Source organism: Streptococcus hongkongensis (assembly GCF_053206145.1).
This window is the reverse complement of sequence record NZ_JBRUGD010000002.1, coordinates 115,343-222,506: the sequence shown is the minus strand read 5'-3', so window position 1 is coordinate 222,506 and position 107,164 is coordinate 115,343. Positions and strand designations below refer to the sequence as shown.

The 107,164-nt window shown below is 35.6% G+C and carries 103 protein-coding genes and 8 pseudogenes (1 of these 111 only partly in view); 87 read left to right on the top strand and 24 right to left on the bottom strand.

Annotation, left to right across the window (positions count from 1 at the left end):
• The first annotated feature begins 433 nt into the window (after positions 1-433).
• From ACVRZD_RS02285 to ACVRZD_RS02275, 3 genes are all read left to right on the top strand, one after another.
• Entirely contained in the window at positions 434-2,014 is a 1,581-nt protein-coding gene (locus ACVRZD_RS02285) for an ATP-binding cassette domain-containing protein (protein WP_037625167.1), read from the top strand.
• A gap of 142 nt (positions 2,015-2,156) precedes the next feature.
• Positions 2,157-3,281: a ThiF family adenylyltransferase gene (locus tag ACVRZD_RS02280; RefSeq protein WP_037625164.1), complete on the top strand. Its 1,125-nt coding sequence runs from the start codon at positions 2,157-2,159 to the stop codon at positions 3,279-3,281.
• A complete protein-coding gene (locus ACVRZD_RS02275; RefSeq protein WP_052128114.1) occupies positions 3,274-4,425 on the top strand; it encodes a M16 family metallopeptidase in 1,152 nt (383 codons plus the stop codon). Before ACVRZD_RS02280 ends, ACVRZD_RS02275 begins: the two co-directional genes overlap by 8 nt.
• On the opposite strand, the gene ACVRZD_RS02270 is transcribed toward ACVRZD_RS02275, so the two are convergent.
• Together ACVRZD_RS02270 and ACVRZD_RS02265 are read right to left on the bottom strand one after the other, a co-directional pair.
• A complete protein-coding gene (locus ACVRZD_RS02270) occupies positions 4,409-5,251 on the bottom strand; it encodes a helix-turn-helix domain-containing protein (protein ID WP_447450222.1) in 843 nt (280 codons plus the stop codon). The two genes, ACVRZD_RS02275 and ACVRZD_RS02270, sit on opposite strands and share 17 nt — an antisense overlap.
• Before the next feature lie 115 nt (positions 5,252-5,366).
• Positions 5,367-6,727 (bottom strand): annotated as a pseudogene (locus tag ACVRZD_RS02265) (MFS transporter).
• Positions 6,728-7,046: 319 nt separating this feature from the next.
• Between ACVRZD_RS02265 and ACVRZD_RS02260 the strand changes: the two are divergent.
• The 9 genes and pseudogenes from ACVRZD_RS02260 (at position 7,047) to ACVRZD_RS02220 (ending at position 14,031) form a co-directional block, all read left to right on the top strand.
• Entirely contained in the window at positions 7,047-8,099 is a 1,053-nt protein-coding gene (locus tag ACVRZD_RS02260) for a PhoH family protein (RefSeq protein WP_037625162.1), read from the top strand.
• Positions 8,100-8,160: 61 nt separating this feature from the next.
• Positions 8,161-8,739, top strand: coding sequence for a uracil-DNA glycosylase family protein (locus tag ACVRZD_RS02255; RefSeq protein WP_037625160.1), 579 nt, complete (start codon positions 8,161-8,163; stop codon positions 8,737-8,739).
• Between the two features lie 169 nt (positions 8,740-8,908).
• Entirely contained in the window at positions 8,909-9,406 is a 498-nt protein-coding gene (ybeY, locus tag ACVRZD_RS02250) for an rRNA maturation RNase YbeY (RefSeq protein WP_037625158.1), read from the top strand.
• Positions 9,387-9,794: a diacylglycerol kinase family protein gene (locus ACVRZD_RS02245; protein ID WP_037625156.1), complete on the top strand. Its 408-nt coding sequence runs from the start codon at positions 9,387-9,389 to the stop codon at positions 9,792-9,794. Before ybeY ends, ACVRZD_RS02245 begins: the two co-directional genes overlap by 20 nt.
• A 13-nt stretch (positions 9,795-9,807) precedes the next feature.
• Complete coding sequence (gene era, locus ACVRZD_RS02240) at positions 9,808-10,707, top strand: GTPase Era (RefSeq protein ID WP_037625154.1); 900 nt, start codon at positions 9,808-9,810, stop codon at positions 10,705-10,707.
• Positions 10,708-10,931: 224 nt separating this feature from the next.
• Positions 10,932-11,407 (top strand): annotated as a pseudogene (locus ACVRZD_RS02235) (NUDIX hydrolase).
• 155 nt (positions 11,408-11,562) lie between these two features.
• Complete coding sequence (locus ACVRZD_RS02230) at positions 11,563-11,952, top strand: hypothetical protein (RefSeq protein ID WP_037625152.1); 390 nt, start codon at positions 11,563-11,565, stop codon at positions 11,950-11,952.
• Between the two features lie 52 nt (positions 11,953-12,004).
• On the top strand, positions 12,005-12,796 hold the full coding sequence (locus tag ACVRZD_RS02225; protein ID WP_037625150.1) for a hypothetical protein: 792 nt from the start codon (positions 12,005-12,007) through the stop codon (positions 12,794-12,796).
• Positions 12,797-13,398: 602 nt separating this feature from the next.
• A complete protein-coding gene (locus ACVRZD_RS02220; RefSeq protein WP_037625145.1) occupies positions 13,399-14,031 on the top strand; it encodes an ABC transporter ATP-binding protein in 633 nt (210 codons plus the stop codon).
• A 91-nt stretch (positions 14,032-14,122) separates the two neighbouring features.
• On the opposite strand, the pseudogene ACVRZD_RS02215 reads toward ACVRZD_RS02220, so the two are convergent.
• Positions 14,123-14,559: pseudogene (locus tag ACVRZD_RS02215) on the bottom strand (transposase); the annotation flags it as partial.
• A gap of 77 nt (positions 14,560-14,636) precedes the next feature.
• Here ACVRZD_RS02215 and ACVRZD_RS02210 point away from each other — a divergent pair.
• On the top strand, positions 14,637-14,807 hold the full coding sequence (locus tag ACVRZD_RS02210; protein ID WP_155274934.1) for a bacteriocin: 171 nt from the start codon (positions 14,637-14,639) through the stop codon (positions 14,805-14,807).
• Positions 14,808-14,844: 37 nt separating this feature from the next.
• On the top strand, positions 14,845-15,054 hold the full coding sequence (locus ACVRZD_RS02205; RefSeq protein ID WP_037625144.1) for a hypothetical protein: 210 nt from the start codon (positions 14,845-14,847) through the stop codon (positions 15,052-15,054).
• Between the two features lie 694 nt (positions 15,055-15,748).
• Here the strand turns inward: ACVRZD_RS02205 and ACVRZD_RS02200 are convergent.
• A pseudogene (locus ACVRZD_RS02200) lies at positions 15,749-15,967 on the bottom strand (hypothetical protein); the annotation flags it as partial.
• Between the two features lie 4 nt (positions 15,968-15,971).
• Between ACVRZD_RS02200 and ACVRZD_RS02195 the strand changes: the two are divergent.
• Both ACVRZD_RS02195 and ACVRZD_RS02190 read left to right on the top strand, forming a co-directional pair.
• Positions 15,972-16,288: pseudogene (locus ACVRZD_RS02195) on the top strand (transposase); the annotation flags it as partial.
• A 68-nt stretch (positions 16,289-16,356) separates the two neighbouring features.
• Positions 16,357-17,422: pseudogene (locus ACVRZD_RS02190) on the top strand (IS3 family transposase).
• A 184-nt stretch (positions 17,423-17,606) separates the two neighbouring features.
• On the opposite strand, the gene ACVRZD_RS02185 reads toward ACVRZD_RS02190, so the two are convergent.
• Positions 17,607-17,819, bottom strand: a complete 213-nt coding sequence (locus ACVRZD_RS02185; RefSeq protein ID WP_037625140.1) for a helix-turn-helix domain-containing protein — start codon at positions 17,817-17,819, stop codon at positions 17,607-17,609.
• 159 nt (positions 17,820-17,978) lie between these two features.
• On the opposite strand from ACVRZD_RS02185, the gene mutM reads away from it, so the two are divergent.
• The 9 genes and pseudogenes from mutM to smpB all read left to right on the top strand — a co-directional run bounded on the left by mutM (position 17,979) and on the right by smpB (position 25,615).
• On the top strand, positions 17,979-18,800 hold the full coding sequence (mutM, locus tag ACVRZD_RS02180; protein ID WP_037625139.1) for a DNA-formamidopyrimidine glycosylase: 822 nt from the start codon (positions 17,979-17,981) through the stop codon (positions 18,798-18,800).
• Entirely contained in the window at positions 18,797-19,387 is a 591-nt protein-coding gene (coaE, locus tag ACVRZD_RS02175) for a dephospho-CoA kinase (RefSeq protein ID WP_037625137.1), read from the top strand. Before mutM ends, coaE begins: the two co-directional genes overlap by 4 nt.
• Positions 19,388-19,394: 7 nt before the next feature.
• Positions 19,395-20,054, top strand: coding sequence for a membrane protein YczE (yczE, locus tag ACVRZD_RS02170; protein WP_037625134.1), 660 nt, complete (start codon positions 19,395-19,397; stop codon positions 20,052-20,054).
• Between the two features lie 106 nt (positions 20,055-20,160).
• Complete coding sequence (locus tag ACVRZD_RS02165) at positions 20,161-21,663, top strand: helicase HerA-like domain-containing protein (RefSeq protein WP_447450221.1); 1,503 nt, start codon at positions 20,161-20,163, stop codon at positions 21,661-21,663.
• 215 nt (positions 21,664-21,878) lie between these two features.
• Positions 21,879-22,315 (top strand): annotated as a pseudogene (locus tag ACVRZD_RS02160) (MFS transporter); the annotation flags it as partial.
• A complete protein-coding gene (gene rpmG, locus ACVRZD_RS02155; RefSeq protein ID WP_080730837.1) occupies positions 22,312-22,458 on the top strand; it encodes a 50S ribosomal protein L33 in 147 nt (48 codons plus the stop codon). The pseudogene ACVRZD_RS02160 and the gene rpmG, both read left to right, overlap by 4 nt.
• 45 nt (positions 22,459-22,503) lie before the next feature.
• Entirely contained in the window at positions 22,504-22,740 is a 237-nt protein-coding gene (gene secG, locus ACVRZD_RS02150; RefSeq protein ID WP_003106129.1) for a preprotein translocase subunit SecG, read from the top strand.
• A gap of 83 nt (positions 22,741-22,823) precedes the next feature.
• The gene (gene rnr / locus ACVRZD_RS02145) at positions 22,824-25,148 is read left to right on the top strand and encodes a ribonuclease R (RefSeq protein ID WP_037625132.1); all 2,325 of its coding nucleotides are present in this window, start codon (positions 22,824-22,826) and stop codon (positions 25,146-25,148) included.
• Positions 25,148-25,615, top strand: coding sequence for an SsrA-binding protein SmpB (gene smpB / locus ACVRZD_RS02140; protein WP_037625130.1), 468 nt, complete (start codon positions 25,148-25,150; stop codon positions 25,613-25,615). The genes rnr and smpB overlap by 1 nt, the downstream gene beginning before the upstream one ends.
• Positions 25,616-25,681: 66 nt before the next feature.
• Here the strand turns inward: smpB and ACVRZD_RS02135 are convergent, their stop codons facing one another.
• The gene (locus tag ACVRZD_RS02135) at positions 25,682-26,608 is read right to left on the bottom strand and encodes a glycosyltransferase family 2 protein (protein ID WP_447450220.1); all 927 of its coding nucleotides are present in this window, start codon (positions 26,606-26,608) and stop codon (positions 25,682-25,684) included.
• Between the two features lie 184 nt (positions 26,609-26,792).
• Here ACVRZD_RS02135 and ACVRZD_RS02130 point away from each other — a divergent pair, with 184 nt between their 5' ends.
• The 3 genes from ACVRZD_RS02130 to ACVRZD_RS02120 are packed head-to-tail and all read left to right on the top strand — an operon-like array spanning position 26,793 to position 28,121.
• Entirely contained in the window at positions 26,793-26,954 is a 162-nt protein-coding gene (locus tag ACVRZD_RS02130) for a hypothetical protein (protein ID WP_155274933.1), read from the top strand.
• A 5-nt stretch (positions 26,955-26,959) separates the two neighbouring features.
• Positions 26,960-27,790: a PTS transporter subunit EIIC gene (locus tag ACVRZD_RS02125; RefSeq protein ID WP_052128111.1), complete on the top strand. Its 831-nt coding sequence runs from the start codon at positions 26,960-26,962 to the stop codon at positions 27,788-27,790.
• A complete protein-coding gene (locus tag ACVRZD_RS02120; protein WP_052128110.1) occupies positions 27,747-28,121 on the top strand; it encodes a PTS transporter subunit EIIC in 375 nt (124 codons plus the stop codon). The genes ACVRZD_RS02125 and ACVRZD_RS02120 overlap by 44 nt, the downstream gene beginning before the upstream one ends.
• Positions 28,122-28,163: 42 nt before the next feature.
• Here the strand turns inward: ACVRZD_RS02120 and gloA are convergent, their stop codons facing one another.
• Positions 28,164-28,541, bottom strand: coding sequence for a lactoylglutathione lyase (gloA, locus tag ACVRZD_RS02115; protein WP_037625127.1), 378 nt, complete (start codon positions 28,539-28,541; stop codon positions 28,164-28,166).
• Positions 28,542-28,550: 9 nt separating this feature from the next.
• On the bottom strand, positions 28,551-29,219 hold the full coding sequence (locus tag ACVRZD_RS02110) for an NAD(P)H-dependent oxidoreductase (protein WP_447450219.1): 669 nt from the start codon (positions 29,217-29,219) through the stop codon (positions 28,551-28,553).
• A gap of 537 nt (positions 29,220-29,756) precedes the next feature.
• On the opposite strand from ACVRZD_RS02110, the gene ACVRZD_RS02105 reads away from it, so the two are divergent.
• The 9 genes from ACVRZD_RS02105 to ACVRZD_RS02065 all read left to right on the top strand — a co-directional run bounded on the left by ACVRZD_RS02105 (position 29,757) and on the right by ACVRZD_RS02065 (position 38,273).
• Positions 29,757-31,190 (top strand): 6-phospho-beta-glucosidase, encoded by a 1,434-nt coding sequence (locus tag ACVRZD_RS02105; protein ID WP_037625125.1) that lies wholly within the window; start codon positions 29,757-29,759, stop codon positions 31,188-31,190.
• A gap of 8 nt (positions 31,191-31,198) precedes the next feature.
• Positions 31,199-31,927 carry a sulfite exporter TauE/SafE family protein gene (locus tag ACVRZD_RS02100; RefSeq protein ID WP_037625123.1) on the top strand — a complete coding sequence of 243 codons (729 nt, stop codon included), beginning with the start codon at positions 31,199-31,201 and terminating at the stop codon, positions 31,925-31,927.
• A gap of 135 nt (positions 31,928-32,062) precedes the next feature.
• Entirely contained in the window at positions 32,063-32,383 is a 321-nt protein-coding gene (locus ACVRZD_RS02095) for a hypothetical protein (RefSeq protein WP_037625121.1), read from the top strand.
• Between the two features lie 167 nt (positions 32,384-32,550).
• Complete coding sequence (locus ACVRZD_RS02090) at positions 32,551-32,865, top strand: PTS cellobiose transporter subunit IIB (protein ID WP_037625119.1); 315 nt, start codon at positions 32,551-32,553, stop codon at positions 32,863-32,865.
• A gap of 61 nt (positions 32,866-32,926) precedes the next feature.
• Entirely contained in the window at positions 32,927-34,894 is a 1,968-nt protein-coding gene (locus ACVRZD_RS02085) for a BglG family transcription antiterminator (protein ID WP_037625117.1), read from the top strand.
• 9 nt (positions 34,895-34,903) lie between these two features.
• Positions 34,904-35,218: a PTS cellobiose transporter subunit IIA gene (locus tag ACVRZD_RS02080; protein WP_037625115.1), complete on the top strand. Its 315-nt coding sequence runs from the start codon at positions 34,904-34,906 to the stop codon at positions 35,216-35,218.
• Between the two features lie 21 nt (positions 35,219-35,239).
• Positions 35,240-35,758 (top strand): hypothetical protein, encoded by a 519-nt coding sequence (locus ACVRZD_RS02075; RefSeq protein ID WP_037625114.1) that lies wholly within the window; start codon positions 35,240-35,242, stop codon positions 35,756-35,758.
• Between the two features lie 26 nt (positions 35,759-35,784).
• On the top strand, positions 35,785-37,119 hold the full coding sequence (gene celB, locus ACVRZD_RS02070; RefSeq protein ID WP_037625112.1) for a PTS cellobiose transporter subunit IIC: 1,335 nt from the start codon (positions 35,785-35,787) through the stop codon (positions 37,117-37,119).
• A gap of 65 nt (positions 37,120-37,184) precedes the next feature.
• On the top strand, positions 37,185-38,273 hold the full coding sequence (locus ACVRZD_RS02065) for a DUF871 domain-containing protein (protein WP_037625111.1): 1,089 nt from the start codon (positions 37,185-37,187) through the stop codon (positions 38,271-38,273).
• A gap of 28 nt (positions 38,274-38,301) precedes the next feature.
• Here ACVRZD_RS02065 and ACVRZD_RS02060 read toward each other — a convergent pair whose 3' ends face one another.
• Entirely contained in the window at positions 38,302-39,387 is a 1,086-nt protein-coding gene (locus ACVRZD_RS02060) for a M24 family metallopeptidase (RefSeq protein ID WP_037625183.1), read from the bottom strand.
• 173 nt (positions 39,388-39,560) lie between these two features.
• On the opposite strand from ACVRZD_RS02060, the gene ccpA reads away from it, so the two are divergent.
• The 10 genes from ccpA to ACVRZD_RS02010 all read left to right on the top strand — a co-directional run bounded on the left by ccpA (position 39,561) and on the right by ACVRZD_RS02010 (position 54,688).
• On the top strand, positions 39,561-40,562 hold the full coding sequence (ccpA, locus tag ACVRZD_RS02055) for a catabolite control protein A (RefSeq protein ID WP_037625109.1): 1,002 nt from the start codon (positions 39,561-39,563) through the stop codon (positions 40,560-40,562).
• Between the two features lie 44 nt (positions 40,563-40,606).
• A complete protein-coding gene (locus ACVRZD_RS02050; protein WP_037625107.1) occupies positions 40,607-42,073 on the top strand; it encodes an alpha-amylase in 1,467 nt (488 codons plus the stop codon).
• A 72-nt stretch (positions 42,074-42,145) separates the two neighbouring features.
• Positions 42,146-43,144 (top strand): LTA glycolipid anchor biosynthesis glycosyltransferase, IagA/BgsA family, encoded by a 999-nt coding sequence (locus ACVRZD_RS02045; protein ID WP_447450218.1) that lies wholly within the window; start codon positions 42,146-42,148, stop codon positions 43,142-43,144.
• 1 nt (position 43,145) lies between these two features.
• Positions 43,146-44,477: a glycosyltransferase family 4 protein gene (locus ACVRZD_RS02040; RefSeq protein WP_037625105.1), complete on the top strand. Its 1,332-nt coding sequence runs from the start codon at positions 43,146-43,148 to the stop codon at positions 44,475-44,477.
• A 345-nt stretch (positions 44,478-44,822) separates the two neighbouring features.
• On the top strand, positions 44,823-46,775 hold the full coding sequence (gene thrS, locus ACVRZD_RS02035) for a threonine--tRNA ligase (RefSeq protein ID WP_447450217.1): 1,953 nt from the start codon (positions 44,823-44,825) through the stop codon (positions 46,773-46,775).
• Between the two features lie 865 nt (positions 46,776-47,640).
• Positions 47,641-50,121 (top strand): pneumococcal-type histidine triad protein, encoded by a 2,481-nt coding sequence (locus tag ACVRZD_RS02030; RefSeq protein ID WP_447450216.1) that lies wholly within the window; start codon positions 47,641-47,643, stop codon positions 50,119-50,121.
• A gap of 882 nt (positions 50,122-51,003) precedes the next feature.
• Positions 51,004-51,996: an ABC transporter ATP-binding protein gene (locus ACVRZD_RS02025; RefSeq protein ID WP_037625103.1), complete on the top strand. Its 993-nt coding sequence runs from the start codon at positions 51,004-51,006 to the stop codon at positions 51,994-51,996.
• A complete protein-coding gene (locus ACVRZD_RS02020) occupies positions 51,997-52,815 on the top strand; it encodes an ABC transporter permease (RefSeq protein WP_037625102.1) in 819 nt (272 codons plus the stop codon).
• A 1-nt stretch (position 52,816) separates the two neighbouring features.
• Positions 52,817-53,602 carry an ABC transporter permease gene (locus tag ACVRZD_RS02015; protein WP_037625100.1) on the top strand — a complete coding sequence of 262 codons (786 nt, stop codon included), beginning with the start codon at positions 52,817-52,819 and terminating at the stop codon, positions 53,600-53,602.
• Between the two features lie 153 nt (positions 53,603-53,755).
• Complete coding sequence (locus ACVRZD_RS02010; RefSeq protein ID WP_037625098.1) at positions 53,756-54,688, top strand: metal ABC transporter solute-binding protein, Zn/Mn family; 933 nt, start codon at positions 53,756-53,758, stop codon at positions 54,686-54,688.
• 142 nt (positions 54,689-54,830) lie between these two features.
• On the opposite strand, the gene dhaQ is transcribed toward ACVRZD_RS02010, so the two are convergent.
• Together dhaQ and dhaS are read right to left on the bottom strand one after the other, a co-directional pair.
• The gene (dhaQ, locus tag ACVRZD_RS02005) at positions 54,831-55,820 is read right to left on the bottom strand and encodes a DhaKLM operon coactivator DhaQ (protein ID WP_037625097.1); all 990 of its coding nucleotides are present in this window, start codon (positions 55,818-55,820) and stop codon (positions 54,831-54,833) included.
• Positions 55,821-55,828: 8 nt separating this feature from the next.
• Positions 55,829-56,368, bottom strand: coding sequence for a dihydroxyacetone kinase transcriptional activator DhaS (gene dhaS / locus ACVRZD_RS02000; RefSeq protein ID WP_447450215.1), 540 nt, complete (start codon positions 56,366-56,368; stop codon positions 55,829-55,831).
• A gap of 153 nt (positions 56,369-56,521) precedes the next feature.
• Between dhaS and dhaK the strand changes: the two genes are divergently transcribed.
• The 5 genes from dhaK (at position 56,522) to ACVRZD_RS01975 (ending at position 60,286) form a co-directional block, all read left to right on the top strand.
• Positions 56,522-57,511: a dihydroxyacetone kinase subunit DhaK gene (dhaK, locus tag ACVRZD_RS01995; protein ID WP_037625096.1), complete on the top strand. Its 990-nt coding sequence runs from the start codon at positions 56,522-56,524 to the stop codon at positions 57,509-57,511.
• A gap of 9 nt (positions 57,512-57,520) precedes the next feature.
• Complete coding sequence (gene dhaL, locus ACVRZD_RS01990; protein WP_447450214.1) at positions 57,521-58,096, top strand: dihydroxyacetone kinase subunit DhaL; 576 nt, start codon at positions 57,521-57,523, stop codon at positions 58,094-58,096.
• Positions 58,096-58,470 carry a dihydroxyacetone kinase phosphoryl donor subunit DhaM gene (dhaM, locus tag ACVRZD_RS01985; RefSeq protein ID WP_037625094.1) on the top strand — a complete coding sequence of 125 codons (375 nt, stop codon included), beginning with the start codon at positions 58,096-58,098 and terminating at the stop codon, positions 58,468-58,470. Before dhaL ends, dhaM begins: the two co-directional genes overlap by 1 nt.
• Positions 58,471-58,482: 12 nt before the next feature.
• Positions 58,483-59,193, top strand: coding sequence for an MIP/aquaporin family protein (locus ACVRZD_RS01980; protein ID WP_037625092.1), 711 nt, complete (start codon positions 58,483-58,485; stop codon positions 59,191-59,193).
• A 91-nt stretch (positions 59,194-59,284) separates the two neighbouring features.
• Positions 59,285-60,286, top strand: a complete 1,002-nt coding sequence (locus ACVRZD_RS01975) for a DUF3114 domain-containing protein (RefSeq protein ID WP_037625181.1) — start codon at positions 59,285-59,287, stop codon at positions 60,284-60,286.
• A gap of 22 nt (positions 60,287-60,308) precedes the next feature.
• Here ACVRZD_RS01975 and ACVRZD_RS01970 read toward each other — a convergent pair whose 3' ends face one another.
• From ACVRZD_RS01970 to ACVRZD_RS01955, 4 genes are read right to left on the bottom strand one after another with little or no spacing between them, the layout of a single operon-like run.
• Entirely contained in the window at positions 60,309-60,956 is a 648-nt protein-coding gene (locus tag ACVRZD_RS01970) for an amino acid ABC transporter permease (protein WP_037625090.1), read from the bottom strand.
• Between the two features lie 14 nt (positions 60,957-60,970).
• Positions 60,971-61,672, bottom strand: coding sequence for an amino acid ABC transporter permease (locus ACVRZD_RS01965; RefSeq protein ID WP_447450213.1), 702 nt, complete (start codon positions 61,670-61,672; stop codon positions 60,971-60,973).
• 17 nt (positions 61,673-61,689) lie between these two features.
• Positions 61,690-62,505 carry a transporter substrate-binding domain-containing protein gene (locus ACVRZD_RS01960; RefSeq protein WP_037625088.1) on the bottom strand — a complete coding sequence of 272 codons (816 nt, stop codon included), beginning with the start codon at positions 62,503-62,505 and terminating at the stop codon, positions 61,690-61,692.
• Positions 62,506-62,517: 12 nt separating this feature from the next.
• Positions 62,518-63,297, bottom strand: coding sequence for an amino acid ABC transporter ATP-binding protein (locus ACVRZD_RS01955; protein ID WP_037625086.1), 780 nt, complete (start codon positions 63,295-63,297; stop codon positions 62,518-62,520).
• Positions 63,298-63,542: 245 nt separating this feature from the next.
• Here ACVRZD_RS01955 and vicR point away from each other — a divergent pair, with 245 nt between their 5' ends.
• From vicR to ACVRZD_RS01910, 9 genes are all read left to right on the top strand, one after another.
• The gene (vicR, locus tag ACVRZD_RS01950; RefSeq protein ID WP_037625084.1) at positions 63,543-64,253 is read left to right on the top strand and encodes a cell wall metabolism response regulator VicR; all 711 of its coding nucleotides are present in this window, start codon (positions 63,543-63,545) and stop codon (positions 64,251-64,253) included.
• Entirely contained in the window at positions 64,246-65,607 is a 1,362-nt protein-coding gene (vicK, locus tag ACVRZD_RS01945) for a cell wall metabolism sensor histidine kinase VicK (protein WP_037625083.1), read from the top strand. Before vicR ends, vicK begins: the two co-directional genes overlap by 8 nt.
• Before the next feature lie 4 nt (positions 65,608-65,611).
• Positions 65,612-66,421, top strand: a complete 810-nt coding sequence (gene walJ, locus ACVRZD_RS01940; RefSeq protein WP_037625179.1) for an exodeoxyribonuclease WalJ — start codon at positions 65,612-65,614, stop codon at positions 66,419-66,421.
• A 100-nt stretch (positions 66,422-66,521) separates the two neighbouring features.
• Positions 66,522-67,214, top strand: coding sequence for a ribonuclease III (rnc, locus tag ACVRZD_RS01935; protein ID WP_447450212.1), 693 nt, complete (start codon positions 66,522-66,524; stop codon positions 67,212-67,214).
• Positions 67,215-70,760, top strand: coding sequence for a chromosome segregation protein SMC (gene smc / locus ACVRZD_RS01930; protein ID WP_447450211.1), 3,546 nt, complete (start codon positions 67,215-67,217; stop codon positions 70,758-70,760).
• Positions 70,761-70,780: 20 nt separating this feature from the next.
• Positions 70,781-71,587, top strand: a complete 807-nt coding sequence (locus ACVRZD_RS01925; RefSeq protein WP_037625081.1) for a Cof-type HAD-IIB family hydrolase — start codon at positions 70,781-70,783, stop codon at positions 71,585-71,587.
• Positions 71,580-72,407: a Cof-type HAD-IIB family hydrolase gene (locus ACVRZD_RS01920; RefSeq protein WP_037625079.1), complete on the top strand. Its 828-nt coding sequence runs from the start codon at positions 71,580-71,582 to the stop codon at positions 72,405-72,407. The genes ACVRZD_RS01925 and ACVRZD_RS01920 overlap by 8 nt, the downstream gene beginning before the upstream one ends.
• Positions 72,407-73,987 (top strand): signal recognition particle-docking protein FtsY, encoded by a 1,581-nt coding sequence (gene ftsY, locus ACVRZD_RS01915; RefSeq protein WP_037625077.1) that lies wholly within the window; start codon positions 72,407-72,409, stop codon positions 73,985-73,987. The genes ACVRZD_RS01920 and ftsY overlap by 1 nt, the downstream gene beginning before the upstream one ends.
• A gap of 30 nt (positions 73,988-74,017) precedes the next feature.
• Positions 74,018-74,515, top strand: a complete 498-nt coding sequence (locus tag ACVRZD_RS01910; RefSeq protein WP_037625075.1) for a YkgJ family cysteine cluster protein — start codon at positions 74,018-74,020, stop codon at positions 74,513-74,515.
• Positions 74,516-74,769: 254 nt separating this feature from the next.
• Here the strand turns inward: ACVRZD_RS01910 and ACVRZD_RS01905 are convergent, their stop codons facing one another.
• From ACVRZD_RS01905 to ACVRZD_RS01895, 3 genes are all read right to left on the bottom strand, one after another.
• Positions 74,770-75,585 (bottom strand): TIGR03943 family putative permease subunit, encoded by an 816-nt coding sequence (locus ACVRZD_RS01905; RefSeq protein WP_037625073.1) that lies wholly within the window; start codon positions 75,583-75,585, stop codon positions 74,770-74,772.
• Positions 75,582-76,487, bottom strand: coding sequence for a permease (locus tag ACVRZD_RS01900; protein ID WP_447450210.1), 906 nt, complete (start codon positions 76,485-76,487; stop codon positions 75,582-75,584). Before ACVRZD_RS01900 ends, ACVRZD_RS01905 begins: the two co-directional genes overlap by 4 nt.
• 88 nt (positions 76,488-76,575) lie before the next feature.
• Positions 76,576-76,731, bottom strand: a complete 156-nt coding sequence (locus ACVRZD_RS01895) for an SPJ_0845 family protein (RefSeq protein ID WP_037625069.1) — start codon at positions 76,729-76,731, stop codon at positions 76,576-76,578.
• Positions 76,732-76,942: 211 nt separating this feature from the next.
• Here ACVRZD_RS01895 and ACVRZD_RS01890 point away from each other — a divergent pair, with 211 nt between their 5' ends.
• The 15 genes from ACVRZD_RS01890 to ACVRZD_RS01820 all read left to right on the top strand — a co-directional run bounded on the left by ACVRZD_RS01890 (position 76,943) and on the right by ACVRZD_RS01820 (position 89,411).
• Positions 76,943-77,242 carry a VOC family protein gene (locus ACVRZD_RS01890; protein WP_080730834.1) on the top strand — a complete coding sequence of 100 codons (300 nt, stop codon included), beginning with the start codon at positions 76,943-76,945 and terminating at the stop codon, positions 77,240-77,242.
• 100 nt (positions 77,243-77,342) lie between these two features.
• The gene (locus tag ACVRZD_RS01885; protein WP_037625067.1) at positions 77,343-78,068 is read left to right on the top strand and encodes a response regulator transcription factor; all 726 of its coding nucleotides are present in this window, start codon (positions 77,343-77,345) and stop codon (positions 78,066-78,068) included.
• Complete coding sequence (pnpS, locus tag ACVRZD_RS01880; protein WP_037625065.1) at positions 78,052-79,377, top strand: two-component system histidine kinase PnpS; 1,326 nt, start codon at positions 78,052-78,054, stop codon at positions 79,375-79,377. The genes ACVRZD_RS01885 and pnpS overlap by 17 nt, the downstream gene beginning before the upstream one ends.
• Before the next feature lie 159 nt (positions 79,378-79,536).
• The gene (locus ACVRZD_RS01875; protein ID WP_037625064.1) at positions 79,537-80,412 is read left to right on the top strand and encodes a substrate-binding domain-containing protein; all 876 of its coding nucleotides are present in this window, start codon (positions 79,537-79,539) and stop codon (positions 80,410-80,412) included.
• Between the two features lie 64 nt (positions 80,413-80,476).
• Positions 80,477-81,340, top strand: coding sequence for a phosphate ABC transporter permease subunit PstC (pstC, locus tag ACVRZD_RS01870; protein ID WP_037625062.1), 864 nt, complete (start codon positions 80,477-80,479; stop codon positions 81,338-81,340).
• Entirely contained in the window at positions 81,333-82,151 is an 819-nt protein-coding gene (pstA, locus tag ACVRZD_RS01865) for a phosphate ABC transporter permease PstA (RefSeq protein ID WP_037625060.1), read from the top strand. Before pstC ends, pstA begins: the two co-directional genes overlap by 8 nt.
• On the top strand, positions 82,151-82,903 hold the full coding sequence (gene pstB / locus ACVRZD_RS01860) for a phosphate ABC transporter ATP-binding protein PstB (RefSeq protein WP_447450209.1): 753 nt from the start codon (positions 82,151-82,153) through the stop codon (positions 82,901-82,903). Before pstA ends, pstB begins: the two co-directional genes overlap by 1 nt.
• Positions 82,904-82,917: 14 nt before the next feature.
• Positions 82,918-83,571, top strand: coding sequence for a phosphate signaling complex protein PhoU (gene phoU, locus ACVRZD_RS01855; protein ID WP_037625059.1), 654 nt, complete (start codon positions 82,918-82,920; stop codon positions 83,569-83,571).
• Positions 83,572-83,672: 101 nt separating this feature from the next.
• Positions 83,673-85,805: a Tex family protein gene (locus ACVRZD_RS01850; protein WP_037625058.1), complete on the top strand. Its 2,133-nt coding sequence runs from the start codon at positions 83,673-83,675 to the stop codon at positions 85,803-85,805.
• A 19-nt stretch (positions 85,806-85,824) separates the two neighbouring features.
• Complete coding sequence (locus ACVRZD_RS01845; protein WP_230588931.1) at positions 85,825-86,232, top strand: SprT family protein; 408 nt, start codon at positions 85,825-85,827, stop codon at positions 86,230-86,232.
• Positions 86,233-86,289: 57 nt separating this feature from the next.
• The gene (locus tag ACVRZD_RS01840; RefSeq protein WP_037625053.1) at positions 86,290-86,562 is read left to right on the top strand and encodes a PspC domain-containing protein; all 273 of its coding nucleotides are present in this window, start codon (positions 86,290-86,292) and stop codon (positions 86,560-86,562) included.
• Positions 86,563-86,761: 199 nt separating this feature from the next.
• Entirely contained in the window at positions 86,762-87,694 is a 933-nt protein-coding gene (gene hprK, locus ACVRZD_RS01835) for an HPr(Ser) kinase/phosphatase (RefSeq protein WP_447450208.1), read from the top strand.
• A complete protein-coding gene (gene lgt, locus ACVRZD_RS01830; RefSeq protein WP_037625052.1) occupies positions 87,691-88,470 on the top strand; it encodes a prolipoprotein diacylglyceryl transferase in 780 nt (259 codons plus the stop codon). Before hprK ends, lgt begins: the two co-directional genes overlap by 4 nt.
• A gap of 15 nt (positions 88,471-88,485) precedes the next feature.
• Positions 88,486-88,890, top strand: a complete 405-nt coding sequence (locus ACVRZD_RS01825; RefSeq protein ID WP_037625051.1) for a DUF948 domain-containing protein — start codon at positions 88,486-88,488, stop codon at positions 88,888-88,890.
• Positions 88,887-89,411: a YtxH domain-containing protein gene (locus ACVRZD_RS01820; protein WP_037625049.1), complete on the top strand. Its 525-nt coding sequence runs from the start codon at positions 88,887-88,889 to the stop codon at positions 89,409-89,411. Before ACVRZD_RS01825 ends, ACVRZD_RS01820 begins: the two co-directional genes overlap by 4 nt.
• 27 nt (positions 89,412-89,438) lie before the next feature.
• Here the strand turns inward: ACVRZD_RS01820 and ACVRZD_RS01815 are convergent, their stop codons facing one another.
• Positions 89,439-89,723, bottom strand: a complete 285-nt coding sequence (locus tag ACVRZD_RS01815) for a DUF3270 domain-containing protein (RefSeq protein ID WP_037625047.1) — start codon at positions 89,721-89,723, stop codon at positions 89,439-89,441.
• 155 nt (positions 89,724-89,878) lie between these two features.
• Between ACVRZD_RS01815 and ACVRZD_RS01810 the strand changes: the two genes are divergently transcribed.
• Entirely contained in the window at positions 89,879-90,805 is a 927-nt protein-coding gene (locus tag ACVRZD_RS01810; protein WP_037625045.1) for a peptidase U32 family protein, read from the top strand.
• Between the two features lie 50 nt (positions 90,806-90,855).
• A complete protein-coding gene (locus tag ACVRZD_RS01805) occupies positions 90,856-92,145 on the top strand; it encodes a peptidase U32 family protein (RefSeq protein ID WP_447450207.1) in 1,290 nt (429 codons plus the stop codon).
• A gap of 27 nt (positions 92,146-92,172) precedes the next feature.
• Here ACVRZD_RS01805 and ACVRZD_RS01800 read toward each other — a convergent pair whose 3' ends face one another.
• A complete protein-coding gene (locus tag ACVRZD_RS01800; protein ID WP_037625044.1) occupies positions 92,173-92,484 on the bottom strand; it encodes a hypothetical protein in 312 nt (103 codons plus the stop codon).
• Between the two features lie 120 nt (positions 92,485-92,604).
• On the opposite strand from ACVRZD_RS01800, the gene ACVRZD_RS01795 reads away from it, so the two are divergent.
• Together ACVRZD_RS01795 and ACVRZD_RS01790 are read left to right on the top strand one after the other, a co-directional pair.
• Positions 92,605-92,817 (top strand): YdbC family protein, encoded by a 213-nt coding sequence (locus ACVRZD_RS01795; protein ID WP_037625042.1) that lies wholly within the window; start codon positions 92,605-92,607, stop codon positions 92,815-92,817.
• A gap of 202 nt (positions 92,818-93,019) precedes the next feature.
• Positions 93,020-94,669 (top strand): peptide ABC transporter substrate-binding protein, encoded by a 1,650-nt coding sequence (locus tag ACVRZD_RS01790; RefSeq protein WP_037625040.1) that lies wholly within the window; start codon positions 93,020-93,022, stop codon positions 94,667-94,669.
• A 75-nt stretch (positions 94,670-94,744) separates the two neighbouring features.
• Here the strand turns inward: ACVRZD_RS01790 and ACVRZD_RS01785 are convergent, their stop codons facing one another.
• A complete protein-coding gene (locus tag ACVRZD_RS01785; protein ID WP_037625039.1) occupies positions 94,745-95,872 on the bottom strand; it encodes an NAD(P)/FAD-dependent oxidoreductase in 1,128 nt (375 codons plus the stop codon).
• A 125-nt stretch (positions 95,873-95,997) separates the two neighbouring features.
• Here ACVRZD_RS01785 and ACVRZD_RS01780 point away from each other — a divergent pair.
• A pseudogene (locus ACVRZD_RS01780) lies at positions 95,998-96,992 on the top strand (ammonium transporter).
• Between the two features lie 6 nt (positions 96,993-96,998).
• On the opposite strand, the gene ACVRZD_RS01775 reads toward ACVRZD_RS01780, so the two are convergent.
• The 3 genes from ACVRZD_RS01775 to hutI form a co-directional block, all read right to left on the bottom strand.
• On the bottom strand, positions 96,999-97,139 hold the full coding sequence (locus tag ACVRZD_RS01775) for a hypothetical protein (protein WP_037625037.1): 141 nt from the start codon (positions 97,137-97,139) through the stop codon (positions 96,999-97,001).
• A 34-nt stretch (positions 97,140-97,173) separates the two neighbouring features.
• Positions 97,174-98,208 carry a DNA glycosylase AlkZ-like family protein gene (locus ACVRZD_RS01770; RefSeq protein WP_037625035.1) on the bottom strand — a complete coding sequence of 345 codons (1,035 nt, stop codon included), beginning with the start codon at positions 98,206-98,208 and terminating at the stop codon, positions 97,174-97,176.
• A 114-nt stretch (positions 98,209-98,322) separates the two neighbouring features.
• Positions 98,323-99,591: an imidazolonepropionase gene (gene hutI, locus ACVRZD_RS01765; protein WP_447450206.1), complete on the bottom strand. Its 1,269-nt coding sequence runs from the start codon at positions 99,589-99,591 to the stop codon at positions 98,323-98,325.
• Positions 99,592-99,798: 207 nt separating this feature from the next.
• On the opposite strand from hutI, the gene hutU reads away from it, so the two are divergent.
• The 6 genes from hutU to ACVRZD_RS01735 form a co-directional block, all read left to right on the top strand.
• Positions 99,799-101,829 carry a urocanate hydratase gene (gene hutU / locus ACVRZD_RS01760; protein WP_037625033.1) on the top strand — a complete coding sequence of 677 codons (2,031 nt, stop codon included), beginning with the start codon at positions 99,799-99,801 and terminating at the stop codon, positions 101,827-101,829.
• Between the two features lie 134 nt (positions 101,830-101,963).
• A complete protein-coding gene (ftcD, locus tag ACVRZD_RS01755) occupies positions 101,964-102,863 on the top strand; it encodes a glutamate formimidoyltransferase (RefSeq protein WP_037625031.1) in 900 nt (299 codons plus the stop codon).
• Between the two features lie 13 nt (positions 102,864-102,876).
• A complete protein-coding gene (locus tag ACVRZD_RS01750) occupies positions 102,877-103,503 on the top strand; it encodes a cyclodeaminase/cyclohydrolase family protein (RefSeq protein WP_037625029.1) in 627 nt (208 codons plus the stop codon).
• Between the two features lie 11 nt (positions 103,504-103,514).
• A complete protein-coding gene (locus ACVRZD_RS01745) occupies positions 103,515-105,188 on the top strand; it encodes a formate--tetrahydrofolate ligase (protein ID WP_037625027.1) in 1,674 nt (557 codons plus the stop codon).
• 8 nt (positions 105,189-105,196) lie between these two features.
• Complete coding sequence (locus ACVRZD_RS01740; RefSeq protein ID WP_037625025.1) at positions 105,197-105,811, top strand: HutD family protein; 615 nt, start codon at positions 105,197-105,199, stop codon at positions 105,809-105,811.
• Between the two features lie 25 nt (positions 105,812-105,836).
• Positions 105,837-107,164 carry the 5' portion of an APC family permease gene (locus tag ACVRZD_RS01735; protein WP_037625023.1) on the top strand. It continues 10 nt past the right edge of the window, so only the first 1,328 of its 1,338 coding nucleotides appear in the window; the start codon lies at positions 105,837-105,839; the stop codon falls past the right edge of the window.

The following is a 107,164-nucleotide window of genomic DNA, read 5'->3' as shown; positions in this document are numbered from 1 at the left end:
AGACTATAAAAACCGACTTGATTGCGATTGTAATTAGGATTTTCTTTGTGAAACATAGGGAGCACCTCACAAGTATTCTTATCAATTCTATTATACTCCCAAGAAGAGAAAAACGTTGACTTATTATTACGAATGAGATATTTTTCCCAGTGGCATAAGTGGCTAAGTCCAATTTAGAAAAGCCACGACGGAATTTTTTAGACAGGGGCTAAAAGATTAGTAATGGAATTCCGAAGAATCAAAAGGTCCAGTGGACGTTTTGATCTGCTCTCCTTGAAACCAGAAAGAGAGCATACCAAGTCCGAGCCACTTTAGAAAAATATCAAAAAGTGAAGACATGGACTTTGTCTTCACTCTGGACATCCCAAATTTGGGATGTTTTTTTGTTTGTCAAAAAAATAAGATATGCTTAATTGACATGAAAGGAGATATCATGCAAAAAACATTAAAATTCGTGAACTTAAATTTTATTTTTATTGCAATAGAAAGTCTGATTACAGCAATATTTATGGCACTATTTTCAATTCAGTTGGGTAAAATCATTGATAATATTAGTGACAATAATTTTAACTTATCTAAAGAAACAGTGATTTGTTTTTTATTCTTAAGCATTTGGGGAATCAATCAGCTGTTATTAGATTATTGTACTGAAAAATTTATTCAAAAAAAGATGATTTCTATAAAAAACTTTTTGACTTACCAATTTCTTCAAAAAGAGTTATCGAATAATAATATAAGGGGAGAAAAAAAGTATCTTAATAATGTAACAAAAAATATGGATATATTGTCTGAAAATTACTTCACATCTATTTGTAGTATAGTGAGTCATAGTTTTTCGGTATGCGTGAGTATAGTGGCGATAATATCAATTGAATGGAAGTTAGCCTTTTGCTTTTTCATTATATCTTTAATGACTATAATGATTTGTCAAATGCCAGGCTATTTAGTAGTGAAAAAGACAACTATTTATTCTCAAGCTAACGAGAAGTTTTTAAATTATTCAAAAAATTTTGCCACTGGATTTGAACAAATAAAGCTATTAAATATTGAAAATTTCATCTTAAAAAAAATAAAACAAATAAATAGCGAGTTTGAACAAACAAGATTTTCATATAATTTTTCAAAAGACTTTGTGAGCACTTTTACCATGTATGTCAGTTTTTTTTCTCAACTAATATGTATGGCTGTAGGAGTTTATTTTGTAAAAAACGGCATGTTAACTATTGGATTACTTATTTCATGTATTCAATTGTTAAATGGAATTTTTTCGCCTTTGCAACAAATTATGTATTTTAGAAATCTAATTTCCTCAGTAAAAGATATAAAAAATGAAATTAACTTATCTGATTTAACAATACAAGATGTAATCTCTGAGAAGCAGAAGAAACGTATAAATCAAATATGTTTAGAAAATATTTGTTTGAAAATATATGACAAAGATATATTAAAAAACTTCACTTATTCATTTGAAACAGGAAATTCATATGCTATTATCGGTTCTTCTGGTACTGGAAAATCAAGTTTGGCTAAACTAATCCTAGGTTATTATAATTCTGATGAATACAATGGTGAAATTGTATTTAATACTGAGGATGGGGAACAATTGTCAGCGAAACAAGTTTATCATTCAATTGCTTATATTTGTAGTAATCAATTCTATATTGATGGAAGTATTGAAGAAAACATAATATTAAAAAATATAAATAAGAAAGATAAGTTACAAAATTTGGCAAATGAAATCAAGCTTACTGACAAGTTACTGGCAAAACAAATAAAAGATACAGATAATTCCTTATCACAAGGTGAGAGGCAAAAAGTCGAATTATTAAGATTTTTAATTCATGATTATCCAGTTTATATTTTCGACGAGCCAACGAGTCATCTTGATCCTGAAAATACTAAGTTAGTTATTAACTATATTAATTCAATAAAAGATGCCATTAAAATTGTAATTACTCACGATCAAAGTCAAGAAAATTTGAGTCATTTTGACCATATCATTAGATTTCCATAATTGAAAGGAGGTGAGTCAGATGGAACAGACTATTATTTTAGACATGGAAGAAATCCGTGATGAAAGAGTTGTAAATTGGAACTTCATCTAATTTACTTTATTTGCAAGATACTTTGTATCTTGCTTTTTTATGGAGGTGAAAATGAAAAATGAAATAACATACCCAATTTGGAATAGGGATCGAATATATTATGATTGGGAAGAAGATAATTTAAGAATTGGATCAGATGATGTTGATGTAACTGAAATAAAAGGGAATAGACTTTTTTGGCAAGACCTTATTTCATTATGCGATGGTTCAAGAAATGTAAAACAAATTTTTTCAGAAATCAATTCAAAGCATCATATCTCAAATGAACAATTAGAAAATTTTCTTGTGAAGTTCAATGAAAAAAATTTCATTGAACTTTTATCTAGTCCGAAGCAACACAATGACTTTAATCAATTTTTTGATTCCTCAATGTTATATTATTCAAGTGAAGGATTGGGAGGAAATGATTTATTATCTCAATTACAAAAAATGAAAATTACTATTTTTGGGTGTGGTGGGGGAGGGTCGCATATTGCTTTACAATTAGCAAACTTAGGTGTAGGAAGTATTCATTTGGTGGATTCAGATGTTGTCGAACTAAAAAATATTAATAGACAAACAATGTTTTCTATAAGTGATATTGGTTTAAAAAAGGTTGAAGTAACGAAAAAGAAAATAAATAATAATAACAAATATTGCAACATAACGACAACTTCTAAAATGATGATGACTATCAATGATATCGAAAAACAATTACAGGATGCTGATTGGGTGTTTTGTTGTATGGACTTTCCACCTTATATAGCTCAAAGACTTGTAAATAAAGTCTGTTTTGAAATGGAAGTCCCTAGTATTTATGCTTTCAGTCAACGAAGTGCAGGGAAGGTTTTAATTGTAAACCCCAAAGATAATAACTCAGCTTGCTTAGATTGTTTATTATGTAAACATGATAGCGAGCACTTTCAAATTTTAGTGAATAAATTTTTAACAACTAATCAAGAACTTGGAACAGCCACAGTTCTCTCTAATATTTATTTACTTACTTCTTGGATTGTAAAAAAATGGTTAAATCAATTAATAAAAAGTGACTCATCAAATTTGAATACATTATTTCGATTTGATTTTGACAGTTTTGCTGAAGAGAAATTTGATACTTTTAATAAATCTGAATTGTGTCCGACTTGTCAAAAGAGTTTGAATAAAAGTAAGTTATGGGAGGTATTATCGATTGAATAATCAAAATGTATCATTTATTTCTAAAAGTAATTGTAAATATGCTTATTTTTCGATAATGTTTTACAGTGGTACAATTATTGAACGAAAAAACCAACTTGGAATAACTCATTTATTAGAACATTACCTCTTATCATCAGGAGAAGTAAGTCTAAATTGTATGTTTGAGGAAATTGGATTTTTAGTGACAGGTTCAACTTCCAGAGAATATTTGAATTTTTCAGCTTATTGTTCTAAGGAAGATTTTGTAGATATGTTTTTAAAATTTCAGAATAGAATCTTTTTCCCAAATTGGAATGAAAAGTATTTGATGTTAGAGAAAAAAGTAGTGATGAAGGAGCTAGTAACAAAAAATAATCTTCAAACTAAGATATTTGAAGATTATTTTTGGGGGAGTGATATTATTGGAAAACCTGAAACGATTAACTCAATTACTCTTGATGAATTAATTGAATTTCATAAGGAAGTTATAAAAAATGGATATTTTCATATTAATATTATGGGAGATAGAGAATTAGAAAGAATTTTTAATTCTCAACAGTTTTCAATTTTAGACATAAAAAACAAAAAACAAGTAATTTGTAATAGGCCTGAATTCTCTACAGGTAATAAAATAAAACTAACTAATCTAAATCAATATAATCAAATTATTATTTCTTATGAACTTAGTCATATCGAATATACAGCAGAAAACTTTTTATCTTTAGCTTTTATTACCGCATTACTTACTGGTTTAAAGGATTCGAAGCTGAATAGTGAACTTCGAGAAAAAAATGGAATAGTATATCAGGTAATTTCCTATCCAATTATTTATGAATCTATTTTACTTTATCAAATCAAAAGTACGGTTGAAAGAGAAAATGTCACTTCTTATTTAGATATTGTATTTAACTTACTAAAAACAATTGAATTTTCCGATGATTATTTTAATATTTGTAAACGAAGAATAGGGATAGAGATAGACAGTCAAATTAACAATTTTGGCCTCGAGCTAATAAAGTTACATAATAAAAATTCTCTATTTAATTTTCCAAGTTTAAATGAACTAAAAGAGTGTCTAAATGATTATTCAAACGAAGATTTACATGATTTTATTTCGAAGGATCTGTTTTTAGAAAACAAGAAATCTATTATCTCTGATTCTTAATTTGTTTATATTTTATGTATGTGAAATCATCTAGAGTTTTCATTATATTAAGAGCAGTTTTCATCATAGAATGCCCTTTAGTTTGATCGGATTGAAAAATAAGTTTTCCTTTTAAAAATAATAATAAGGTTTTTCCATGATAATCTTCAACAAATAATATTTTCTTTTCTAACTCATTCATTAATGATTTTGCTAGTATTAATTTATTTAAATCTATAGATTTTAGCACACATTCTACAATCAGTAATATTAATGCTTGTCTATTTTTTTCAATAGGGATGTGTTCATCGAAATGATTTAGTATTTCTTTTAGATAAGTTATGATAATTCCCAAATCTAGGATGTTAAAACAATTATATAGAAGTATAATTTCAAAATAACCAAATCTTTCAACTGAAAATAAATAGTTATTTAGAAATAGAATGTCTTCTTTCTCAATGTTAATACCATTACAAAATTGATTTTCTTGAGCTTTAATCATTATAACATTTAATCTATTGAAAGTTGAGGGAAATTTTTTGTTCCTTTCATCTAGCTTGTTTTTTAAAGATTTTATTTCAAAACAATTTGGTTTCCTTGTATTTGTTTTTATTTCGAAAATTAAATCATCAAAAAACGAGGGAGATTGTTTGTTACAAATAATCAAAAATTCTTCAAAAGATAGTCCAATTGCTTCTAAAAGGTAGAACATCTTTTGAAATGAAATTTCAGATTCACCTAGTTCAAATCTTGAAATTTGTGATTTAGAAATTTCTTCACTCGCAAGTGAGTTTAAAGAAATAGATTTTTGAAGACGGAGTTCTCGAAAAGTTTTACCAAATTTCATTATTCACCTTATTTGTTTTTTTAATACATTATACTATAATAAGCAACAAATTAAAATAATTTTGAAAACACGCCATTAATTTCAAGATTAAATCTAAAAGAAAAAAGTATTATACTTATAGTAACAATAATACTTTTAGTATTTCTTGTTCTTTAACGAGCTCCTCTTCATGTTTTGCAAGTAGGAAGTAGCCTACTGCTGAGAAGGCAGAGAGAGCAACTACGACGACGTATGACCAGAACCAACCTAAAATAGGCATTAACCAGTTTGCTCCCATATTACCAATTAAATATGCTGTTACCCCAACAAAACCAATGACAGTACCAGCAACATTAAGAGGTACAAAGTTAATTGTTAAAATATTGACAATTAATTGAGGTCCATAAATGAGTGAGCCTAAAATTCCGGAGACTACTAATAATAAAATGTAATTAGGTGCGCCACTGACTGTCATAGATTCATAAATGAAACAACACCGGCCATAATAAAGAATCTAATTGTACCAATTTTTGCCATTTTGTTTGGGTATTTAACAGCAAGCCTAACAAAAATCAATGATCCTGGAATGGCTACCCATTCTAAGATAGAGATGGCAAGATGAATTTTTGCTTAAGGTAAATTGGCAACTTCAGTAAGGTAGATTGGCCTCTAATCTTCAATACCAAAACGCACAAAATATAAGGCAACATTGACTACAGCAACCAATAGTAGTGAAGGATTACAAAAAACATATTTCCAAATTAACTGCCAATAAGATAATGAGGATTTTTCTTCCTCGGAGGCAACGTTTGACTCACCAGCCTCACCATACATTGTACGTAGAGAATCTAATCCTTCTGATTCAGAATTAGATTCTCCGAATTTCCAACAGATTGCTGCAAAAAGAAGTATAAAAATTCCTGGAATAAGAAAAGCTAATAGGATATTGCCTGAACTTGGAACAACTAGACCTGTACTTGTAAAAAATGCTATTGTCAATGGGAGTAGAGCAGATCCAGTATTTTGTGGAATATTCTATCCTGCAATTGCCCCACCTCTTGTTTTGTTAGGGAAATAATTAGCTATCATTGCTTGTGGAGCTGGAGCAAGTGCACCTTGAACGGATACCACAAAGAAATAATAAAATGCCTAACGTTATCATAGATGTGTGAAAAAAACCAATTAATATACAAATTAATGCAGCACTTGTAGCTAAACTGGTAGCAAATAGTTTTTCGTAAACTAACACGGTCGCAGAGTGCCCCCATATAGAATTTTGCTAATCCGTATGAGACAGTTAAGCAAGATAATAGTGTAGCAATCTGTGCTTTATCCCAACTATTAGTTACCATAATAGTATTTGACATGAGTTTGAAATTGTTACGTACTAAGTAGGCACAAACATATCCAAAAAATGCAATTAAAGAAGACAACTTTCTGTCGTTTTAAAAAATGAGCAAATTTTTCATTCTGTTCTTGTTCGTAGTTCCTAATCATAAGTGTTCTCCCAAAAAATAATAAAAACGTTTTATTTTTTTTATTTAATTGTCATAACAATTAAAAACTTTAACAAATAATTAAAAAATGTCAACGCGTTCACTGCTTATTTTCATTAGTCTGTATTATTAGTAACTATTTTTACATCATTGATTTCGTAAAATAGCATACGTTAGTTAGGCAATAATCATTTAGAAAGTTCAGAGTGAAAATAAAGAGTTTTCAATTTGATATTATTCAATTGGAATAGCCCTTTTTGCGCCTAAATGCGTTATTTTTGTTATAATAAGACTAACTTATGAAGAAAAGGAAGACCAATTTGCAAGATTATTCTACCGAAATTACTTTAAACCATCCAGATGATTTATTAGCGCTTTTTGGCACGAATGAGCGCCATCTAAAACTAATTGAAAATCATTTAGGGGTGATTCTTCATGCCAGAACTGAACGTGTTCAAATTGTTGGTGATGATCAAGAGAGTATTGAAATTGCTAAACTAACAATTCAAGCCCTTCTTGTCCTTGTTGGTCGTGGTATGATTGTTAATACTTCTGATGCGGTGACAGCTTTATCCATGGCAGAAAATGGGACAATTGATAAGTTTGTTGCACTTTATGAAGAAGAAATTATTAAAGATAGCTATGGCAAGCCTATCCGTGTTAAAACTTTGGGTCAAAAAGTTTATGTTGATAGTGTCAAAAAGCATGATGTTGTTTTTGGAATTGGTCCAGCTGGAACAGGAAAAACCTTCTTGGCAGTAACATTGGCAGTAACAGCACTAAAGCGTGGACAGGTAAAACGAATTATCTTAACAAGGCCTGCAGTTGAAGCAGGTGAAAGTTTGGGCTTTTTACCTGGAGATTTGAAAGAAAAAGTTGATCCTTATCTCAGACCAGTCTATGATGCCCTTTATCAAATTCTGGGTAAAGAACAAACGACACGGTTGATGGAAAGAGAAACGATTGAAATTGCTCCTTTAGCTTATATGCGAGGACGAACGTTAGATGATGCTTTTGTCATTCTAGATGAAGCACAAAATACAACGATTATGCAAATGAAAATGTTCTTAACGCGTCTTGGATTTAACTCTAAAATGATTGTTAATGGCGATATTAGTCAGATTGATTTACCTCGTAATGTCAAATCAGGTTTGATTGATGCTAGTAACAAATTAGGACAGATTAAAGCCATTGATTTTATTCATTTCACAGCTAAAGATGTCGTTCGTCATCCAGTTGTAGCTGACATTATCAAAGCATATGAGACTGATCGCGCCAGCGATTCACCAAAAGAAGAAGATAAAATAGAGAAAAAGTCTGGCCTTACCACTTATGAGGTAATAGGACAAGAAGCCTCGGATAAAGAAGAATAGTAAAGGTCGGCCCAGAAAAACTGCGATGTTTTTAAGCCGATCTTTTTAGATAGGAGTGCAAATGGATAAGATTTTTAATGAAATAATGGCTGATAATCAGAACAAGATCTATACTGACCAAGGCATTAAGCCACTCTATGCAGCACCAGAGACTGCCAAAATTATCATTGTTGGTCAAGCCCCTGGTATCATTGCCCAAGAGACAAAACTATATTGGAATGACCGTAGTGGGATTCGCCTTCGTGAGTGGTTGGACGTTGATAATGACACCTTTTATAACTCTGGCCTCTTTGGAATTATCCCGATGGACTTCTATTACCCCGGAAAAGGCAAGTCGGGTGATCTTCCTCCGCGCAATGGCTTTGCTGATAAGTGGCATGAAAGGATCCTAAAAATGATGCCTCATGTAGAGATGCTTATTTTAGTTGGCCAGTACGCTCAAAAACATTACTTGGGGAAGGATTGCAAGAAAACACTGACAGAAACAGTAAAGTCCTATGAGGAATACCTGCCAACCTATTTTCCACTGGTCCATCCCTCACCTCGTAACCAAATTTGGATGAAGAAGAACCCTTGGTTTCAAGATCAGGTTATTCCGACTTTACAAAAACGAGTGGCTGACATTCTAAAAAAACAGTAACATTAGTCCTTGAAATCGTTTTAATTAGCGGAACTGGTTGAGAAGACACAAAAAACTAGGCTTATATGATATAATAATATAATTAGTAGAATCAAAAGCTATTGAAAGGGTAAGGATTTATCGGCTCCAATGTGCTATTTGGGGATTTGAAATCCTTGATATCAAAGATATGTATATTGAGATGATTGATGAAACTGGCCAAGTTTCTCAAGAGATTATGAAGCAAACAAAAGATTTGCTTGACTTTGCAGCAACTAAAACTGGAAAAGACCAAAAAGAAATGTCCGTTACATTTGTGACAAACCAACGTAGTCATGAATTGAATTTAGAATACCGAAATACGGATCGCCCAACGGATGTCATTTCATTGGAATACAAACCTGAGACACCAATTCTTTTTGATCAAAATGATATGGATGCTGATCCGGAATTAGCTGAAATGATGGCTGAATTTGATGCCTATATAGGCGAGTTGTTTATTTCAATAGATAAAGCGAAAGAACAAGCTGAAGAATATGGACATTCATTTGAAAGAGAAATGGGTTTTTTGGCTGTTCATGGCTTCTTACATATTAATGGGTATGACCACTACACACCTGAAGAAGAAAAAGAAATGTTCACGTTACAGGAAGAGATATTGACTGCTTATGGCCTCACACGACAATAATTCCCAGAGAAAATGGAAAAACAGAACAGTTACCTCCAGTCTGGAATTTGCCTTTACAGGTATATTAACAGCGCTGAGTGAAGAAAGAAATTTGAAGAGTCACCTTGTGTCAGCTTTTTTAGCAATTCTTGCAGGACTCGTATTCAATATTTCAGTAGTGGAGTGGTTATTTTTAATCTTATCTGTTTTTCTCGTTATTGCGTTTGAAATTGTAAACTCAGCAATTGAAAACGTTGTTGACTTGGCAAGTGACTACCACTTTTACATGCTAGCAAAAAAAGCAAAAGACATGGCAGCAGGTGCTGTATTAGTCATATCAATTTATGCTGTTATTACTGGCTTAATTATATTTCTTCCAAAAATCTGGCTTATTATTTTTGGAAATTAGACAAAGGAGAAACATGGCTTTTAAATCAGGCTTTGTGGCGATTTTAGGTCGTCCAAATGTTGGTAAATCAACATTTTTAAATTACGTAATGGGGCAAAAGATTGCCATTATGAGTGATAAAGCTCAAACAACCCGTAACAAGATTATGGGGATTTATACAACAGAAACGGAACAAATCGTCTTTATCGACACCCCGGGTATTCACAAACCTAAGACAGCTTTAGGTGATTTCATGGTTGAATCAGCATACAGTACCCTTCGCGAAGTAGAAACTGTTATTTTCATGGTCCCAGCCGACGAAAAGCGTGGTAAAGGCGATGACATGATTATTGAAAGACTGAAAGCTGCGAAAATTCCAGTCATTTTGGTAATTAATAAGATTGATAAGGTTCATCCTGACCAACTTTTAGAGCAAATTGATGATTTTAGAAATCAGATGGAATTCAAAGAAGTTGTGCCAATCTCAGCTTTACAAGGAAACAATGTCAACCCATTAATGGAAATTCTTAAGGACAATTTGGAAGAAGGCTTCCAATATTTCCCAGAAGATCAAATTACAGACCATCCAGAACGTTTCTTGGTATCAGAGATGATTCGTGAAAAAGTGTTGCACTTAACACAGCAAGAAATTCCTCACTCAGTTGCAGTCGTGATAGAATCAATGAAACGTGATGAGGATACCGACAAAGTTCATATCCGTGCAACAATCATGGTTGAACGTGATAGTCAAAAAGGAATCATCATTGGTAAACAAGGCGCAATGCTGAAAAAAATTGGCAAAATGGCAAGACGTGATATCGAAATCATGCTAGGTGACAAAGTTTACCTAGAAACATGGGTTAAAGTCAAAAAGAATTGGCGTGACAAAAAACTAGACCTAGCCGACTTTGGCTACAACCAGAAAGAGTATTAAAAAGGTCCGGGGGACCTTTTTAACCCGAGCCCGAAAACCATAGAGCGAGGAAAGGTCCGGGGGACCTTTTTAACCCGAGCCTTGAAACCGTAGAGCGAGGAAAGGAGCGGGGGATGTTTTTAACCTGAGCCCAAGCCTGAAATTTCCCCCACCCCAAACCGAAAATTCAAAATAAAATGAAAAACTGAGTAACTACTCGGTTTTTCTGCATTAAGGAGTCAAAAATGTCAAAAGATTACATTTCATATATTCGTTCTAAAGTCGGTCATGATAAGATTATCTTAAATTTTGCCGGTGGTATAATGATGGATAGTAAAGGTCGTGTTCTCTTACAATTACGAGCAGATAAGGAAACATGGGCTATACCGGGGGGAGAGTTTAACTTAGCGAAAGTACATTAGACACTTGTCTTCGTGAGTTTTATGAGGAAACAGGGGTTTAGGTTAAAGTAAAACGCTTCCTCAATCTCTATAGTAACTTTAACGAATCTTATCCAAATGGTGATCAGGTGCAAACCATAGTTGCCATGTATGAAGTTGAAGCAATCAATGACTTTACCATTGAAAACTTTCATAATGAGGAAACTTAGCGTCATCAATTCTTTTCAGAAGAGGAAATTCAAGCCCTTTGGTCACTTTCTAAAAAGCATCGCTTGATGCTAAATGAATTTTTTACTAACAGCTTTGCTATTGGACACTAAAGAAGAACTGGAAACAGTTCTTTTTTTAGTGACATTTGTGACATTCTCAAAATCAAGATAAGATGCTAAAATAAGTGACACGAACTTGAAACTTGCTGCCCCAATTTACGAATAAATAGATAGGGAATAACAAAATATGAGAAATGAGGTTTATCATGAAAAAAAATCATATTAGTCTTTTTGTTTTAATAATTAGTCTATTTACAACATCAGTTAGTGTCTTTGCAGGTGCTCGGCAGATTGGGCAACTATCAAATTTCCGAATTACGCCATCATTTACTGCGACTGGCTATTTGCAAAAAATGAACGATAGTTATTATGTTGTCAATTTGGATGCTAAAAATCCACAAATTAAGGTCAAGCATTATTTAGCAAATTCCAATGGCGCTAGAAGAAGTGATATTGATGTGACATGGACAGGTCAGAGGGGAGTTTATACCAATGATGCCAAACGAAATTATATCTACAATTTAAATCTAGCCAGAGAGAATTTTTGGGATAAAGGATTCTTTATAGATGGTAGTTGGTCACCAGATTCAAAATAAAAATGTTTTGAAATAACTGTTATTTGTTATTCCCGTTGTTAAAGGAGATGGAATGATTTCGATAAAACTTATACCCTACAAGAAATGGTATGTCATAATGACATTGATTTTTCTGATTTTGATTTATAATCAGGCTATTTTACATGTTTTGTTTTTTGATTCTCATGCAAGTGATTTGGATCACTTAAGAGGGGAATTAATCAAATTGAAGTATCTAAAAGGATTACTGTCATTGAACAATAGTATTTTCGAATTTAACTTTTTTCAAGCATTTTTGCTCCCCCTTTTGACTGTGATTTTAGGATATATGTATTATTATCTAAAAAATAGGTATTGTCGTTATTATCTGGGTAGGACAGATGCCTATTTTAAATGTATTAAAATGCTAAAGCTACGACTTACTGTCGTCAATTTAGTTACTTTTTTTACTTTATTGTTAATTATCATTATTACAGCAATTCTAGTAGATAGATTTGATTATAATGGTTTGAAATTCTACTTTAATCAAAATTCAGTTGTTAGCTATTTTTCAAAAAGTGCCTGGCATTATCTGCTTTATTATTTTTTTGTTAAAACTTTTGCTATTTTAACGGAAACAGTTTTGTTTTTTTATCTGATAGATTATTTTAATCAGTTCACAAAGTCAGCTTTAGTTTATATCTTGTATCTTTGGGGTAGTGCGCCAATTCTCTACAGTTTCTTGCCCTTTTATTTAGTGCCTATCTCTCATATTATGATTACTTCGTATGGGGATATTACTTTATGGCAGCTTATTGCGTCCTATTTGCCATGTTTTATTGTTGTTAGTATTTTACAATTGAAAAATAAAAATGAGATTATATAAAATTATTTACTACTCATCTAAGCTAATACTGTCCTGGACAATTTGTTTTCTTTTATTGACGCATTATAATGAAGCTATTACATCGGACCCAAAAGTACTAGTTACAAATCAGTTAATTAATCCCTTTTTTTCCACTACTGGACAACAACTTAGTTTTATGAAACTTATCATGATTCTCGGTTTTTCATTTATGAGCTTTTTAGCAACTTATACAATGATGGCTGAAATGTCTTCTAATATCAAGGTTATGATTAAGAGTCATTGTAAGAACACATTCATTTATCAGGTTTCGATGTATAGATTAATTAATGGTCAGTTTGCTAAAGAATTTTTAGGTCAAGTATTTTTTGTCGTTTGTTTCTTGATTGTCAATTATCGACAGTCAGTTGGAATGATGGACATCTTATTATTTTTACTGGCATGGTTTTTTGTTGATTCAATTTGTTATTTTTTTATCACTTATTATTGTTCTAATAGTGTATTAACAATTATGCTTATCAGCTTTGAAATTATGTTTAGGAATTTTTTCATAAATCATATGATTTATATTTTATTTTGTTGTTGCTTATATCTTTGTTTCATTGGTGATTGGAGGTCAAAACTTGTTAGAAATAAAAAACGGAGTCTTGTCAAAAAGTAAGAGAATACTATTGAGCCAAATTAGTTTAACCTTTTTAAATCATCAGATTTATGGTCTGGTAGGTATTAATGGCTCAGGGAAAACCATGCTATTGTGTACTTTAGCTGGTTTTTGTAGGTTGAGTAAAGGTCAAGTTTTTCAAAATGGAAAAATAATTGGAACAGGTAATGAAACAATTTCAAATGCTGGATTAGTACTTGGAGAACAAGAATTTATTTCTTTTCTAACCTTAGAAGAAAACTTAAAACTGATAAAAAATATCTGTCGTCATAAAAAGAAAATTGATTTAAATTATTGGATTAATTTGTATCAGCTTGCAGAATTTAAAGATACATTGTACAAACATTTATCCTTGGGAACAAAGAAAAAAATGGTATTGATTCAAGCCTTCATGGATTATCCTGACATATTACTCTTAGACGAACCAATGAATGCCTTAGATGAAAAAAGTGTCGATACTACCAAAAAATTGATATTGGAACATAAACAAAAAGGACTCGTGATTATAACATCGCATTATAAAAGTGACATTGAGGATTTATGCGACACTATTTTTCATGTAAAAGAAGGGGAGATAGTATCAGAAAAGTATTGAGTTAATGTAGAAGTTGTAAAAATAAAGGAAGGAAAAATATAAAATGAAAAGGCAACAGTTTTCTGTACAAATTTTATAAAGTGCTTTTTAGTTAGGTAATCAATCGCATTGCCATTGGAGTCTGGTAATTGAGACTGCCAGGGATACGATGATAGTCCACAAATGGACGTAATCTCTTGTTTTGACGCTTAGTTCTTCAAGAGAGTAGAAAACTTCTTGATGACTAAACTCAACCTTGAATGATCGATAGGTGCTCTCTGATACCGCATTATCATAAGGACATCCTACATGACTTAGTGATCGTGTAACGCCAAAAGCATCAAGTAAGTCATCAATCAATGCATTATCGAATTTCTTTCCCCTATCTGAATGGAATGGTTTGAATAGCTTGTTTCACTAAGCTAGCTGTCTTGTACCAACCAATGAGAGTCCGATGATTTCACGGTTATAGAGATCGATGATGAAGCATATATAAGCCCAGCGCTTTCCTACACGAACATCGGTTAAATCTGTCACGAGAGTCTCTAACAGCTGGTGCTCATTAATGTGGTATATTTTTCTTGCATCCGGATGCAAGAAAAATATTTTATAAGGAGGTTTTAATAATGACTAGAATTAAAGAATTTGAAGTTTTAAATGAAAATCATTTGAACACTATTTTTGGTGGAACTGGTGAATTAGAGGCTGTTGGAATCATAACTGGTATTGCTTGGGGGATTTATTCGTTTGGGGAAGCTGCAGGGAAAAGCGTATATTATTTAACACATCCAAAATAATAAAAGATACCTATTTAATAAAATTGAAAGGAAAAGCATGCAAAATATTCAAACTATAAAAAATGGAAAATATCAAGAGATTAATAATCTATATTTAAGTGAAATATCAGGTGGGAACGGACCAACATTAGTAGCAGGTGCATGTTTAATTGGGATGGCTGCTGCTGGTCCCATTGGTTGTGCAGGGACATCACTTTTTGCTTGGGGGTATTATAATGGGTATGAAGGGGCAAAAAGAGGGAAATGATCAAAAGTATGATGCTTTTAGACAATGTATAATAGGAAGTTTCATTATGACATTATTTGGTATTTGCTTAATGATTCTAAATTTTTATATATTTCATAAAGCGATTTGGAATTCAACTACGCATAAATTACTATTAGGTGGATTGTTCCAATTATTTCTATTAAATCTAATAAAGAAAACTGACAGAAATCATTAGTCAAATCTTTTATTGTTATTGATTTCAGTACTAATAGGTTTATTTGTCCTGAAACTATTATGATTATTTTAGTGAAATCGATATGACTAATTTTAAATGATTGTAAATAGCAAAAATCATTGTAAGCTTAGAAAATCATTGAGATAGCTAATTTTAAAGGGAATGGAAAATCCCCATGACTTTTAACCGCAATGAAATAATAAATGAGGCATATAATGTAAACTTAAGTCCCTCAATAAAAAACAAGAGCGGTATATCCTTGTTAATTTTAAAGAAAACTTATCAGAAGGTAAATCTTTATGAAAAATTATTTTAGAACTAGCAGATAAGTTAAGACAATTAGCAATAACAAATTTAACAAGAAGAGAATTTATGAGTGATGATATGAATCAGTTTTACAAAAAACTTGCGGTGATCAAAAAAGTACTTAATTTCGGGAGGCCACTGAAAAAGTAGTTTCTTAAAGACTACTAATTTCAAAATAAAAAGAGGAAAGACTCAAAAATTGAGTTTTTCTTCTTTTCTTATCCTTCTTTTTTTGTTTATTAAAGTGATGATCCGCTTCAGATTGACTACAAATATAGTAGTCGCAGTTTGTAACTCCATATTTAAAAGACCTGATACCCTGGCGACATCGAGACTATGTCTTTGTTTTAATTCCGCATTCTTGGCTTCGATCTTATAACGATGCTTAGCCATCATTTTAAAATATGGAGTCTATGGAACTTATTCTCGTCAGTTTGAAACAAAGTACGGTTTAGTAAACTCGATGATTCCAAGAGATCGAAATGGCGAGTTTTCACTGATTTTATTACCATCTTATGCTAGACGTGATGACCACTAGAAGAGATAATTATCAAATTCTATCAGACTGGCGTAACAACGCGCGAAATCAGCGACATTATTGAACGTATGTACGGACATCATTATAGTCCGACAACTGTTTCAAATATCACTAAAGTAACACAAGAGAATGTCACTGTCTTTCATGAACGGTCACTTCAAACTAACTACTCAGTCTTATATCTAGATGGAACCTTGAATAGGTTACACTAAACTAGACAGTCTTATCAAGTGTTCTAAACTAAAGAAAATAAGAAAACATTATGACTAGCAAAGTATGCCTTCAATTTACAGATGACTTTAAACAACAGATTGTTGATCTTCATAAGGTTGGAAAAAAGCGAAGTGAGATTATTAAAGCATACGATTTAACTCCCTCTACTTTTGATAAATAGGTTAGACAAGCAAAAACAACCGAATCATTTAAAACAATTGATAACTTAACAGATGAGCAACGTGAACTGACTGCACTTCGAAAACGCAATAAAGAGTTGGAAATGCAAGTTGATATCCTAAAGCAAGCGGCAGTGATTATAGCACTAAAAGAGAAAGAATCACTACCAACAAAGATAGATATAGTATTCCGACTACTACATATTCCCCGCTCTAGCTACTATTATATTGCTGTTGAACCTGTCTCTGAGATAGCTACAGCTGAAAAAGTTAAAGCTATTTTCTTTGATAACAAGGCTAGATATGTCGCAAGAAAAATTAAACAAGTTCTTGAGACAGAGGGAGTCAAGGTATCTCGTCGTCGGATTAGACGTATTATGAAAAAACTGAATCTTGTTTCACTATACCAAGAAGCATCATTTAAACCTCATTCAAAAGGAAAGAACGAGGTAGGGGTTCCTAACCATTTAGCGAGACAATTTAATGAGCACCAGCTGTTAGAGACTCTCGTGACAGATTTAACCGATGTTCGTGTAGAAAAGCGCTGGGCTTATATATGCTTCATCATCGATCTCTATAATCGTGAAATCATCGGACTCTCTATTGGTTGGTACAAGACAGCCGACTTAGTGAAACAAGCTATTCAAACCATTCCATTCAGATAGGGGAAAGAAATTCGATAATACGTTGATTGATGACTTACTTGATGCTTTTGGCGTTACACGATCACTAAGTCATGCAGGATGTCCTTATGATAATGCGGTATCAGAGAGCACCTATCGATTATTCAAGATTGAGTTTAGTCATCAAGAAGTTTTCTACTCTCTTGAAGAACTAAGCGTCAAAATAGGAGATTATGTCCATTGGTGGAACTATCATCGCATCCCTGGCAATCTCAATTACCAGACTCCAATGGCGATGCGATTAATTACCTAACTAAAAAGCACTTTATAAAATGTGTACAGAAAACTGTTGCCTTTTCATCCTTTACTAGTGGCTTTTAAGTATTCACCACTAGTATACCGTTTTATCCATTTATTAAGAACAAAATGAGACGAAATATCATACTTTAGACAAATATCAGTAAGGAACCTTTTCTATCTAGATAGTCTAAAACAGCTTATTTCTTAACTTCTTTGGAATATTTCTTCCAAGTTAGACTTTTCTTAAGACCATGCTTACCAGCTTTCTCATATTTTGCTTTCCAAGACTTGATTACCGACTCACTTACACCACACTGCTTACTGAGTTGAGAAATGGACTTCTCGTGGGTGAGCAATAATTGAACCACTTCTAATTTCTCTTCTACTGATTTTGGACTTCTTTTGGACATATGAAAACTCCCCTTATAATTTCTAGTGAATTTTTGTTTTTTTCACTGTCTACTATTAAAGGGAGTATATCCCTTTTGACTGGTTTTTTATTATTCGTCTTCCTATTCTGGTTCATGGTATAATAGACTTAATTTAGAATTCATGCTGAAAGGATTATTATGCCGGAATTACCTGAAGTTGAAACAGTTCGTCGTGGTTTAGAAGAGTTGGTACTTGGGAAGGTGATTGACCAAGTCACCGTTAAAGTACCTAATATGGTCAAATATGACTGTCAGGAATTTTGCCTTGCCTTGAAAGGACAAATCATTCAAGCAGTTGCACGCCGTGGGAAATATTTATTATTTGATTTAGGTCAGCTAGTTATGATTTCTCATCTTCGGATGGAAGGTAAATATTTACTGTTTAACGATACTATCCCTGAAAATAAACATTTCCACGTCTTTTTTAATTTTACTGAAGGGTCTACCTTAGTCTATCAAGATGTGCGGAAGTTTGGTACTTTTAATTTAGTAGAGAAGAGTCAATTGGATCGATTCTTCTTAGAGAAAAAGGTTGGCCCAGAACCAACTAAAGCTGATTTTAAGCTTAAGCCTTTTGAAAGAGCTCTGCTATCCTCCCAAAAAATCATTAAACCATGGCTTTTGGATCAAAGTTTGGTTGCAGGTCTTGGAAATATTTATGTGGATGAGGTCTTGTGGGCTGCTAAAGTGCATCCAATGAGGACTAGTGATTGTCTTAAAAAAGCTGAAATAAAAAGAATTCATGATCAAACAATAGCTGTTTTAGCTTTAGGAATTGAAAAGGGTGGCTCGACTGTTCGAACGTATCAGAATACTTTAGGGATGAACGGGTCCATGCAGGATTATCTGATGGTTTATGGACAAAAGGATAAACCGTGTCCAAGATGTGGAACGGCTATTCGGAAAATAAAAGTTGCAGGAAGAGGGACGCATTTTTGTCCAAGGTGTCAAAAATTATGACTAAGATTATTGGTTTAACGGGAGGGATTGCCTCAGGCAAGTCCACTGTTGTCAAGGAAATTAGACAAGCTGGCTATGAGGTTATTGATGCTGATCTGGTAGTTCATGAGTTACAAGGAAAAGGTGGTCGTCTTTATCAAGCCTTGCTAGACTTTTTTGGTCCATCTATTTTGCAAGAAGATGGTGAAATCGACCGGCCCAAATTGTCAAAAATGATTTTTTCTAGCCAGGAAAATAGGGACCATTCGTCTAGGTTGCAGAATCAAATCATTCAAGAGGAATTGCAATTTCGAAAAGAGGAACTTGAAGCCAAGGGGAAGCCCTTTTTTATGGACATTCCTTTACTTATTGAATTGGATATGAGACACTGGTTTAGTGAAATCTGGTTAGTTTATGTTGATTTGGAAACACAAAAACAAAGACTAATGGATCGCAATCACTATAGTGAGCAAGAAGCGCGTGATCGTATTGACTCACAAATGCCTTTGAAAGATAAGTTAAAATATGCTGATCTAGTGATTGATAATAATGGAAACTTGCAAGAACTGACTGATAAGGTTAAGAAATTGGTTAGCAAGTTAGGTTAGGAGAGTCATGTCAAAATCAATTATACCGAGAACGCCTTGGATGGGAAAAAGTTACTGGAGCTTAGAGCCGGTTTCAGTTTCTGTGCTGATTTTAGGTTTGGTCTTATATGGTGTTGGTGAATCTTGTTTAGTCTTAGCTAATCTAGGCTCAGCACCTTGGACAGTCTTGTCACAAGGGGTAAGTCATCTTTCTGGTATCAATATTGGTTGGGTAACTTTCTTAATAAGTTTAACTGTTCTAATTCTTTGGTTCCCACTAAAAATTAAACCAGGTTTTGGAACACTTCTTAATGTTATCATCATTGCGTTTGTCATTGGTCTAATTGTTTCAAATGTGACGCCTCCGACAAGCATGATTATGAGAATCTTTTTAACTATTTTTGGGGTTATTTTGGTGGGAATTGCTTCAGCAATTTATCTGACAAGTCATAAAGGAGCTGGTCCACGTGATGGCTTGCTTGTTGGACTCTGTTTCTTAACAGGCTGGCGAGTGGGATTGGTTCGGACCCTATTAGAAGGTACGGTCTGCTTATTAGGTTGGTTATTTGGTGGGAGTTTAGGCCTCGGAACCTTGCTTTTTGCTTTTGGAGTTGGTTGGGTGATGCAATTTTGCTTGGCATTTTTAGAAAAGCGTTTTGGTCCATTAGAAGATCATAAAAAATGGTAGAATCAAAGGGAGTTGATTATCAAATCAGGTCTCTTTTGTGTTATAATTGGGATAATGAGAGATATTTATATAGCAGTGAAATCAATAGATGGAGAAAGAGGTTCATATGGCCACAGTTACAATTGCTAAAGGGGAGAACCCAGTTGAATTACAACTAAACATGCTCAATAGACATGGACTGATTGCAGGAGCAACTGGTACAGGGAAAACAGTGACCTTAAAAGTGCTAGCAGAACAATTAAGTTTATCAGGTATTCCTGTATTTTTAGCAGATATCAAAGGCGATCTTGTCAACTTGGCTAAACCTGGCCAGGTGACTGAAAAATTGTCAGACCGATTAGACAAATTAAGTATCACAGACTATAGCCCTCAATCATTTCCTGTGCGTCTTTGGGATGTATTTGCTGAGAGTGGGCAAGCTGTTAGGACAACCATTTCTGAAATGGGGCCCTTGATGCTAGCTCGTCTCCTTGATTTAAACGATACTCAGACTGGTGTTTTGAATATTGTTTTTAAAATAGCAGATGAAAATGGCTGGTTGTTAATCGATCTTAAAGACTTACAAGCTGTCTTAAAAGAGGTTGCTGACCATGCAGCTGATTATTCAGGCCAATATGGCAACATTGCTAAACAGTCTATTGGGGCTATTCAAAGAGATCTATTAACGTTAGAGCAAGAAGGTGCAGAACTCTTTTTTGGCGAACCAGCGCTTGATATTGCTGATTTTATGCAATTGGATACGGCAACAGGCCTGGGAGCAATTAATGTCCTTAATGCTACTAAACTCTTTAATTCACCAACCCTGTACACAACTTTCCTTTTATGGATGTTGTCCGAATTGTATGAGTCCTTGCCCGAAGTTGGCGATCTTGAAAAACCGAAAATGGTTTTCTTCTTTGATGAAGCACACTTATTGTTTAATGATGCACCAAAAGTCTTCTTAGATAAAGTTGAGCAAATAGTTCGTCTTATTCGTTCAAAAGGCGTGGGGATTTTCTTCATTACACAAAATCCTCTTGACTTACCAGAATCTATATTGGCTCAGCTAGGGAATCGTGTTCAACATGCCCTTCGTGCTTATACCCCCAGTGAACAAAAGGCAGTTCGCGTAGCAGCGGATACTTTCCGTCAGAACCCAGAACTTGACGTTGCGACAGCTATTACGGAGCTTGAAGTCGGCGAAGCTCTTATTTCCGTCCTTAATGAAAAAGGCCAGCCATCAATCGTTGAGCGTGCCTATGTTATGCCTCCTAAGTCTTCTTTTGACCAAATGGCTCCCGCTGAAATTCAAACTGTCGTTCAATCATCGCCATTTGCCAACAAATATGCGCAAGCTATTGATCGTGAATCAGCTTATGAATTATTAGCTAAAAAAGTAGTAGGTGAGGAAGCTGCAGCAAGAGCTGAGCAAGAAGCAAAAGCAAAAGAAAAAGCAGACAAGGAAGTTGCCAAAGAAGCTGAACGTCTTCAAAGACAAGCTAATCGTTCGGTGGGTAGACCTCGTAAATCGGTTGTTGAGAAGGCAACGGATGCTTTTATTAGTACGGCTGTAAGAACAATTGGTCGCGAATTAGTCCGTGGCTTAATGGGCTCATTACGTAAACGCTAAAACGTTTACTGGAGGATTTCACAAAATCTTTCTGTCATTTATGTTATAATGTAGGATATCGATTTTGGAAAAAAGATGATGACTTATTGATCAACAAGCAATTTCAACTGTTAATTGGCAACAAAACTTAAAAGTAGCTTGGCTTGGTAATTTTTTTACTGGGGCAAGCTTTTCACTTGTCATGCCCTTTATGGCTCTTTATGTTGAGGATTTAGGCTCAATCTGCTGCGCCCATATTGTCCTTATATATCAGACATTTAGGGCAAAAAGAAAACATACTTTTTGTTTCGAGCTTAATTGTCTCCTCGATGGGCTTTTCTAGTTTGATGAGTAGCTCAACTTTGGGGAAGCTTGGTGATTGGATTGGTAATCACAGATTGCTGTTAATGGCTTTGGTGTCGGGGCACTGATGTCAAGTATAAATTCTTTATTGACGAAAATACCCCCTCGAGAAGGTATCTCCTGGATATTTGCCTTCAATCAAATGTTTACAAATCTTGGTCAAGTTATAGGATCTTTTATTGGTTCCAATGTGGCAATTTTTCTTGGCTATTGATCTGTATTTTATGTAACCCGTTTAATTGTCCTAGTTAATTTTCTTTGGAGTTTAATTAATTTTAGGAAGTATCTAAAAGTTAAGGATATTGTGTGAGAGTAAAGATAAATTTAAAATGTAGTGAGTGTGGGAGTAAGAATTATTTAACTAGTAAAAACAAGACCACTCACCCTGATAGGATAAAGGTTCCCAAGTATTGTCCAAAAGAGAGAAAAGTAACCTTGCATGTTGAATCTTAGGGTTATTTGTGTTAGAATGATTTAGACTATAGTGGAGGAAAGAAGATGTACAACTTACTACTTACAGCATTGCTTGTCTTGTCAGTGATTCTTGTGATTGCCATTTTTATGCAACCTCAAAAAAATCCTAGCAGTAATGTATTTGATAACAGTGGTTCAGAAGCTTTGTTTGAACGAACAAAAGCGCGTGGATTTGAAGCATTTATGCAACGTTTTACAGCGGTTCTAGTATTTTTCTGGCTAGCAATTGCACTTGTGCTTGCTGTTTTATCAAGTAAATAAGATGTGAGCTTGACAGAGTTAGTCTAGCTCATTTTTTTATTAAAAATTTGTACAGCTTATTACAGAAATAGAAATTAGGTAAGATGAAAGAATTAATATTAAACTATCTGAAAGAGCATGGAAAATCCAATATCAATGATATTGCTGCTGCTTTAGATATGGCTGGAGCGAAGAAGTTTCCAAGTCTGATCAAAGAAATCTCTAAAATGGAAAGTAAACGTCTTTTACGTTTTTCAAATGATGGATCAATTTCACTTCGCAAGCCAAAAGAAGAAAAAGAAATGATTACTGTTGAAGGAATCTTTAGAGCTAATAAAGCAGGTTTTGGATTCTTGTTTGTTGACGAAAATGAAGAAGACATGTTTATTGGGCGTAATGATGTCGGTTATGCTATTGATGGTGACCGAGTTGCAGTTACCATTAAAAAACCAGCTGATCGAATGAAAGGGACAGCTGCTGAAGCTAAAGTTGTCAAAGTGGTTGAACGTGCCTTAACGACAGTTGTCGGAAAATTTGTTTTGGATGATGATAAACCTAAGTATGCAGGCTATATCAAATCAAAAAATCAAAAAATACAACAACCTATCTATATCAAAAAAGAACCAATTGTTCTTGAAGGAACGGAAATTATCAAAGTTGATATAGAAAAATATCCGATAAGAGGGCATGATTACTTTGTTGGAAACGTCCTTGACATTGTTGGTCACCAAGGAGATGTTGGGATTGATGTTTTAGAAGTTTTGGAATCAATGGCTATTGTTTCAGAGTTTCCAGAAGATGTTTTGGCTGAGGCTGATGCAATTGCTGATGCGCCAAGTGATAAAGATTTAATGGGTCGGGTCGATTTACGTAAAGAAATCACGATTACGATTGATGGGGCGGATGCCAAAGACTTAGATGATGCTATTCACATTAAAAAGCTTGACAATGGGAACTTTGAACTTGGTGTCCATATTGCAGACGTTTCCTACTATGTCACTGAAGGGTCTGCTTTGGACCGTGAAGCTGCTGAACGTGGAACATCTGTTTATGTCACTGACCGAGTGGTTCCAATGTTGCCAGAACGTTTGTCAAATGGCATTTGTTCATTGAACCCAAATGTAGATCGTCTGACACAATCAGCCATCATGGAAATTAATGGGCAAGGTAAGGTAGTTGATTATCAAATTTGTCAGTCCGTTATTAACACGACCTTCCGAATGACTTATAGTCGGGTTAATGATATGATTGCTGGTGATGAAGAAGCATTGGCTGAATTTGCACCTATTGTTGATGCGGTCCAGGATATGGCAGTGCTTCATAAAATCCTTGAAACAATGCGGACAAAACGCGGAGCTCTCAATTTCGATACCTCTGAGGCACGCATTATTGTCAATGATAAAGGTATGCCTGTTGATATTGTGGTCCGCAGTCGCGGCATTGCAGAGCGAATGATTGAATCCTTCATGTTAGCAGCCAATGAGTGTGTAGCTGAGCATTTCTCTAAAGCTAAGCTGCCTTTCATATACCGTGTCCATGAAGAACCAAAATCTGAGAAGTTACAAAAATTCTTGGACTACGCAAGTATTTTTGGGGTTCAAATTAAAGGTACTGCTAATAAAATTTCGCAAGAAGCTCTGCAAGATTTCATGGCCAAAATTGAAGGTCAACCAGGAGCAGAAGTCTTAAATACCATGTTACTTCGCTCCATGCAACAAGCCCGATATTCTGAAACTAATCACGGTCACTATGGTCTTGCAGCTGAGTACTATACTCACTTTACAAGTCCAATTAGACGTTATCCTGACTTATTAGTTCACCGCATGATTCGTGACTATCGTCATGTGACTGAAGAGAAGAAAGAGCATTTTGCACAAGTTATTCCTGAATTGGCCTCATCATCTTCACGTTTAGAACGTCGTGCTATTGATGCAGAACGCTTGGTCGAAGCAATGAAAAAAGCTGAATACATGGAAGAGCATGTTGGTGAAGAATTTGATGCCATTGTTGCTAGTGTGGTTAAATTTGGAATGTTTGTTGAATTACCAAATACTATTGAAGGACTGATTCATGTAACCAGTCTTCCAGAGTTTTACAATTACAATGAACGTAATATGACCTTACAAGGTGAGAAGTCTGGTACAGTCTTTAAAGTAGGACAAGCTATTCATGTTAAATTGGTCAAAGCAGATAAAGAAACAGGCGACATTGACTTTGACTATTTACCAAGTGAATTTGATCTGAAAGAAAAGGTTACTAAGTCTGACAGACCAAATAAAGGGGCTAGGAGAAAGGATGCTAAGAAGGGCGACCGATTCTCCAAAGACAAAAATAATGAACAAAATAAAGAGGGAGCGCCAAAGAAAAAAGGGAGAAAACCTTTCTATAAGGACGCTGCCAAAAAGAATAGTAAGAAAAGGAGTCGTTAATGGCTAAAGGCGAAGGTAATCTACTTGCACAGAATAAAAAAGCTAGGCATGACTATCATATCGTCGAAACCATTGAAGCTGGGATTGTTTTAACTGGTACTGAAATTAAAAGTGTCCGCGCAGCTCGTATCCAATTAAAAGATGGTTTTGCACAGATAAAAAATAATGAAGCTTGGCTAGTCAATGTCCATATTGCACCATTTGAACAAGGTAATATCTGGAATTCTGATCCAGAGCGTACGCGTAAGCTCTTGATGAAAAAACGCGAAATTCAGCATCTTGCTAAAGAACTCAAGGGAACGGGGATGACCTTGGTTCCATTGAAGGTTTATTTGAAAGATGGCTTTGCTAAGGTCTTGATTGGTCTGGCAAAAGGGAAACATGATTTTGATAAACGTGAGTCCTTGAAACGTCGCGAACAAGATCGAGATATCAAACGGGTTATGAAATCTGTGAATTCACGTTAACAAGAGTGGGACAGACACCCACGAGGACAAAGTCCTCATGGGTGGGTGTCTGTCCCACTCTCTTTTTCATTTTTTTTCCTTAACGATATAGATAGGGCGCTTTTTTGTTTCTAGGAAGATTTTTGAAATATATTTACCTATTATTCCCATACAAAAAAGTTGAATACCTCCAATAAATAAAATAATGGATACCGTACTTGCCCAACCAGAAACGGGATCGCCAAAAAGTAATTTTCGAATAATGATGAAAATAATAGCTAATATAGAAATAATAAAGCTGATCGTTCCCGTCCAAGTGGCTAATGTTAATGGTAACTCGGAAAAGTTAATGAAACCATCTAAGGAATAGTTAAATAACTGGAAAAAACTCCAAGAGGTTTTCCCAGCTTGTCTTTCTCGGTTTTCATAACTGATATAGGTAACTCTGTAGCCGACCCATGAAAATATACCTTTTGAAAAACGATTAACTTCACCCAGTTCTAGGATGCTATTAACGACTTGTCTGGTCATCAAGCGAAAATCTCGGACACCATCAACCATTTCTGTATCAGAAACTTTGGCAGCCAACTGATAAAAAAGCTTTGAAAAAAATGATCGGATAGCTGGCTCACCTCGTCTATTTTGCCGTCTCGTGGCAACAACATCATACCCTTCGAGTAGTTTTTTGTACATCATAGGAAGTAATTCAGGAGGGTCTTGCAAGTCTGCATCCATGACGGTTATTAGGTCTCCTTTAGCTTCTTCTAAGCCAGCCAGCAAGCCTGCTTCCTTTCCAAAGTTTCTTGAGAAAGAAAGATAGTGAACATTTGGAAATTGAGTTGTCAATTGTCGTAAAATGGTTAAGGTGTCGTCAACTGACCCATCGTCAATAAAGATATATTCAATTTCTAATTCATTAGACATAGCATGTTCAATTTGAGAGATCTCTGCAAAGAAGCGAGAGATACTTTCTTGCTCATTATAACAAGGAACAATAATAGATAATAAGGTCATAAGCTCACTTTCTCATTCTAGTAGGTCTTTGCACAGATTGTAACATAAATTAGTATAGATTAACACTTAAAGACTGTTAACAGTCTATCGGAGTCGTTAGAATCGAGCATCTTTTATAAATGTAATAATCTAAAAATCTGTTTTATTTTTCACATATTTATCTTGAAGGAGGCTTTTTGACAAAATGTCACAAAAATATGAAAAATTAGCACAAGAAATTATTACTCACTTAGGTGGTGAGGAAAAATTTTTTGAAGTTAATAATGAGATAGTATCTCTTGTCACACAAGGAGGGCAAACTCAAGTTGTGATAGGTAATCATGTGGAGAAGTTTACAATGCTATAGAGCATGTGTTAGGAGAGAATAAGTCTGACCTTATTGAAAAAGAAAACACCTCTCATTCGAATAATCTAATAGACTTTATTACTGGCATTTTTCAACCAATAATTGCTATTTTAGCAGGAGCAGGGTTATTAAAAGGATTTGCTGCTTTATGCTTAGTTTTTGGGCTAAAAAATACAAGTGGATTCTATCAAATTTTACAAGCTAGCGGTGATGGCATTTTCCAATTTCTTCCTACGACTTTAGCCATTACAAGTGCTAGAAAATTTAAGTCAAATGAGTTTGTTGCGCTAGTAATCGCAGCCGCAATGCTTTACCCTAAGTTAGTTGCTCCGGAAACAGTCAAACCTTTAATGATACTCTTTAAAGGAAGTATTATCGAGTCAAAAGTTTATATGACCTATTTAGGCGTACCAGTTATTTTGCAATCTTACTATTCCACCATCGTTCCAGTCATTGTTGCTGTTTGGTTTGGGTCTAAGGTTGAAAAGTCATTGACTAGAATCTTACCGGATGTTGTTAAACTTGCACTTGTGCCTGCCTTAACTTTGTTTATTACAGTCCCAGTGACGCTATTAGTAATTGGTCCCCTATCAACTTGGGCTGCTGATGGTTTAGCAGGATTGGTATCAGCGATTATTAATATTAACTCAGTTTTAGCCTATGCAATTATTGATGGATTTTGGCAAATAATGGTCATGTTTAGCTTGCATTGGGGATTAATTCCGATTATGTATCAAAATTACGCTAGTAAAGGGTTTGATACAGTATTGATGGTAGCTTTAGGAGCCTCATTTGCACAAAATAGGTGTTCTTTTAGCAGTTATTCTTCGAACTAAAAATCAAGAAATTAAAAGGATTGGATGGCCAGCATTTATTTCTGGTATTTTTGGTGTAACGGAACCAGCTATCTATGGAATTACACTACCAATGAAGACCCCTTTTATTATTAGTTGTATTGCGGCAGCAATTTCAGGAGCTTTGGGTGGCTTATTAAAACTGGTGTCCTATATGCCTGGCGGTTTTGGGATATTCAAATTTCCAACTTTCTTTGATCCAAGAGGGGTAAATACGGCTAATTTTTGGAATGGTTTACTGGTTAGTTTAGTTGCTTTTGGACTAGGATTTTTGATGATGTTTTTTGTTAATCTTCCAGATAAAAAAGAATAGTATAAAAAAACTTGATACATTTTAGTATCAAGCTTTTTGTGTTTATTTATTAAGATCAATAACCTCAATTTTGTAGCCATCAGGATCTTGTACGAAGTAGTAGCGCGCAGATTCTTTTGATAGGCCTTTGATATCTGTTACAGGAAAGCCAGCTGTAACATGTTTTTCATATTCCTTATCAAAGTCATCTGAGCCAATTGCAATATGGCCATAGCCATTACCTAAATCATATGCAGAGTGGTTATAGTTATATGTTAACTCTAACTCATAAGTTTCACCTTCTAAAGCTAAATAGACTAAAGTGAATTGCTTATCTGGAAAGTCACGGCGCCTAGTTTCTTTAAAAGGAAAGGCACTAGTATAGAACTCGACTGACTTCTCTAAATCTTTTACACGGATACAGGTATGTAATGCTTTCATGATAGCCTCCTATTTATAAAAAGAAATAACTTCTTTACGATTTTTGCGATTTTGTGGGTGTTTGGGGTCTCTCAGACGATAGCCTAAAGACATCATACTTGCAATTCCTTCTTTTTCAGAATCAATCACACCATGTTTTTCTAGAATAGTATTCACTTTACGGTAATCAAATCCTTCGATAGGACAGGAGTCAATACCAATTAGGGCGGCAGTTGACATCATGTTGCCTAGGGCAATATAGGTTTGTTTAGCTGTCCAATCAAAGAGGGCACGAGGATTGTCTGCCATTTCCATATTGTTTCTTTGAAAAGATTCATAAAGGTTAATACGGCTTGTCAGTCCCTCATCGTCCGTAATTCCTCGACGGATTAAACTATCTCTCATTGAAGGACTATCATAACGAGCATTTTTTTCAGCTATTAACAGGATAAAATGACTAGCTGTTTCTAATTGATATTGCGCTCCCCATGCGACTTCTTTTAGCTTGGCTTTGATTTCTTCGTTCTCCAAGACGACAAAACGCCATCCCTCTAAGCCAACTGATGAAGGGCTTCGCCATGCTGCATCTAAAATAAGATTAAGGTCTTCATCAGTAATTTTTGTATTATTATACACGCGGACAGCTGTTCTAAAATCAAAAGCTGCCCGTAATTTTTGCTTCATTTCGTCGTTAGACATAAGAACCTCCTAAGAATTTCTAAAATTATCATAGCATAATGCAAATGAGAAAACAATTTCTGGACATGGTAGATTGGGGAAAGTACTAGCCGTTTTCTAAGGTAGAGGAAATGTAAACTAATACTAATAAGAAGATGAGAAGTTGCAGATATGAATAATTTCTGGTCAGTGACTTATCTGCTAGGTGAACAGCCTGAACCTTTGCACTATGATCATGGCTTTGGAACTTTCAAACATAGACAGGCTTCAGGAACAGCTGTGACATATTTTATACATAAGTTGTCCTTATCGAAAAAGTTTCTGACATATTACCTCTGACAAGCTGTTTTAATAATAGGATAAGAACTTTAATACCTGTAGCAACTTTTTCAGGAATAAAAATATTTAATTTACTAGAGAAAGAAATGGGGTTGATGACTACTGTGAATAAATCAAGAAGTGTTAACTGTTTTCCTTTTACATAAGGAAATTTTTCAAATTTTAATTAATGTAACCGTTTGCTAAAATGGGAGTATGAAATAATAGGAGGATTTGAACATGTCGAAATTACCAGATAGCTTTTTATGGGGTGGCGCAGTTGCTGCTCACCAACTCGAAGGAGGATGGCAAGAAGGTGGTAAAGGATCAAGTGTAGCAGATGTGATGACATCTGGCAGTCATGGTGTCCCTCGTGAAATTACAGCCGGCGTTTTAGAAGGCAAGTATTATCCAAATCATGAAGCTATTGATTTTTATCATCGTTACAAAGATGATATTAAACTCTTTGCTGAAATGGGCTTTAAATGTTTCCGGACATCGATTGCTTGGACACGTATTTTTCCTAAAGGGGATGAGTTGGAGCCAAATGAAGAAGGACTTCAATTCTATGATGACTTATTTGATGAATGTTTGAAATATGGCATTGAACCTGTTATTACACTTTCTCATTTTGAGTTACCTTATCATTTAGTAACTGAGTATGGTGGTTTTACAAACCGTAAAGTGATTGATTTCTTTGTCCGTTTTGCAGAAACTGTCTTTACTCGTTACAAAGACAAAGTAAAATATTGGATGACCTTCAATGAAATCAATAACCAAGCCAACTATATGGAGGATTTTGCACCATTTACAAACTCAGGTATTGTTTATAAAGAAGGTGACGACCGTGAAGCAATCATGTATCAAGCGGCGCATTATGAGCTCGTTGCTGCTGCGCGTGCGACAAAAATTGGTCACCAGATTAATCCTGATTTTGAAATTGGCTGTATGATTGCTATGTGTCCTATTTATCCAGCAACCTGCAAACCAGCAGATATTTTAATGGCCCAAAAAGCCATGCAAAAACGTTATTACTTTACAGATGTCCATGTCCATGGTTACTACCCACAACATATTTTGAACTATTGGAAACGTAAAGGGATTACTGTTGACTTTACTGAAGAAGATAAAAAGGATTTGATGGAAGGAACTGTTGACTATATTGGTTTCTCTTATTACATGTCCTTTGCCATTGATTCTCATCGTCCAAACAACCCATATTATGACTACTTAGAAACAGAAGACCTTGTCAAAAACAATTACGTTGCTGCCTCTGATTGGGACTGGCAAATTGACCCAGAAGGACTTCGTTATTCCTTGAATTGGTTCACAGATATGTATCACCTTCCTTTGTTTATTGTTGAGAATGGCTTTGGCGCAATAGACAAATTAGCAGCTGATGGCATGGTTCACGATGATTACAGAATCGACTACTTAGGTGCCCATATTAAAGAAATGATTAAAGCTGTTGATGAAGATGGCGTTGATTTAATAGGCTACACACCTTGGGGATGTATTGACTTAGTGTCAGCTGGAACAGGTGAAATGCGTAAACGCTACGGCTTTATCTATGTCGATAAAGATGATCAAGGTAATGGAACTTATGAACGCTCACCTAAATTATCATTTAATTGGTACAAAGAAGTGATTGCAAGTAACGGCGAAAACTTATAGGTTGCTTAATGATATTATTCCTTACAATTATCATGGCAGCTTTATTAGCTGGCTTTATTCAGGGAGTGACTGGTTTTGGAGCTGGCATTGTATTAATGAGTGTTTTGCCCTATTTGCTTCTTTTACCCAAAGCTGCAGCACTTACCAATGCGGTAGCTGTTTCACTGACAATCATAATGGTTTACCATTATCGAAAATACATTCGGTTTAAATTAATAGTTTGGCCAACGCTTTTCTATATTGTTGGTAGTTCCTTAGCTATTCACCTGTCAAAAAGCCTAGATATTAATTTTTTGAAAATTATCTTCGCTATATTTTTAATTGCCTTGGTCTTCTATTTTTCGACATTTTCACAAAAAATAACTATCTCAGCTAATTTTTTGAGTATGTTTCTTTGTGGCTTTGTATCAGGTATCTGTGATGGTCTCTTTGCCATTGGTGGTCCTCTAATGGTCTTATTCTTCTTAGCTGTTACTGAGAATCAAAGAGACTATCTAGCCAATTTACAAGTTGTTTTTTTAATCTCAGGCAGTTATAATCTGATTTTTAGAGCAGCACAAGGGATACTCACACTCGATTTATTACTACTATCATTAGTAGGAATAGCAGCCATTATAATTGGTTTATTAATTGCTAATCGTATTGTTGACCGTTTAGATGCAAAAATGTTACAACAGATGACCTATTTATTGATAGCAGTCTCAGGGGCTATCACTCTAATCACAACTTTGTTTTAGGTGATCATCTATTCTATTAAAGCTTGAAATTCATCTAGTTTGCAGTTCTAGATGGATTTTTTATCAAAATATTGACAACGTTTTCAAAAGGAGTTATAATTTTTTTGAAAATTAATAGTAATAAGGAGACAAATCATGTTAGAGGTATTATTAATTATTACTTCATTAATACTGTTTGCTTTACTGATTATTAGTATCATTAGAAATCAATTGCTGGCTAGTAGACGAATCGGCCACCATTACTTAGTGCGTTTTGATCAAGTGTCTAAACCAATTGATTTATGGACAAATCGCAATGTTTTGGAAAACGTTAAAATCATTAGTGATCATAAGGAGCAGGGACTTTATTCCGTTCAGTCCCCATTAAGTGATACCAAATTAAAAGAAATCCTTATGTCAGAATATCATCTCACCCTATCACAAGTGATGGTTTCATCACTCCAATTATCACCATAAGCTAAAAATGTTAACAGTAATCAGTTGATTATTGTTTTTTTATTTGACCAATTAGTCAACGTGAATGATTTCCGTAGTAATACGGAAATAGTAGCGATTGTAAATGTAAACGCATACATATATAATGAAGATACAAAATAAAAAAAAAAAAACAGGAGGCAGTCAAAATGACTAAAGCATTAATAATCTGTGCTGGGGGGATGTCATCATCTCTCATTGCTAAAAAAACACAAACCTTACTAGCTCAGCAAGGAGTTGATGTTGAAATGAATGCAGTTGGTGTTCCTGAAGGCGGAAAACTTATTGCATCATCTGCTTATGATTTATATCTAGTAAGTCCTCAAACAAAAATGCATTTCAAACAATTTGCTGATGCTGCTGCCAAGGTCAATAAACCAGTTGTTCAAATTCCACCACAAGCATACATTCCAATTCCAATGGGGATTGAAAAAATGGCAGCTCTTGTTAAAGAAAATATCTAAATTTTAATATTCTGAAATTTTAGTATAATAAGGATGATATCTTTTCTAAAGGAGACAAGACATGTTAGGTCAAAAAGAAAAACTTATCTTACACTACTTATACCAAAATCGAGGAAGATATGTTACTAGTAAAGAATTGTCAGAATATCTAAAGTGTTCCGACAGAACAGTTAGAACATATATCAAATCTTTATTAAGCTTTATTAACGAAGGGGACCATATTAGGATAAATTCTAAGCAAGGCTATGGTTATCAGTTAGACCTAACTGAAGAATCCGCTTATGCTAATTTAATCTCTGATAATAATATACAGGTGGGGACAGAAAATATTGATATCTCTGACCGTCACAATTTTATCATCAATAAATTAATTTTTGAACAGGAAGATGTATTCTTTGATGATTTGATGGATCAATTATATGTCAGTCGGTCAACGCTATCTTCAGATTTTAAAAAAATAAGAAATGAACTCGCGCACTATCAATTGACAATAGAAAGTCGAGCTAATAAAGGTGTCTATGTTAGTGGCGCTGAACATGATAAGCGCCACTTTATTATGGACTATTTTTATAGTGGTCATTTCTTAAAAAATATTCATCAATATATTGGAGATGATTTCTTTAAGCTTCCAATTAGTTTTGAAGAACTAACTATTATTGTGTTAGATGAATGTAGAAGTCAGTATTTAAAATTATCTGATTTTGTAATACAGAACTTAATTGTCCATATTGCTTTAGCTATTTCTCGTGTCAAAGATGGGTTTGAAATTTCTGAATTACATATTGATAATGACAAGTTCAGGAAAGAAATTGGAGTTGCAAGACAAATCTTGAAACGCGTGCAGCGGGTAACAAATACGATATTTCCTGATGAAGAAATCAACTATATTGCCCTTCATCTGATTTCAGAAAGCAGTCATTCGGCTAAAGTAGATGATCTAGAAGTGATTAGTATGCGTCAAGATTTGGTCGAAGCTGCAAATGCTATTGATTTGCATTATGGGTATCAATTCAGTCAAGATTTTACTTTTCTAGAAGGACTATTGAAACACTTAGAAGTCTTATTAGAAAGAGTGAGAAATGGTGTTCGCCTAGATAATCCTTTATTGGATGATATTCAAGCACAGTACAAAGAAGCCTTTCTCGTCTCAAGAAGTTTAATGAGTCATCTAAGATATTTCAAAGACTTTAGCTTGTCTGATGATGAGATCGCATATGTTTCCTTACATATCTTAGCAGGGATTGAACGGTTTTATCAAAGTCATAAACTAAATGCCTTGGTTATTTGTGCTACTGGATATGGCAGTGCTCAGATGCTACGAATGCGCTTAGAAAATGAATTATCTCGTCAACTCAATATTGTTAATCTAGTTGGCTATTATGATATTACAGATGACAAACTAGAGGGAATTGATGTCATTATTTCAACAATTGATTTATCTAATTTAGTCTTTTCTATTCCCGTATTTACAGTTAGCGTTTTTTTAAACGACGAAGAGGTTAAACAATTAAAGACTCAATTGATCAGAGTTGAAAGTAAGCGATTCGGTCATGATACTCGAACGAATCAATTGCAACTTAATGACATCATTGATCACCATTTTTCAAACGAAGCATTTATGGTTTTAAAGGACTGTGATAAGCAAACAGTAATTGACAAGTTAGTTAATGCTTTAGATCAACAAGATATTGACAATTATCAAATCTCAATGAAAGAGTTAATTGCTAGCAGAGAATCTATGAGTACTGTTATCTTTGATCAGGATATAGCTGTTCCGCACCCTTTAAAGTCTTTAGACAAAAAAGCAAAAATTGGGATTGCGATTATTCCTGATGGCATTTATTGGGAAGAAGGGTTTGAACATATCACATTTGTTTTCCTTGTCTCACCATCTATTTATAAGAATGATGGATTAGCAGAAATGACCAAATTAATTGTCAATTTGACGGAAAAGCCACTTATCAAAGAGAAATTGCTCAGCTGTAAAGATTTTGATAGCTTTAAAAAAATATTATTAACATTGAAATAGGAGATATATATGACAAACGAGGAAGTACAAATGGCTGCATTTGAAATTATTCTAAACAGTGGTAATTCAAGAACGATTGTTCATGAAGCCTTTGCCGCTATGCGTGAGGGCGAATTTGATAGAGCATCAGAGTTACTAGAATCAGCAAATGAGGAATTATTATTAGCACACAAAGCTCAAACACACCTACTGCAAGAATACGCAGGCGGAACTGAAATTACAATGGAAATAATAATGGTTCATGCACAAGACCATTTGATGACAACGATGACACTTCGTGAGGTCGCTATTGAAATGCTGGAATTGTATAAACGTATTAAGTGAATCTAATAAAGGAGTAGAGAGATGACAAGGAACGATAAGAAAAGAGTAGAGTCTTTTCGACAGAAAAATGCAATAAAAACAATGTATTATACCAGATACTTTTTAGTTCGCTATGTTGTGACATTCTTCTTTTTTATCAATCTTTACTGGGCAGTGTCATTATACTTATTACATACATTAGCATCAATTATTTTACCAATACTATTAGGACTTTTTGCTGGAGTAGCGATGTGGGAACAATATCAAATGTTCACTACAGAGCAACCTAAAGCAAAGTATAGTAAGGCTTTTTTTAAAACAATAATTGCGGTAAATGGTTGTTTAGGCCTGCTAACTTTAGCTGGGCAATCGCGTGTTTTATTTCCCTTCTTTAACGAGACATTTTCAACAAGACTCTTTATTGTAGGGATATTAATTATTGGGGCATTACTATCTTTCTGGATGTTAGTTAAAATTAGCCGTATCGATGCCAATAAAGATAGACAATATGTCAGAATTAATCGTTATTTAGCATCACTAAACCTTAGCAAACATTATTAATGTAAATAAATTAGGAGGTAAGATTAATGTTTGAATTTTTAGAGAAGTACCTCATGGGGCCGATGGGAGTTGTTTCTACTTGGCGTCCTGTACGTGCAATTGTAGCCGCTGGGATGGCAAGTATCCCACTGACAATTGTTGGTTCTGCATTTTTGGTTTTAGGAGTTCTTCCTCAAGCCTTCTCATTTTTAGCACCACTTTGGGCATCTTCATTTGATTTAGTATCAGCTTTAACTTTAATGGCTTACAAATGTTCAATGGGGATTTTAACCCTTTACTTCGCACTAGTTATTGGTTATGAATACACTAAGATTTATGCTGAAGAAGATGGTCTAAACTTGAACCCACTTAATGGTGGTATCCTTTCAGTATTTGCTTTCTTTATGACCATTCCTGAATTAACTTTCACAAAAGGGAAAATGGCATTAATTACTGCAGAAGGAACAATTAATGGCTGGTCTGTCGGTGGCGATAGCTTAGCGCGTTTATCAACTTCGGGTCTATTTACAGGTATCTTAATGGCAATGCTTGCCGTCCAATTGTACCGTCTTTGTGTTGTGAAAAACTGGGTGGTTAAAATGCCAGAAGCCGTTCCAGAAGGTGTATCACGTTCATTTACAGCTTTAATTCCAGCTTTCGTGGTTGCCATTACAGTTATCTTAATCAATGGTGCTTTCATCATGATGGGAACTGACATCTATAAAGTTATCGCCATTCCATTTGGTTTCGTTAAAAATATTACCAACTCAATTGGTGGTGTTATTGTAATCTACTTCCTAGTTCACGCTTTATGGTTAGTTGGTATCCATGGTGCAAATATTATCATGGGACTTGTTAATCCAATCCTTCTTGCAAACATGGCGGAAAACGTAAACGGTGCTCACTTTGCTTTTGCTGGTGAATTTACAAATGCTTATGTTACAATTGGTGGTTCAGGTGCTACTCTTGGTGTATGTATCTTTATGGCATTCCTTGCAAAATCAGAACAACTAAAAATGTTAGGTCGGGCAGCAATTGGTTCTTCAATCTTTAATATCAATGAACCTCTTATCTTCGGTCTTCCAATCGTTTATAACCCTATTTTAGCAATTCCATTTATGTTAGCCCCAGTAGTAACAGCTGTGTTAGCATACGTAGTGATTAACTTGAACATTGTTAAAGAAGCAATCGTTCAAACGCCTTGGCCAACTCCTGGTGGATTTGGTGCCTTTATCGGTTCAGGTGGCGATATTAAAGCAGCTATTCTTTCAATAGTATGTATTGTTGTCGCATTTGTAATCTGGTTCCCATTCATCAAGTATTATGATAATAAACTAGTTGCAGAAGAAAAAGCAAATGCTGTTGAAGCTGCAATTGCATAATTCACTAAACACCTCAACTCACTTAGTGAATTGAGGTGTTTTCTTTTCAATTTTAGGAGATTAAAATGGGACAATTAGGAATTTCTGTTTACCCGTCAAAATCAAGTATGGCTGAAATGAAAGCTTATATTGATTTGGCACATAGCTATGGCTATACACGTTTATTTACCTCAATGTTAGAAGTAGCAGACAATGCTCAAGTAACGCTTGCAACCTTTAAAGAAATTATCCAATATGGAAATGAGAAAGGTTTTAAAACGTCTTTGGATGTTAATCCAAAACTCTTCAAAGCACTTGATATTACTTATAAGCAACTAGACATTTTTGCTGATATGGGCATTGATGCCCTTCGCCTTGATGAGGGATTCACAGGTTATGAAGAAGCCATGTTAACCCATAATCCATTTAAGATCAAAATTGAACTAAATATCTCAAGAGGTCAGCATTACATCGATATGGTTAACGATTTTGGTCCCAACCGAGATCTCTTGATTGGGTCACATAATTTTTACCCACAAGCCTATACAGGGCTAGCCTTTGATTATTTCGTCGAAACAGCCAAGCAGTACAAAGCCTATAATCTAAAAACCGCAGCCTTTATTGATAGCCCAGAAGGCAAAATTGGCCCTTGGCCACTTTCAGACCGGATGGTCTCAGCAGAAATCCAAAGAGAGATGTCATTGGCTGCTCAAGTTTCCTTATTGAAGATGACGGGTTACATTGATGATATGTTAATCTCATCATCACTCCTCTCTGAAGAAGATTTGAGAACAGTAGCTGAAAGCTTCAAAGCAAGTTTGCCAATTCTACCAGTGCAACTTATGGAAGAATTAACTGACCTTGAAAAGGAAATCCTTCTAAACAATCAACACCTCTATCGTGGGGATAAATCTGATTATATGATTAGATCCAGTCAACCAAGGGTAACCTATAAAGCGCATACCATTGCCCCTAAAAATACTGTGGACATTAAACGTGGCATGGTGACAATTGGTAATGATTTGGCTGGGCAATATAAAGGCGAGTTACAGGTTGCTCTTAAAAATCGACCAAATGATGGTCGTCAAAATGTGGTCGCAAGCCTTCCAGATGAGAATTTAGCCTTGCTCGATTTACTGAAGGTTTGGCATAGTTTTAACGTTAAAGAAAATTAAAAAATCAAGTCCAAGAGACTTGATTTTTTTAGCCTTCAAAATAGAGTAGTTCTTTTGGTGTTTTGGTAAATGGTTGGAAGCCATCTTTTGTGACATAGCCACAATCTTCAATACGCACGCCAACTTTTCCAGGGATATAAATACCAGGTTCGATAGAAAAACACATCCCTTCCTCAATTATCATATCATTGCCTTCCATAATTGATGGGAATTCATGGACATCCATTCCAAGGCCATGCCCAAGACGATGGTTAAAGTACTCACCATATCCAGCTTTTTCAATAACACTACGAGCAGCAGCATCAACTTGGGCAGCTGTAACACCGGGTTTGACAAATGCTTGGGCAGCTAACTGTGCTTCTAAACAGAGGTTATAGATATCAATTTTAAATTGATCGGGTTTACCAACGGCAACTGTACGCGTCATATCACTAGTATAACCTAGAGTTTCAACGCCTAAATCAAATAGTAGTAGGGCATTATTTTCGATGTTATTTGTTCCTGGAATGCCATGCGGATTAGCAGCATTATCACCGGTTAAAACCATTGTATCAAAGCTCATTTTATTAATGCCTTGTTTTTTCATTTCAAATTCAATTTGAGCAATAATATCAGTTTCTGTTACATTGAGTGAGATGTTTTCAAAACCAATTTGGATAGCTTTATCAGCAAAATCCCCAGCAATTAACATTTTCTGAATTTCATCCTCTGACTTAATCAGACGCATTCTTTGAATAAAAGGACTGAGATTATCAAATCGACCAGTAAAAATAGTTTGCAAACCTTGGAATTTTGTCACATTCAAGTGATCAAACTCTGCATAAATGTGTTTAGCATTGCGAATTGGTAACGCTTCTTTAATTTTCTCCCAAGGATTTTCAGCATCTAAGTAGCCTTGAACAGTAAATGAGACAATCGATTTTGCTCGAGCAACTTCTAAAGCGGGAACAAATAATAATGGTGTTTGTTCATTAAAAACAAGTAAGAACATTTGTCTTTCATGAGGGTCACAATCAAATCCAGTAAGATAATTGACTGTAACAGGATCTGAGAAGATGGCTAATTCAGCTTTTTCTTCTTTTAAAAAGTGACGAATCTTATCTAATTTAGTCATGGGATACCTTCTTTCTTTCTCTATTTTTTCAAAAATAGTCCAAAATTGCAAGCTTTCTCTCATTTATTGAAAAAGTTTTCAAAATCTGCTCTTTTTTACTTGAAAGTGTTTACAAAACATGCTAGAATTAGTTTTGAAAGCGTAATTTTCAAATAGAAAGGAAGATAAAAATAATGAACACAGATGATACAATTACGATTTATGACGTTGCTCGTGAAGCTGGTGTATCCATGGCAACAGTAAGTCGTGTTGTCAACGGAAACAAAAACGTTAAAGAAAATACTCGCAAAAAAGTATTGGAAGTTATTGACCGTTTAGATTATCGTCCTAATGCAGTTGCTCGTGGATTAGCAAGTAAAAAAACAACTACAGTAGGTGTGGTAATTCCGAACATTGCCAATAGTTATTTTTCAATTTTAGCAAAAGGTATCGACGATATTGCAGCAATGTATAAGTACAATATTGTGCTTGCCTCAAGTGATGAAGATGATGATAAAGAGGTAAATGTTGTTAATACCTTATTTGCAAAACAAGTAGATGGTATTATCTTCATGGGACATCATTTAACAGAAAAAATTCGTGCCGAGTTTTCTCGCTCTCGTACACCAATCGTTTTAGCTGGAACAGTTGACCTTGAGCACCAATTGCCAAGTGTTAACATCGATTATAAAGCAGCTGTTTCAAATGTTATTGATATTTTAGCAGAAAATCATCAAAAGATTGCATTTGTTTCAGGACCATTGATTGATGATATTAATGGAAAAGTAAGATTACATGGCTATAAAGAAGGGCTTAAGAAAAATCAGTTGGACTATAAAGAGGGGTTAGTTTTTGAAGCTAATTACTCTTATAAGGAAGGCTATGAATTGGCACAGCGCGTTATTAATTCTGGAGCTACTGCAGCCTATGTCGGTGAAGATGAATTAGCCGCAGGCTTGCTTAATGGTTTGTTTGCAGCTGGGAAAAGTGTTCCTGAGGACTTTGAAATTATTACAAGTAATGACTCACCAGTTGTGGACTATACAAGACCAAACTTGTCTTCGATCAGTCAACCTGTTTATGACTTAGGTGCTGTCAGCATGCGTATGTTGACAAAAATCATGAACAAAGAGGATTTAGAAGAAAAAGAAATTCTATTGAACCATGGTATTAAACGCCGCGGCACAACAAAATAGTAAATCTACCTGAAAGGGTAGATTTTTTTAGAAAAGAGACCATTATGACAAATGATTTAATTTTACAAGCTTTTGAATGGTATTTACCAGCCAACCATGGCCATTGGCAATTATTACAATCAGCAATACCTGAATTTAAAGAACTGGGGATTAGTAAAATTTGGTTGCCACCAGCCTTTAAAGGCACCGGAAGTGATGATGTAGGGTATGGAGTCTATGATCTTTTTGACCTAGGTGAATTTGACCAAAATGGAACTATTCCAACAAAATATGGCAGTAAAGATGATTATCTAGCTCTTGTTTTGGCTTTAAATGAAGCTGGTATTCAGCCGATTGCAGATATTGTTTTAAATCATAAAGCAAATGGGGATCGTAAAGAAACTTTTTATGTTTTGAAAATGAATCCAGATAACCGCCAAGAAGCTATTTCTGAGCCATTTGAGATGGAGGGATGGACTGGCTTTAATTTCCCAGGTCGAAATGATAAGTATAATAACTTCAAATGGCATTGGTATCATTTTAGTGGTTTAGATTATGATGTACGCCATAACGAAATTGGCATCTATCAAATTACCGGCGATAATAAAGGATGGGCAAATCAAGAAGTAGTTGACAATGAGAAAGGTAATTTTGATTACCTGATGTTTAATGATATTGATTTTAGTCACCCTGAGGTTAGAGATCACTTGAAAGAGTGGGTTAAATGGTTTCTTGATAAAACTCAAATTAAAGGCTTTAGATTGGATGCTGTTAAACATATTGATGCTAATTTTATGAGGGATTTTATTGTCTTTATCCAGGAAGAAATTGATGCCAATTTTTATGTTTTTGGTGAATATTGGAAAGATGACTTTGAAGCTACTCAGCATTACCTTGATGTAATTGATTATAAATTTGATCTTTTTGATGTTGCATTACATATGAATTTTTTCCAAGCCTGCCAGGCAGGGAATCATTTTGATATGAGACAAGTATTTGATGGCACTCTTGTACAAAGTCATCCCATGCAAGCAATCACCTTTGTTGACAATCACGATACTCAAAAAGGTCAGTCATTACAAAGCGCTATTGAAGATTGGTTTAAGCCAATTGCTTATGCTTTAATTATGCTACGTCAAAGTGGTTTACCCTGTCTTTTCTATGGTGATTACTATGGTATAGAAGGAGATGGCGTTTTTCAACCATCTTTCAAAAACGATATTGATCGACTAGCACATCTTAGAAAATATTTTGCTTATGGTCAAGAAGTAGACTATTTTGATCATGCTAATTGTATTGGATGGACACGACTTGGTGACGAGGAGCATCAATCTGCTTTAGCAGTGGTTGTAAGTAATGGTGATAAAGGTTGGAAACATATGGAAGTTGGCCAACTCTATGCTGGTCAAACCTTTATTGACTATATGGGTAATTGTCTTGAAGAAATTACTATTGCTGAAGATGGCTGGGCTGATTTTCAAGTTCAAGCTGGTTCAGTCTCAGCCTGGATTCCAAAAGATAAAATTCAATAATGAAAGTCAGCCTTTTGGCTGATTTTTTTCTTATTAGTGTCAAATTAGCTAAAATAAGCTATAATAGAGGATATGAGAGTCTTACTATATTTAGAAGCAGAAAACTATTTAAGCAAATCGGGTATTGGGCGTGCGATAAAGCACCAAGCTCGTGCCCTATCTTTAGTCGACCAAGACTATACTACTAATCCGAATGATGACTATGATTTAGTGCATATTAATACTTATGGCATTAAAAGTTGGTTATTACTGAATAAGGCCAAAAAATTAGGTAAAAAAGTCATAATGCATGGTCATTCAACACAAGAGGACTTTAGAAATTCTTTTATTTTCTCAAACCTGATGGCACCTATATTCAAACAATATTTATGTTTGTTTTATAAAAGGGCTGATGCTATTATCACGCCAACGATTTATTCAAAGTCCTTACTTGAAAGTTACGGGATTACACAGCCTATTTTTCCAATTTCAAATGGCATTGATCTAGAGCGTTATGGAGCAGATCCTCTTAAGGAAGCGTCTTTTCGTGAGTACTTTAAGATTGAAGAAGGTCAAAAAGTAGTAATCGGAGCAGGGCTTTATTTTCTTCGCAAAGGGATTGATGATTTTGTTAAAGTGGCGGAGCAAATGCCAGATGTCCGTTTTATTTGGTTTGGGGAAACAAATAAATGGATTATTCCTGCAGAGGTTCGTCAGTTAGTTGAGCATAATCATCCTAAGAATCTTCTTTTTCCTGGTTATATTAAAGGGGATGTTTATGAAGGAGCTATGACAGCGGCGGATGCTTTTTTCTTCCCGAGCCGAGAAGAAACAGAAGGAATTGTTGTGCTTGAAGCTTTAGCTAGTGAACAAAATATTCTGGTTCGTGATATTCCTGTTTATCAGGGATGGATTGATCACAACTGTGTCGAACTTGCCAGTGATGTTGATGGCTTTGTTGAAGGTTTGAAAAAGATATTTTCTGGCAAAAATGATAAGACACAGGCTGGCTACCAAGTTGCCCAAAGTCGAAGTATAGAAAAAATTGCCGTCCAATTAGTGGAGGCTTATCAAAAAGTAATGGAGTTATAAGATGCGTGTAGGTCTATTTACAGACACCTATTTCCCCCAAGTATCAGGTGTAGCAACCAGTATCCGAACCTTAAAGGAAGAACTGGAAAAACAAGGACATGAGGTTTATGTCTTCACAACAACAGATAAAAATGTTAAACGCTTTGAAGATCCGACAATCATTCGGCTACCTAGCGTTCCTTTTGTGTCCTTTACGGATAGACGTGTTGTCTACCGTGGTTTAATTTCCTCTTATAAAATTGCAAAGCAGTATGATTTAGACATTATCCATACTCAAACAGAATTCAGTTTAGGCTTACTAGGAAAAATGGTTGGCAAAGCCTTAAGAATTCCTGTTGTCCATACCTATCATACCCAGTATGAGGACTATGTTGGTTATATCGCAAATGGAAAACTAATTCGTCCAAGTATGATTAAGCCGATTCTAAAAGGCTATTTAAAGGACTTGGATGGTGTGGTCTGTCCAAGCCCAATAGTACTCAATTTATTAGATGGTTATGATGTGAAAATTCCCAAACGTGTTATTCCAACGGGAATTCCTTTAGAAAAATATATTCGTGATGATATTAATCAAGAAGATGTCGATCAGTTGAAAAATGATTTAGGAATTGCGACGGATGACGTGTTTTTATTAAGTCTATCACGTATTTCATATGAAAAAAATATTCAAGCCATTATCAAACAATTTCCAAATGTTTTATCTGAAAATAAGAAAGTCAAATTAGTGATTGTCGGAAATGGTCCTTATCTAGCTGATCTTCAAACATTAGCTGAGGATCTTGATTTGACAGATCATGTCATTTTTACTGGTATGGTTCCGCATGATAAAGTTGCTCATTACTATAAAGCTTGTGATTTCTTTGTCAGTGCATCGACTAGTGAAACGCAAGGGTTAACTTATATTGAAAGTTTAGCTAGTGGGAAACCGATCATTGCTCATGGAAATCCTTACCTAGATGATCTTATTTCTGACCGTATGTTTGGAACCTTATTTTATCATGAAGATGAGCTAGCTGATGCTATCCTTGATGCGGTTCTAGAGACTCCTGACATGGATAGTGACTTACTGTCAGAAAAACGTTATGACATTTCGTCAGAACATTTTGGTCAATCGATTTATACCTTTTATTTAGATACCATTATTGGTAAGTCTTCAAAAGGAAGTAAAAAATTATCTCTTTATATGAATAGTAAGAAAAGGGAGCCTTTGAAATTAGTTCAAGACGCAACTTATTTACCTAAACAGGCAGCCAAAGTGACCGTTTCGACCTCTGCAAAAGTTGTCAAGGCACCATTAAAACTCGTTAATGCTATCAAGGACTTTTTAAATTAGGGCATCTTATTAAAGAAAATCAGACTTAGACCTTGAATAATTCTAAAATATTGTTATAATAATTTGGAAGACATGTTAGGTTAGATGATCATTAAGCGAGTGCTGGTTGGTGAAAAGAGCACAAAAATGTCTAGTTTAATACTACTTCCTAAGTTTTTATGCAAACATAAAAGGGTGGTTCCCTTATCACCAATCAGAGGTTCAAGGCATGCTTTTTTGTCTTGAATAAATGAAGGTGGAACCACGCAACCGCGTCCTTTTTAGGATGCGGTTTTTCTGTTTTTAATGTCGGAATGGTCATCACTATCGCTAACAGTCACAATACAAATGATAAAGGAGAAAACAATGATTAAAATAACATTTCCAGATGGCACAGTACGCGAATTTGAATCTGGTGTGACAAGTTTTGAGATTGCACAGTCAATTTCAAATTCATTAGCTAAAAAAGCTTTAGCAGGAAAATTTAACGGGCAATTGATTGACACAACTCGTCCAATTGAAGAAGATGGAGCAATTGAAATCGTTACCCCTGATCATGAAGATGCTTTTGGCGTTCTTCGTCATTCGGCAGCACATTTATTTGCACAAGCTGCAAAACGTCTTTTCCCAGAAATCCATCTTGGTGTTGGTCCAGCCATTGCTGAGGGATTCTACTATGATACAGATAACCAAGCTGGTCAGATTTCAAACGAAGACCTTCCTCGCATTGAAGAAGAGATGAAAAAAATTGTTAAAGAAAACTTCCCATGTATCCGTGAAGAAGTATCCAAAGAAGAAGCACTAGAAATCTTCAAAGACGATCCTTACAAGGTTGAATTAATCAGTGAACACGCTGATGATGCAGCAGGACTTACAATTTACCGTCAAGGGGAATTTGTTGACTTATGTCGTGGCCCTCATGTGCCATCAACAGGACGCATTCAAGTTTTCCATCTTCTCAATGTGGCTGGTGCATACTGGCGTGGTAATAGTGATAATACCATGATGCAACGTGTTTACGGGACTGCCTGGTTTGATAAAAAAGATCTAAAAGCCTACTTGACTCGCCTTGAAGAAGCAAAAGAGCGTGACCACAGAAAACTTGGTAAAGAACATGATTTATTCATGATTAGCCAAGAAGTAGGACAAGGTCTACCTTTTTGGTTACCTAATGGGGCGACAATTCGTCGCACACTTGAACGTTACATCACTGATAAAGAATTAGCATCAGGATACCAACATGTTTATACACCACCGTTGGCTTCTGTTGAGCTCTACAAAACATCAGGTCATTGGGAACACTACCAAGAAGACATGTTTCCGACAATGGATATGGGTGATGGCGAGGAATTTGTTCTCCGTCCAATGAACTGTCCTCACCATATTCAGGTTTATAAAAACCATGTCCATTCTTACCGTGAGTTACCTATTCGAATCGCTGAGCTTGGGATGATGCACCGCTACGAGAAATCAGGTGCACTATCAGGACTTCAACGGGTACGTGAGATGACTCTTAATGACGGGCACCTATTCGTCACACCAGAGCAAATCCAGGAAGAATTCCAACGTGCACTTCAATTAATCATCGATGTTTATGAGGACTTTAATCTAACAGATTATCGTTTCCGTTTGTCATACCGTGATCCTAAGGATACAGAAAAATATTATGATAATGATGAAATGTGGGAAAATGCTCAAGGTATGTTAAAAGCTGCTCTTGATGAAATGGGTGTTGACTACTTTGAAGCAGAAGGAGAAGCAGCCTTCTACGGTCCTAAACTTGATATCCAAGTTAAGACAGCCCTTGGGAATGAAGAAACATTGTCAACTATTCAGTTAGACTTCTTACTGCCAGAACGTTTTGACCTTAAGTATATTGGTGCTGATGGGGAAGAACACCGACCAGTAATGATTCACCGTGGTGTTATTTCAACAATGGAACGCTTTACTGCAATTCTAATTGAAACTTACAAAGGGGCTTTCCCTACTTGGCTAGCACCTCATCAAGTAACTGTCATTCCAATTTCTAATGAGGCTCATATTGATTACGCTTGGGAGGTGGCTAAGACACTTCGTGACCGTGGCGTTCGTGCAGATGTGGATGATCGAAATGAAAAAATGCAGTACAAAATTCGTGCATCACAAACTAGCAAAATTCCTTATCAATTAATCGTTGGTGATAAAGAAATGGAAGATAAAGCTGTTAACGTCCGTCGTTATGGTAGCAAAGCAACTCATACAGAAAGTATCGAGGAATTTGTTGAAACTATTTTAGCTGATATTGCACGCAAGTCTAGGCCGACGACTATTGTTTCCTAATCAGTCTCTCAAAACCATATGATATTGATGCCTTTAAGTGGTCGATGTCATATGGTTTTATTTTGATTACTAGTCTTTAAAGTCAAATATAAGTGTTAGATGGATTTTATAGTACCACCATATCCTGCAAGAAATTCAGTTTGTTGAAGTGGTAATCTTAGTGTTGACTGATATCGGAATTAACAATGCAGAAAGCTCTCAAAACAATTAAATAACGAATCGTTTGATTTTATTGTATAAAACCATTTTTTTAGATAGCACAGGGCAGAAAAAAGCTAGAATTACCTGTGCTGTTTAGCAGACGTTTTTGGAGATAAATAATATAATTCCAACAAAGTTCGTGCATCTAGAACGGTAAAACAGTCTCAAAATTCTTAGAAATTCAAAACGGGTTTGTTCAATTGTTGTCATGATATTAGTAGTACTGACAAGTTCTCTTATAATTGTCGAATAAAGAAGTTCTTTGTAACATTTTTTCCAGTTTTTTTGAGGGGAACGCGTACCATTCTTTCAATTTTTTATCAAACAAGATATTTTTCTGTTTGTCCTAACGGGGCTATTATCACTTTCGATTGATACGTAAAAATTTTTAATTCTAAAAGAGTTGACAAAAATGAAAAACCATGATAAGCTTAACCAGTTAAACATAAACCGGTTAAGCATTAACCAACAAAGTAAGTGGCAAAATATTGTTGTGAAGAGTGCAATCAGCTATTTTAATATAACTAAAATGTGTCATATGATAGCTAGTTTTTATTGTTGAATCCTGATCAGGAACAGGTGGAATTTAGAAAACCTTTATGTGAAACCATTGAAAAAATGAGAAAGAAGTTCTTAATAGAAGCTAAGTGTAAGGAGAATTTAAATGAATAAAAAACAAAGGATTATCTATTCAGCAGCGACTGTTTTGCTAGCTACTAGTTTTGGAGTCTACCACTTTACTAAACAAACTAGTCTAGGAAAGACTGATGGTACCAAAGTTTCATATGTTAAGTCGGATAAGTCAAATGAAAAAGGGGCTAAACAAGGCAACAAAACAATAGACCAGATTAATTCTGAAGAAGGTATCTCAGCAGAACAAATTGTTATTAAAATTACAGACCAAGGCTATGTGACCTCCCATGGGGATCACTTTCATTTCTACAATGGTAAGGTTCCTTTTGATGCTCTGATTAGTGAAGAACTTTTAATGACAGATCCTCAGTATCGTTTCAAAGAATCAGACTGTGTTAATGAAGTCAAAGATGGCTGTATAATAAAGGTAAATGGAAAGTATTATCTTTATTTGAAACCGGGTAGCAAACGTGAAAATGTTCGTACTAAGGCACAAATTGCAAAGCAAGCAGAAAAAGGAGCTAAGGAAGCTAAACAACGAGGTATAAACAAGAGTTCTCATCTCAGTAAATCAGAGGCTAAAGCTGTTCAAACAGCTAAAAGTCAAGGTCGCTATACGACTGATGATGGATACATTTTTAGCCCGACAGATGTTATTGGAGATATGGGAGATGCCTTTTTAGTTCCTCATGGTAGTCATTTTCATTATATTCCTAAAAAGGATTTATCACCTAGTGAATTAGCTGCAGCTCAATCTTATTGGAATAGTAAGCAAGGAAAAGATACAGCGACAGCTGTTTTTAATCAAATTCACAAATCTCCAGGCAATCATTGGACAGGTAAAGACTCCTCAGGTCACGTATCACATTCTAATAATCCACTAACGCCTTCTCCAGGGGGAGATTTTATTCCAAGTCTACCACGTCCAGAATTTGTTGGTAAGTCGTTTTCAGAGTTATTAGCAAAATTACATAGTATGGATATGCGACATCGTCATGTGGAAGGAGATGGGTTAGTTTTTGAACCAACCAAAGTGACAAAAGCAACGGAATTTGGTTATGTCTTACCTCATGGTGACCACTACCATATCATTCCTCGCAATCAGCTATCTCCTTTAGAAATAACTTTAGCGGATATGTATCTTGCTGGCCAAACTCATACCAGTCCAAATCAGCCAAATCAACCGAAAGAAAAAACTCCTGATAAAGATCAATCAGTAGAGCATCAATTTTTGGGGCACTCAATCACAGCTTATGGCAAAGGACTTGATGGCAAGCCTTATGATACGACTGATAACTATGTCTTCTCGAAGAATTCCATTAGTGATGTAGATTCTGGAGGAGTGACTGCCAAACATGGCGAACATTTCCATTACGTTGGCTTTGGTGAATTAGAACAAGATGAGCTTAATCAGGTAGAAGCTTGGTTGAAAGAAAAAGGTAAGGTAGATCAGATAGCATCTGCATTGACAAAAGATAAGCCCAACTCTTTGATTTTTGATGCCAAGCTAGTATCACGCAAAGTTAAAAAAGGGTCCCAAATTGGTTATATGATGTTGAAAGATGGTAAGGAGTTCTATTATGATCGGGAACAATTAGATTTGACACAGATTGCCTTTGCTGAAGAAAACCTAATGTTGAAAGATAAAGAAAATTATCTCTATGATGTTGTTGATACAGATGGGATTAAGCCAGAATTATTAGTAGATATAACGAGTCTACCGATGCATGCAGGAAATGCGACTTATGATACAGGTACAAGCTTTGTGATTCCTCATATTGATCATATCCATATGGTTGCTTATGACCAACTTACTAAGGAGCAGATTGCGACTGTTAAGTACGTCATGCTACATCCTAAGGATCGTCCTGCTGTGTGGTCAAGTGCTGGGCATAATCAAGTTCCTTCAAAAATTCCTAATGTGACACCAGTTGAAAAACGTGCTTCACTTATGAACTGGCAAATTATTCACTCGGCAGAAGAAGTGAAAGCCGCACTTAACAATGGACAATATGCGAAGCCAGATGGCTATATATTCAGTCCACAAGACGTACTTGATGAGGGAACTTTTAATTGGGGAACTTCTTACTCAATACCAAGAGCAGACGGTAGTTCATTGCGCTCTATTTCAAGGAGTGAATTATCTGCAAAAGAACTTGCAGCGGTAGATAAGCTTTTAGCTGAAAAAGAACAAAAGGAAAAGAGTCAAGCCCCTGTTGAAGAAATCAGTCCTAAAATAATAACAGCTCCTACTGAAAATACAGCAGGTGAAACATCAACTTCTAAGGAGTCAGAATCATCGACAAATTCTGCGGGGACTAGTACAACGATTAGTCCAGTTGCTGGTCAAGAACACAACGGCTTTCAAAAAAATTTACAAGAGTTAGCTAAGCGACTTGGGCTATCACCTGATCAGTTAACGCTCTCAGAAGCAGATGGAGTTGTGAGCTACTATGATCAATCGGGTGTAAAAGTCAGCTATGATATTAAAAGTTTACAAAAACTAAATTAGAAAATATAACTGCTAGACTTATTTCTAAAAATAATTACCATTTTTAGTGTGAAGTAATGATAATAATAGATTACTGTAAGGATTGAATTCTGTATTGAACAGGATTCAATCTTTTTTGGTATGATCGGCATGTCGTCCATCTGAAGTGTGGAAGTCTTCTATTGCTCTCTGCTTGTGATGCCTAAAATAGCGACTCGTAAGATTGATTGTTGTGAGGGAGTAAGGAGAAGAAGGATGGGCAAAAAATGTGGCACTACTAATTGAAGCGTGATAATAAGGTACATATAGCGTATAAGGAAAGAACACTAGAGTTCAAAAAACTTTGGCTTTTTATTAGGAGAGCCAAAAGAGTTGTAAAATATATTTGTAGAAAAAGAGACATGAATAACTCAAGAGCAGTTAAAGCGAAAACACCTCTAAAATAGAATCCTGATTGAATTCTCCGGATACAGCGGTACATTAACTACCAAGTTTTTGGGTTTTGACATTTCAAACACGTTAAAATCCAAATTTCATTATACTGGACATAACGAAAGAGAGAATCAACTTGATTCTCCCTCGCATTATATGATAAGGTCTCATTACAGTTGATGTGGAGATAGGAGATAAAGCTGTTAAGGTTCATTGGAGCAACTTATTCAGAAACTATTGAGACATTTGTCGAAACTATTTTTGCTGATAGTGCTCGCAAGTTTCTTCCAAATGCTAATTAAATTTGTTTAAAATAGGAAAAACTTAGTCTCTTTTTAGAAGCTAAGTTTTTTTAGAGATCTACCTTAAAAGAGTTTGAGCAAGCGGTTGCCTCCTTCTTGTTAGCGTGTTATAATTGCCTAATAATAGCATATAATACGTAAAATAAAAGAGAAAGCAAGAGGAGAAGACATGGCAATGATTGAAGTTTCTCATTTGCATAAGCAATTTATCAAAACTGTTAAAGAACCAGGACTAAAAGGGGCTTTACGTTCCTTTGTCAAGCCTCAAACCGAAAGCTTCGATGCAGTTAAGGATTTGACCTTTGATGTGCCTAAGGGTCAAATATTGGGTTTCATTGGGGCAAACGGGGCAGGTAAATCAACAACCATTAAAATGTTAACGGGGATCTTGAAGCCTACTTCTGGCTTTTGTTGCATTAATGGAAAAATTCCGCAAGAAAACAGACAAGATTATGTTAAAGATATCGGAGTGGTTTTTGGGCAGCGCACTCAATTATGGTGGGATTTAGCTTTGCAAGAAACGTATACGGTTTTAAAAGAAATCTATGATGTGCCAGAACATGCCTTTCGTAAGCGTATGGCCTTTTTGAATGAAGTCTTAGAATTAAATGACTTTATCAAAGATCCTGTTAGAACCCTTTCATTAGGTCAGCGCATGCGGGCCGATATTGCAGCATCTTTACTTCATAATCCAAAGGTGCTCTTCTTAGATGAGCCTACCATTGGTTTAGATGTCTCTGTCAAAGATAATATTCGTAAAGCTATCAAACAAATCAATCAAGAAGAAGAAACAACTATTTTATTAACCACTCACGATCTGGGTGATATTGAACAGCTCTGTCACCGTATTGTGATGATTGATAAAGGAGAAGGTATTTTTGACGGGACAGTCGGGCAATTGAAAACTGATTTTGGGAAAATCAAGCAATTGCGATTTGACTTGGCGCCTCATCAAGAGAGTAAAGTATCTCGTTTTGAGAATTTTGAAGGCATTAGACTTCTTCGACAAGGGAACTTGTTAGAATTGCAATATGATAGTAGTCTCTACCAAACGGCTGATTTGATTCAAGCAACGATGAGTGATTTTTTGGTTAGAGATCTCAAAACAGTTGATGTGGAGATAGAAGATATTATTCGTCGCTTTTACAGAAAGGAGCTTTAAATGATCACTTTTTGGAGACGTTATAAACCCTTTTTAAATGCAGGTGTTCAAGAGTTGATGGCTTATCGGGTCAATTTTATTTTATACCGTGTGGGTGATTTAATTGGAGCTTTTGTGGCATTTTACCTCTGGAAAGCTGTCTTTGATTCCTCTCACCAGGCATTGATAGAAGACTTCTCTTTGTCAGACATGACCCTTTACATTATTATGAGCTTTACGACTACTTTGCTTACCAAATCAGACAGTTCTTTTATGATTGGTGAGGAAGTCAGAGAAGGTGCCATTATTATGCGTTTGCTTCGACCTGTTCATTTTGCAGCATCCTACTTATTTGTGGAAATTGGTAGCAAACTATTGATTTTCTTATCTCTTGGTTTACCTTTTTTAATCATTTTGTTCAGCTTTAAAATACTTTCTGGCGTTCCAATTTTGATAGCATTAGCGTCTGTTTTTGCCTATTTAGTTAGTCTGCTCTTGGCTTTTTTGATTAATTTTTATTTTAATATTTGCTTCGGCTTTTCGGCTTTTGTCTTTAAAAATCTATGGGGATCTAATCTCTTGAAAAATACTCTAGTCTCATTTATGTCAGGTAGCTTGATTCCTTTGGTCTTTTTTCCAAAATTGATTGCCACCATCTTAGGATTTCTACCTTTTTCATCTCTTATCTACCTTCCTGTAATGATTGTGATTGGAAAGTTTGATAGGACTCAAATTCTAGAATCTTTGGGCTTACAAGTTTTTTGGCTTGTGGTGATGTTTGCTTTATCTCAATTTATTTGGAAAAAAGTTCAGTCTCATTTAACTATTCAAGGAGGATAAGATGGCAAAATTAATGAGAATGCACGCTATTTTTATTAAACAATACCTTAAACAAATTATGGAATATAAGGTTGATTTTTTTGTAGGAGTGTTAGGTGTTTTTTTAACACAAGGCTTAAATCTTCTCTTTTTGAAAGTTCTTTTTCAACATATTCCTAGTTTAGAAGGATGGACTTTTGAACAGATTGCTTTTATTTATGGTTTTTCTCTAATTCCTAAAGGAATTGACCATCTCTTTTTTGATAATCTTTGGGCTATTGGGCAACGCTTGGTTAGACGTGGTGATTTTGATAAGTATTTAACGCGTCCCCTAAATCCCCTTTTTCATGTACTGGTTGAAACATTTCAAGTAGATGCCCTAGGAGAGTTATTAGTGGCTATTTTGCTTCTGGGATCTACTTATTCGAGTGTGGAATGGACAGCTCTAAACGTTTTTCTCTTTCTGATCACAATTCCCTTTGCCACCTTGATCTATACGTCTTTAAAAATTGCAACAGCAAGTATTGCTTTTTGGACCAAACAATCTGGAGCAGTAACCTATATTTTTTATATGTTTAATGATTTTGCCAAGTATCCCATGTCCATTTACCATCCAATTTTGCGTTGGGTGATTAGTTTTATCATTCCATTTGCTTTTACAGCCTATTATCCAGCCGCCTACTTTTTAAATGGTCAAGGTCTATTCTTTAATATTGGTGGATTGGTTTTAGTCTCACTGTTATTTTTCGTGCTGTCTTTAAAAATATGGTACTTAGGCATTGATGCTTACGAAAGCGCAGGTTCATAAGAAAAACCTGACTCGCTTTATGAGCTTTCTTTTATATATTCGCCATCTAAATAATGAGATATTATTGATTCTGTAATGGCAAATTTATTAAAAACATATTGACGGCTCATCGAAAATATGATAAACTTAACCAGTTAATCAAAAGGAGAAAATATGTTTAAAAAAATAATAAAGCTTACTTTATTACTGATAACAGTAGTGTCCTTAGCTGCCTGTGGGGTGACGCATAGAAGTAGTCAAAAAGACAAAGGGCTTTCAGTCGTGACCAGTTTTTATCCTATGTATGCCATGACCAAGGAAGTTTCTGGCGACCTTAATCAAATAAAAATGATTAGGTCAACAAATGGTATTCATTCCTTTGAACCCTCTGTTAATGACGTATCAGCTATTTATGATGCAGATTTGTTTATTTATCATTCTCATACTCTTGAGTCATGGGCTAGAGATTTACATCCTAACTTGAAAAAATCAAAAGTGGCTGTTTTTGAGGCTTCAAAATCAATTTCTCTCAGGCGGGTTCAAGGTCTAGAGGATGTCCCTGTTTCAAAGGGGATAGACCCAGCAACCTTATATGATCCTCATACTTGGACAGATCCTCGCTTAGTTGGTCAAGAAGCGCAGGCTATTGCTAAAAAACTAAGTGAATTAGATCCTAAGAACAAGGACTATTATGAGAAAAATGCAGCAAAGTTTGTCAAGAAAGCTAATGCCTTAGAAGAAACTTATCAGAAAAAATTTGCAACTTGTCGTCAAAAAACCTTTGTGACACAGCATACGGCATTTTCTTATCTAGCCCATCGTTTTGGTTTGAAACAACTTGGTATTTCGGGAATTTCCAATGAACAGGAACCATCACCACGTCAACTCTCAGAGATTCATCGTTTTGTTAAAGAGTACAAGGTGAAAACTATTTTTGCTGAAGACAATGTTAGTCCTAAAACAGCCCAAACAATAGCAAAGGCAACTGGCGCTAAAGTGAAGACCCTAAGTCCCCTTGAGGCAGTTCCTCAGAATGAAAAGAGCTATTTGGACAATTTAGAATTAAATATGAACAAGCTCTATCAACAACTTAAGAAAGAAAATTAATCAGATTCTTTTATTAATCGATTGAATCTATCGCTTTTAATCAACCTTTTAAAATAAAAAAAACACAGTCTATTTACTCTTTATAGAAAGCCTTCTATGTATGAGTTTAGATGTGTTTTTTTATAAAAGTTAATTCTGTAAGTTACCAAGCATAAGCATTACTTGGGGCTTGTAAATAGTCTAGCCACTTTGGATTTTTCAAACGGCAAAGCGTCACTGAAATACCGGTCATATCAAGGCTAGTTATGTATTTGCCATTTTTGATAAAAGGTAATTGAAGACCTTCTAAATCTAGGAGTTGCAAGATATCATTTAAGAAAATGCCTTGTTCTAAATCAGTTGCAGTACCAAGATTATTGACCATCAAGATAAACTGTTCATTTTCTTGCCAGTGGAACTTGATTTGTAGCTTATTGACAATTTCAACGGCTAATTGTTCAGATGATGAAAATTCAACGGTTCGGTAGCCCTCCTCACCATGGATTCCGATGCCATAAGAAATGTGATTGTCAATTAAATCAAATAATGGTAGAACAGCATTTGGCATTCGTGCAGATTTGGTAGCAAAACCGATTGTTGCAATTTCGGTAGCTAAATCAAAGGCTAAACTCTCGATTTCATCTAAGCTCGCACCCTCAAAAGCAGCTTGTCCTAGGATTTTATGTAAAATAATGGTACCTGCCAAACCACGATGGCGCATCCGGAAGTTCTTCTTAGGTTCAACCGAAATATCATCATGAGAAACAATATATTTGACCATAATGCCCTCAGAGCGGGCTATCTGAATGGCGGAGTGAAATTCACGGATATCTGCTTCAAAATTTTTGATGATAACAAAGACACCCTTTCCCTTATCTAAGAATCGCAGAGCTTCTAAGATATCTTGTGAGGTTGGTGGCGTAAATAGTTCACCATAGATAGCTGCAGACAACATGCCGTCGCCTATAAATCCGGTATGAGCGGGCTCATGGCCAGAGCCACCCCCAGATAGAATTGGAATAATGGATGGGTCTTGATGCCTGTTATAAATGACTGGTAGATCTTTTAATTTAGCCAAATGAGGATGTGACGCTAGGACACCACTCATATACTGGGAAATCATTTCTTCTTTATGATTAAGTATTGTGACCATAGGTCCTCCTAGTTCTCTTTTAAATTACTGATAATAATTTGTTTGATATATTTAGTTTGTGGATAAAAATCGTTAGTAGTGACATAGGTCTTAATTAAGTTTGCTAAGGCCCTGCCATGATAGAATTTTAAGAATTCTCGGTAGTTTGGATCGCTTACGATTTGCTCTTTTTGTTCTATTTCGGTAATAATTTTTTCCATCAAAATCAAACAATAATTTCCAAAATAGGTATAGAAGTCATTTTGATCTTTGATCAAAAACAGTTGAGAGTAGAAGGGTTTATTATGTTCAAAGTAGAATAAGAGTTCATCGAGTAATTGAAAACCTGAAATATAGTTAAGGTTATTTGTGATATGCTCTTGTAATTCAGTCTCAAAAATCCAATCTAAAAGCTCATATTTATCAATAAAATGATTATAAAATGTTTGCCTGCGAATGCCAGCTTTGTCCATGATATCAACGACTGATATTTTATCAAAAGGCTTCTTTTCAAGTTCTTTTTTTAAGGCCTTGGCGATTCTCTTTTTAGTAATCAGGGATGTTGCCATTTTAAATCCTCTTCTATGTTTATCTGCTTCTATAATTATAGCTTATCAAATGCTAAATCAAAAGAATATGGACAAATTTATTTAATTGTCCCTTTTAAAAAAAGTTAAGAACAGATAAAATGAAAGCGTAAACAAAATATCGGAGGATTTAACATGAAAAAAATCATGAATGATGCAAGTCACATTGTAGATGATATGCTTAATGGGTTAACTTATATGCATGAGGACCTAGTGACACGTTTGGATGGCTTTGATGTCATTGTTCGTAAAGCTAAAAAAACTGGAAAAGTCGCTATTATTTCAGGTGGTGGTTCAGGCCATGAGCCTTCACATGCTGGCTTTGTTGGAAAAGGGATGTTATCAGCGGCCATTTGTGGCGCAGTCTTTACATCACCAACTCCAGACCAAATATTAGAAGCAATCAAAGCTGCAGATGAAGGTGCTGGTGTCTTTATGGTCATTAAAAACTATTCAGGCGACATTATGAATTTTGAAATGGCGCAAGAAATGGCTGAAATGGAAGGCGTTAATGTGTCAAGTGTCATTGTTGATGATGATATTGCTGTGGAAGATAGTTTATACACACAAGGCCGTCGAGGTGTGGCAGGAACAATTCTTGTTCATAAAATTCTAGGTCATGCCGCTGAAAATGGCAAATCACTCGAAGAAGTTAAAGAACTGGCTGATAGACTTGTTCCTAATATTAAAACAATTGGTCTAGCTCTTTCAGGTGCAACGGTACCAGAAGTCGGTCAACCTGGATTTGTCCTTGAAGATGATGAATTTGAATATGGTGTTGGGATTCACGGTGAACCTGGCTATAAAAAAGAAAAATTGCAAGCATCAAATATTCTTGCTAAAGAGTTACTTGATAAATTAAGTGCAGATTTTAACCTTGAAGAAGGTCGATCATTTGGCTTATTGATCAATGGTTTAGGAGCTACACCGTTGATGGAGCAATATGTATTTGCTAATGATGTTGCAAGGATTTTAGCAGAAAAAGGTCTATCTATTGACTTTAAGAAAATTGGCAATTATATGACAGCAATTGATATGGCTGGTTTGTCATTGACATTGATTAAATTAGAAGACACCTCTTGGGCTGAGGCATTAGCTGCAACTGTTGAAACAGCTGCTTGGTAAGGAGTACTCATGGACGTTTTAAAAGTAAAAAATTGGATAAGCATCTTTAATACAAAAATCAGTGAAAATAAGGATTACCTTAGTCAATTAGATACGCCAATTGGTGATGGTGATCATGGTGGCAATATGGCTCGTGGTATGGCTGCTGTTATGGCAGAACTTGATACCAAAGAGTTTGCTACTAGTCAAGATGTATTCAAAATGGTAGCAATGCAACTCTTGAGTAAAGTTGGAGGGGCCTCTGGTCCCCTATATGGCTCTGCCTTTATGGGAATGGCAAAAGCTGACCAAAATCTATCTGTGGAACAAATTTTATCTGAAGGCTTGGCCATGATTCAAAAAAGAGGAAAAGCAGAAGTTGGCGAAAAAACAATGGTTGATATGTGGTCTCCAGTAATTGACGCATTAAAAGATGGTCAGTTAAGTGCAGAGGTCATTGATCAAGTTTTAGAAGCTACAAAGGATATCAAGGCAACAAAAGGTCGTGCTTCCTATGTTGGTGACAGATCAATTGGACATATCGATCCGGGTTCTTGTTCGTCATCCCTTCTTTTTAAAGCAATGCTAGAAGCGGAGGTTGTTTAATGTCTGAATTAGGAATTATTATTGTTTCTCATTCTAAAAATCTTGCTCAAGGCATTGTAGATTTAATTGATCAGGTTGCTAAAGATGTTGCTATTACTTACGTAGGTGGCAATCAAGATGATGAGATTGGTACCAGCTTTGAACAAGTCCAAGAAATTATTGAAGCTAATACTGCTAATGAGTTATTGGCCTTCTTTGACTTGGGTTCTGCCAGAATGAATTTAGAAATGGCTTGTGATTTTTCGGAAAAAGAAATTCAAATTATGTCTGTTCCAATTGTTGAGGGAAGCTATACAGCAGCAGCATTAATTCAAGCTGGTGTAGATAAAAATGGCATTCTAGAACAATTGAATGAATTAGAGATAAAGAAATAAAGGAGAGATACAATGAATTTTATCGGTGAATTCCTTGGGACCTTAGTTTTAGTTCTTTTAGGTGATGGTGTCGTTTCTGCCATTTGCCTTAGAAAAACCAAAGCTGAAGCAAGTGGTTGGGTTGCAATAGTTCTTGGTTGGGGCTTTGCTGTAACCGTGGCTGTTTATATTACAGGATTTTTAAGTGGTGCACACTTAAATCCTGCTGTAACGTTGGCAATGGCTGCAATTGGGGCTTTACCTTGGTCGCAGGTAGCGACTTATTTGACAGCACAATTTTTGGGTGCTATGGTTGGTGCTGCACTAGTCTTCTTACATTATTTCCCACATTGGAAAGAAACTGAAGATGCAGCAACTATTTTAGCCTGTTTCTCTACTGGACCAGCAATTCGTCATAAGTGGTCAAACTTCCTAGGTGAAGCTTTGGGAACAGCTGTTTTAGTTATTACGGTTATGGCAATTGGTCCAAATAAAGTGGCTGCAGGATTTGGTCCACTTATTGTTGGGATTGTTGTAATGGCAATCGGCTTCTCTTTAGGTGGAACAACGGGTTACGCTATTAACCCAGCCCGAGATTTAGGTCCTCGTATTGTTCACGCAATCTTACCAATTCCGAACAAAGGCGATTCTGACTGGTCATATGCTTGGATTCCAGTGATTGCCCCTATTGTAGGTGGGGTTACAGGAGCACTTATCTTCAAAATGATTTTAGGTATGATGTAATAAAAAGGACTGAAAAAGTCCTTTTTATTGTGTGATTTTTTTCTAAATAAGCTATAATAAAACAAATAATTGAGGGAGAACGACGGTGGCTATGAATCACATCGAAAGAAAGTACAATGCTTTACGCTTTTTAGCTACTATTGGCTGGCAAAAAGATGATTTGATCTTATGTGTCAAGGAGCGAACGATTGATGTTCGGATTGGCTCTCCCTTATTTTTAAACTACTGGAACTTACATAAAAATGATGACAATCCTAAATTAGTTTTACATGTGGTTTTGAAAATGGCAAAGCTTCCAGAAGAACTTAGTGGAGCAGTTGAGGAGACGAAGACTATTTTGGAAAACTTTCATCCGGATTTGGAACCAAGTCACTTATTTTGGGGAGAATTTGCTGCGCAAGTTAATCAGGCCTTTCCTGTACGAAGTCTTGGTGAACAGGGGACTTTGCAAAAAGGCCTTCACCAGTTTAGATATATTATTTCAAGTCAACAAGCTCAGTATGTTAGAAATCATTTTAAAAAAGAAGGGATGAGCGATGCCCAAGCTCTGATGCGTTATTTAAGGAAAAAACGGGGGCCATTTTTCTGGCGAAAGCAGGTGGATTATTCCTTCAAGGAATCTTCTCGCTTGCATAATAAGTTGAAATTTGAAAAAAATTGTGTTCTATTTCCTGATAACGAGGTATCTTATAATATGAAACTGTTAATGAATTTCCATACAGAATTTATTTTAGATAGCTATGGCCATTTCTTAAATGAAACGGATGCTGAAACTGTGACTGAACGTGGGGTTATTAATGGAGCGAGTTTTAACTATGGGACACAAGGAAAGCGGCATTGGGATTTAGATGTTGACCCAATCAGACGTCACGATCCTCAGTTTAGACGAACGATATCAAAAGGCTACCGATCACCAAAGTTAATTATGAAACGATGGTATAACCATACTATTGGTGACTTTGATCATTCCTATTTCAATGGAAAAGGATACTATGGCTATAAGGGAAGGAGCCCTTACCGATATGTTAAAAAGCAAAGTTGTTATTACAAGTGGAAAATCAGATTACTTAAATTATGGCATTTTAGGGATTAAAAAAGGATCAGAAGATCCTTTTTTAGTTGGCCTGAGCCCATTTCTTTGCAAGTCGTCTTGATAGCGTAGAAATGATGAAGTTAATGATAAAATATATTGCTGTGATAAGAGCATATAGAGCAAAAACGTCTTTGGCTTGAAAAAATTTACCCATTAGTATCTGACTTTTACCGAACAATTCTTGAATGGCAATGACAGAGTATAAGAGTGATGTGTCTTTAATTACCGTAACAAATTGGGAAATAATTGCTGGTAACATTTTTCGAATGGCTTGAGGAAAGACGATTAAAAGAAATACTTGTGAAGGTCTTAAGCCTTGAGATAAACCGGCTTCTGTTTGCCCATGGTCTACACCATTCAAACCGCCTCGGATAATTTCTGCTAAAGCTGCAGAAGTGAAGACAGTAAAAGCGGTAATACCAGCGGGGGTTGATTTCATTTGAAAAACTAAAAAGATAATGAAGATCCAAAGTAAGTTAGGTACATTTCTAACAAATTCAATGTAGACGCTGGCAATGACTCTTAGTAATGTATTTTTCCCGTTTCGCATAATAGCTAGGATCGTTCCAAAAATGGTAGATAAGATAATTGAAACGATTGAGATATAAAGTGTTAGTCCCAAACCTTCTAATATAAAAGCAAGGTTGGCTCCTGTAAATAATTCTGACATTTGCTTTCCTCCTTTTATACAGAATAGGTTTTCTTATTTTCTTCTTCCTTGTGACGTGCCCAATGTGCTAGTGGGTAACATAGAATGAAGTAGAGAACTGCAGCACCAGCAAAGGCAGGGATATAATTTGTTGTGTCATAAGCCCATGCTTTGGCTGTGAACATGATATCTGCACCAGAAATGATAGCAACAATAGAAGTATTTTTGATTAAACTAACGACTTGGTTTGTCATTGGTGGAAGAATTGTTCGTAAGGCTTGTGGCAATATGATAAGACTCATCGTTTGTTCATATGTAAAACCTTGCGCTAATGCAGCTTCAGTTTGGCCCTGAGGCACAGCTTCAATTCCCGAACGGATAACTTCCGCGATATAGGCTCCATGATAAATGCCGACACAAAGCACAGCCGTCATAAATGTAGAAATCATGATATGTCCATGTGATATAATGGCTAATCCATAAAAGACAAAAACCATTTGAACAAGTAGCGGTGTGTTTTGATAAAGTTCAACATAGATCCGGGCAATTGTTCGAAGCCCCTTCTTTTTTGAAGTTGACATGGCACCAAAGATAGTTCCTAAAATGAGGGCTAAGAGTAAGGCACCAATTGACATGCCTAAGGTATATAAAAAGGCTTTAAGGAAAATATCGATATTTTGGAAAAATGCTTGCCATCTGGAAAGGGCAAATGGACTGGTTACTGATACTAATAACATGATAAATTGCTCCTTTCTTACTTATTTGCTTTGGCAGGTTTTAGATGGTACTTGTTATAAATGCTCTTTAGGTGACCATCTTTTTGCCATTGGCTAATAAGATCATTGATATAGTAGGTGAGTTTTTGGTTACTTTTGCGACTGGCAATTCCGTAGGCTTGCTGATTAAAACCGTCAGATAAAATTTTAGTTTGTTTGCTTTGGTAACCAGTTAAAATGGATTTATCAACGGAAAAAGCACTGATTCGTGTCGAATAAAGGGAAATAGCCAGTTCTGGATAGGACCCTAGTTGGACAAAATTAAAGCTTAAATGATGTGTTTTAGCAAATTCTTCAATGGCAGTTTTTGTTGTTGAGCCTTGAGCAACCCCAATTGTTTTGTGATTGAGTGATTTGATAGAAGAAAAGCCATCTGCTTTATTAACTAAAAATCCAACTTCATCAAGATAATAAGGTTTTGAAAAAGAATAGTTTGCTTGTCGTTCAGGAGTAATCGTGTAGGTTGCAATAATAATATCCAATTGGCCATTATCTAACAAAGCTTCACGTGTCTGAGCAGTTACAGCAGTAAATTCTACTTTAACACCTAAGGATTTTGCAATATCCCTAGCTAATTCGACCTCCATACCTTCGTACTTCCCTGTATCCGGACTGTAGTAGCCAAAGTTTGGGACGTCTTGTTTAACACCAACTTTAATGATGCCAGCTTTTTTTATTTTCTTTACTTCTGGAGCATTTAGCCATTTATTACTATTAGCATGAACTGGATGAATATTGGATAAACTTAACAGAAGAAGAAAGAGAAGACCCAGTAATTTTTTCAATTTACTCATCTCGCTACCTCCTTAAGCTTTTGTTTTTTTCTTAGCTTGCACACGATCACTTGTATGGTTAATGATTTTACTTAAGAATTGCTTTGCACGTGGCTCTTTTGGATTGTCAAAGAAGTTTGCAACATCGGTTGTGTCTTCTAAAATCTCACCATCCGCCATAAAGATAATACGATCGGCAACCTCACGAGCAAATCCCATTTCGTGAGTTACTACAATCATATTCATACCATCTGCTGCTAGATTTTGCATAACAGCAAGGACGTCACCAATTGTTTCTGGGTCGAGCGCAGAAGTAGGTTCATCAAATAGAAGAAGTTCAGGTTGCATAGCTAATCCTCTGGCGATGGCAATTCTTTGTTTTTGACCACCAGATAACATGGATGGATAGGAATCTTTACGATCCCACATGTTAACAAAGGTCAAAAATTTTTCAGCGCGTTCTAAAGCTTCTTTTTTTGATAATCCTAGCACCTTAATGGGAGCTAAAGTGACATTTTCTAAGACGGTTTTGTGAGGGTAAAGGTTAAAATGTTGGAAAACCATGCCAACTTCCTTACGTAACTCAACTAATTCTTTTGCTGTTTTTCCAGCAATTTCTTTATTATTGACAATTAAACTACCAGAATCAATTTTTTCTAAACCATTGATAGTTCTGATTAGAGTAGATTTTCCAGAACCTGATGGCCCGAGAAGAACCACTACCTGACCACTCTCGATACTCAAGTTAATAGTTTTTAATGCGTGATAATCCCCATAGTATTTTTCGACATCTTTGAATTCAATTAGTGCCATAAGGTCTCCTTCTTATTGTTTTAGTGTTAGTTTTTCTGACATAAAAATCGATGAAGTCATTTTATCATATTATGACACTTACGTCAATATTTTCAGAATATTTAGATTAGGATAAGATTTTTTTCAATCTGATAGTTGCAATTGTCTTTTACGCTTTAAATTTGGTATAATCATTGGGATACGAATATGAAAAGGCCAATTGTTTCAAGCTTTTGGCAACAAAAATAAGATTGAGGAGTTTTCCAATGAAAAAAATTCTGATTGTTGATGATGAAAAGCCAATTTCAGATATCATCAAATTTAATTTAACTAAAGAAGGGTATGAAACAATTACGGCATTTGATGGTCGTGAAGCGGTTACAGCCTTTGAAGAGGAAAAGCCGGATTTGGTCATTCTTGATTTGATGTTACCAGAGTTAGATGGTTTAGAAGTTGCAAAAGAAATTCGTAAAACAAGCCATATTCCTATTATTATGCTATCAGCAAAAGATAGTGAGTTTGATAAAGTGATTGGTCTTGAAATTGGAGCGGACGATTATGTGACCAAACCTTTTTCAAATCGTGAATTATTAGCCCGTGTAAAAGCTCATTTAAGAAGAACTGAGACCATTGAAACAGCAGTCGCAGAAGAGAATGCTTCGTCGGGAACACAAGAATTGACGATAGGTAATCTTCAGATTCTTCCGGATGCCTTCGTAGCCAAAAAATATGGTAATGAAGTTGAATTAACACATCGTGAATTTGAACTTCTTCATCATTTGGCCAATCATATTGGTCAGGTCATGACACGCGAACATTTGTTAGAAACGGTTTGGGGTTATGATTATTTTGGAGATGTTCGTACTGTTGACGTTACTGTACGTCGTTTGAGAGAAAAAATTGAAGATACGCCTAGCCGTCCTGAATACATATTAACAAGACGCGGTGTTGGCTATTATATGAAGGCACATGACTAATAACGTTATAGGAAATTTATCCTTATTTGAATTATCAATCCTGATTCTTTTAATATTTGTTGCAGTTTACTTTATTCACTTAGCTGTTAGGGATTATCGAAATGCAAAAATTATTAGACAAATGAGTCAAAAAATCAGGGACTTGATAAACGGTCGATATACGGATGATATTAATTTAAAGGCTGATTTGGAATTGATGGACTTGTCTGAACAGTTAAATGATTTGTCAGATGTCTTTCGTTTAACCCATGAAAATTTAGCTCAAGAAAAAAATCGCTTGGCTTCTATTTTGGCTTATATGACTGATGGTGTCCTAGCTACTGACAGGTCTGGTCAAATTTTAATGATTAATGAGACTGCTCAAAAGCAATTAAATATGACTAAAGAAGAAGCGATGGAGAAAAACATCACAGATCTATTGGATGCAGATGAGCCATATACCTACAGAGAACTTGTGTCTAAAACACCGATTGTAACAATAAATCGTCGTGATGAAACAGGTGAATTTAATTCTCTTCGTTTAAGGTTTGCTTTGAATAGACGAGAAAGTGGCTTTATTTCTGGTTTAGTTGTCGTTCTACACGATACTACTGAACAAGAAAAAGAAGAAAGAGAACGTCGTCTGTTTGTATCCAATGTTAGTCATGAGTTACGAACACCTCTGACATCGGTAAAATCATATTTAGAAGCACTAGACGAAGGTGCTCTTAAAGAAGATATTGCACCGAGCTTTATCAAAGTCTCTTTAGATGAGACAAACCGAATGATGCGTATGATTACTGATCTTTTGAATCTATCAAGAATTGATAATCAAGCAACACACATAACTGTTGAAATGACGAATTTCACTGCTTTTATGACATCTATCTTGAACCGATTTGATTTGGTGAAAAATCAAAATACCGTTTCTGGTAAAAGTTATGAAATTATTCGGGATTACCCGATTAATTCTATTTGGGTTGAAATTGATAATGATAAGATAACACAAGTTGTAGAAAATATTCTAAACAATGCTATCAAGTATTCACCAGATGGTGGCAAAATTAGGGTAAAAATGAAGACGACTGACAATCAGTTAATTATTTCTATCTCTGACCAAGGATTAGGGATTCCAAAAAAAGATTTACCACTCATTTTTGACCGATTTTATCGGGTTGATAAAGCTAGAAGTAGGGCTCAGGGTGGAACTGGTTTAGGTTTAGCGATTGCTAAAGAAATTATCAAGCAACACCAAGGTTTTATTTGGGCCAAAAGTGAATATGGTAAGGGATCAACATTTACAATCGTTTTACCATATGATAAAGAAGCAGTGATGTATGATGATGTTGATGAATGGGAGGATGAAATCGACTAAATTTATGAAGAATATTGGATTTAAATATAGTATTTTAGCCTCTGGATCAACAGGCAATTGTTTTTATTTGGAAACTCCAAAACAAAAAATATTAATTGATGCAGGGCTGACTGGGAAAAAAATTACGAGTCTGTTAGCAGAAATTGATCGGAAACCTGAAGACTTGGATGCTATCTTAATTACCCATGAACACTCAGACCACATTAAAGGAGTGGGGGTGCTGGCAAGAAAGTATGATTTAGATATCTATGCTAATCAAAATACCTGGAAAATCATAGATGACCGTCAAATGATCGGGAAAATTGATACTGCACATAAACATATTTTTGATAGAGATAAAGTTATGACCTTTGGGGATATTGATATTGAAAGTTTTGGTGTCAGTCATGACGCCCAAGATCCTCAGTTTTATCGTTTTATGAAAGATAATAAATCTTTCGTTATGCTTACAGATACAGGCTATGTATCAGACCGAATGTCAGGAATTATCGAAAATGCTGATGGCTACTTAATTGAGTCCAATCATGATATTGAAATATTACGATCTGGTGCCTACCCATGGAGTCTAAAACAACGCATTTTATCAGACAAAGGTCACCTTTCTAATGAAGACGGTGCACAAGCAATAATAAGAAGCATGGGGAATGCAACTAAGAAAATCTATCTTGGGCACTTGAGTAAAGAAAATAACATCAAAGAGCTTGCGCATATGACCATGGAAAATCAACTGGCTATGGCAGACCTTGCTGTTGGAACCGACTTTAAGGTTTATGATACCTCTCCAGACAGTGCCTGCCCTTTGACAGATATTTGAGTACAGTTTAATTATTTAAAAATCAGTTAGATCAAGCTTCTAGCTGTTTTTTTTGGTATAATAGACTAGTCTCTTTGTAGACAAAGGAAAAGGAGAAAACATGAAAAAGTTAGAAGCTTTACTGAAAGAGTCATTTGATATTACTTTTGCTGATATAAACTTGCTAGAAACTGCCTTTACACATACTTCCTACGCTAATGAGCATCGCCTCCTAAACATTTCACATAATGAACGTTTGGAATTTTTAGGAGACGCTGTTCTTCAATTGATCATCTCAGAATATCTATTTGAAAAGTATCCAAATAAAGCTGAGGGTGATATGTCAAAACAACGGTCAATGATTGTACGTGAAGAAAGTTTAGCAGGCTTTTCACGTTTTTGTAGTTTTGACAATTATATCAAACTGGGCAAAGGTGAAGAAAAATCAGGTGGTAGAGATCGTGATACGATACTAGGGGATTTATTTGAAGCCTTCCTAGGTGCTCTTTTATTGGATAAAGGTGTCGAAAAAGTTCGTCAATTTTTATATCAGGTAATGATTCCCCAAGTTGAAAAGGGTAATTTTGAACAAGTAAAAGACTATAAAACGTGTTTGCAAGAGCTGCTACAAGCACAAGGGGATATTCTAATTGATTACAAAGTTGTCAATGAAGATGGCCCTGCTCACGCCAAGATTTTTGAGGTAGCTGTTTTATCAAATGATCAACTGCTAAGTCACGGAAAAGGTAAATCAAAAAAATTAGCCGAACAAGCTGCTGCTAAGAATGCTCTTAAGCAGTTAAAAGAGGAATAGATGTTTTTAAAAAGAATTGAAATGCAAGGGTTTAAATCCTTTGCAGATAAAACAAAAATTGAATTTGATAAAGGTGTGACAGCAGTAGTTGGTCCAAATGGTTCAGGTAAAAGTAATGTCACTGAAAGCTTGAGATGGGCCTTAGGGGAGTCGAGTGCAAAAAGCCTTCGCGGAGGCAAGATGCCCGATATTATTTTTGCTGGAACCGAGAGTCGGAATGCCTTAAACTTTGCTGAAGTTGCTGTTATTTTAGATAATTCAGATAATTTTATCAAAGATGCTAACAAAGAAATTCGTGTGGAGCGTCACATCTATCGAAATGGGGATAGCGACTATCTGATCGATAGAAAAAAAGTTAGACTCCGTGATATCCATGATTTATTTATGGACACAGGCTTAGGTAAAGACTCCTTCTCAATTATCTCGCAAGGGCGTGTTGAAGAAATCTTTAATAGTAAAGCAGAAGAACGACGCGCTATCTTTGAAGAAGCTGCAGGTGTTTTGAAATATAAAACACGTAAAAAGGAAACAGAAAGCAAACTCAATCAAACGCAAGACAATTTGGATCGGCTTGACGATATTGTCTATGAATTAGAAACACAAATTGCTCCCCTTGAAAAGCAAGCCAAAACAGCTAAAGCCTTTCTTCTTTTAGAAGAAGATAGAAGTCAGTTGCAATTGGATGTTTTAGTTAGTGATATTGATGCAGATAAAGACCAATTAAACTCTAAAGAAGAAGAGCTTTCAACTTTAAAAGAAGACATGGTCGCTTATCATCACAAGCGTGAGAAGCTTGAAAAAGAAAATCAGGACTTAAAGACTAAACGTCAATTGGTTATTAAAGAAACAGATGATAAACAATCTCAACTCTTAGAATTGACTAAAGCGCTTTCGGATTTAGAAAGACAAATTGAACTCATCAAATTGGAAAAAAGCCAAAAGAGTGAGAAAAAAGAAGAAACTAGCATCCGCATTAAGCAGTTGCAATCTGAGCTATTAGTATTACAAGAACAAGAGTCAGAAAAGACACAGGTTCTAGAAACGGTAAGTGATGATTTGACAAAAATCAGTCAAGAAGTCTTACAGCTAACAGAAGAGTTAAATCGGTTTTCAACGGATCCAGACCAACTAATTGAGACGCTACGAGAAGACTATGTTGGACTGATGCAACAAGAAGCTGATTTATCAAATAAACTGAGTCTCTTGAATGCAACTATTGAAAAGGAACAACAAGCAAAGGCTAATCAAGATAAGGATTACCAAGAAACGAGCCAAAAAGTTGACCGCTTAACAAAAGAAAATGAAGCAGCTCTAACAGCTTATCAAGAAAGTCAAGAGCAAGTCGCTCAGTTATTAACAGATTATCAAGAAATAGAGAAACTAGTATCTAGACAGCAAGACCATTATCAAGAGGAGCAAAGTAAACTCTTTGATATCCTTGATAAGAAAAAAGCCAAGGAAGCACGTCAAGCTAGTTTGGAGTCTATTCAAAAAAGTCATAGTCAATTTTTTGCGGGTGTTAGATCAGTACTGCAAAATGCCGATACCATTGGTGGCATTCTTGGAGCTGTCAGTGAGCACCTGAATTTTGATAAAGATATCCAAACAGCCATGGAAGTTGCACTTGGCGCAAGTAGTCAACATATTATCGTCGAAAATGAAGCAGCTGCCAAAAATGCTATTGCCTTTTTGAAGAAAAATCGTCTAGGGCGTGCGACTTTCTTGCCCTTAACAACGATTAAGGCTCGTTATTTAGTAGATAATTTCCAAAAGCAATTAGAAGCAAGCCCAGGTTACTTGGGAACAGCGCATTCTTTAGTGTCTTATGAAGGTCATGTTGACGCTATCATCAAAAACTTGCTTAACGTGACGGCAATTTTTGATACCATTGATCATGCTAATAGCGCAGCCAAGAAATTGAATTATAAGGTGAGAATTGTTACCCTAGACGGTACAGAACTTCGTCCAGGGGGATCCTTCTCAGGAGGAGCTAACAAACAGAATAATTCCACTTTTATTCAGCCAGAATTAGATCAGGTCTCAGCAGAGCTATTGCAAATCAACCAAGACTTAAAAGGTCAAGAAAAACTGGTTGCAGACTTAAATCAACACTTGCTTAATAAGCAAAAAGAGTTAGAAGAGATCAAACAATCTGGTGAGCAGGCTCGCTTAGCCGAGCAAAAAGCTAGTCTTTTTTATCAACAAGTAAAAAATCAATTTGATGATGCCAGAGCTTTGTTGGCTGTTCTCAATCAAAAAGATCAGACATCACTCTTAGCTAACTATCAGGAGGATAAATTACGACTAAACGAACAATTAGAAGGTTTAGCTGAACAAAAAGACAAGTTGACTCATGATATTGATGATATTAAGAGTAATAAAGATGCTATTACGGATACGAAAAATCATGTTGTAGAGGAGTTGTCACAAAAACGCCTTAAAGAACGTGACTTGTTAAATGAGCAACGCTTTGAGCGGACTAATCTTCAAACATTGCTTGTTCAGATTCAAACCACACAAGAACAAATTAGCCAACAAGAAGAATTGCTGACACATCAAATCTCGCAAGAACATATTGATCAACTACCAAGTTTGGAGAAGAAAATGCTTCAATTGGCAGAAAGTAAGCAATCTGTTGAAGAGCGATTAGTTCAATTGCGTTTTGAAAATGATGATTTAGCAGCATTGCTTGAAGAATTGGAAGTGTCTTTAAACAATCTCCATGCGCAAAATGAAACCTTCATCAGAAGACAAACTAAATTGGAGTCTGAACTTGACCAGCTATCAGATAGATTACGTGGCTACGCTAAATCCTTGGTCGAAGAATTCCAAATGACATTAGAGGATGCAAAAGCAACCTGTCGACCAATTGAAGATAGTATGGCTGCCAAAGAGACTCTGAAACAATTACAAAGAAAAATCAAACAGTTAGGTCCAATTAACTTAGATGCAATTGAGCAGTATGATGAAGTAGCTGACCGTCTGGAATTTTTAAATGGACAAAAAGCTGATTTGAACCGTGCAAAGGACATGCTACTTGGAACTATTGGGAATATGGATAGTGAAGTCAAAGCCCGCTTTAAGGTAACTTTTGAAGCAATTCGTGAGAGCTTTAAAGAAACTTTTACCCAAATGTTTGGTGGTGGCTCAGCTGATTTAGTTCTTACAGATAGTGACTTACTCACAGCAGGAGTGGAAATTTCCGTGCAACCTCCTGGGAAGAAGATTCAGTCACTCAATCTTATGTCTGGTGGGGAGAAAGCTTTATCTGCTTTAGCTTTGCTATTTGCCATTATCCGTGTTAAAACAATTCCTTTTGTTATCTTAGATGAGGTTGAGGCCGCTTTAGATGAAGCTAACGTTAAACGTTTTGGGGACTACCTCAATCGTTTTGACAAGGATAGCCAATTTATCGTTGTTACACACCGTAAGGGTACAATGGCTGCTGCAGATAGCATTTACGGTATTACTATGCAAGAATCAGGGGTCTCGAAAGTTGTTTCTGTTAAACTGAAGGAATCTGAAGAATTAAGTTATTTGTCGTAAGAAAAAAGAAGTAGGAGATTATGATAAAATTAGTTGCTACAGATATGGATGGAACCTTCTTAAAAGAAGATGGTACTTATGATAAGGAGCGTTTGTCAAACTTATTGCCAAAACTTGCTGAACAAGGCATTATTTTTACAGTAGCAAGTGGTCGCTCTGTTTTAGCCATAGATGAGTTGTTTAAAGACTATTTGGATCAGATTGCGGTGATTGCTGAAAATGGCTCAGTTGTTCAATATCAGGGAAAAGTCATTTTTTCTGAGTCTTTGTCAAAAGAACAATACATGGATATTTCTCAAAAAATTCTTTTGAATCCACATTATACTGGTGCTGGATTGACATTTTCTGGACAAAAAGCAGCCTATATTTTAAAAGGTGCTAAGCAAGACTATATTGAGAAAATTCATCATTACTACGAAAATGTTCAACTTATTTCTGATTTTGATGAAATGGACGACGATGCTATTTATAAGATCACAACGACTTTTACAGGAGATACTGTTTTAGAAGGAAGTGATTGGTTGGATCGGGAGTTGCCATATGTCACTGCTGTAACAACTGGTTTTGATTCCATTGATGTCATTCTATCAGAGGTCAATAAAGGTTTTGGTATGGAACACCTTTGCCAAGCTTTGGGCATTGAAGCCAACCAGGTCGTGGCTTTTGGAGATAATTTGAACGATTTTCAAATGCTTGAATATGTGGGCACAGCGATTGCCACAGAAAATGCTAGACCAGAAATTAAAGCCATCAGTCAGCAGGTTATCGGCCACTGTAATGAGGCTTCCGTTTTGACCTATTTAGAAGGGATGGTGGAAAATGTCTGATATTAAAATTTTAGCTTTAGATCTTGATGGGACGCTTTTTACAAGTGAAAAAACAGTCACAGATGCCAATAAGGCAGCCTTGAAGGCGGCTCGTGAAAAAGGGGTTAAAGTGGTTATTACAACTGGCCGGCCATTAAAAGCTATTGGCAACCTTTTGGAAGAGCTTGATTTAGTGAGTGACACAGATTATTCCATTACGTTTAATGGTGGTTTGGTTCAAAAAAATACAGGTCATATTTTAGAAAAGCGGAGTTTATCTTTAACTGATGTTAAAACTATTCATCGCGAATTAGATAGCATTGGCTTGCCGACAGATATATTGAGTGATGGAACGGTCTACAGTATTCCAAGTTCTGAGGGCCGACATTCCCAATATCACCTAGCCAATCCCTTGTTAACTTTTATTGAAATTAATGACATTGAAGAATTGAAACAAGATATTGTGTATAATAAAATTGTAACGGTTACGGATGCGACTTATTTGGATCAGCAGCTTGCTAAAGCAAATCAAGACTTATTTGTGAATTACGAAGCATTTAAGTCGCGTGATATTATTTTTGAAGTCATGCCAAAAGGAATTGATAAAGCATTTGGCTTGAACCTTTTATGTCAACACCTTGGCTTTGAAGAAAAGAACGTGATGGCTATGGGTGATGAAGCCAATGATTTGTCCATGTTAAAATGGGCTGGCCTCGGTGTTGCAATGGCTAACGCGGTAGCAGAGGTGAAACTGGTTGCAGATCAAGTCACAACTTCAACTAATGATCAGTCTGGTGTTGCACAAGCAATTCATAAATACATTTTGAGGGAGGAAGGCTAATGGGATTATTTGATCGTCTATTTGGACATAAAAAAGAAAAAGAGAAAAAACAAGAAGGCCTATTGGAATCAGAAAAAATTGAGCAAGTTGCTGAGGAAGAGCAATTTGAAGAAGTTTTTCCAATGGACATGTCACCACAAACAGATGACCTATTGGATGCTAAATCTGTTGATGACTTCGTCAAAGATATTCCTTTTTATGATGGTGATAATGATAATGAATTTAACATCATAGAAGACGAGCCTGACTTATCAGCCAACTTGGATAAAGAAGACATCACAGTCGTAGAAGATAGTGATGATTTCGAAGATAAACTTGATATTCAAGAGATTGTTGAGACATCAACAATGGACACAGAAGATGTGGTTGCTGACAAAAAAGAGGAAAAAACAGCAAGTGATGATAGTTTTATCAATTCTGAGACAATGCCTCTGGAGTCGTCGGATCAGCTGTCAAAAAAAGAAGCGACTTTTTCTTCTACTGACATTGCTGAGCCAGCTACTGTTCAGCCTTCAACTGCTAGCATGGAGCTGATGGCTGACTATTATAAACGAAAGGCAGCTTTTGAAGAGGATATCCGACAAGGGAAATACCAAACGCAAGAAACAAAAGATGTAAGCAATTCTGACGCCTTAATGGCTACTGAAAGCAGTGAAAGTAACCAAGAAAAATATGACCGTAGTTTAGCTAAGACCAGAACGGGCTTTTCGGCTCGTCTCAATGCCTTCTTTGCTAATTTTAGAAGCGTAGATGAAGAGTTTTTCGAAGAATTAGAAGAATTGCTTATTTTATCTGATGTTGGTGTGACAGTTGCTACAAAGTTAACCGAGGAGCTCCGTCAAGAAGCGAAATTGGAAAATGCTAAGAAACCAGAAGCTCTCAGACGGGTTGTTATCCAAAAGTTAGTAGATATTTATGAAAAAGATGGTATCTATAATGAAGCTGTTAACTATCAAGCGGGCTTGACAGTCATGCTTTTTGTAGGTGTTAATGGCGTTGGGAAAACAACATCAATTGGTAAATTAGCTTACAAATATAAAAATGAAGGCAAAAAAGTCATGCTAGTTGCCGCAGATACTTTCCGAGCAGGTGCAGTCGCTCAGCTTGCTGAGTGGGGCAGACGCGTTGATGTTCCTGTTGTTGTTGGACCTGAAAAAGCAGATCCTGCATCTGTAGTCTTTGATGGCGTAGAACGTGCTGTTGCTGAACATGTTGATATCTTGCTGATCGATACAGCAGGTCGATTACAAAATAAAGAAAACCTTATGGCAGAGCTTGAAAAAATGGGTCGTATCATTAAGCGTGTTATTCCAGATGCACCACATGAAACCTTATTGGCACTAGATGCCTCAACAGGTCAAAATGCACTAAGTCAAGCTAAAGAATTCTCAAAAATTATGTCATTAACTGGCCTTATTTTGACGAAAATTGATGGCTCAGCAAAAGGTGGTGTCGTATTAGCCATCAGACAAGAATTGGACATTCCAGTTAAGTTCATCGGCTTTGGCGAAAAAATTGATGATATTGGGCAATTTGACTCGGAAGAATTCATGAAAGGCTTACTTGGTGATATCATTTAGTTACCTTGTCTTTCTACTAGAGGAGAAAACATGTCACAAACACCTATAGACTTGGTAAAGTATAAAAATTTGGCACAGCAAAAACAAGCTGAACATCGCAAATTTTTGGCAACCTTAAAAAAGAAAGCCCCCAAGAACCTAGATAAAATTGTTCAGGAAATTCATCAAGAAGTTTTTCGGGAAATCGACTGTACCAAATGTGCTAATTGTTGTCGAACACTTGGTCCCTTGTTTACTGAAGCAGATATCCAACGGATTTCAAAGCATTTTAGGATGAAAATGCCGGTATTTGAAGATATGTTTTTGCAGGTTGATGAAGATGGTGATAAGATTTTTCAGTCCATGCCCTGTCCTTTTTTAGGAGATGATAATTTATGTAGTATTTATGATGTTCGACCAAAGGCGTGTCGTGAATTTCCACATACTGATCGCAAAAAAATCTATCAAATCAATCAGTTAACCATAAAAAATACTCTAATTTGTCCAGCGGCCTATCTCTTTGTTGAAAAATTAAAAGATAGACTATAAAAACTTCCCCAAAAGATGGAAGTTGCAAAAGAAAACAAACTTTCTATTAAGGGGAGTTTGTTTTTTTATCTTAAAATGAGAGTAGTAAAAGTGTCATCAAAAACCTGCTTGTAAAATCTTATAGACATCAATGTTAAGATTACAAAAACTTGGCATGGAGTGACCCTGCTATAACAGTTGAAAAAAGCTTAGTTTACAAAAAAGGTCATCTCAAGAGATATTAATCTTTTGAGATGACCTTTTAATAAGCATGATTAAAAAATACGATAGACATATGGGTTATCAGGTTTACTTACTTGATGAACCTCATTGATATGAAGTACAGGAAGAGTCTGTTGCAGATCTTTATTGTATTCAGTCTTAATGTTCCCCTTTAATGTTAACCAAGTGTTATTTTTATATGAAACTTTATTTCCAGTCGTCAATAGTCCATAGACACCAGAGTCTGCAATACAGTGAATAATGCCAAATCTAAAAAGAAATTGATGATCGGTATGTCCAGGTTCATTATAAACAAAGCCAGTATAGGAAATATCTCGGTCGCTAAATTCATCCGGGTAAAGATAGATCAATTCCATGATTTCCATATAATTCTTACTGCTAATATGGATAGGTTGTTTTCCTTTATATTTTTCCAATTCTTTACGCATTTCTTTCTGATAAGCTGATTTGGTGAAATATAAACTGGTATCTGGCTTAAGATATTGGACTTTTGTGCCATCATCACTGACGCCCTTTTTTGAGGAACCAGCAGCTAATGGGAATGTATAGCCTTTAGCTGAAACCGTTGTCGAATCTAAGCTGACGGTTGGTATTAGAAGTCCAACCAAAACAGGGAAGACGACAATAAATGGGCTAGTCAGCTTTGCCATTCTCCCAGTTAAATGGCTATGAACTTTAATGTTCTTCATCCAAGTATAAAGTTGGACAGTAGCTAAGATAAAAGATAAAACCATTGAAATATAGGCAAGGTAAGAATACTGAATGTTGATATATTGATCCAATTTTCCAGATAGCTCTAGGTACATGGTTAATTCAAAATAAGCAGCTAAAATTAAAAAGCGAATCATGATACCACCCCCACAAGTAAACAATATAGGATTATCACAGAAACTGAAACAGAAATGAATTGGATAATAAAGGCTTTTTTAAACGAATTAAGCATCATCATTAGATTCTTGATATCAACCATTGGTCCAATTAATAGAAAGGCTAATATGGGAGCAAATCCAAAGGTGGTCAGTAATGAGGCACCAATAAAGGCATCTGCTTCACTACAAAGTGATAGTATAAAGGCTAGAAGCATCATCGTAAGGATAGCAGTAATTGGGTTATGCCCAATGCTTGTTAAGATTTTAGTGGGAACAAAGATTTGCATACCAGAGGCAATCAATGTTCCAAAAACTAAATAACGACCAGTGTCGAAGAATTCATCAATGGCATGCACTAAGGCAAAATAAACTTTTTTAGACCATTTCTCGTGTGAGTAATCATGGTAATGAACAGGCTCTGCCGATTCCTTAAGAATATCCTCATCGGTAAAATAGGCTAATAATATGCCTAGGAAGAGCGCCACAATAAGTGCGCCAAGTAATCTCAAGAATAAAAAGCGTAAAGAGTTGCCAAATGCAGAGTAGGTAGCAAAGAGCACGATGGGATTAATAATTGGTGCCGTTGCTAAAAATGGAATGGCTGTATAAGAGGGCACTTTTTTTTCCAAAAAACGATTAATAATAGGAATAATACCACATTCACAAGAAGGAAAGACAAAGCCAATTAAGCTCCCAAAAAGAATTCTTAAAAACTTTTGTTTAGGTAAATAGCGTTGCACAATTTCTGGAGTGATAAAGACTTCAATAAAACCAGAAAGAATTGTTCCTAGCAAAACAAAGGGTAAAGCTTCAATGATAATTGAAAGAAAAATGGCAGACCATTGGAGAATGTCTGGTGGAAGAGATGAGAAAATGGACATTATCTCTCCCCCTTTCTAAAAATAAAATGGAGATGACTACATGTTAGCAAAAAAAGAGAAGTCGCTTGACTTCCTAATGGACGCTTCATTAGTTATCATCCATTCTTTTTTGTTCTTTTTCATTTGATGCAGGGATAAACTTACCTTCTGCGTCAACATTAATAGGTTTATCAAAACTAGGAATACTAGCAAAACCAGCCATCATTTTTTCTAAGTTATCATTTTTTTTATGAGTAATTGCCATTTTAAAACCAACTTTCTATTACGATATAACTATTATACTATCATTTACAAATAAAAGAAAAGATAAATGCTAGAAGGAATAAAGAAAAGTGTCATTTCTTTTATTTATAGAAACAGTATTCAAATAATAGTATCAGGATATGATTTTTTTATACAAGTTATTTTATGTGAAAAGGCTTATACTATTCTTAAAATCATAAAGGAGAAGTAACATGCAATTTAAGATTGAACATAATCCTAAAACGGGCTTTTATTCCTATTTTTTAACGTTTGAATCTGGTAGTCGCCTAGAAATTATGACTAAAAAAGGGCTTGCAGAACAAAATCATGATCAATTTGGTTTAGCTCATCTTGCTTTTGCATTAGGTTCCAAAGAAGCAGTGGATGAATTTGCTTTTGCAATGCAAGCCAATGGTTTTCCTATTCAAAATGGGCCTCGAACTACTGGAGATGGTTATTATGAAGCTGTTATTCAAGATCCAGAAGGAAACAGTATTGAGTTAACCATTTAAATACCAAAGCAAACTACCTTGCGTGGTTGCTTTTTTTAGGTTTGTGGTGAAATTATGTTTTCAGAAAAATGTGATATAATAAATTTCATAGGAGATAGCAATGAAAAAACACGTTTTACTGGTAGATGATGAAGAACATATCCTTCGACTATTAGATTATCATTTAACTAAAGAAGGCTATGAAACAGAGTTGGTCGGTGATGGTAGGACAGCGCTAAAATTAGCTGAAACTGAGCATTTTGATTTTATTCTATTGGACATTATGTTACCGCAATTAGATGGCATAGAAGTCTGTAAGCGTATTAGAGCAAAAGGCCTAACTACACCAATAATGATGGTATCTGCCAAGGGTGATGAATTTGATAAGGTATTGGCACTAGAGTTGGGGGCAGATGATTATTTAACGAAACCATTCAGCCCTAGAGAGTTAGTTGCACGTGTTAAAGCTATTCTTCGCCGAACAGATAAAAATAATAGCACTGATGACGATAATGACTTGAGTGACGAGCAATGGCTGGTCAATGGCTTACGTGTTTTTCCTGATCGCCATGAAGTCTATAAAGGGCAGGACACACTTAATTTGACGCCTAAAGAGTATGAGTTACTGCTTTATTTAATTAAACACCCTAATATGACTTTGACAAGAGAAAGACTGCTCGAAAGAATATGGGGATATGATTTTGGTCAGGAAACACGTTTAGTCGATGTTCATATTGGAAAACTACGTGAAAAAATTGAAGATGACCCCAAAAATCCTCAATATATCAAAACAATCAGAGGCTACGGTTATAAGTTCAAGGAGATAAAGGATGAAAAAATGGCTTAACAGTCTGGTCATAACTTGTACTTTATTATTACTGACTAACTTGCTTATCGCCCTTAATTTTGGAAATAAAACGGTTTGGTCCAGTATGGCAGGTGTCTTTTGTTTACTGCTATTGTTTTTTTTTAAAAAATTATATGATTGTCATAAAGACCTAAGAGATCTGATTGATCATTCACAGACGGTCAACTATTTTAATTCATCCAAAGATAAAGATATTCAAGAGTTGACGCATTTGTTAGTGAGTTTTCGTAAGGCTAGTCAAGAGCAAGAAATTAATATCAAGACCATGTCAGATAACTTACAAGCTCTGCTATCACACCTCACCATGGGGATGTTTTTAGTTAATCGGAAGCAAGAAATTCTCATTCACAGTCACTCCTTGCCTAACTATTTTCCGGATACTAAGCCTCGTTATAAAAATTTAGATGACATTAGTCGTATGGATATTAAAGCACTTGTCAAACAAACCTTTGACAGTAAGGAGACCATAAAAAAAGAGTTAAGAGGATTTCATGAGGGTGATCTTATTTTGGAAGTGACTGCAGTGCCTATTGTGAATGAGGATAAGATAACAGACCAAATTCTTGTTTTACTCTATGATTTAACAACGATAAGAGCCTATGAAAAATTGAATATGGATTTCATTTCTAATGCGTCACATGAATTAAGGACGCCGGTTACCTCAATTAAAGGCTTTGCTGAGACAATAAAATCAATGTCTGAAGATGAGGCGACCCTGAAAAATGAATTTCTAGATATTATTTATAATGAAAGCTTGCGCTTAGAACATATTGTAGAACATATGCTGACACTTTCGAAGGTTAAGAAAACACAGTTACAAAAGACAGAAATTAACTTAACTGAATTTCTTCAATATATTGGCAATAGCTTAAAGCATCAACTTCAACAAAAACACTTAACATTACATTTTGATTTAAAGGCTCCGGTCATCATCGTTTCAGATAAATACCTCTTATCTCAAATAATATTAAATCTTTTGTCAAATGCCATTCGTTATACCGAGGATGGCGGAGATATTGTTTTAGTCACTAGAGAATTAGCTGATACGATTACAATAAGTGTAAAAGATACAGGGATAGGAATTAGTCAATTAGAAATTGAACGCATTTTTGAACGGTTTTATCGTGTTAATAAAGGACGAAGCCGACAAAGTGGTGGAACTGGATTAGGGCTTTCTATTGTGAAAGAACTCAGTCAATTATTATCTGGTACAGTTAGTGTTTCGAGTCGGCTTGGAAGTGGTAGTGTTTTTACTTTGACACTCCCTAAAAGGATGATTAAGCAATAATTAAGGAAGTCTAGATGACTTCTTTTTTCTTTAGATATTTTATTATAAATCTTTACAAAATCTTTACAAAAATAGGGGATAAACCTTTACAAAGTATTGATAAACTAAATGTGTAGCAAATCTACAAGAAGTTTAAAAATAAATTTAAAGGTGAAACTTATGAAAATTCAAAAAATGATTGCTCTTGCAGTTCTTGGTTTGTCTAGTCTTGGCTTAGTAGCTTGTGGCAATAATGATGCAAAGTCAGGAAGCACATCTGGTGGTAAGATTGAAGTTATCACACGTGAAGATGGTTCAGGAACACGCGGAGCATTTACAGAAATTACAGGTATCTTGAAAAAAAATGGTGACAAACAAACTGATAATACTTCGAAATCAGCAGTTGTTCAAAACAGTACAGAAGGGGTCATTTCAGCAGTTTCTGGAAATAAAGATGCTGTAGGATATATTTCACTTGGGTCACTAAATAAAAATGTTAAAGCCCTTAAAGTGGATGATGTAGAAGCAAGTTCTAAAGCTGTTAAAGATAAAGAATACCCGCTTCAACGTCCCTTCAATATTGTTTACAATGACAACTTATCAGCTTTAGGAAAAGATTTTATCTCTTTCATCCATTCAAAACAAGGACAAAAAGTTGTAACGGATAATAAATTTGTTGAAGCAAAAGACAATACAAAAGAATACACATCACAAAAAATGGCTGGCAAATTATCAATTGTTGGGTCAACATCTGTAACACCACTTATGGAAAAATTTGTTGAAGCATACAAAAAAGAAAATCCAGATGTAACAATCGATATTACAGCTAATGGTTCTTCAGCAGGGATTACCGCGGCGAAAGAAAAAACAGCAGATATTGGTATGGTATCTCGTGAACTTACTCCTGAAGAAGGAAAAGACTTAAAACATGATGAAATTGCACTTGATGGAATTGCAGTAGTTGTCAATAAAGACAATAAAGCTGAAAAAATCAGTATGAATTCAATCACGGACGTGTTCACTGGGAAAGTGACAAGTTGGGATAAAGTAAAATAAGTCTAAGAGAGTGTAAGGGAGACAAGAGTCTCCCTTACTTTCATTCGTATAGAAAGGATAGCGCGTGAAAAAACAAGCGTTTAAAGAAGAATTCTTTCGAATTCTATTTTTCCTTAGTGCAACAATGTCGATTGTTGCCATATTATTAATCTGTATTTTTATTTTTATGAATGGTCTTCCCTTCATCGGAAAATATGGTCTTGTAAAATTCTTGTTTGGATCAAATTGGTCGCCATCTAATTCTCCAGCAAGTTTTGGTATTTTACCAATGATAATTGGTTCCCTGTTAATTACACTGGGTGCCATAATTGTGGGTGTGCCAACAGGCATCTTTACTTCTGTCTTTATGGTTTACTATTGTCCCAAACCAATTTATAGTTTCTTAAAATCAGCAGTTAATATGATGGCAGCTATTCCATCTATCGTCTACGGATTTTTTGGCTTGCAATTATTGGTTCCTTGGATTCGAACTTTTTCTGGTAATGGGATGTCTGTGATTACAGCCTCAATATTGTTGGGAATCATGATATTACCTACTGTTATTAGCTTGACAGAATCCGCTATTAGAACTGTGCCTAGCTCTTTTTATTCTGGAAGTTTAGCTTTGGGTGCCAGCCATGAACGGACCATTTTTAGTGTCATTGTTCCGGCAGCCAAGTCTGGTATTTTTTCAGCAATTATCTTAGGGATTGGTAGAGCAATCGGAGAAACAATGGCCGTTATCCTTGTTGCGGGTAACCAACCAGTTATTCCGACGGGTTTATTTGAAGGAACACGGACGATGACTACGAATATTGTACTTGAAATGGCTTATGCATCTGGTCAACATAGAGAAGCCTTGATTGCGACATCAGCTGTCTTGTTCATCTTTATTCTGATCATCAATGCTTGGTTCTCATACATGAAAGGAAAATCAGTAAATGAGTAGATATATTTTAAAAACCTTAGTTTACCTTTTTACCTTACTAACATTTGGCTCACTCTTTCTTATTGTTGGTTTTATTCTTGTTAATGGGTTACCACATATTACCCCTTCATTATTCGAATGGAAATATACGAGTGAGAATGTTTCCTTGATGCCAGCTATTATTTCTACTTTAATTTTAGTTTTTGGCTCATTATTAATTGCCTTACCTATAGGGGTATTTGCAGGGTTCTATTTAGTTGAATATGCTAAAAAAGGCTCCATTTGGGTCAAAATGATCCGTATTGCAGCAGATACCTTAGCTGGTATCCCTTCGATTGTATTTGGTCTTTTCGGGATGCTATTCTTTGTTGTCTTCCTAAAATTTCAATACTCCTTACTCTCAGGGATTTTAACCTCTGTTATCATGGTATTGCCTGTCATCATTCGATCAACAGAAGAAGCATTACTGTCAGTCAGTGATAGCATGCGTCAAGCTAGTTTTGGTTTGGGAGCAGGGAAGCTTAGGACAGTTTTTAACATTGTCTTACCAGTTGCTATGCCAGGTATTTTAGCGGGTGTTATTTTGGCTATTGGACGTATTGTTGGTGAAACGGCAGCCCTAATGTATACCTTAGGGACATCGACTAATGCCCCAACAAGTATCATGTCTTCTGGTCGTTCACTAGCTTTGCATATGTATATGTTGTCTAGTGAAGGGCTTCATGTTAATGAAGCCTATGCTACTGGGGTTATCTTAATTATTACTGTACTAGTTATTAATGCTATTTCTAGTTTATTATCTCGTCGCCTTGTGAAAGGAGCATCTAACTAATGGGAACTTTTTCCGTAAAAAACCTTGACTTATTCTATGGGGATTTTCACGCCCTAAAAGATATCTCAATTGAATTACCTGAAGGGCAAATTACAGCCTTGATTGGACCTTCTGGATGTGGTAAATCAACCTTTTTAAAATCTTTGAACCGAATGAATGATTTAGTACCGACTTGTCGTATTGAAGGAGATATTCTTTTAGATGATAAAAACATCTATGGTAAAGATATGAATCTTAATAGCCTTCGTAAGCGTGTTGGGATGGTTTTCCAACAACCAAATCCATTTTCGATGTCCATTTATGATAACGTAGCCTATGGCCCAAGGACACATGGTATCAAAGATAAAGCGCAACTTGATGCAATTGTAGAAAAAAGTCTAAAGGGCGCAGCTATTTGGGATGAAGTCAAAGATGATCTCAAAAAAAATGCCATGTCACTTTCTGGTGGTCAGCAACAACGGATCTGTATTGCGCGAGCTCTAGCTGTAGAACCTGATGTCTTACTAATGGATGAACCAACTTCGGCATTAGATCCTATTTCAACTTTAAAAATTGAAGATTTAGTTCAAAATTTGAAAAAAGATTACACTATTATTATTGTTACTCATAATATGCAACAAGCTTCGCGTATCTCAGATAAGACAGCTTTTTTCCTAACAGGTGAAATCTGTGAATTTGGTGATACTCTAGCTATTTTCACAAATCCTAAAGATAAGAGAACAGAAGATTATATTTCTGGTCGCTTCGGTTAGAGAAAGGACTTAAGATGAGAGAGCAATTTGAATTAGAACTCCAACAATTAGAGCAACAATTTTTAGCACTTGGGCAGTCAGTTATTGAAGCTGCTTCAAAGGCATTACTAGCTTTAGCAGCCAAAGATGGTGAAATGGCTGAAAAAATTATTGAAGAGGATAAACAAATCAATCAAGCACAAATTGATGTTGAATTAGCTTGCGCGCGCATATTAGCCCTTCAGCAACCACAGGTGACAGACCTTCGCTTCGTTATTACGATCATGTCTGCCTGTTCTGATTTAGAACGGATGGGTGATCATATGGCAGGAATTTCTCGCTCGATATTGCGATTGAAAGAAGCAGATTCACTTGATTCAATTGAAGAGCATATTCATGAAGCTGGTCAAAAAGCTTTGAAGATGTTATCTGATTTATTAGCTGCCTTTCCAAAACGCAAACTTGATAAAGCAATTGAAATTGTTAAACAAGATGAAGCTATTGATGAATTGTATTATGTTACGTCAAAAGAAATTATGTCTGAAATGAAGGGGCAAGAAACATCCATTAGAAATGGTACAGAATACCTCTACATGATGGGACATATTGAACGATTCGCAGATTATATTTCAAATATTTGTGAGCGTCTCGTTTATTTGGAAACTGGTGAAATAGTTGAATTAAATTAATCAAAAGGTTGCTCAATGGGCAACCTTTTTGATATCATCTCTCTTTAAAAAATAGATTGAAAGCCTTTTAACAAGCTATTTTATGGTATAATAATGGTATTATGGAAAATACAATTATTGAAACAATTGCTGAACAATTAGCAATCTCAAAAAAACAAATTCAAGATGTTTTAGAGTTAACGGCCGAAGGAAATACTATTCCATTTATTGCTCGTTATCGTAAAGAAGTTACTGGAAACTTAGATGAAGTAGCTCTTAAAGCAATCATTGATAGTCAAAAATCATTAACAGCTTTAAGAGATAGAAAAGAAACGGTGTTAGCTAAAATTGCTGAGCAAGGCAAGCTATCTGATCAGCTTAAAGCAGCAATCGAAGCTGCTGAAAAATTGGCTGATGTTGAAGAACTCTATCTCCCATATAAAGAAAAAAGAAGAACTAAAGCAACTATTGCCCGTGAAGCTGGACTTTTTCCACTTGCTCGTCTTATTTTACAAAATGCAAGCCACTTGGAATTAGAAGCTGAAAAATACACAAGTGAGGCTTTCCCTATTCCAGAAAAAGCTTTAGCTGGAGCAGTGGATATTTTAGTTGAAGCTATGTCTGAAGATGCCAAACTTCGTTCATGGACTTATAATGAAATTTGGAATTATAGTCATATTGTTTCTCAACTTAAAGATCAAGAGCTTGATGACAAGAAGGTTTTTCAAATTTATTATGACTTTTCTGATAAAGTTTCCAAAATGCAAGGTTATAGAACGTTAGCATTAAACCGTGGTGAGAAACTTGGTGTCTTAAAGGTAAGGTTTGAGCATAACTTAGATAAAATGTTGCGCTTTTATAGTGTTCGTTTTAAGGAAAAAAATCCTTATATTGAAGAGTTGATTCAACAAGCACTTAAGAAAAAAATTATCCCTGCAATGGAACGTCGTATTCGAACAGAACTTACTGAAGCAGCTGAAGATGGAGCAATTCAATTATTCTCTGAAAACTTAAGAAACCTACTTTTGGTCTCACCTTTAAAAGGGAAGATGGTATTGGGATTTGACCCAGCCTTTCGAACTGGCGCTAAGTTAGCTATCGTAGACCAAACTGGAAAATTAATGACAACTCATGTTATCTATCCAGTTGCACCAGCAAGCCAGTCTAAAATTCAAACAGCCAAAAAAGAACTTGCTGAACTGATTCAGACTTATCAAATCGAAATTATTGCTATTGGTAATGGCACGGCTAGCCGTGAAAGCGAAGCATTTGTAGCGGAAATTCTTAAGGACTTTCCAAGTACATCATATGTCATTGTTAATGAAAGCGGTGCTTCGGTCTATTCTGCCTCTGAACTAGCAAGACAGGAATTCCCAGAATTAACAGTTGAAAAACGCTCTGCTATTTCAATTGCAAGGCGTTTGCAAGATCCACTAGCTGAGTTAGTTAAAATAGATCCCAAGTCAATTGGTGTAGGTCAATATCAGCATGATGTTAGTCAGAAGAAATTGACTGATAATTTGGATTTCGTGGTTGATACCGTGGTAAACCAAGTTGGTGTTAATATCAATACAGCCAGTTCAGTACTTTTGTCCCATGTTTCTGGTCTTAATAAAACAATTTCGGAAAATATCGTCAAGTACCGTGAGGAGAATGGCCGCATTCCTTCGCGTGAAGCTATTAAGAAAGTGCCACGCTTGGGAGCAAAAGCTTTTGAACAAGCAGCTGGTTTCTTGCGGATACCAAATGGTGAGAATATTTTAGATAATACAGGTGTTCATCCAGAATCTTATCCAGCGGTAGAGCAGCTTTTTAAAGCATTAGCGATTACAGAGTTAGATCAAGAGGCTAAAGAAAAACTCAAGTCTTTAAATTGTAAAGCGATGGCTGAACAACTCTCGATTGGTTTTGAAACATTAAAAGACATTATCGATGATTTACTTAAACCTGGGAGAGACCTTCGCGATGATTTCCAAACACCAGTACTTCGCCAAGATGTTTTAGATTTGAAAGATTTAAAGATTGGCCAAAAACTTGAAGGTACAGTTAGAAATGTGGTTGATTTTGGTGCTTTTGTTGATATTGGTGTCCATGAAGATGGATTAATTCATATTTCTGAAATGAGTAAAACATTTGTTAATCATCCTAGCCAAGTGGTTTCCGTAGGAGACTTAGTGACGGTTTGGGTATCTAAAATTGATATTGACCGCCATAAAGTCAACCTTAGTTTGTTAGCTCCTAATGAATCTAACTGAATATGTTAAGTAAGTTTCTATAGAAGATTTTGGGCAACCTTTTCGACATCAGGCTCATTGGAACAAGCGTTTGAGGACAACAGGCGGAAGATTTTTCCCAAACGACGGTCATCTTGATTTTAATCCCAAACTTTATGAAGAATTTGGACTAGACATTTTTCGAAAAATCGTTAGGCATGAGCTCTGTCACTATCATCTGTATCTGGCTCAAAAAGGGTATAAGCATGGAGATGCTGATTTTAAGGCCCTTTTATTACAGGTAGATGGCTTGCGCTATGCACCTAGTAGTCAGAATATCAAACGAATTCATTATTACTGTAAATCATGTGGTTATCATTTTACAAGACGACGACAGATTAACACACGAAACTATGTTTGTGGGATTTGTCAAGGAAAAATAGGCAAAATAAATCAGTCAAAAGACTGATTTATTTCTCGCATTTTGGGGCTATAATTAAATAAATCAGTAAAGGAGGAGTGGCTATTGGAAACAGTATTTTATAAACAACGCAAAAATAGATTAGTATCAGGCGTTGTAGCTGGATTAGCTGATAAGTATCATTGGGACTTGGCGATTGCTAGAGTCTTTGCAGCTTTATTAATCTACTCAAGCGGTTTTGGACTTGTGATTTACATTTTGTTAGCGATATTTTTACCATATAAAGAAGATTTAATTGCTAAAAAACGAGGCAGTGGTCCAAGGCGTCGAAAAGATGCAGAAGTTGTAGATGATGAAGATGATGGATGGTTTTGGTAAACGATAGACCTTAAGAAAAGCAAGCTTTAAAACAGGAAAGCATGTTATCTCAAGGAAATAAGTCAATATAGAAAAGGACTGTATAGGAGATGTCGAGTCCTTTTCTTTTTTTCTATTATTTTTATAGTTATCAGTTAAAAATGAGTCTACAAAAGGGTTTGATGATTGAATTATGATATAATGTAAAAAAGGAGAAATTATGTCAGTTACTGTGAAGATGCTTGTAGAAAAAGTGCGCTTGACTGTTATCTACGGCACTGATGAATCATTAAATAAAGAAATCATAACCTCAGATATCTCAAGACCAGGTCTTGAAATGACTGGGTATTTTGATTATTATGCTCCAGAGCGTATCCAATTATTTGGGATGAAAGAATGGTCATATCTTACTAAGATGACCTCGCATAATCGTTTTTCAGTTTTAAAAGAGATGTTTAAAAATGAAACACCTGCAGTTATTGTTGCAAGAGATCTTCCTATACCAGAAGAAATGCTGAAGGCTGCCGAGGAAGAAGGGATTGCATTATTGCAGAGTAAGGCTTCAACAAGTCGTTTGCAAGGAGAAATTTCATTTTTCATAGGTGCTGCATTAGCTGAACGAACAAGTGTTCATGGGGTATTGATGGATATCTATGGAATGGGTGTGCTTATCCAAGGAGACTCAGGAATTGGTAAAAGTGAAACCGGTTTAGAGCTTGTTAAACGTGGCCATAGATTAGTTGCTGATGACCGAGTAGACGTCTATGCTAAAGATGAGGAAACCTTATGGGGTGAACCTGCAGAGATACTAAGACATCTTTTAGAGATTAGAGGGGTTGGGATTATTGATATCATGTCTCTCTATGGTGCAAGTGCTGTTAAGGATTCGTCACAAGTGCAATTAGCCATTTATTTAGAAAACTTTGAAGCCGGTAAAATTTTTGACCGCCTTGGCAATGGTAATGAAGATGTTGAATTTGCTGGTGTTAAAATTCCTAGAGTAAGGATACCAGTTAAAACCGGTCGAAATGTCTCAGTCGTTATTGAAGCGGCAGCAATGAACCATCGAGCTAAACAAATGGGGTTTGATGCCACTAAAACTTTTGAAGAAAGACTTACTAATTTAATTAGTCAAAATGAGGAAAACGAATGATAGACCCAATCGCATTTCAAATTGGGCCATTGGCCGTTCACTGGTATGCCATTTGTATATTAACAGGATTAATGATTGGGGTTTACTTAGCTACAAAAGAGGCCCCTCGTAAAAATTTAACCAGTGATGATATCATTGATTTTATTCTAATTGCTTTCCCATTAGCAATATTAGGCGCTCGACTTTATTATGTTGTTTTTGAATGGTCCTACTACTCACAACACCTAAATGAAATTTTTGCTGTTTGGAATGGTGGCATAGCTATTTATGGGGGACTGATTACAGGAGCAATTGTTCTCTACTTTTATACCTACAATAAAGTTATTGACCCAATCAAGTTTTTAGATATCACTGTACCTGGAGTGATGATTGCTCAATCAATAGGACGCTGGGGAAACTTTGTAAACCAAGAGGCTTACGGAAAAGCTGTTAACAGTTTAAACTACTTACCAAGTTTTATCAGAAAACAAATGTATATTGAAGGCCATTATCGTATGCCCACTTTCTTATTTGAGTCCTTATGGAATTTATTAGGCTTTATTATTATTTTAATTGCTAGAAGGAAATCAAGGTTTCTTTTTGAAGGCGAAATTTTTGCTTTTTATCTGATTTGGTATGGCTGCGGTCGCTTAGTCATTGAGGGGATGCGTACGGATAGTTTAATGTTTTTAGGTATCCGGGTTTCACAATTAGTATCCATTGTTATTATTTTAGTTGGCCTTGCATTTGTCATTAGGAGACGATTGCAAAAAGATGTTCCTTTTTATCAGGAATAAGAAGAAGGAGAAATTATGGATTTAGTAGGAATTGCACTTATTATTATTGCCCTTGCATTTGTTGCATTAGTTATTTTTTTAATTATTGTTCTCAAAAAGGTTTCTGAGACCATTGATGAAACTAAAAAAACAATCTCGATCTTAACGAGTGATGTCAATGTTACCTTATATCAAACAAATGAGATTTTAGCTAAAGCAAATGTTTTAGTTGAAGATATCAATGGTAAAGTTTCAACTATAGATCCACTCTTTGTTGCAATTGCAGATTTATCTGAAAGTGTTTCAGACCTCAATGGACACGCAAGAACTTTAGGACAACATGCAAGCTCAGCAACAAGTGGTGTTTCAAAAGTCAGTAAAGCAGCTATGGTGGGTAAAATGGCTTCAAAAATATTTGGAAATAAAGGAGAAAAGCAATGAGTAAATTTTTAAAATCTTTAGTGATTGGTACAGCAACTGGTCTTGCAACAGCTTACTTTTTGACAACAGAAAAAGGTAAAGAAGTTAAAGGTCGTGCAGAAAAAGCTTATAATGCCTATAAAGAAAACCCAGAAGAGTATCATCAAATGGCAAAAGAGAAGGGTACTGAGTATAGTAACCTTGCTAAAGAAAGATTTAATGATTATAAACATAAATTTGAAACTGGCGAAATCACACCAGAACAAGTTATAGAAGTTGTTAAAGAAAAAACAAATCAGTTTGTTAATAAAGCTAGTAAATCCTTTTCAGAAGGATTTGAAACAAGGCCAGATAATATGGACGGTTCGGATGAAGTTGTCTTAACAGAGGATGACATTATTATTGATTATAGTGCTATCACTGAAGATATTCCAGTAATGACTACTTCGGAAAATCTTATTTCGGATACAGCGGTTGAATCAGAAATTACTAAAGCACAAGCAAGCTCTGAAACAGAAGAAGTTTTACATTCAGAAATATAAAAAAGTTTTGGGATTTCCCAAAACTTTTTACTTTATCAGTTTTTTAATCGATTTTTTGAAAACACTTGTTATTCCATAGCTCACCAAACTTGAGAATAGAAATGCCCAAAGTGGCGAAAAGTTGATAGAGAGTAGGACAAATGCAACAAAAACAGTTACTAAACTAAAAATAGCGACAGAGGCAAAAAAGAATAAATCTTCTAGTTTGGCACTTTGATAATTTAGTTCTTGAAACTCCTGAAACTTAGGTGTTTCATCTTGATAACTATGAGTTTGTTCGAACTGTTCTTCTTGTCTTAATGGTGACGGCATAGTCCTCTCCTTTCCTTCGAGATACTAAGTCATTTTATCATAAATAATCAAATTTGTCATTACTTTTTTGAAAATTAAAAAATAAAGCATAATTTGCAACAATTGACAAGAAATATGCTCTCAAGAGCTTTAAAATTTGATATAATAACAGGCATATGGAAAAAATAATTATCACAGCTACCGCTGAAAGCATTGAACAAGTAAGAAGCCTATTATCTATTGGTGTTGATCGTATATATGTTGGTGAAAAAGATTATGGTCTAAGACTACCGCATAACTTCACCTATGATGAACTTAGAGAAATTGCAGGATTGGTACATGCTGCTGGCAAAGAACTAACAGTAGCATGCAACGCTTTGATGCATCAAGACATGATGGATAATATTAAACCTTTTTTAGAATTGATGAAAGAAATCAAGGTTGATTATTTGGTTGTTGGTGATGCAGGCCTTTTTTATGTCAACAAGCGTGATGGCTATAACTTCAACTTAATTTATGATACGTCTGTTTTTGTGACGTCTAGCCGTCAAGTTAACTTTTGGGGACAACATGGAGCAGTTGAAACTGTTTTGGCTCGCGAAATTCCATCAGAAGAATTATTTACATTGGCTGATAACATTGAGTTTCCAGCTGAAATGTTGGTTTATGGCGCATCAGTAATTCATCATTCAAAACGACCGCTGATTGAAAATTATTATAATTTCACTCATATTGATGATGAAACAAACAGAGGCCGTGGATTATTCCTGTCGGAACCTGGTGATGAAACTAGCCATTATTCAATTTATCAGGACAACCACGGGACTCATATCTTTATCAACAATGATATTAATATGATGTCAAAACTTGAAGAATTGCACCGCCATGGTCTAAACAATTGGAAATTAGATGGTATTTATAGTCCAGGAGATAATTTTGTTGCCATTACAAAGCTCTTTATTGAGGCACGCGATCTCATACTTGCAGGTCAGTTCAGCGCAGAAAAAGTTGAAGAGCTAGATCAAAAATTGAAAGTTCTCCATCCACTGGGACGCGGTTTAGATACTGGATTTTACGAATTTGATCCTAAAACAGTTAAGTAAGGCTAGGTAGAATTGCTTGCGCAAACTATTTAAGAAAAAAGGGTAAAGAAATGTCAAATATAGAAAAAAAACGTCCAGAGGTCCTTTCACCAGCTGGAACTTTAGAAAAATTGAAGGTCGCTATTGACTATGGTGCAGATGCTGTTTTCGTTGGTGGTCAAGCTTATGGGCTAAGAAGTCGGGCAGGTAATTTTTCAATGGAAGAATTGCAAGAAGGAATTGACTATGCTCATGCACGTGATGCCAAAGTCTATGTGGCAGCCAATATGGTTACGCATGAAGGCAATGAAGAAGGTGCTGGCGAATGGTTCCGTCAATTAAGAGATATGGGACTAGATGCTGTAATTGTGTCTGACCCAGCCTTAATAATGATTTGCTCTGCAGAAGCACCAGGCTTAGAAATTCATTTATCAACCCAAGCCTCATCGACCAACTATGAAACCTTTGAATTTTGGAAGGAAATGGGCTTGACACGTGTTGTATTGGCGCGTGAGGTAAATATGGCAGAACTTGCTGAAATTAGAAAACGAACGGAAGTAGAAATCGAAGCCTTTGTTCATGGAGCGATGTGTATCTCTTATTCAGGACGTTGCGTCCTTTCAAATCATATGAGTCACCGTGATGCCAACCGTGGTGGCTGTTCACAATCGTGCCGCTGGAAGTATGACTTGTATGAAATGCCTTTTGGTACTGAGAGACGCTCACTGAAAGGTGAAATTCCTGAAGAATATTCAATGTCATCTGTTGATATGTGTATGATTGACCATATTCCTGATTTAATTGAAAATGGTGTTGATAGCCTTAAAATTGAAGGCCGTATGAAATCTATTCATTATGTATCAACAGTAACTAATTGTTATAAAGCAGCTGTAGATGCTTACATGGAAAGTCCTGAAAAATTCTTTGCTATTAAAGAAGAATTGATTGATGAACTTTGGAAAGTCGCTCAACGTGAATTGGCGACTGGTTTCTATTATGGAACACCAACTGAAAATGAACAGCTATTTGGCGCTCGCCGTAAAATACCACAATACAAATTCGTCGGAGAAGTTGTTTCATTTGATTCAGAAACAATGTTAGCCACAATTCGTCAACGAAATGTTATTCATGAAGGGGACAAAATTGAGTTTTATGGTCCAGGATTCAGACATTTTGAAACAGAAGTTGTTGACTTGCATGATGAAGATGGTAATAAAATTGATCGCGCACCAAATCCAATGGCCTTACTAACAATCAAATTACCACAACCTGTCCAAGCTGGTGACATGATTCGTGCCTGTAAAGAAGGTCTTGTTAACCTCTACAAAAAAGATGGAAGCAGTCAAACAGTCAGAGCATAAAAAATAAACTCCTCAAAAATGAGGAGTTTATTGATTTGCCTTTGGTAAAAGTGATATTTTTTGAATTTCAGATATCCTGACAATAAGCGACAGGTTTCCATCAGAGTTTTCCATAATAAGTTGTCCTTGTTCCTTTTGATATTTAATAATCTTTCCAGTTACATTTTTATCTGGACAGATTGCATGAATAGCTAAGTCATTGGCCATTGCGTGCTTAATCAGTGAGATATTCCTATTGGAAGTTAGAGAGATAGCTTTGTCATTTTTTGAGGAGTGATGTGGTTGACCTTCAATAAAATCATAAAGAGATGACTTTATTATATTTACAAGTGATTTCATAGCCATTTTCCTTATAAATTGTTAAAATAGTTTTATAGTATTTTATCGTAAAATTGTTATTTTTAAAAGAAAAGAGATAGAAATTTTCTATTTTTTTCGAATAATTAATTAGGAGGAAAAATGGCTGAATTTACGTTTACAATTGAAGAACATTTAATTACCTTATCAGAAAATGATAAAGGCTGGACTAAAGAGCTAAATCGGGTCTCTTTTAATGGTGCACCTGCAAAATGGGATATTCGCACCTGGAGTCCTGATCATACAAAAATGGGAAAAGGGATTACCTTGACCAATGACGAATTTAATCTTTTAGTCAAAGAATTCAAAAAATAAGATGAGACGCCTAACAAGGTGTCTTATTTTTATTCATATATGTGAGACGTTGAGCAAATATAAGGTGTTTAAATGATAATATATACAATTTCAACTTATTTTTTAAAAATATTTGAAATTGTTTGTCTATTCAGATATTTTGTGATATGATGTATTTCATAACTTAAATATTAAGTTGAGTATACAATTAGGAGAATAGGATATGAAGGCATGGAAAACATTAACAGCAGCTGGACTGGTTCTTGTAACGGTCTCAACTTTAGTAGCGTGTGGCAGCTCAAACGCTACTTCAAAATCTGGGGATAAAGATACAATCAATTGGTATACACCCACAGAAATTATTACACTAGATATTTCTAAGAATACGGACCGCTATTCAGCAATGGCCATTGGGAATTCAGGAAGTAGTTTACTTCGCGTAGGTAAAGATGGCAAACTAGTTCCAGATTTAGCTACTAAGGTTGATATCTCAAAAGATGGAAAAACCTATACAGCAACATTGCGTGACGACTTAAAATGGTCGGACGGTAGCAAAATGACAGCTGATGACTTTGTTTACACATGGCAACGGATGGTTGATCCTAAGACTGCGTCAGAGTATGCTTATCTCACAACAGATGCTCATTTACAAAATGCTGATAAAATTATCGGCGGTCAGGAAAAAGACCTCAATAAATTGGGTGTAAAAGCTGAGGGCAATAAAATTATCTTTACGTTAGACACACCAGCACCACAGTTTGAAAGTCTCCTATCCTTCTCTAACTTTATGCCACAACAAAAGAAATTTGTTGAAAGAGCTGGCAAAGATTATGGAACAAGTTCTGAAAAACAATTATACTCTGGCCCATATATTGTCAAAGATTGGAATGGTACAAGTGGTAGCTTTAAGCTAGTAAAAAATAAATATTATTGGAATGCCAAAAATGTTAAAACAAAGACTGTAAAAGTACAAGCAGTTAAGAAACCTGATACTGCCGTCCAAATGTATAAACAAGGTCAATTAGACTTCGCTAATATTTCTGGAACTTCAGCAATCTACAATGCCAACAAAAATAATAAAGATGGTATTAAAATTCCAGAAGCGCGTGCAGATTATTTAGTTTATAACGAGACAGGATCTGTTAAAGCATTAACAAATCAGAAAATTCGGCAAGCTTTGAATTTAGCGACTGATCGCGAAGGTCTCGTAAAAGCAGCAGCAGATACAGGATCTAAAGCAGCGACTTCTCTTGCTCCAACTGGTCTGGAAACATTAACAGATGGTAAAGATTTAGGTAAATACACGTCACAACCTTACACATTTAATAAAGAAAAAGCAGCCAAACTCTTTAAAGAAGGACTAGCAGAACTTGGTACTGATAAATTAACCTTGACCATGTTAGCAGATTCTGATAGTCCAATGAAAAAATCTGCAGTTGACTATCTCAAGGAATCATGGGAGAAAAATCTACCAGGTTTGACACTTGAAGAAAAATTTGTGACTTTCAAGCAACGTCTAAAAGATACTTCTAATCAAAACTTTGAAATTGCCTTTGTAAGTTGGGGTGGTGATTATCCAGAAGGTTCAACATTCTATGGACTATTCACGTCAAATTCTGACTACAATTACGGTAAAATTAAGAGTCCTGAGTATGATGCCGCTTATAAGAGTGCATTAACAACACATGCTTTAGATAAAGATGCAGCAGCTGATGATTACAAAGCCGCCGAAAAAGCTTTATATGAAGGTGCTCACTACAGCCCACTTTATAATTTAGCAAATGAAGGACTGCAAAATCCTAATATTAAAGGACTTGTTCGTAACTCAACTGGACTTGATGTAGACTTTACACATGCTTATAAAATAAAATAGCAAAAAACTAGATGACTTGTACAAGTTATCTAGTTTTTTCAATTACATAATAATAAAAGTATTATTTTCAATTGGTTAACAATCACAAGTTACAGTACAGCAATTTAAGTTGTCTAAAAACATTTGATTATTTTTATAGAATTCAATTTGATCAGAGTCTAATGTGATACCTTCTCTTTTAGCGATTTCAACGATAAGGGGTAAAAAGCGTTGTCTGAATTTATAAATATAACAAAAAATCACATTTTCTTGTCTAAGACTTGGCCCAATCAAAAAACAGCTAGTTTCTTTTGATGATTCATCATTTTTTGTGACAATAGGTAACCCCTGCTTATCATAATCAAAAAGTGAGTGTCCTTTAATGAGGTGACTGGTGTTTAAAAAACCAGTTGCTAAAATAGGACGATGTTTACTATAAGCAACACTATCATCTGAAAAACGAACCTGATAATTTTCTCCTATTTTACTGATTTCAAGAGCTCTTTTATTTTCATGTATGTGGGCACTAAGTGGTTTCATTTCCTGACAATACTTGAGCCGTTCTTTAGTTTGAGGCGATAAAGAGATGCTAGGATCAGGGTTACCAGCCTTTTCACCTAATTCTGGAGTATAAAGGTGTACTTGATTCCCTCGTGAAGCGAGATGGGTTAGGGCATCACAGGCACTTTCATTGCCACCAATGATGAGAAAAGGATCATCTGATTTGAGGTGGAAACTATCAACTTGTCCATAGTGGATACCGAATTCAGCCCCTTTGATTTGCTGTGTATTTGGATTTTGAAATTCGCCGGTTGCCATAATAAGGTACTTGCAAGCAAACCTTCCTTTTGATGTCTGTAAATAATAGGTATTTTCAGAATGCTCAATCGATTCTACTAAAGTTTGGGACTCAATTGGCAACTGATAATGGGCGGCTACCAGTTGCAGATAATGAGCATATTCTGGTCCAGATAAATGTTCCTTTTCAAAAGTAAAAGCAGGTGAGGTATCTGGTACAACGGCGTTAAGGTCAGGAAAACCAAAGCCGTTACTTGTAAATGAAGGTGTAATAAAATGTGTAGTCTTTGGCCATTTTAAAAAACTATCACCAATCTGTCCTTTTTCAATAATCATAAAATCTGTCATATCTAATCGTTGAAGAGCAGCTCCAAAACCAATACCTGCTGCACCAGCACCAATAATAATTATAGAATAATGTTTCATTCTTTCTCCTTGACAATATAAAATAGTTTGGATAAAATACTTAACCGGTTAACTATAATAGGATACCAAAGAAATTTTTTTTGTAAAGGATGTGCTACATGTTTTTATTGGTTTGTATTTTGACGATGTGGTTAATGATTTTTGGCCTTGCTTTTTCTTATCTGGCAGTTATCAATCATAGCTTATGGACGACGATCATTTATCGTTATACCTTAGTGATAGTGGTAACCTGTTTGGCTTGGTTTCTAGGGGCCTATTTTTTAACTTTTGAGCAAAGAGTGTCAACTATTTTCAGTTTGACAGCAAACCTGGATAAGACTAGAATTAGTCAAATGCTTTTTCAGCTTTGTTTTTGCCTTTATGCTGTTCTTATGTTTATTGGCGCAGCCATCGACAGAATACAAACGAAAAACTTATTATTGCTTGTTTTTTCATGGGTCTTTCTGGTCTATTGTCCTTTAGCGTTTCTTATCTGGAATAAGGATAGTTTTTTATTTCAACTTGGTGTTTTAGATTTTTCAGGTGGTCTAGTAGTCCATTTAGCTGCGGGACTTTCAGCTCTTGTATTAGCTAAACAAGTAAAACAAAAGCCAATTACTACAGAAAAAATGATGATGTCTTTCAATTTTTGGGGATGATTTTTATCTCATTTGGTTGGTTTGGTTTTAATATGGGATCTGCTGGTGGTTGGAATAATCAAGCAGCTCTTGTACTGTTAAATACACTTTTGGCTATAATTATTGGCGGATCTACTTGGACCATTCTGTCGTATTATAAAAACAAAAAAGAAATAACTAGTTCACTACTTGATGGGGTCATCGTTGGACTGGTAACAAGTACAGTAGGTGTAGGCTATGTCAATACCTTACAGATGGTCATTATTTGTGGTATTTCAAGTTTAATAACTTACCTATTTACCACTTCATATGGACAAAAATTTGCTGCGAATGATAGTGTTAATTCTTTTGCGATTAATGGAATTGGCGGTTTTTGTGGAAGTATCTTCCTGGTCGTTTTATTACCAAAACATTTTTGGCCACAAGTAATAGCGATTTTACTAACAGGAGTGATTGCCATCGTAGGTACATTTATTTTGACAAAACTTTTTATTAGAAGATAATGTAAGTTATTTTTTTGTTTTTAGATGATCGGCATAGCCAATAATTATTAAAGCAATAGCTAAAATAGTAAAAATCAGTTTATGATTGGCTAAACCATAGATTAGGAAAATGGTGCCGGATAGGTAGCTAATGTATTCTTTTTTCATGATTTCCTCCATTATTATTGTAAGGTATATGAATCTACTCTAGATAATTGATAGATTTAAGTGGCTTATTCATTTGTCGACAGTAATTAGTAAATACAGATTCAATTTTCTTTTTGTCTTTTTTTAATAACTTGTCATGAACTTCTACAGTAAAACTAATGTCACGTTTTTTATTTGAAAAGGTCCAAGTTGCAGCTAGTTGCCCATTTTTTAATATAATGGCTGAAATTTGTCCAGCTTTTTTCCAAACCTTGGCTTGCTTTTCCTTGTTGATGAGCACATCCTTATTAGCATAGGCAATTAGCAAGGGATCGAATTTTCCCAGAACGACAATTTCTGGTAGACGAGCCTCTTCATGATAGGTCTCAAAGTAGTAGGTCTTTCCTTGATAAGTGGTCGTTTGCAAATTGTTCAGTGGTATTTTTGATAAATGGCTTTGCTTAAGACCGAAGAAATGTGCGGCATCAGCTAAAGTCGCTGGTCCATAAAAGGCAAAATAGCGGTGCAGTAGCAATTCCATAAGAGGAGGTGCAGGTGTCGAAAGGTTCAATTTTTGCCAGTGGACATAGCGGACATTTTGACTTGTCCAGGTATGATAGAGTTGACCTTGACGAGAATGAAGAAGGAAGAGGGCGCCCCATTGAAAAAGTGTGTTACTATCATCATCAAAAAAATCAAGTACTTCTTGACGTGTTCGTTTGGTGTCTAGGAACTTTTCGAGTTTTTTGCTGACTAATGGTAGGTTAATTCCAGCTTCTGTTAGGACTTTTTCTGGCCACAGTGGTTGTTCGGCTAGGAAAGTAACAATATCTTGCCACGTTTCATTTTGATAAAAATGGTAGGTTTGTCTTTGTCCCCAAGCTAAAATACTCGTTTGCTCTAACTCGGAAAAGGAGTGGAAATACTTAGGGTCAAGTCGGGTCGATATATTGAACAAAGCATGATTGATATACTGGGCCTGGATTCCGAGAGATTGACTTAAGAGACTGGCAATGGATGTCAATTTATCTTGAAGGCCGTTATTGAAAATTCGTTGGCAAATAATAGCTTCTCTACTGAGATCAGTCATTGAAACTCCTTTATTTCGTATTTCCACTATTGTATCACATTTAAGAAAAGAGTCGTCACTAATGCTTGAGACACAAAAAAGACATTTACGAAGCTTCCGTAAATGTCTTTTGACTTAGTGTGCAATATGGCCTTCTTTGACGACTAATTTACCATTTTTATAGACTTGGTGAATAAGATTTGTGGCAAAGAAGTAGAATGGGTAATCAATATTATTGGCATTAAAGATTGCAATGTCAGCTAATTTGCCTTTATCAAAACTTCCAATTGATTCTTGTCTATTTACGGAGTAAGCAGCATTAATCGTTACGGCGTTTAAGACTTCAATTGGGGTAAGTCGCATCATAAAGCAACCTAATTGCATGACAAATTGGATATTGGCAGTTGGGCAAGAACCAGGATTACTATCTGTTGATAAAGTGATTGCCATACCTGCATCAATCATTTTTTTAGCTGGTGCATAGGTATCTTCCATTAAACTAAAGGTTGTTGCTGGAAGGAGGTTACCAATAACTTTGGCTTGCGCCATTTTTGCAATGCCTTGATCCGTTGCCATCATTAAATGTTCTGCAGAAACTGCTTCAAGTTCAGCAGCAACATCAACACCACCAATTGACTCAATCTCATCAGCATGGATACGCAACTTAAAGCCAAGCTCTTTTGCTTTTGATAATAAATAGCGAGATTCATCAGCTGTAAATACCCCTTTTTCACAGAAGATATCACAGAACTCAGCTAGGTTTTCTTCTTTAACTTTTGGGAGCATGTCATTAACAATGTGCTCTAAATAGTCTTGAGAATGTCCTTTATACTCTGTTGGAATAGCATGAGCAGCCATAAAAGTTGAAACTAAGTCAATTTGATGGTCAGCATTTAATTGTTTAACAACTTGTAATTGGCGTAATTCAGTTTCCCAATTTAAACCATAGCCACTTTTGGCTTCAACAGTAGTTGTTCCATGTAAAAGCATATAATCTAATAGTTGTGCCGATTTTTGATAAAGTGTATCAAAATCAGCTTGGCGAGTTGCTTTGACGGTGCTAAGAATCCCTCCACCTTGAGCTAGAATATCTAGATAGGAAACACCATTTAGTTTTTTAGCAAATTCATGCTCGCGGCTTCCGCCATAAACTAAATGCGTATGACAGTCAATCAGTCCAGGTGTAGCAATTTTTCCTTCATATGATTTAACTTTAGTCGCTGGACCTATTAAATCTGAATCAGGTTGGCCAGAACCGACAGCTAAAATTTTTCCGTCTTTGATAGCAATAAAGCCATCGTCTAATATTTGAGCATTTTTCATTTGATCGCCAAAGAGTGGATGTCCCATGTCCTGTGGGCAAAAGACTTGATCGAAATGAACTAACAGTAAATCAGCAGACATATTTTATTCTCCTTTTTCTCTATTATATATCTATCATCTAAATAGTAGTTAAAAACCGTCTAATTTTTGTCAAAAAAATAGAAAAATAAAAATTTTGAATTATTTGTTAAAAATATCTCAAAAAGTGACATTTCGTCGACGATAGTATTTTACACTACAAGTGAAAATAAAACATCAAAAAGATGAAAAAACTGAGGAGGTTTTTCTATGACAACTTATAGTGAAGCTGACATTGCAGCTGCTATGACTGTAAAACTGGATGATGTATTGCCAGAAAAAACAGTATTTGAGGAAGGTATCCGTCGTGCTCCAGATAGAGGGTTCCGCTTAACTCAGGAACAAACTGAAACAGCACTAAAAAATGCCTTGCGTTATGTCCCTAAAAAATTCCATGAGGAAGTGATTCCAGAATTTCTTGAAGAATTAAAAACTCGGGGCCGTATCTATGCTTACAGATGGCGTCCAAATGAAAGAATCTATGGCAAACCAATTGATGACTATAAAGGAAATAGCACAGCTGCCAAAGCGATGCAAGTGATGATTGATAATAACTTGTCCTTTGAAATTGCATTATACCCTTATGAATTAGTAACTTATGGTGAAACTGGTTCAGTTTGTGCCAACTGGTTACAATACAATTTGATTAAGAAATACTTGGAAGTGATGACAGATGAACAAACATTGGTTGTTGAGTCAGGTCACCCATTAGGATTGTTCAAATCTAAACCAGAAGCTCCACGTGTTATCATTACTAATGGCCTCTTAGTAGGTGAATATGACAACATGAAAGACTGGGAAATTGCTGAAGAAATGGGTGTTACTAATTATGGTCAAATGACAGCTGGTGGTTGGATGTACATTGGCCCACAAGGTATTGTCCATGGTACATTTAATACCTTACTAAATGCTGGTCGTCTTAAATTAGGTGTTGCCGATGATGGTGATTTGACTGGTAAATTATTTATTTCTTCTGGTCTTGGTGGTATGAGTGGTGCTCAAGGTAAAGCTGCTGAGATTGCAAAAGCAGTTGCAATTATTGCCGAAGTAGACGCTTCACGTATCGAAACTCGTCATTCACAGGGGTGGGTAAGCCAAATCGCAGAAAGTCCTGAGGAAGCTCTGCAATTAGCCCAAAAAGCTCAAGAAGCAAAAGAAACTACATCAATTGCTTACCACGGAAATATTGTTGACTTATTAGAATATGTCAATAAAGAACATATTCACGTTGATTTGTTATCAGACCAAACATCTTGTCATAATGTTTATGATGGTGGTTATTGCCCTGTGGGTATCACTTTTGACGAACGGACTAAACTTTTAGCTGAAGATAAAGATAAATTCATTGAAATGGTTGATGAAACTTTAGGTCGTCACTTCAAAGCTATCAAAGAATTAACAAGTAACGGAACCTACTTCTTCGACTATGGTAATGCCTTCATGAAATCAGTATTTGATTCAGGTGTTATGGAAATTTCAAAAAATGGGCGTGATGATAAAGATGGCTTTATTTGGCCTTCATATGTTGAAGATATCATGGGTCCAATGTTATTTGACTATGGTTATGGTCCATTCCGTTGGTGTTGTTTGAGTGGTAAACACGAAGATTTAGTTGCTACTGACCATGCAGCTATGGAAGCAATTGATCCAAATCGTCGTTATCAAGATCGTGATAATTACAACTGGATTCGCGATGCTGAAAAGAATAAATTAGTTGTTGGAACACAAGCACGTATCCTTTATCAAGATTGTATGGGTCGTGTTAATATAGCTCTTAAATTTAATGAATTAGTTCGTGAAGGTAAAATTGGCCCAGTCATGATTGGTCGTGACCACCATGACGTATCTGGTACCGATTCACCATTCCGTGAAACTTCTAATATCAAAGATGGCTCAAATATTTGTGCTGATATGGCTGTCCAATGTTATGCTGGTAATGCTGCGCGTGGTATGAGTTTAGTTGCTCTCCATAATGGTGGTGGTACTGGTATTGGTAAAGCTATCAACGGTGGTTTTGGACTTGTCTTGGATGGTAGTGAACGGATTGACGAAATTATTAAATCTGCCATTGCTTGGGACACTATGGGTGGTGTTGCAAGACGTAACTGGGCACGAAATGATCATGCCATTGAAACAGCAATTGAATACAATCGTCTGCATGAAGGTACAGATCATATTACCATTCCATATCTAACTGACGAAGATTTAATTAAAGATTCAGTAGCAAAATTATTTAAATAGTAATCTATAAGAGAACCTAGTAAAATGTTAATTAGTTGCTGGGTTCTCAAATAGATATTTCTTTACGTCTAAATGTAAGCGGTAACAAACGTGATGCTTATTAAATGCAATAACTTTGACTAGAGGAGGAAAAAATGTCAAAAATTGTTGAATGTATTCCTAACTTTTCAGAAGGTCGTAATCAGGGTGTCATTGATGGTCTTGTGAAAATAGCAAAAAGCGTAGCTGGAGTAACCCTGTTAGATTATTCATCAGATGCCAGTCACAACCGTAGTGTATTTACCTTAGTTGGTGATGAAGAATCAATCCAAGAAGTAGCTTTCCAATTGATAAAATTTGCCAGTGAAACTATTGATATGACAAAACATCAAGGTGAACATCCTCGAATGGGTGCAACCGATGTGTGTCCTTTTGTTCCAATTAAAGAAATTACGACTGAAGAATGTGTAGAAATTTCTAAAAAAGTTGCGGAACGTGTAAATAGTGAACTCAATATTCCAATTTTCCTATATGAAGATTCTGCTAGCCGACCAGAACGTCAAAATTTAGCTAAAGTTCGTAAAGGCCAATTTGAAGGTATGCCTGAAAAATTATTGGAAGAAGACTGGGCACCAGACTTTGGTGAACGCAAAGTCCATCCGACAGCAGGTGTAACTGCAATTGGAGCTCGTATGCCATTAGTCGCATTTAACGTAAACCTAGATACTGACAATGTAGATGTTGCCAAAAATATTGCTAAGATTATTCGTGGATCATCAGGCGGTTACAAATATTGTAAAGGTATTGGATTAATGCTTGAAGACCGTAATATTGCACAAGTTTCAATGAACATGGTTAACTTCGAAAAATGCTCGCTTTATCGTACATTCGAAACCATCAAATTTGAAGCACGTCGCTATGGTGTAAATGTCATTGGTTCTGAAATTATTGGCTTAGCACCTGCTAAAGCGCTTGTTGATGTTGCAGAATATTATCTCCAAGTCGAAGACTTTGACTATCACAAACAAGTACTAGAAAACCACCTACTAGGGTAATGAGGTTATTATCATGAAATTAGTCGATCTATCTCTCTTTGAATTTGCCCAGGTATTGGGATCAGATGCTCCAGCTCCTGGAGGAGGGTCTGCAGCTGCTTTGTCAGCTGCAAATGGTATTTCTTTAACCCAAATGGTTTGTGAATTAACACTTGGTAAGAAAAAATATGCTGATGAAGAAGCATTGATCAAAACAGTGCATGAAGCAAGTAGTCAATTACAAATGGACCTCTTAGCAGCTATTGATAAAGATACAGAAGCTTTCAACCTTGTATCTGCAGTATTTGATATGCCAAAGGAAACTGATGATGATAAATTAGCTCGCAGACAGGCAATGCAAAATGCCTTGAAGGAAGCTACAAAATCACCTTTTAGCATGATGGAACAAATGCTTGAAGCTATTAAAGTTACAGAAAAAGCTGTTGGTCATTCAAACACTAATGCTGCAAGTGATTTAGGTGTTGCGGCATTGAATTTAAAAGCTGGTTTACAAGGAGCGTGGTTAAATGTTCTGATTAACCTAGCTGGGATAAAGGATACTGAGTTTGTAGATAGTTATAAAACTAGAGGACAAACTATCTTGGAAGAAGGCTGTCAACTAGCCGATAAGATTTATACAGAGGTATTACATAGTTTATAAAAGGAGAAAAAATGGTGCTATCAGATATTGAAATTGCAAATTCAGTTGACATGAGTCCGATTACTGATGTGGCCCAATCAATTGGTATTGAAGAAGATGCCTTAACCCTCTATGGAAAATATAAGGCTAAAATTGATGCCAGACAATTAGCTACATTGAAAGAGAAAAAAGATGGTAAGTTAATTTTAGTGACAGCAATCTCACCGACACCTGCTGGTGAAGGTAAAACAACAACTTCGGTTGGTTTGGTAGATGCCTTATCACATATTGGGAAAAAGGCTGTAATTGCACTTAGGGAACCTTCTTTAGGGCCAGTCTTTGGAGTAAAAGGTGGGGCAGCTGGCGGTGGCCATGCTCAGGTTGTTCCAATGGAAGACATTAACTTACACTTTACAGGTGATTTTCATGCTATCGGAATTGCCAATAACCTGTTAGCTGCCTTAATTGATAATCATATTCACCATGGGAACACATTAGGTATTGATTCACGTCGCATCACATGGAAACGGGTTGTTGACATGAACGATCGGCAATTACGCCACATCGTCAATGGCCTTCAAGGAAAAGTAAATGGTGTTCCTCGTGAAGATGGGTACGACATTACCGTAGCTTCTGAAATCATGGCTATTTTATGTTTATCAGAATCAATTTCAGATTTGAAAGAACGTTTAGGCAAAATTATTATTGGTTACAATTTTCAAGGTGATCCCGTTACTGCACATGATTTAAAAGCAGAAGGTGCAATGGCAGCTCTCCTAAAAGAAGCTATTCATCCAAATATTGTTCAAACCCTTGAACACACACCTGCTTTAATCCATGGTGGTCCATTTGCTAATATTGCACATGGCTGTAATAGTGTTTTAGCAACTAAATTAGCCCTCAAATATGCAGATTATGCAGTTACTGAAGCTGGATTTGGAGCTGACTTAGGCGCTGAAAAATTTATTGATATTAAATGCCGTCTCTCTGGTATTAGACCTTCAGCAGTTGTTTTAGTTGCTACAATTCGTGCTTTAAAAATGCATGGTGGTGTAGCAAAAGCTGATTTAGGTACAGAAAATGTCCAAGCAGTCTTGGATGGTCTCCCAAATTTAGATAAACATTTAGAAAATATTCAAGAAGTCTATGGTTTACCAGTTGTTGTAGCGATTAATAAGTTCCCACTTGATACCGACGCTGAATTAAAAGCCGTTTATGATGCTTGCGAAAAACGTCATGTCGATGTTGTTATTTCAGACGTTTGGGCAAATGGCGGAGCAGGTGGTGCTGAGTTAGCTGAAAAGGTTGTTGCATTAGCAGAAAAAGAAAATAATTTCTCATTTGTCTATGATGAAACTGACAGCATTGAAACAAAATTAACTAAAATTGTTACGAAAGTTTATGGTGGTAAAGGAATTTCATTAACACCAGCAGCTAAACGAGAAATGAATGATTTGGAAAGATTAGGTTTTGGAAATTATCCAATCTGTATGGCAAAAACGCAATATTCATTTTCAGATGATGCTAAAAAACTAGGTGCACCAAAAGACTTTACAGTTAAAATCTCTAATCTGAAAGTTTCAGCAGGAGCTGGATTTATTGTTGCACTTACTGGTGCAGTAATGACAATGCCAGGACTTCCTAAAGTACCAGCAAGTGAAAAAATTGATATTGATGACCAAGGCAACATCACTGGTTTGTTCTAAAAAATACTATGATACAAATTAAAATTTTAAGTGAATCTGATTTCCATAGTTCAACCTGGTCAGGGGGAAAAACAAAACAGTTGTTTCTTTTCCCTGAAACAGGTGACTTCCAAAATCGAAAATTTGACTACCGTTTATCAACAGCAACTGTTGAATTAGCGCAATCTGAATTCTCTGATTTAACTGGATATCATCGTTTAATTATGAGCTTAGATAAGCCAATCATACTTTCACTTAAAGATAAGCAAGTGGAAAAACCGTTACAAGCTTTCGAAAGTTATTCTTTTGAAGGAAGGGAAAAAATAATTAGTAGAGGGGAATGCACAGACTTTAATTTAATATATAATAATAATTATGTCGGCCAGATGAAGGCTATCGCTCGCAATAATGATCCAATTTGTGACAATAATCCTATTCAATTCATTTATGCACTAAATGACCTCCATTTTCAAATTGAAAATATCTGTGAAGGGATATTACAAGCAAATCATTTATTAATTGTAGAAAAAAATTCCACAAATAACCCAATAAAGATAACATTATCTCCCTATCATGAAATTGGCAAAATGATAGCGGTTTGGGCGGGGTTATCAGACAGAGATGGATTAAGTTTGCATGATTAAAGGCTCTTTAAGGAGGAGCAATATTATGGATTCAAATAAACTTAGCGCGCAAGAACGGGAAGACGCAAAATTCTCACTTAGTGGAGCAACCTTGTATGGTATTAATGCAGTCATTGGTTCTGGGATTTTCTTACTTCCACAAAGTATTTATAAAGGTTTAGGACCTGCTTCAATTCTAGTAATGGCAGGGACAGCCGTATTGACAATAATGCTTGCAGTTTGTTTTGCAGAAGTTTCCGGCTATTTTGGAAAAAATGGCGGGGCCTTCCAATATTCAAAACGCGCCTTTGGTGATTTTATTGGCTTTAACGTAGGTATACTTGGCTGGGCAGTAACCATCTTTGCTTGGGCTGCCATGGCTGCTGGTTTTGCAAAAATGTTCATTATTACCTTCCCTGCTTTTGAAGGTTGGAATATTCCACTGAGTATAGGCTTAGTTGTGCTACTTTCTTTAATGAATATTGCAGGTTTGAAAACATCAAAAGTTTTAACCATTACAGCAACTATTGCAAAACTTATTCCAATTGTTGCATTCTCAATTTGTACCATATTCTTTATTAAAAATGGCTTACCTAATTTTACACCATTTGTTCAATTGGAATCGGGTACTGATCTATTAGGTGCGATTTCTAATACCGCTGTATATATTTTCTATGGTTTCATTGGATTTGAAACACTTTCAATTGTAGCCGGAGAAATGCGTGATCCCAAAAAAAATGTACCTAGAGCCATTTTAAGCTCAATTTCAATCGTATCTATTCTATATATGCTAATTATTGCTGGAACAATTGCAATGCTTGGTGGCGGCATTATGAATACAAATGCAGCAGTGCAAGATGCCTTTGTTAAAATGATTGGTCCTGTGGGCGCTTGGATGGTTTCGATTGGAGCTTTAATTTCAATTACTGGACTTAATATGGGTGAATCAATTATGGTTCCACGCTATGGTGCTGCTATTGCGGATGAGGGATTATTACCTTCTGCCATTGCTAAACAAAATAAAAATGGTGCGCCTGTAGTTGCCATTGCGGTTTCAAGTATGATTGCTATTGTACTCTTGCTAACTGGATCATTTGAAAAATTAGCAGCACTTTCAGTTGTTTTCCGTTTCTTCCAATACATTCCAACTGCTTTAGCTGTAAATAAAATGCGTAAACTTGAACCAAATGCTAATGTCACATTCCGTGTACCATTTGGTCCGGTAATTCCAATTGTTGCAGTTGTAATTAGTTTATTAATGATTATTGGTGATAACCCAATGAACGTTGTGTACGGTATTGTGGGTGTAGCTATTTCATGTACACTTTATTTCCTAATGCATGGAAATAAACATAATAATAAAGCATCAGATAC

Coding starts and splice junctions, on each gene's coding strand:
- pstB (WP_447450209.1), top strand. CDS start 82,151: ATGGGAACTTTTTCCGTAAAAAACCTTGACTTATTCTATGGGGATTTT.
- ACVRZD_RS02270 (WP_447450222.1), bottom strand. CDS start 5,251: ATGAAATTTGGTAAAACTTTTCGAGAACTCCGTCTTCAAAAATCTATT.
- ACVRZD_RS02020 (WP_037625102.1), top strand. CDS start 51,997: ATGATCACTTTTTGGAGACGTTATAAACCCTTTTTAAATGCAGGTGTT.
- ACVRZD_RS02135 (WP_447450220.1), bottom strand. CDS start 26,608: ATGACCTTATTATCTATTATTGTTCCTTGTTATAATGAGCAAGAAAGT.
- ACVRZD_RS01850 (WP_037625058.1), top strand. CDS start 83,673: ATGGAAAATACAATTATTGAAACAATTGCTGAACAATTAGCAATCTCA.
- ACVRZD_RS01970 (WP_037625090.1), bottom strand. CDS start 60,956: ATGTCAGAATTATTTACAGGAGCCAACCTTGCTTTTATATTAGAAGGT.
- ACVRZD_RS02085 (WP_037625117.1), top strand. CDS start 32,927: ATGTTAGGTCAAAAAGAAAAACTTATCTTACACTACTTATACCAAAAT.
- ACVRZD_RS02245 (WP_037625156.1), top strand. CDS start 9,387: ATGGCCTCACACGACAATAATTCCCAGAGAAAATGGAAAAACAGAACA.
- thrS (WP_447450217.1), top strand. CDS start 44,823: ATGATTAAAATAACATTTCCAGATGGCACAGTACGCGAATTTGAATCT.
- ACVRZD_RS02010 (WP_037625098.1), top strand. CDS start 53,756: ATGTTTAAAAAAATAATAAAGCTTACTTTATTACTGATAACAGTAGTG.
- ACVRZD_RS01815 (WP_037625047.1), bottom strand. CDS start 89,723: ATGCCGTCACCATTAAGACAAGAAGAACAGTTCGAACAAACTCATAGT.
- smc (WP_447450211.1), top strand. CDS start 67,215: ATGTTTTTAAAAAGAATTGAAATGCAAGGGTTTAAATCCTTTGCAGAT.
- hprK (WP_447450208.1), top strand. CDS start 86,762: ATGTCAGTTACTGTGAAGATGCTTGTAGAAAAAGTGCGCTTGACTGTT.
- ACVRZD_RS02080 (WP_037625115.1), top strand. CDS start 34,904: ATGACAAACGAGGAAGTACAAATGGCTGCATTTGAAATTATTCTAAAC.
- ACVRZD_RS01825 (WP_037625051.1), top strand. CDS start 88,486: ATGGATTTAGTAGGAATTGCACTTATTATTATTGCCCTTGCATTTGTT.
- ACVRZD_RS01805 (WP_447450207.1), top strand. CDS start 90,856: ATGTCAAATATAGAAAAAAAACGTCCAGAGGTCCTTTCACCAGCTGGA.
- phoU (WP_037625059.1), top strand. CDS start 82,918: ATGAGAGAGCAATTTGAATTAGAACTCCAACAATTAGAGCAACAATTT.
- ACVRZD_RS01965 (WP_447450213.1), bottom strand. CDS start 61,672: ATGTTATTAGTATCAGTAACCAGTCCATTTGCCCTTTCCAGATGGCAA.
- ACVRZD_RS01925 (WP_037625081.1), top strand. CDS start 70,781: ATGATAAAATTAGTTGCTACAGATATGGATGGAACCTTCTTAAAAGAA.
- ACVRZD_RS01820 (WP_037625049.1), top strand. CDS start 88,887: ATGAGTAAATTTTTAAAATCTTTAGTGATTGGTACAGCAACTGGTCTT.
- lgt (WP_037625052.1), top strand. CDS start 87,691: ATGATAGACCCAATCGCATTTCAAATTGGGCCATTGGCCGTTCACTGG.
- rnr (WP_037625132.1), top strand. CDS start 22,824: ATGAAAGAATTAATATTAAACTATCTGAAAGAGCATGGAAAATCCAAT.
- ACVRZD_RS02130 (WP_155274933.1), top strand. CDS start 26,793: ATGTCACAAAAATATGAAAAATTAGCACAAGAAATTATTACTCACTTA.
- coaE (WP_037625137.1), top strand. CDS start 18,797: ATGACTAAGATTATTGGTTTAACGGGAGGGATTGCCTCAGGCAAGTCC.
- ftcD (WP_037625031.1), top strand. CDS start 101,964: ATGTCAAAAATTGTTGAATGTATTCCTAACTTTTCAGAAGGTCGTAAT.
- ACVRZD_RS01770 (WP_037625035.1), bottom strand. CDS start 98,208: ATGACTGATCTCAGTAGAGAAGCTATTATTTGCCAACGAATTTTCAAT.
- dhaK (WP_037625096.1), top strand. CDS start 56,522: ATGAAAAAAATCATGAATGATGCAAGTCACATTGTAGATGATATGCTT.
- ACVRZD_RS01910 (WP_037625075.1), top strand. CDS start 74,018: ATGTCACAAACACCTATAGACTTGGTAAAGTATAAAAATTTGGCACAG.
- hutI (WP_447450206.1), bottom strand. CDS start 99,591: ATGTCTGCTGATTTACTGTTAGTTCATTTCGATCAAGTCTTTTGCCCA.
- ACVRZD_RS01980 (WP_037625092.1), top strand. CDS start 58,483: ATGAATTTTATCGGTGAATTCCTTGGGACCTTAGTTTTAGTTCTTTTA.
- ybeY (WP_037625158.1), top strand. CDS start 8,909: ATGTATATTGAGATGATTGATGAAACTGGCCAAGTTTCTCAAGAGATT.
- secG (WP_003106129.1), top strand. CDS start 22,504: ATGTACAACTTACTACTTACAGCATTGCTTGTCTTGTCAGTGATTCTT.
- ACVRZD_RS01975 (WP_037625181.1), top strand. CDS start 59,285: ATGAATCACATCGAAAGAAAGTACAATGCTTTACGCTTTTTAGCTACT.
- dhaL (WP_447450214.1), top strand. CDS start 57,521: ATGGACGTTTTAAAAGTAAAAAATTGGATAAGCATCTTTAATACAAAA.
- ACVRZD_RS02075 (WP_037625114.1), top strand. CDS start 35,240: ATGACAAGGAACGATAAGAAAAGAGTAGAGTCTTTTCGACAGAAAAAT.
- ACVRZD_RS01900 (WP_447450210.1), bottom strand. CDS start 76,487: ATGTCCATTTTCTCATCTCTTCCACCAGACATTCTCCAATGGTCTGCC.
- ACVRZD_RS01885 (WP_037625067.1), top strand. CDS start 77,343: ATGAAAAAACACGTTTTACTGGTAGATGATGAAGAACATATCCTTCGA.
- ACVRZD_RS02015 (WP_037625100.1), top strand. CDS start 52,817: ATGGCAAAATTAATGAGAATGCACGCTATTTTTATTAAACAATACCTT.
- ACVRZD_RS02210 (WP_155274934.1), top strand. CDS start 14,637: ATGACTAGAATTAAAGAATTTGAAGTTTTAAATGAAAATCATTTGAAC.
- ACVRZD_RS02100 (WP_037625123.1), top strand. CDS start 31,199: ATGATATTATTCCTTACAATTATCATGGCAGCTTTATTAGCTGGCTTT.
- ACVRZD_RS01795 (WP_037625042.1), top strand. CDS start 92,605: ATGGCTGAATTTACGTTTACAATTGAAGAACATTTAATTACCTTATCA.
- ACVRZD_RS02025 (WP_037625103.1), top strand. CDS start 51,004: ATGGCAATGATTGAAGTTTCTCATTTGCATAAGCAATTTATCAAAACT.
- gloA (WP_037625127.1), bottom strand. CDS start 28,541: ATGAAAGCATTACATACCTGTATCCGTGTAAAAGATTTAGAGAAGTCA.
- ccpA (WP_037625109.1), top strand. CDS start 39,561: ATGAACACAGATGATACAATTACGATTTATGACGTTGCTCGTGAAGCT.
- smpB (WP_037625130.1), top strand. CDS start 25,148: ATGGCTAAAGGCGAAGGTAATCTACTTGCACAGAATAAAAAAGCTAGG.
- ACVRZD_RS01790 (WP_037625040.1), top strand. CDS start 93,020: ATGAAGGCATGGAAAACATTAACAGCAGCTGGACTGGTTCTTGTAACG.
- ACVRZD_RS02285 (WP_037625167.1), top strand. CDS start 434: ATGCAAAAAACATTAAAATTCGTGAACTTAAATTTTATTTTTATTGCA.
- walJ (WP_037625179.1), top strand. CDS start 65,612: ATGAAGAATATTGGATTTAAATATAGTATTTTAGCCTCTGGATCAACA.
- ACVRZD_RS01800 (WP_037625044.1), bottom strand. CDS start 92,484: ATGAAATCACTTGTAAATATAATAAAGTCATCTCTTTATGATTTTATT.
- dhaM (WP_037625094.1), top strand. CDS start 58,096: ATGTCTGAATTAGGAATTATTATTGTTTCTCATTCTAAAAATCTTGCT.
- pnpS (WP_037625065.1), top strand. CDS start 78,052: ATGAAAAAATGGCTTAACAGTCTGGTCATAACTTGTACTTTATTATTA.
- vicR (WP_037625084.1), top strand. CDS start 63,543: ATGAAAAAAATTCTGATTGTTGATGATGAAAAGCCAATTTCAGATATC.
- ACVRZD_RS01890 (WP_080730834.1), top strand. CDS start 76,943: ATGCAATTTAAGATTGAACATAATCCTAAAACGGGCTTTTATTCCTAT.
- mutM (WP_037625139.1), top strand. CDS start 17,979: ATGCCGGAATTACCTGAAGTTGAAACAGTTCGTCGTGGTTTAGAAGAG.
- ACVRZD_RS02030 (WP_447450216.1), top strand. CDS start 47,641: ATGAATAAAAAACAAAGGATTATCTATTCAGCAGCGACTGTTTTGCTA.
- ACVRZD_RS01785 (WP_037625039.1), bottom strand. CDS start 95,872: ATGAAACATTATTCTATAATTATTATTGGTGCTGGTGCAGCAGGTATT.
- ACVRZD_RS01740 (WP_037625025.1), top strand. CDS start 105,197: ATGATACAAATTAAAATTTTAAGTGAATCTGATTTCCATAGTTCAACC.
- ACVRZD_RS01745 (WP_037625027.1), top strand. CDS start 103,515: ATGGTGCTATCAGATATTGAAATTGCAAATTCAGTTGACATGAGTCCG.
- ACVRZD_RS02255 (WP_037625160.1), top strand. CDS start 8,161: ATGGATAAGATTTTTAATGAAATAATGGCTGATAATCAGAACAAGATC.
- dhaS (WP_447450215.1), bottom strand. CDS start 56,368: ATGGCAACATCCCTGATTACTAAAAAGAGAATCGCCAAGGCCTTAAAA.
- ACVRZD_RS02105 (WP_037625125.1), top strand. CDS start 29,757: ATGTCGAAATTACCAGATAGCTTTTTATGGGGTGGCGCAGTTGCTGCT.
- ftsY (WP_037625077.1), top strand. CDS start 72,407: ATGGGATTATTTGATCGTCTATTTGGACATAAAAAAGAAAAAGAGAAA.
- ACVRZD_RS02205 (WP_037625144.1), top strand. CDS start 14,845: ATGCAAAATATTCAAACTATAAAAAATGGAAAATATCAAGAGATTAAT.
- vicK (WP_037625083.1), top strand. CDS start 64,246: ATGACTAATAACGTTATAGGAAATTTATCCTTATTTGAATTATCAATC.
- ACVRZD_RS02065 (WP_037625111.1), top strand. CDS start 37,185: ATGGGACAATTAGGAATTTCTGTTTACCCGTCAAAATCAAGTATGGCT.
- ACVRZD_RS01960 (WP_037625088.1), bottom strand. CDS start 62,505: ATGAGTAAATTGAAAAAATTACTGGGTCTTCTCTTTCTTCTTCTGTTA.
- ACVRZD_RS02225 (WP_037625150.1), top strand. CDS start 12,005: ATGATTTCGATAAAACTTATACCCTACAAGAAATGGTATGTCATAATG.
- rnc (WP_447450212.1), top strand. CDS start 66,522: ATGAAAAAGTTAGAAGCTTTACTGAAAGAGTCATTTGATATTACTTTT.
- ACVRZD_RS02040 (WP_037625105.1), top strand. CDS start 43,146: ATGCGTGTAGGTCTATTTACAGACACCTATTTCCCCCAAGTATCAGGT.
- ACVRZD_RS02230 (WP_037625152.1), top strand. CDS start 11,563: ATGAAAAAAAATCATATTAGTCTTTTTGTTTTAATAATTAGTCTATTT.
- ACVRZD_RS02185 (WP_037625140.1), bottom strand. CDS start 17,819: ATGTCCAAAAGAAGTCCAAAATCAGTAGAAGAGAAATTAGAAGTGGTT.
- yczE (WP_037625134.1), top strand. CDS start 19,395: ATGTCAAAATCAATTATACCGAGAACGCCTTGGATGGGAAAAAGTTAC.
- ACVRZD_RS01875 (WP_037625064.1), top strand. CDS start 79,537: ATGAAAATTCAAAAAATGATTGCTCTTGCAGTTCTTGGTTTGTCTAGT.
- ACVRZD_RS02110 (WP_447450219.1), bottom strand. CDS start 29,219: ATGTCTAACGACGAAATGAAGCAAAAATTACGGGCAGCTTTTGATTTT.
- celB (WP_037625112.1), top strand. CDS start 35,785: ATGTTTGAATTTTTAGAGAAGTACCTCATGGGGCCGATGGGAGTTGTT.
- ACVRZD_RS01810 (WP_037625045.1), top strand. CDS start 89,879: ATGGAAAAAATAATTATCACAGCTACCGCTGAAAGCATTGAACAAGTA.
- ACVRZD_RS01750 (WP_037625029.1), top strand. CDS start 102,877: ATGAAATTAGTCGATCTATCTCTCTTTGAATTTGCCCAGGTATTGGGA.
- pstA (WP_037625060.1), top strand. CDS start 81,333: ATGAGTAGATATATTTTAAAAACCTTAGTTTACCTTTTTACCTTACTA.
- hutU (WP_037625033.1), top strand. CDS start 99,799: ATGACAACTTATAGTGAAGCTGACATTGCAGCTGCTATGACTGTAAAA.
- dhaQ (WP_037625097.1), bottom strand. CDS start 55,820: ATGGTCACAATACTTAATCATAAAGAAGAAATGATTTCCCAGTATATG.
- ACVRZD_RS02045 (WP_447450218.1), top strand. CDS start 42,146: ATGAGAGTCTTACTATATTTAGAAGCAGAAAACTATTTAAGCAAATCG.
- ACVRZD_RS01775 (WP_037625037.1), bottom strand. CDS start 97,139: ATGAAAAAAGAATACATTAGCTACCTATCCGGCACCATTTTCCTAATC.
- ACVRZD_RS01955 (WP_037625086.1), bottom strand. CDS start 63,297: ATGGCACTAATTGAATTCAAAGATGTCGAAAAATACTATGGGGATTAT.
- ACVRZD_RS02060 (WP_037625183.1), bottom strand. CDS start 39,387: ATGACTAAATTAGATAAGATTCGTCACTTTTTAAAAGAAGAAAAAGCT.
- ACVRZD_RS01905 (WP_037625073.1), bottom strand. CDS start 75,585: ATGATTCGCTTTTTAATTTTAGCTGCTTATTTTGAATTAACCATGTAC.
- ACVRZD_RS02165 (WP_447450221.1), top strand. CDS start 20,161: ATGGCCACAGTTACAATTGCTAAAGGGGAGAACCCAGTTGAATTACAA.
- ACVRZD_RS01920 (WP_037625079.1), top strand. CDS start 71,580: ATGTCTGATATTAAAATTTTAGCTTTAGATCTTGATGGGACGCTTTTT.
- ACVRZD_RS02280 (WP_037625164.1), top strand. CDS start 2,157: ATGAAAAATGAAATAACATACCCAATTTGGAATAGGGATCGAATATAT.
- ACVRZD_RS02095 (WP_037625121.1), top strand. CDS start 32,063: ATGTTAGAGGTATTATTAATTATTACTTCATTAATACTGTTTGCTTTA.
- ACVRZD_RS01895 (WP_037625069.1), bottom strand. CDS start 76,731: ATGGCAATTACTCATAAAAAAAATGATAACTTAGAAAAAATGATGGCT.
- ACVRZD_RS02090 (WP_037625119.1), top strand. CDS start 32,551: ATGACTAAAGCATTAATAATCTGTGCTGGGGGGATGTCATCATCTCTC.
- era (WP_037625154.1), top strand. CDS start 9,808: ATGGCTTTTAAATCAGGCTTTGTGGCGATTTTAGGTCGTCCAAATGTT.
- ACVRZD_RS02050 (WP_037625107.1), top strand. CDS start 40,607: ATGACAAATGATTTAATTTTACAAGCTTTTGAATGGTATTTACCAGCC.